Here is a 111,136-nt window from a genome sequence, read left to right as displayed (position 1 = left end):
CACATCCCGCGCTTGGGCACAAGATAAGCGATGGCGTTCCCGTCCGCATCGGGCGGCGCGGGAATGGCAAACCCCGCCAGCGTCACCGTCTGACCGTCAAATTCAGGGTTTCCCGCAGCGCCGGCGCGATCCCGGTTCCGGGCCACGGCATGCCGTTGCTCCAGCAGCCAGTCGATATCAATGCCATCGGCGGCCAGGGCGTCCTCGGTTTCGAACAGAAGCTCCTGCCAATTCAGCCGTTCTTCGGGGCTGCCCGCATCCTGATGCAGCCTGCTGCGCAGGCGTACGGCAAAAAGCACATCGTCGAACTGTTCCGGGCTCAGGTCGCGATACGGATCGTCGAAGACCTGAACGGACGGATCCGGCAAGTCAGACCAGTCCAGTGCAGTCCCCGGAGCCGCCAGCACGGACGGACCGCACAGGGCCAACGTCAGAATCGTCGCAAGGGGAAACCAATATCGCATGACCGGACTCTATCGCCCTGCCGGGATCATTCCAGTAGGTTTTTTGCAGATGCCGCTCTTTGCAGAACCCCCTGCAATTGCAGGGCTGCACCGGCAAACAAACGTAGAGGATGTAACTTTATGATTGACGCACCGGGCCATCTCGGGCAGTCAATCTGGTGATGGTTCCCCCAAAAGGGGTGAAAAGGGAATACGGTGCGGCCCTGTCAATTGGCCAACTCCGTGACTGCCCCCGCAACTGTAAGCGGTGAGCGACGCCATACACCCACTGGTCCTTGGGCCGGGAAGGATGGCCAAGCATCGACCCGCAAGTCAGGAGACCTGCCATCATATGTTCAACCAACCCGGGGCGGGGCGTCCTGGAAGGAGGCTATGATGACACGACTGACACGTGTTCCCATGATTGGCACCTTCTCTGCGCGTTTGAAAACGAGCGGAGCGGGCAATGCCGGAAACACCTGATCACTTCATTCTGATCTGCGAGACCTGCAAAGGGCTTGAGAATGCGGATGCCTTGCGCAACGCGCTGACGGGCAGTCTGCCCGCGGGGTTTGCGGTTCGGACCGTCACGTGCATGGCGGGCTGCGAACGGCCGACTACCGTAGGATTTCAGGCCGTTGGCAAAGCCCAGTACCTGTTCGGCGATATCCGGACCCAACGTGACATCACCGCAGTGGCCGAGTTTGCGCGGCAATACCGCCACAGTGCGGATGGCTGGACCAACGCCTCCGACCGCCCGCAGCCGCTGTTCACCAAAACCCTGTCCCGGATGCCCCGGCTGAACGTAGAGGAACACTCATGACAGACCCCGCGTTTCTGGTCGCGCGTGACCTGGAATACTATGCGCTGAACGGCGATGTTCTGTTGCAGGGTGCATCGTTTGAACTGGGCAAGGGCGCAATCCTGGCCATTGCCGGGCCGAACGGGGCCGGGAAAACGACGCTGTTGAACCTGCTCTGCGGGGCCGCCGATCTGGTTCTGGGCGATGTTCTGGTCAACGGGCGCAGCCTGAAACAAATGCCCGCATCAGAGCGCGCGCGCATGATCGCCGTGGTCAGCCAGCAGGAGTTTCCGGACGGCCGGTTGCTGCTGCGGGATTATGTCGCCCTGGGTCAGATCCCGATCCGGTCCGACCGGTCTGCCGATGACCACGCGGCCGAACTTGACCGGATACTGGACCTGACCGGGCTGGACGCTCTGGCGGATAAACGCATGGCCATGCTGTCCGGCGGCGAACGCCAGCGGGCACATATTGCGCGCGCCCTGGCGCAGAACCCGTCGCTTCTGTTTCTGGACGAGCCCACCAACCATCTGGATCCGGACGCCAAGGGGCGGATGCTGTCGCTGGTGGCCGAACTGGGTATCACCGTGGTCATGATCGTGCACGATCTGGTCATGATCCCCGAGTTTGCCACCCATGTGGCGCTGATGAAATCCACACGCCTGACCAGCTTTGGCCCTGTGGCCGAGGTTCTGACGCCCGCGCATGTGCGCGACACGTTTGGCGTCGACTACCTGTGTTTCCAGCACGAAGGCCGGGTGATCCCGGCGCTGGATATCCGAAGAACCCCCGTTTCAAACTAAAGCAAGGAAACACCCCCTATGAAACACATCTGGTCTGCGGCCCTGATCACCGCCATGGCAGGCGGCGCGTCTGCAGGTGAAGTAACCGTTGATAACTGCGGCGAGCCATTGGTTTTCGAGACTCAGCCCGAGCGGCTGGTCGTGCATGACATGAACATGACCGACATGGCCTTTGCGCTGGGTCTGCAGGACAAGATCGTGGGCCTGACCGGCATCACCGGCTGGTACAAGACCAGCCCCGAATTCGACACTCTGCGCGGAGACATCCCCGAGCTGGCGCCAAAATACCCGACCGTTGAAAACCTGGTCGCGGTTGAACCCGACCTGTTCTTTGCCGGGTGGTATTACGGCATGAAACCCGGCGGCGATGTGACGCCGGACACGCTGGAACCTTTTGGCATCAAGACCATGATCCTGTCTGAGAGCTGCGTGCATCTGGACAAGGATCGCCCCGAGGCCAGCATGGACCTGCTGTTCGACGACGTGCTGCGCCTGGGCAAGGTCATGCATGTCGAAGGCAAGGCCGAAGAACTGGTCAGCGGCTGGAAAAAGCAACTGGCAGCCATCGAAGCGCAAACCGCCGATCTGGCCAAACCGCGTGTCTTCCTGCTGGACGGTCCTGCCGATGCGCCCTTCACCGCGGGAAAATTTGCCATCCCCGACGCCATGATCGCTGCTGCGGGCGGCGAGAACGTCACCCATGACATGGATACCAGCTGGGGCCGCACCTCGTGGGAGGCTGTCGCCGCATCCAACCCGGAATTCCTTGTGCTGCTGGACTATCAGACCGGCAATGGCGCGGCGGATACGTTCAAGTTCCTGCAGGAACACCCGGTGATGTCGCAGACCGACGCGGTCAAGAACGAGCTCTGGATCGGCCTGCGCTACGAGGAACTGACCCCCGGACCGGCAAATATCGAGGCGATCTCGAAAATGGCCCAAGCCATGCATCCGGGCCTCAACTGATATGGGCCGATTGGGCCTTGAGCTAATCTTGGGGGCGGTCATTCTGGCCGCCCTCTTGCTGATTTCGACCGTCTACGGCACCACGCCCATCCCCGCGCAGGATGCGTTTGACGCGGTATTGCTGGGCACCGGCCTGACGGACGGAGACATGTCACCGCTTCATCGGATTGTATTCGACCTGCGCCTGCCCCGCGCCCTGTTCGCGGCTGTCATTGGCGCCGGGCTGGGTATTGTTGGCGTGGTTCTGCAAACCACGACGCGCAACGATCTGGCTGACCCTTTTCTTTTCGGCCTGTCCTCGGGCGCCGCCGCCGGAGCCGTATTCGTCATCACTGTGACCGGAGACATTCTAGGGCTCTGGACACTGCCACTGGCGGCGTTTTGCGGAGGCCTTGTGGCCTCGGGCATCGTGCTGGCGCTGGTGCACGGGCTACGGACAAGCGCGCCGGAAAAGCTGATCCTGGCCGGTCTGGCGGTTTCCTTCCTGTTCTCGGCCATCACCAATTACCTGATCTTTGCCGGTGACAGCCGCGCCGCCCATTCGGTGATCTTCTGGATGCTGGGCGGTCTGGGTCTGGCCCGGTGGGAGACCTTCCCGCTGGTCTGTGCCGGGTTGCTGCTGATCCTGTCCTATTCGCTCTATCGCAGCCGCTGGCTGGACGCGCTGCTGACCGGAGACCTGACCGCCGCAACGCTGGGCGTGCCCGTTCAGGGGCTGCGGTTCAGCATGTTCTTTGCCGCCGCCCTTGCCACCGCCGTTTTTGTCTCGGTCGCGGGGGTAATCGGCTTTGTCGGCCTGATGGTGCCGCATATCGCCCGCGGTATCGCTGGACCGCTGCACAACCGGCTTCTGCCCACGGCCGCAATTGTCGGCGCGGCCTTGCTGACGGGTTCGGACATCCTCAGCCGGCTTCTTCTGGCACCACAGGAATTGCCGGTGGGGATCGTGACGACCTCGATCGGTTCGGTGTTCGTGTTTCTGCTGCTGTTCAGAACCGCACGGGCGCGGCACTAGAGCCGGGCATCAACCCTTCTTCGGCCCATTGGCTTGCCACCGGGGCAGATACGCCCAAAAGATCAATCGCACGGCCTGCAATCTGAGTGACGATATCCGACACACATTTCGGCTTCAGATAGAACGCGGGCACCGGCGGCAGAACAATCGCGCCCATCTCGGTCACCGTCGTCATGTTCCGAAGATGCACCAATGTCAGCGGCGCTTCGCGGGTCAGCAGAACCAGCCGCCTGCGCTCCTTGAGTTGAACACTGGCGGCGCGGGTCAGCACGTTGTCATCCAGGCCATGCGCGATGGCCGCCAGGGATCGCATGGAACAGGGGGCAACGATCATCCCGGATACCGGGACCGACCCTGACGCGATACTGGCACCGATATTGTCGATGGAATGGTGGCGGGTGGCCAATCCCCTGAGGGTGTCAAACGCACCACTGCCGCATTCTTCAAGCAGCGTGCGCTGTGCTGCGTCGCTGGTGACAAGGTCGATCTCAACGCCCAGATCCGACAACTGCCGCGCCACTGACAGCCCGAGAGCTGCACCCGACGCTCCGGCCACGCCCAATATCACACGGTGTTGGCTCACTACGCTGCTCCCCCCATCAGGCGCGAAACAAGTTTGGCGGCAAACTCCGCGTCCTTGTCCGCTGTTTTCATCACGGTTCCCCATTCCCGGCTGGTTTCGCTTTCGATCTTGGTCGTGGCGTCGATGCCCATTTTTCCCGACAGCCCGGGCTGGGGTGAGGCGAAGTCCAGATAGTCCATCGGCGTGTTCTCCAGCGTCATCACATCGCGACCCGGGTCCATGCGCGTGGCAAGTGCCCAAGCGATGTCATCCCAGTTTGCGGGGTCGATATCGTCATCCACCACCACGATCATCTTGGTATAGCTGAATTGCGGCAGCATCCCCCACAGCGCCATCATCACCCGGCGCGCCTGACCGGGATAGCGTTTGTCGATGCTGACAACGGCCATGCGGTACGAGCACGCGGCGGGAGGCAGCCACAGATCGCGGACCTCGGGTATCTGAGCGCGAATGGTGGGCAGCGCGAGACGGTTGAACACCTCGCCAATGATCGCGGGCTCATCCGGTGGGCGACCGGTATAGGTGGACAGGTACAGCGGGTCCTGCCGATGGGTCACGGCGGTGACCTGCATGACCGGGAAAGGCTCGGCCCGGTTGTAGTATCCGGTGTGATCTCCGAACGGCCCCTCGGGCGCGGTGTCCGTCGGCGATACCCAACCTTCCAGGATGATCTCGGGCTCAGCCGGAACCATCAGGGGTACGGATTTGGCAGCTACCATGCGAGGGCGCACTCCGTTGAGCGCGCCTGCAAAGGTCATTTCCGACACGGTCTCGGGCAGAGGCAGCGCGGCGGACAGCAGCGTCGCCGGGTCTGCCCCCAGAACAATGGCGACCGGGGTCTTTTCCCCGTTTTTCGCCCAGCTCCGGTGATGGGCCGCGCCACCGCGATGGGGCAACCACCGCATGATCAGCTTGTCCCGGTCCAACACCTGTGCCCGGTAGATGCCCGCGTTGTAGGATGTGACATTGCCCGCGTCGGACCCATGCGGTCGGGTGATGACCACCGGCCAGGTCACAAGCGGCGCCGCATCGCCCGGCCAATGCGTTTGCACCGGAATTGACGCCAAATCGATATCCGCCCCTTCCAGAACAACCTGCTGGCTGGATGCGGACTTGGTGATCTTGGGTCGCGTCGCCAACGCGGCCTTCAACATCGGCCAACGCGACAGAGCATCCCGCAACCCGTCCGGAGGTGTCGGGGTTTTGAGCGCGGCAAGAAACGCGCCCATCTCGTCCAGTTCCTCCGGTTTAATACCAAGCCCGGCGCACACGCGTTCAGTTGTCCCGAACAGGTTGGTGACAACCGGCATTTTCGAAGGGATACCACCATCCAACACCGGAAAATCGAACCGCAGCACCGGGCCGGCCCGCTCCAGCACGTTGCAGTGAACTGCTGTCATCTGATGGCGGACCGAGACGGGCTCGGAAACCGTCAGCAACTGATTGGTGTCCCCACACCAGTCAAGGAAACTGCGCAGGCTGGGGAAAGAGGGCAACGATCGCACGGGAGATCCTGTTCAAGAAAGCCCGGCCTGCCTATCAGCGAAATTCCACAGCGAAATTGACCATCGTCAAACTGCGACCGTGTGCGACCCCTTATGAGTTCCGACAGAAGACATGTCGACCGTGCCAAAGGAGCCCTGCTTGTCCCAATCGCCCGCCATGATTCCGCGCTTTCCGCAGGTGGCCACCTTTCCGTTGCGCATTTTGCCATATGCCCCTTTGTCGGCCATCCTGTCCGCCTTTTCCCGCAAGATTGCCCAAAAACACCCAGGCATGTTCCGCCGCCTGGGCGAGCATGACCACACGCGGTTCATCCTTGATCCGACCGACCTGCCGTTTGTGATCTGCCTTGATCCGAACGGCGGCACCCCGCGAGTGACAGTCACGCGCGGCCGCGCAGAAGGCGCCGCCCGGATCGCCGGGCCGCTCGCTGCCTTATTGGGTCTTGTTCACGGCGCCTATGACGGGGACGCGCTGTTCTTTTCCCGTGATCTGGTGATCGAAGGCGATACGGCCGCAGCGCTGGCCCTGCGCAACGCAATCGATGACGCCGAGCTGGATTTCGCGCAGGAGCTTTCGGACCTGTCCGGCCCATTGGCGCAGTCCATGCAAAGGGTCCTTGTAATGATCGAGCGAAGAACCGGCGTCAACCTGAGCAGACCTGAAGAGGCAGACCTATGGTAATGGAAATTGTCTGCCCCGCTGGCACCCCCGCCGCGTTGCGTGCGGCAGTAAAGGCGGGCGCGCATACGATTTACTGCGGCTTTGCCGATGAAACCAATGCCCGGAACTTTCCCGGCCTGAACTTCGACCGCGCCGAAATGCGTGAAGGCGTGGCCTTTGCCCACCAGCATGGCGCCAAAGTGCTGGTCGCCATCAACACCTTTCCCCGCGCCGGGCACGAGGCCATCTGGCACCGCGCCGTAGCCGATGCCGAAACCTGCGGCGCCGATGCGGTGATCCTGGCCGATGCTGGCCTTCTGGCGCATACCGCGCGCCATCATCCCACCCTGCGCCGCCACCTTTCGGTTCAGGCTGCCGCCGCCAATGCGGATGTCATCAACTACTATGCCGAGACCTTTGGCGTGAAACGTGTGGTGCTGCCGCGCGTGCTCTCGGTGCCGGAAATCGCCGCGATCAACGCCGAAACCGAGGTCGAAACCGAGGTGTTCGTCTTTGGCGGCCTGTGCGTGATGGCCGAGGGCCGCTGTTCGTTGTCATCCTACGCCACCGGCAAATCGCCCAACATGAACGGCGTCTGCTCTCCGGCCAGCCATGTGGAATACCATGAGGAAAACGGGGTGCTGGATGCGCGGCTGGGCGGCTACATCATTCACCGCGTAAACAAGGGCGAAGCCGCGCCCTATCCGACCCTGTGCAAGGGCTGCTTCAGCGCGGGTGAGAAATCCGGCCACCTGTTCGAAGACCCGGTCAGCCTGAACGCCGAGAAACTGATCCCGCAGCTGCAAAAGGCAGGCGTCACCGCGCTCAAGATCGAAGGCCGCCAGCGGTCGCGGTCCTACGTAGCGCAGGTGGTGCGCAACTTCCGCGCCGCCGTGGATGCACTGGATGCGGGCCGCCCGCTGCCCGAGGGCATGTTGGCCCGACTGTCCGAGGGTCAGGCCATGACCACCGGCGCCTACAAGAAAACCTGGAGATAAGCCATGGATCTCACTGCTGGGCCGACCCAGTTCTTCTGGTCCAAAACCCGTTGGCTGGAGTTTCACACCTCACTGGTCGACACCCTCGTTGCCCGCGTCGTTCTGGGTGAACTGGTCTGTTCCAAACGCCTGCCGTTTTACCAGGAGCATATCGCCGAGGCGATTGACACGTTGCAAAACGCGGGCAAAGAGGTCGCCCTGACCAGCCTGGCGCTGGTCACCCTGAAACGCGAGCGCAAGCTGACCGCCGATCTGGTCGACATGGGCCTGCCGGTCGAGGTCAACGACCTCTCCGCTCTGCCCCATCTTCCCAAGGGCACGCCGTTCTGGGTTGGTCCGCTGGTCAATGTCTATAACGAAGGCACGTTGACATGGCTGGCCTCGCTGGGCGCCACACGGGTCTGCCTGCCCCCCGAGCTGCCATTGGAAAGCGTTGAGGTGCTGGCCAAAACCGCCACCGATCTTGGCGTTGCTGTCGAGGTCTGGGGGCATGGCCGCCTGCCCCTGGCGATCTCGGGGCGTTGCTATCACGCACGCCTGCACGGTCGTACCAAAGACAATTGTCAATTTGCCTGCGAAGACGATCCGGACGGGCTGGAGGTTAAAACGCTGGAAGGTCAGCCGTTCATGACCATGAACGGCGTGCAGACCCTGTCCTCTACGCACGCCGCCGCCGTCTATCAGACCGACACGCTGGCGCACGCGGGCGTCACCGCCCTGCGTCTGTCGCCGCAATCACAGGATTTCCCAGCCATCTGCGCGGCCTATCACGCCCTTCTGCAAGGGGACACCACAGCGGCAACGACAGCGGCAAAGCTTCAATCGCTCACACCGGATGCCCGGTTTTCCGATGGGTTCCTGCAAGGCGCATGTGGCGCAGACTGGTCCGCCGACCGGGCCATCCCGGCAGAGTGACCCCGCATTCGTTCTGGGCCGCGCCCTACCGCCCCATGTTCAGCGGCGCCGCGCTTTGGGCGCTGGTCTGCATAGGATGGTGGCCGTTGGGCGTACGTCTGGGCCTGCCCGCCCCGGCGTTCGAGCCAATTGTGCTGTGGCACGTGCATGAGCTGCTCTTCGGCTTTGCCGCACTGGCCGTGGGCGGCTACCTGCTGACCGCGCTGCCCAATTGGGTGGCCAAGCCCCCCGAACAGGGCGCGATCTTAAAGCTCCTGATGGGCTTCTGGGCATTGGGCCGCCTGACAACGGCCATGGCGGACCACCTGCCCCTTGGCCTGATCCTGATCTGCAACGGGCTTTATTTCATCGCTATGTTTGGCCTGCTGATCTGGCGCATCGCAGCCGCAGGCGCCTTCGCCAAAACTCCGTTTGCCTTCGCAATGCTGGCTCTGGGCCTGATCGAAGCCACCTTCATGGCCGCCGCGAAATCCGGTGATGTCGCCGCCAGCCTATCCCTCGCCCGCGCGGTGCTGATCGGCTTTGCCATCCTGATCGCCACCATCGGCGTTCGTGCCGTCCCGGCCTTCACCACCATCTGGCGTCAACATCAGGGCCTGCCTGCTCTGGATTTGCCCTGCAACGAAAAGCTGCGCCGGGTCATCCTTGCTGTGTCGGCCTGCGGCGCTCTTGCCCTGCTTCTGAACGCCGCCGATGTCGCAAACGCGTTGCTGGTCCTTTCGGCTCTGTTGCTGTTTGCCGCGATGTCCCGCTGGCGCAGCTTCGGCACGTGGCGAAACCCGCTTCTCTTTGGACTGCACGCGGCCTTTCTCTGGCTGCCGCTGGGGCTTTTGTTGATGGGATCACTGTGGTTTTTCTCAACGGTCTACCCCATGAGGGACGCCCTGCACGCGCTCACCATTGGGGCAATCTCTGGCATGATCATGGCCTTCACCGGCCGCGCCGCATCCCATACGGCAGAGGGTCCGCTGCGCGCGCCGCGCAGCCTGACCTGTGCCATGGCGTTGCTGTGGTGCGCCATCGCAACCCGCCTTGCCGCGCCAATGACCGACAATCACGAGCTTTTGGAGAACACCGCCGCCCTGTTCTGGTGCGTCAGCTGGATATGCTACCTGATCGCCCTGCGCCCCGTACTGTTGGGACCAGCCGTCCGACCTGTGCTCAGCGGCAGGAATCCCAAGACCCGGGACAAAGCGTGAATCCGTGCACCTAAGGCAAGGCATTTGACGAAGCAAACCGCAGTAGGTTTCCCGGTCATTTGCAACGAGAAAATTGGATAATGCGGTGTAACTGAGCGTACTATCCCTGTAGTCCGTGTTTCTTGATTTTGTTGTAAAGCGTGCGGGTGGTCATGCCCAATTCCTCGGCCGTTTGCGCGCGGCGGAAGCCGTTTCGTGCCAGCGCTTCGGCAATCCAGTCCCGCTCGGACACCGCGACCCGCGCCGGGGTTTCATCCGTCTGCGCCTTTGGAGCGCCCGCCGGTTTTCGCCGCAGAAAGTCGATCGCCTTGAGGTCAATCGTCCCCCCGCCCGATTTGCGAACCGCGCGCTGCACGGCGTGGTGCAACTCTCGCACATTACCGGGCCAGTCGTGTTCCAGCATCAGCCGCAACGCAGCGTTCGAGAATTTCGGAGGCTCACCGCTGACCTGTCGGCCCAGATACATGGCCAGTTCGGGGATATCGTCCACACGGTCGCGCAATGGCGGCAGGGTGATTTCATGGCCCGAGATCCGATAATACAGATCCTGCCGAAACGCGTCCCTCTCGATCTGGGCAAGCAGATCCTGCGTTGTGGTCGAGATGATCCGGGCATCCGCGCGCCTGAGCGTATGGTCCCCGATCCGCTGCACCGTCTTTTCATCGGTGAATTTCAGAATCTTGCCCTGATGCTCGGGCTGCAAGGCGGTGATTTCGTCAAAGATGATGGTGCTGCCGGACGCTTGCTCCAACGCGCCGCGCTGGGTGCCAGTGCTGCCCAACGCACCGGGCGCTTTGCCTAGCAAATGCACGCCGCCTTCCTCGCCGCCCAAGGCAGGGCAATCCACGACCACGGGTTGCCGCCGGGCCGCCGGGCCTGCCTCGTGCAGCCTGAGGGCCGCGCGGCTTTTGCCCGTTCCAGTCTCGCCGATCAGTAGAACGGGGATGTCTTCATAGGCCAGATCATCCAGCTCTTCGCGGATCGTCTGCATGGCATAAGACGAGCCGACCAGATCATTTTCGGTGTTCGAGGGGGCCTGCTTGATGCGCGACAGGCTGGGAATCGCGGTAAAGCCCTTGGTGACTTCGCTAAGGGTTTGCTCGACCGGCAGCCGGTCAAGCGTTGAGCCTGCAACAAACCCCTGCACACCACAGATACGGGTGATGGCCAGCGCCTCTTCGGGTGAGGTGATGGGGCCGCCGTGGCACAATTTGTCGACCGAGGCTGGTACGCCCTCCAGAACCCGCTCGATCTGCGCCGCAGCGGTTTCCAGCGTCAGGTGAGTGCTCACGCCCGTTCCGCCGCTGGTAAAGCCCACGTTGACACAGATGGCCGTTGCCCCCGCATCGACCATCCTGCGGGCCTGCGCGTTGGTGTGGACATAAACGAAGGTGCCCAGACCGGCCGCCGTCGCCTCTTTCACCAGCGCTATTTCGCGGTCGAACCCCAACCCCTCGCGTTCCATCAACGCGCCCAACCGTCCGTCGATCAGTGTCGTCGATGGAAAGTTGCAGACACCTGAGAAGCCAAGCGCTTTGGTTCTTTGCACCAGCGCGCCGATGCCCAGATCGGGGTCACTGACGGAAAACCCCGCGTAGATCGGCGCAGAGCAACGTCCCAGCATCTCGCGTTCGGCAAATTCGATGACCCAGTCATTGGCGGCCCGGACCGGCAGAAAGCTGGTCAGGGACGAGGCACCCTGCACCCGGAAACGCCCCGCGTTCAACGCCAGCAGATAGTCGGCCCCGGCCTTGTCTGCCGCCTTTGCCGTCAGGCCCGACCCGACAACCGCAGCAAACAGAAAGTTCCTGTCGCGAATCGTCATGCCGCACCCTCGCACCAGATCAGACCATCCACATCAAGCGTGCTGAGCGGAACCATGCGTTCGTGCCATGCCGAGGTATAGGCAAACACACTGACCTGCTCTGCTTCGTCCCGGATCGTTTCGATCACCCTTTGCAATGAGCCCAATACAAGCGCGCCGCTGTCGGGGCTATCCACATCCAGCAGTCCGGGATGCAGGACAAGGCGGTCCAGCCCGGCCTGTACCGCAGCACGGGCCTGCGCCAGCGAGATGAAGAAGGCCAGCGCCTGAAACCCGGCGGCTTTGGCGCGGGCCAGAAACGCGTATTCGAACTCAGGCGAGGCAGGGATTGTCGACATCGACTGGCGCAGACTGCCATCCAGCAGGATCGAAGAGGGCCAGTTCACCACGCCGCGATACCCCTTCTCATAAAGTTGCGAGAGCATGGTCGCCTCGGACCCGAACGGATCGCTGGCCAATATCGCAGCCCAGTCGCCTTGTTTCGGCGTTTCGCGCAGCACGCGGTTGTGGTCGAGCCGGGGCATTACAAAGGCGAGGTCCGCCTGAGAGACGCTCAACCCACCCAAAGCAGGGCAGTAAATCCGGTCGGCCTGGTCAGGGCGGGCAGACGGTGTGCCGGTCAATGTCAGGTTCTGCATGTCTCTGTATAAGAAAAGTTTTCCGCATTTGAGAAGCAAATTCTCATTTCTTCTTCTTTTTTGAGAATCTTTGATCCCCGAGAAATAATAACTTATTGATAATATACAATATTTTTCTTCATCGGAAATGAACCCAGAGCTGTGGGGATTCCTGAAATTCGGACATGGTCGTCTCAACGGGAGGAATCATGACCTTATTTCTGATCGTCACCCTGAACGGGCTGACGCTTGCAGCACTCTACTTCTTGGCGGCCAGCGGCTTCAGTCTGATCTTCGGGTTGATGCGGACGGTGAACATGGCCCATGGCGCGTTGCTGCTGCTGGGCGGCTATGTCGGATACAGCATTGTTGATGTCACTGGCTCGTGGGGGCTGGGTGTCCTTGGGGGCGGATTGGCGGCGGCGTTGGCTGGTGCCATCGTGCAGGCTGGCATTCTGGGCTGGATGCAGGGGGACGAACTGCGTCAGACCCTGGCATCGATTGCAATTTCAATCATCATGGCCGATCTGATGCTGTGGTACTGGGGCGGGCTGACTTATCAGGTCGAACTGCCCGATGCCCTAGCCGGAGGGCAGCGTCTGCCGGTTCTGGGCGTGGGGTATGCGAATATCCGTCTGGCGCTGATGGGCTTTGCGCTAGTGGTCGGGATTGGCCTTTGGTTTCTGATCCAACGGACACGCTTTGGCGCGGTGATCCGGGCGGGTGTGGACGATCAGGACATGCTCCGCGCGTTGGGCTATCCGATCAACCGCATCTTTGTTCTCGTGTTTGCCTTGGGCGGCATGCTGGCCGGAATGGCTGGAGTGGTCGCAGCCAGCGCGCTGTCGATTGCGCCGGGGACGGACCTGCAATTCCTGCTGTCTTCGCTGGTGGTGGTGATCGTCGGTGGTATGGGCTCGATCGGAGGGGCCGCCCTGGGCGCGCTGCTGGTTGGTCTGGCCGAGCAATACGGGCTGGCCTATGCACCCACCTACGGCGTGGTGTTCACCTTTGCGATCATGGTGCTGGTGCTGGCGGTGCGACCGCAGGGCCTGCTGGGAAAGGCCGAGCAATGAAACAGGCGCTGATCCTTGTCCCGCTTTTGATCCTGCCGGTCGTCCTGAACGATTTCTGGCTGACGCAGGTGGCCACACGGTCGCTGATCCTTGGCATCATGGCGCTGAGCCTCAGTTTTCTGGCGACTTATCTGGGCGTTGTCTCGTTCGCGCAGGCCACCATGGCCGGGATCGCGGGCTATACCATCGCGTTTTTCGGCCCCAATACCGTAGGCATCGGTGTTTCGCTGCCGTTCTGGGTCTCGATCCCGCTGGCGCTGATCCTTGCAACCATTTCGGGCGCTCTGGTTGGCCTGATCGCGCGCCGGTCGCGCGGGATTTACGCTATCATGATCACGCTGGCGATTGGCGTGGCGTTCTTCTACTTCACCCGGCAGAATTACACCTTCTTCAATGGCTGGACCGGCTTTTCCGGCGTCCGTGCGCCCGAGGTTGCGGGGCTCAGCCTGCGCAACCCGCTGCCGCTGTACCTGTTGTCTCTGGGCATGGCCGCGCTTGCGTTGGCACTGGTCAACGGCTTTGTCCGCTCACCGCTGGGCCTGACCATTCAGGCAGTTCGTGACGCACCCGGTCGTGTGCTGGCGCTGGGGATTTCGGTCACCACGCCCATCGTTGCCGCCTTTGCCTTCTCGGGCCTGCTGGCCGGGGCCGGTGGCATCCTGAACGTCTGGTATCAGGAACGTATCTCATCCTTTTCGGTCGGCCTTGGGCCCATCATCGACATCCTCATCATCTCGGTCATCGGCGGGCTGCGCCATCCGGGCGGAGCCTTTGTCGGCGCGGCGGTCTTTGTCCTGCTGGACACCTTCGCCGTCGACCTGATCGACCGCGAGCGGTTCAACACGCTGATCGGTGGCGTGCTGCTGCTGATCGTCATCGTGGCACCAGGAGGGCTGCAACAACTGGCAAGCGACTGGATGGCGCGGCTGCGTCGTCCAGAAGTCAAAGAAAAATCAACTGTCTGAGCACACTCATAGGGAGGAACCTGAAAAATGAATAAGCTCAAAATGGCTGCATCCGCGCTGGCGCTCTGCGCAATGGCGGTCCCGGCATCTGCCGAAGACGTCAAGATCGGCGTGATCTCGATCCTGGAAGGTGCGTTTGCCGCGCTGGGTCAGGACGGCATCCGTGGCGCGGAACTTGCGGTACTGGAAGCCGGTGGTGAGGTTGATGGCAACAAGATCGAAGTGATCACCATGTCGTCCGACGCCAGCCCCGACAGCGCTGTGAACGCGGCGCGCAAGCTGATCGAGCAGGACGGGGTGGACATCATCGTCGGTCCGCTGTCCGGTTCGGAAGGTCTGGCCTTGCGCGACCTGTCGAAATCCTATCCCGGCGTGACCTTCCTGAATGGATCCAGCGCGGCGCAGGATACAACCCTGCGCGACAGTTCCGACAATTTCTACCGCTTTGGCGGCGACGGTGCGCAGTGGATGGTTGGCGTGGGTGACTATGCCTTCAACGACATGGGCTATAAATCCGTGGCCGTCATCGCCGAGGACTATTCCTTCCCCTACACCCAAGTGCTGGGCTTCATGACCGAGTTCTGCGAGGCCGGCGGCAAGGTGCCCGAGAAGTTCTGGACGCCGATCGGCAACAAGGATTACTCCTCGGTCGTCTACTCGATTCCACAGGATGTCGATGCGCTGTTCGTGGCGCTTGGTGGTGCAGATGCGGTCAACTTCCTGACCCAGTACAGCCAGGCGGGCGGTGACAAGCCGATCATTGGCGGCTCGATCACCATCGACCAGTCCATTCTGGACAGCAAAGGCCCGTTCAAGAAACTGCTGGTGGGCGCGCCTGCCGGAACGCCGACCGTTGGCGATTATGACGGCGACGAGTGGAAAGCCTTCACCGCCAGCTATACCGAAGCCTTCCCCGACGGCTTCTCGGCCCCCTCGATCTTTGCGCATCATTACTACATGAGCGCAAAGGCTGCGATACTGGCACTGGACGAGGTCGACGGCGACCTGTCCGACGATCAGGCGGCCTTCCGCGCGGCGCTGAACGACCTGACCTTTGTTACCCCGACCGGTGGCACCATGCGTCTGGACAAGAACCGCAACGGTATCGTCGACAACTTTGTCACCGAAGTCTACGAGCGCGAAGACGGTTCGCTGGGCAACCGTGTCGTCAAGGTTGTGCGCGATGTGAATCAGCTGCTGGGACAAGACGAAGAGGCCTTCCTGGCCTCGGGTCCAGTTAGCCGGGACAACCCCTCGTGCCCGTAAACCACTCACATAACACCGCCAATGCCCTGGAAGTCCGGGGCATTGGCAAACGCTTTGGCGGGTTCTGGGCGGTGCAGGATATCGACCTGACTGTCCGCCCTGGCGAGCGGCGCGCAATCCTCGGGCCGAACGGTGCGGGCAAGACCAGCCTGTTCAACGTCCTAACCGGGGATACCAGCGCCACGACCGGCCAGATCACCCTGTTTGGCGACAAGGTGACGCGCGAGCCGATCAACAAGAGAATTCAACGCGGGCTGCGCCGGACCTATCAGCACGCCCACCTGTTCAACGGCCTGACCGTGCGCGACACGCTGTTTCTGGCCGTGGCCGGGGTGCGCGGCGGCTGGCGGCAGGTGCTGCCTTTGCGGGTCACTGATGACCGGCTGGCCGAAGCCGAGCGTCTGGCCGAGGTGGCCGGCGTGACCGATGTGCTGGACCGCGAAACCTCGGAGCTCAGCCACGGACAACGGCGGCAGCTTGAGATCGGGATCGCGCTGGCCGAGAACCCCAGAATACTGTTGCTGGACGAACCGGCGGCGGGATTGTCACCTGCCGAGCGCCCGAAACTCAGCGCATTGCTGATGTCGCTGCCCAAGGATGTGACGGTTGTGCTGATCGAGCACGATATGGATATCGCCTTGCAGACCTCGGAAAGCGTTTCGGTCCTCTATAACGGGCGGATGTTGGCCGAGGGCTCACCCGACGACATCATGCGCAACGAAGACGTGCATCGCGTCTATATCGGAGGCGCTCATGGCCACTGATGATCTGCTGGACATTCGCGGGCTGGACCTGCGCTACGGCTCAAGCCATGTGCTGCATGAGGTCGCTCTGAACGTCGGTAACCGCCCGCTGGGCATTCTGGGCCGTAATGGCATGGGCAAAACCAGCCTGTGTAATGCGATCATGGGCCTGCATCCGCATTCGGCGGGAGAAATCCGGTTCGATGGTGTCGATATGACCGGCTTGCCGCCTGAAAAGCGCGCGCAGATGGGAATTGGTTACGTGCCGCAGGGACGGCGGGTGTTCCGGTCTCTTACGGTTGAAGAACATTTGAAGATCGTCGAACGCAAAGGCGGCACGTGGTCTGTTGACCGGGTGTATCATACCTTTCCGCGTCTTAAGGAGCGTCGCCGCAATCTGGGCAACCGCCTGTCAGGCGGGGAACAGCAGATGCTGGCGATTGGCCGGGCCTTGTTGCTGAATCCGCGTCTGATGGTGCTGGACGAACCGACCGAAGGGCTGGCCCCGGCCATCGTCTCGGACGTGATCGATTTGATCGAACTGATCGCAAGCGAAGGCATCGCCGTGTTGCTGGTCGAACAGAACATGCACGCGGCGCTGGCCGCCGTGCAGGACGTGGCCATCATGGTCGGTGGAGAAGTTGTCGAGCGGATGACAGCAGAGGCCCTTGAAAACGACCCGGCGATGCAAAAGCGCCATCTGGGGCTGGAACCCGGGCAGTCGGGCTAACGGGAGGGAGAGAGGATGACAAAAAGAGCTTACGTGATCGGCACTGCCGACACCAAGGGGCCGGAACTTCGATATGTGCGCGACCTGATCGATGCGGCGGGGATAGAGACCGTGCTGGTCAATGTCGGCACCAAAGGCGGCGAGACCGGCGTGGATGTAACAGCCGCCAGCGTCGCTGCTTGCCATCCCGACGGCCCGGCATCGGTGTTCGTGAACGACCGGGGGCAGGCCGTGACTGAAATGTCGCGTGCCCTGACCGCGTTCGTACTGGGTCGCGACGATCTGGGCGGCATCATCGGGCTGGGCGGCTCGGGCGGGTCGGGGATCATTGCACCCGCGATGCAGGCTTTGCCGATCGGCGTGCCCAAGGTGCTGGTCTCGACTTTGGCCTCGGGCGATGTCTCGGCCTATGTCGGCGCGTCGGATGTGAATATGTTCCATCCGGTGACGGATGTATCCGGTCTGAACCGGGTATCGCGCAAACTGCTGGGCAACGCAGCTCACGCGCTGTCGGGCATGATGGCGAACGAGGTGCCCGAGGCCACCGACGACCGCCCCGCGCTGGTTCTGTCGATGTTCGGTGTCACCACCCCTGCCGTTCAGGCCATCACCGAGGGGCTGGCCGATGACTACGACTGCCTTGTCTTCCACGCCACCGGCAGCGGTGGCCGGTCGATGGAGCAACTGGTCGATCAGGGCGATGTGGCCGGTGTGCTCGATATCACCACGACCGAGATCTGCGATCTGATCGTGGGGGGAATGCTCAGCGCGGGTGAAGAACGGCTCGACAGCATTGCGCGCAGCAAACTGCCTTATGTGGGCTCGTGCGGTGCGCTGGACATGGCGAATTTCTGGGCACCCGAGTCAGTGCCCGCGCAGTTCAAAGACCGTAAATTCTATCACCATAACGCGCAGGTCACGCTGATGCGCTCGACACCCGAAGAATGCGCGCAGATCGGCGCATGGATCGGAAACAAACTGAACGCCTGCGAGGGACCGGTTCGGTTCCTGCTGCCGCTGCGTGGCGTTTCGGCGCTGGATATCGAAGGCGGGGCTTTCCACGATCCGGTGGCCAACGAGGCTCTGTTCCAGGCGCTGCGCGACACGGTGGCCCAAACCCCCGACCGGCAATTGGTCGAACTGGACTTACACATCAACGATCCTGCCTTTGCCGAGGCCGCGATCAGCAATTTCAACGAAATCTATACAAAGAAGGAAACCTGAGATGGCAGTCACGGGACGCGCAGAAATCCTTGGCCGCCTGCGGGCCAAAATCGCAGCAGACAAGGTGATCGTCGGCGGCGGAGCAGGCACCGGCTTGTCCGCCAAATGCGAAGAGGCTGGCGGTATCGACCTGATCGTCATTTACAATTCAGGCCGCTATCGCATGGCTGGACGTGGGTCTTTGGCGGGGTATATGTCCTATGGCAATGCCAACGAGATCGTTGTGGATATGGGGCGCGAGGTGCTGCCCGTTGTCAAAAACGTGCCCGTTCTGGCCGGTGTGAACGCCACGGACCCGTTCTGTATCATGGACAAGTTTCTGGACGATCTGGCCGCGATGGGCTTTGCCGGGGTTCAGAACTTCCCCACGGTCGGCATCATCGATGGACGTTTCCGGCGCGAGCTTGAGGCGACCGGCATGTCCTATGACATGGAGGTCGAGATGATCGCCAAGGCCCGTGAACGCGACCTGCTGACCACGCCCTATGTGTTCAGCGCTGACAACGCCGCCGAAATGGCCAAGGCGGGCGCGGATGTGATCGTGGCGCATTTCGGACTGACCACCGGCGGATCAATCGGCGCGGGGGACAGCGCACCGGATATCGCAGAATGCGCGCGGCTTTATGACGAATGGGCCGCAGCGGCGCGGGCCTATCGCGATGACCTGATCTTTATCTGCCACGGCGGTCCGCTGGCCGAGCCGGAGGATGCGCAGAAATTCCTTGACCTCTGCCCTGATTGCCATGGCTTTTATGGTGCGTCATCCATGGAGCGTCTGCCCACTGAACGGGCGATCACAGCCCAGACCGCCGAGTTCGGCAAGCTGCGCCGCGGCGTCGAACGCTCCAAAGGGGTCGCTTGACGACAAAGCGCCGACGTTCAGAACTATTGCACAATCAAAACACTACCGGAGAATTGGGATGATCGGAAAATTCATGCTTTCGGCGGACACACCGCAGGAAACGCTCGATTGGGGCAAGTTGAAATGGATGAGTAATCCGCCGGCGACAGGTGCCGGGCAGCTTACTGTGATCGAGGTCAGCCTTGCGCCCGGTCACGGCCACGATTTTCACAAACACCCCGATCAGGAAGAAGTCATCTATTGTGTCGCCGGGCAGGTCGAACAGTGGCTTGGCGAGGAAAAGCGTGTGATGGGACCGGGGGATTCGGTTTTCATCGGTGCGGATGTGGTTCACGCCACGTTCAACATCGGCGATTCAAATGCAACGCTTCTAGCCATTCTGGGACCATGTGTCGGAGAAATGGGGTACGAGATTGAAGACGTCGCGGACAAGGCGCCCTGGAACGGTCTGCGGTAGAGCCGTATGAAAAAACAAAGCGCCAACTACATTCACATGTGCACGCTACCCAAAAAATTCTGGATTTGGCAATCTGGCTCAGACGCTGGATGGTGACGGGAAGCTTGATTTCTCTTTTGGGCGGGATCAGTGTTGCTCAACTGGGTGTCCGTTGCCAGGTCATTAGGGCCATTTGGAGATTGGACGCTGTGCACCTGCCGGGCTGACAACAGGGCTGAGTTGTTCCGACCGAGAGGGTCAATCCGTGTCTGCGGACTTGCGGTTCAGTGGTTATGACGACGCACTGCAATACAGCAAGAATGTGAATTGCATGGGTCGATTGTCTCCTTTCCAAAATTGCAAAGCCCGTCACCGCAGAAAGGCAGCATTACACTGGCGTTAGATCAAAACCATACTTAGCAACGTGATCAATGGACTTGACGGCCACGCAGTAGCGGGAAGGGCTTGCCGTTGAGGCCAAGGAATACCTTGTCTGGGACCGGGGCATGCGCGGCTTTGGGTTGCGGGTCTAACTTCCGCTTCCAATCATATTGCCTCCAAGACGGTCTTAGACCATATCCAGAAGCTTTTGGAGAGATTGATGAACAATGAATGGCTTATCAAGAATCGGGTCAGGGTAACCTCGTGATGCCCAGGTCTGACGCTGCAAGCCACTCCCTTCGTTTTTAAAGAAATTTCCGACAACACCAGATCGGTAGAGCGCCGCGACCACAAATTCTGCGCGCCTTGATTGCTTTAGCCGCCTGACTGAAGCTATTGCTTCAGACGCACTATTCATTCTTCTAATAAATTCAGGTAAATCAAAAACATAGTGCCTACCTCTCAAGATCGAGAAAGCGGCATCTATCTCGTAGTCAAATAGGTTTGCGGATAGTTCATCCTTGAACTCATCAAGCATAGCCTGTGCAAATGAGTTGTCGGAATCCTCGAAATCATCTTCGGTGAACGCCGTTTTACCCCACGCTCTTTCTGCCGCAGATAACAAACAAAGGAGCACACCTCGCGGCCTATGGGATCCCATATCAAGCAAAAATCTCTGCGTATCCTTGTCATTTATGGTTTCAGGAAAGTAGCTACTCCAAGGGTCAGGCGTTGGAACCTCTCCCTCTTCGATTTCAGAGTTTTCAATCTTCCTTCTAAATATCTCCGTAATACTACTAGGATTACCGGGCGCTGGCTCCCAGTTTAAGCTAACGGAAAATGATCTCATTATTTTGTTGAGTTCACTTGATGAGCCTGGGAAAGAGTAGATCACCTCAGAACGAACTGAAGCATAACATAGGGCATCAATTCCAGCTTCGTAAAATGTCTGGTTCATGGAATAAACGGAAAATATCAGGTCACGGACCATTCTCCGGTCCCGCTCTCCGCTTCCCATTTCCTCCAGAAAAAACTCGAGCTCATCAATATATAGTCGAACTTTTACATCGTCTTTCAGCTTTATGTTCTTCAGAGCTTCTTGAGAAAGCCGTACTAAATCGAGTAGATCAAGGGTACTGTCTCCAGCATCTTTGCGCCTTGCTTCGATTTCAGCGCCAATCTCTGACTTTAAAGCGCCCACGTTAACAGAAAGGTTAACTTTTCCCTTGACGCCTTCAACCTTCATGCTGTCGAAGAGTGTATTGAACTTCTTTTGGTCAGCCTCCAAAAGAAGGGATACATCTTGAAAGTAACCCACCCCATCCTGAACATCTGATGGGTCTATTAGTCTGAAAATATTCTTAAGGATGTACCACTCCCACACCGTTCGGTAATCCGTTTCAACAGCGAAATTTCCTTGATCTTCGACGACAATTGTCCGCGTCATTTTATCAAGCTTTGATCTATCCTCCGGCCGAATCTTCGACTTGAACAGAATTAGCGCCGAGTGCTTGTCACCTAAGATCTCTCTGAGGTGCAACAGGATAGTGGTCTTACCTGACCCTTTGGGGCCAACAACGAAAAACTTTGATCCACTTTCAAGCTGGGAGATATTAGCCTTAGGTGGTGCAATAAATGAGTTAAATAGTACTCGCGATCCCTCCTTTTCTTGCCTCATATACTCATGCAAAGCATCTGGGTCTCCAAAGCGTATCTTTTCAATAGAAATATTCATGGGAAAATCTCTGGTCAGCCTATGCGTCATTTTTCGATGCAATACGCTACACATGTAAGGGAAGTGCAACCACTTATTTTCCAGCGACGCCGAATATCTTCAATGAATAGAGCAGAACTTCAGCGGCTTAGCGCCCTCGCAATACGGTAAGGAGCGAATAGAACAAACTCAACCTTGCCCGAAGACGCTTCAGAGTTGTTGCAGCCGGACCTGCACCGCCAAAGCCGTGAGTTGTTCGGGCCGCCTATGGCTCGCAGCCGCGCCTTTGTGGAGGAAACTATCTCGAGGCGATCTTGGCTATCCCTCCGGCAAAAAGACCTATCTGGTTCAGTACCGGGCCGGACGTCGGACGCGACGGATCACCATCGGCCAACACGGCGTCCTGACCGCCGAGGAAGCGCGGACACAAGCCAAGCAGCTTCACCGAAGGCTGGACCCTGTTTGCACCATCGAAGCAGGAACTGTGCCTGCGGTCTGAGCAAAGAGCAAGGCGACCCATGTCATACGCTGGCGCTGCTGACACGGGACCTTGCGAGGGGTGGCAAGCCTCCCCTTCGAACCCCACCGGCGGAGGCACGCCGCGCGCCAAAGCGCCGCTCACCGAGACCTTCGTCTTTCGATGTAGCGTTGCTGAGAAGGCTGAGCTTCGCGTCAAAGCCGAAGCTGCCGGAGTGTCTGCCGCGACCCTCTTGCGCGAAGCATTGGGTCTGACGGAAGCACGTCGTCGCAAGCCTGCGCCTCGCGTCGACCCCACTCTGGTCCTGGCACTAGGGCGCATTGGCGGCAACCTCAACCAGGTTGCACGGGTTGTGAATCGGGCGCTTCTGATTGGTCGGGTTGACATGGATACGCTGGCCGTCGCCCGACAACTGGTTGTGATTGAACGCCAGCTTACCAAGATCCTTGATGAGGCACGACAATGCTGATCAAGTTCTTTCCCAATGGCAAAGGCGCGGGTGCTGGTCCAGTTGGCTATCTCGTCACGCGTGAAGTCTTGGCCTATGACGCCAATCGCGATCTAATCTGCGATGCTGATGGCCAGCCCATGACGGTCATACGCGATCCTTTGCCTGAAGTGCTACGCGGCGATCCCGCCCGCACCGAGGCCCTGATCGACGCCTGTCGCAATCAGTGGACCTACCGCGCGGGCGTCATCAGCTTTGCCAGCGAGGACGCACCCACCGAAGCCCAGCAGGTCGAAGTCATGAACGCCTTCGAGGCACTGGCATTCGCTGGTATGGACAGTGAGCAATTCGACTTGCTCTGGGTCCGGCACAGCCACGAAGACCGCGTTGAGCTGCATTTCTGCACACCGCGTTTGGAGCTGACAACCGGCAAGAGTCTCAACATTGCGCCACCTGGCTATCAGACAGCCTATGACAGTCTGCGCGACCTGATGAACAAAGCTCATGCCTGGGCCGATCCCATGGATCTGGATCACGCGCAGGAGGTTCAAACCACCGTTGAGGCCCCAACCAGGGCACAGGGCCGCGAAGAACTGCACGAATGGATCTTGGACCAGATCAGCGTCGGCACCATCACCGACCGTGCAAGCATGGTCGATGCTCTGACCGACGCAGGTTTCGACCTCCCCCGCGTAAGCAAAAATTACATCACCGCCAAAGACCCCAACACGGGCGAACGCTGGCGATTGAAAGGAGAGATTTTTCATGACGACTGGCAAGCCGACCCGGCTGAGCGAGAAATTGAACGCGGATATGGACAAGATCCGAAAAGAGCACGCCGCCTTGATGGATTCTCAACTGCAGAGCTTCAGGACCGATATTCAAGCATGTGTATTGTCCAGGCGCACTTCTGTATAGTGTTTGTTAGCACCTACAACCAGCGAACCTATGTTAAGTTCATCGATTTGGTCATTCACGATTTTATCGATGTTAAAAAATACTGTGCGTTCAATTGCTTCACCCAGAGCACTCGTTCTCACACTCCAGTTCGGAGCAAACCAGCAAGCAGCACTCTTCATACCCATACCAAATTCGGATAAACCGGTCGCATCGGGAGGTATTTCTGCGGGCCGGAATGCACGCTGATACTCTGAGGAAGAAATACCGGCAGCATTGTCGGTTATTGTGATCGTTTTCTCAGTCGGATCAAAGTCGATGTCGACCCGAAGTTTGTAGCTTTTACCATCTACTCGATTCAACTCCCGGCGACGGCTGATGCTGCTTTGAATAGAATTGTCTACAAACTCCGCCAAAGCAAACCACGCTTTGTAGTTAAGGTGTGGAAGCACAGCGAGTACGTTCACTCCTGGGCGAATATTTATTGTGTTTAAATCTGTCATTTACTCTGCGGCGAGGTTCAAAGGCATCTCGGTCTGCACGTTATCTCGCTCTAGCAGTGCAGTCATGATCTGTTTCACAACCTCCACGTTCACTGCATTTCCGAACGCTTTGTAGGCACCGTTCTTGGTGTCCGGTAGGTATTTCAATTCGCCCATACTTTGGAGGCGGCTGCACTCTCTGGGAGTCATGTAGCGCTTTTCCCATGACACAATCGGAACTTGGCTTGTGGTCATAGCAATTAGAGATGGGGCTGTATCAGTGCGCTTAACTCGTATTCCACTAGCTCGGAATTGGACAATCTGCTTCCAAATATCTCGTTCGCCACCTTTAATGTTCCACTCCAGCTTCTGGAAACTTGGAGGGAACGTTCGAATTTCAGGTATCAGTGGGTCTATGATGTCCTGATGTCGAGCATAAAATCTCCGATTTTTTTCAATAAAATCGATCTTCCACCCCGGGAATTCATCTTGTTTCGATCGGGCATAGTTCGGGAGCGCTTCTTCGGTGGCTTCATAAGCCAAACCGTTTAGCGGAACGCCAAAGGCTCCCTTATAATCTTCAAGGCCTTGATAGGACCTTCCATATGGGGTCAAACCATGGATGGGATAGTCAGCGCCGAATTCCATCGCCCAAATTGGAAACGACGGCAACTCTTCGTCCTTTGGAAATCTCTCCAAGAAAGTTTGCCAAGTCTCCATGTACTTCAGGTGGTTTGAGTTGAGGCTGAGAGCATCTGAAGGGTTTTGGTCCAAAATCGTCGAGATAGACACCTCCGGCAACTTTGAAGGAGTTGGCCAAACAAACCCTTGAAGGCCTTGCCTATCACCGACCAAAAAAGCGCGTTCGCGTTTTTGGGGAACTCCGAACATATGAGGTGACAGCTTGGCTCCAGATATGTCGTATCCGGCACCTCGGAGTTTATCGCAGATCACGTGCCAAGTTTTTCCACCATTATGTCTCACCAGATTCGGGACATTCTCGACAATGAAGTAACGCGGTTTCTTCAGTCTTAGAATTTCTACTACATAGTCGATTAAATCGCCCCATTGAGGACATTCTAGTCCTTTTTGCTCTCCAGCCTTCGAAAATGGTTGGCATGGAAAACCTGCACAAAGGACATCATGGTCCGGAATGCACTCTAACGCGACGGCACGGATATCCCCGTGAGGCTCTAAATCAAAGTTCTTCTCATAAAGTGAGGAAAGCGCGGGGTTCAACTCTGACGCAAAAACACATTCGCCATTAAGGGCGCTTAATGCTTGGTGGAAGCCCCCCAATCCCGCGAACAGATCTATAAATTTCATGGTCACATGTTTTTCTTGTCTGACTGTAGCTGCCCGGTCAGTGAACCCATTAATTCACATTTCCTACGTAGGGCATGATATTGTGTACGGGGCTGCCGTCAACTACTATACTCGCCCTTCAAACACAAAACCATCAACCCCAACCCAGTGTGATTTCGCACTGAACAACCCGCTTTCTGCGTGGCCTATGGATTGAGCGTTGAGTTCGGAAAACACCGAGCAAACTGGGGAGACTCAAACAAATCTTGGTAGAGCCTCGATTCTGGGTGCGAGCCAGTCAATGACTTCAGCGAGAGTTTCACCGTCCAGGGTCACATCGGCATCGGTTGCAGCTCGTAGCATCCTTATACGATCCAACACGGTTATTTGCCCTTCCAGCGCCGCACGCTTCATTTCTGGGGTGTCAATAACAAACGGAGCAGCAATTCCAGTACTCGGCTGCACAGCTGAATCAAGCAGCTTCTGCCACACATGCGGGTTGGGGGTATGAACCTTTTGCCGCCAGTTCTTTCCGCTAGCACATTGAAGCAAGTACACAGGAAGAGCCTCCCGCGTGTCACCAAATGGACGGTAGCAAACAATATCTAACCCGGCATCCTTAGCATCAGTTGCCACGTACTCATACGGATCTACGGCACCTTTGACGTTAATGCGATCACGTAGTTCCGAGATAATGGTGGGTATATCCTGAGCCTCGTCAGGTGACCATCCTGCACGGAAAACATGCCAACCGGGCAGCATGGCGGGGCAAATCGCCTCGACCACCTTTTCAAAAAGATTGCCTTGGACAACGTGATCTACCTGACCTTTTGCCCAGTCAGGAAAAATTCGCAGGATGCTTAAAAGCAAGAAGAAAGATCGAATAGGATCGTTTTCCCACTGGATCACGTCAACAATTCGAGTAGTCCCGATTGTAAACGAGGCTGGCAAGCCGCCCCAGTTCTTTCGCTTCTGCAGTTCTTGCCAACCGGTGTCAGCTATCCAGTGAGCAAGATCCTGGGCGCCATCAGGGCAAACTTCATATTCGATTAAGATATCGACAACATCGCTTTTGCTAACCGGCTCCCCCTCAAATAGGACAACCGCCTCCAGCCAATCAGCTAGTGCGTTAGGGTCGATGTTTGACTTTGTAACAGATCGTCTGAAACCAGACTCCGGCAATTGGATCATGATTAGATTTCAAGCGTCTTTTTGATTTGTTCAGCGTTAGCTACCAGGCGTTTGGAAACTGCTATCAAGCGTTCATCATCTTTATAAAGGTGGATAGATGACAGTGCTTCCTGCAAGTTATAAGCTGCTGTGGATACAAGCTCATAGATTTCCTCTTGATCGCCGCCAGCTATGACAAAAGCTTTTTCTAAGCTTGGTGATCTAACTGTACGAAGGTATTGTAGACCCTCTTCCGAGGCCAGTACTGTCGCGAACTTATCAACTTCTCTGGAATCAGTGACAACCGGTGGTGTTTCCGCATCGCCAAAGAGCCAGCGAGAATACTCCAAAAGCTGAGGGATGTAGTTGTCTCCAACAGGAGGATTAACTTTCGCAGGCTCTACGCCAAATTTTTCCGAAACACCCAAAAAGTTCTGCACGCTTTTTGAGCGCAAAGATAGAAACAAGACACTGAAGCGCTTTTCCACCTCTTCGACACTTAAGCCCTCAATGTTCTCCATCTGAATAAGGATGCGATAGGCTATGTAGCTACGCTCAACGACCGGTGTCTTGCTTCCTATTTTCCGCATTACCTCGCGGTAAGACAAACCACGTTCATCAATGAGTTTCGCAATAAACTGAGCCTTCTCTGGCGGTGCCCACTCCTTAATGCCGGTTACATGACGAAACCCAAGGAACGCATCGACGTCCGACCTGTCCCCTAGTAGGATGTATGGGACATCTTTGAAGAGCCCATCCGGCCTATCCAAGCCATTGATAAGATCCGCCCATTTCTTCGAACCATCCGCTCCATCGAATGTGTTTTGCAACCTTTTTAGTGCGGCAATCCGACGGTTCCCTTCGATTACGACGAGTTGATCTTCACCGTCGATCTCCTCAATTGCGCAGAGAACAGCTTCGTGCGCCCAAAAGCCACTTTCAAGAAATGATGTAGCAAGTTCTTCGAGAGACCAATCGCGCATGCGGTTGTAGATCTCGTCTTGCGGAAGGCTTTGAGCATGCGCTGAACGACCCAGTCTTGGATTTCGTGGGTCTAAGAAGAACTTATCTAGTGACGTATACTGTATTGTTCCCGTCATACTCACCAGATCCTTCCATAAGTATTGGCGAATCCATCTCGCCGAAATCCACTCTTACCTCTCTGGTGAACCTAAAGAGGCGTCGTTCAGGAAAGGCTTGAAGTGCTCCATGCCTAACAGCTTTGCACTCAGTGTTCCAGATTAGCAAGTCGCTGTACTTCCGACGAAACTTGAGTGTGTCGCATCCACGCGAACCTGCTCTATCCACTAAGCAGTTTCAGTGAGTCAACTCGCGATCATTCAATCCCGCGGGTTCGCTTGAAATTTCGCAACGATAAGTTCTCAACTTGCCTCCAACAACCTTAGGATTTCAGCAGCAAAACTATGGAACTTGAGGACCTGATCTGCATAGATTTCCACAAACTCGCCATTCTCTAAGAGGCCTAAGTCGGCTCTGACAGCTGCTTCCCATACAACCTCAGAGTTTGACTTTGGACCAGCAGCAAACAAAATGTTCGGCACTTCCATTGAATGACTGTCATTTCCTATGGTGCCGCCATTGCATGAACTAATAGGGGTGTAGCCTGTCGCCGAGAGTGCTACTACCGCAGCGCTCATTCCGGCGTCAAAAGCCGACAATTCATATCTCTCGAAATAGTCTGTGTCTAAAATTTCGTTCGCATCAACAGTCGTCCAACCAGCAGCGGCTAGCATCTTTAGAATTTCCCGTTCTTCCTCAAGAACATTTCGAACATCGTGATCCGAGCACCCTCGGCAATCTATGTAACCTCTATTTAACGCTAGACCATCCTCGGAACTGGCTCGATCTTCATCAAGGGAACTCAATGAATTTAAGGTCATTCGGTCTCTGGATACTACCAAATTGCGGCGACGAGGAGGCGGGTTAAACATTATGTTAAAAGTACCTTCACAATTCTCTTGAGTATTACTGACACACATTTTGGTCGCCGGTCTGAATTGCATGCTCGCTACCTCAAATGTGTTTCTGGGGACGATGCATTCATCAGTCTTAACGGTAAAGCTTATACTAAATCAGCTGTTCGGTGAGGTTGTTCGTTCAATCAAAAACTGCTCGAAAGTGGCCGCGTCAACCAAGCGAGCGTTTTCGTCGCGTTTCGCGGTGACAGATCTCTCAAATAGAGCGCACAGAAAAATAACTATCAATCCCGGTAGGAACCACAGCCACGTCGTTATTGGCATTTCCCCCCTGTCAAAACCCCTTGGTAGAGAGGCCAAATGAAGAACAACATTGCGACCAAGCTGATGCGCTTGACCGGCTTCATTGCTTCTTCTGCATCGGCAGCCGAACGATTACTAGCCTCAACCAGATCAATTTCCCACGACAGGAATTCGTCCATAACCTGGCCAGCAAGATAATGGCCACAGCGGCAATAGTCGCGCGTTATGTATTCGATCTGCCCACAATCCGCGCAGCGGATCGCATTGATGCTGTCGGCATGTGGACGTAAGCGTTTTTTGCACCCTTCAAACCTAGTTTCATCGTCAGTTCCGCAAAGGTCATCCAAAATTCGCTTGGTATCGCGACCGAGCCGTAGCTTGCGTGGCCGGAGTTTGAGCACGTCTTCGGGAAGTTCTTCTCTCAGCATCAGCTAATTAGCCTCAAAACACTGTCAATTCTTGTTATGTCCGGTGCACTACCTTCATTCGCCAATGCATCGGTGTTCAGGACTTCGTCGAAAAGGAACATGATGGCGTCCCATTTCTTTTCCGGCGTGACATTCAAATCTCGATCAATGATCCGCCTCTCTACGGCGATACCGACCTTGCGATAGGCGGTCGCGATCTCTTCGTGCCGACGGCTCTTCCCGTCTTCGGAATCCCCTTCGAGCATCCAAAGAGGATCGACATCGAACTTTTCGTAGATTTCTAGAAGCAATTGAGCCGTCAGGTCACGCTGGCCACGTTCGTAGTTCTGGTAGGCGCTTCGGCTGATACCAAGCGCGTGCGACATCTCCTCTTGGGAGAGACGAGCCATATTTCGTACTGCTGCAAGGCGATGCCCAAGGCCAGAAACAGCCATTTTCAACTTTCATTTGTATTTGCGTTGACCTCATTCGTAGTCAATTATATTAGAAATAGATACGAACGATGGCGACACGCTTGATTCATGCAGTTTCAGCGTAGTTTTGTTTCATTCTGGATGCAAAGCGATTTCTTTCGCTTCAGTTCGTGAGCAACGACGACAGGAGGCAAAGCGTGAGAAAGCTGCTTGAAACCCCCAAGGAACTGGCCGAGCGCGTGGGCATACCTGTGTCCAACGTGCGCTATCTTACCCTCAACATTTGCCCGATCAATTTGACAGATGCTGCGTAACGCAATCTTGAAAAAACCAAAGGTCGGCTTGCTACGGCAACCGCTTTAAATCCTGCACACAAATTCGACCTTAAAAGGAAGAATGATCCGATTGCCCGTGCCGCCATTCCACCCACTGCACATTTAACTGTACTTATAAGGAAGAAAGATCCGCTTGCCTGTGCCGCCTCTCTACCCGCTGCACCCTTATGTCTTTTCCTCATCACGGCAAGCAAATAGGGCACTGTTAGACGCAGCAGGATTGGACAGGCCACGCAAAACAGATTTTGTGAAGCAAAGTTCAACTGAAAACGACTATCTTGTTGATGTTGCTCAGACGCCAAAAGCTGCGGAATGAGCGAGAGCACTTCTTTGTAGCCTAGTTGTTGATGTCATAGATAGATGGGCCTTTCCCAAAGAAGGCCCTAAGCCTCATTTCTGGTTTGGGCCGCGAACAGGCCAATGCTGCTACGGTATTTTATCCCTCGGGCAATAACCGTTAAGGGCTAATAGCGGTCACCCGGCCATTTCTACTAACCTTCCGGCGGATTTGCTCTGAGCCGATCGATATTCAAACAACAACAATAACAACTCTTAAAACCCCCGCTTTTTGAAGTCGCTTTCCGACCCCCCCGCCCCCTCTTCATTCTGAAATGAATTCTCTCTGGCCAACTGCCCAGCGCAAATAGGCTTCCTAGCCTATGCCAATAGACCTTACCCATATAGCATACGCAGTGGAAATGCTGTCACTGAGAACTTCGGGTTGCCTGAGCGTGTCTGAGTCGTGCGGCCATCGGAATGACTGCAAAGCGGACAGATCGGTCACTTGATACTTCGCCTAAGCGCTTCAATGATCATTTCAACATCGAAAGGTTGGTCCAACTCATTTATGTCTGTCGAGCCACGAGTTTTGGTAGTCAATCCACCGCCTTTGACACAATCGATCGAATGTTGTTTTCCTTGAGTGAGGAACGTTGCCGGATCGGCCATCGAGGCGACCAAGCCCTGAATGCACTTTACAATAACTTTATGATTTTGTTCGTCAATTGCCTTCTGGAATTCCGCTGGACTCACATAGCTATTGCCTTGATGAAAGTGTGTGAAAGTAAACGCACCATGCTCAAGAAATGATAACTCCCATGACTTTTCGTCATGCATTGAGGAGCATAGACCGTCATACAAACGAACGGTTTCTTCACGACCTTGAAGAGCGACCATTGCCTCAAAGAGAAAAGCGCCCGAGTGACAGCTGTCGAGCATCATGCTGATCCCTCGGATTCCCTTATCGGACGCCATGTTTTCTTCGATCAATGAAACGTAATCAGCGGCTGAAAGCGCCTGATCGCGCAGGACTAAGGCTCCGGACTTGGGTAAGCCATGACCTGCGAAGTAAAGGTCAATTCCGGTCTCGCCTTGCGGGAACACGCTCAATTCTCTCGAAATATTTTCAATCGCGGCTTCGAAGTCAGAGAGCGTTGGGTCCAATAGCAATACGTGGGCATCTTTCGGAACCAGTTCATCAATCGACCAGTTGTCAAATGCTAGTTTTGCGTCCGCTGACGTGAACTTCAGCTGAGCTCCGGAGCGACAGCGCATTTCGCCATAGACAGTCTGTTCGGGTGGAGGGTTTTCGGGGCCGGCGCAAGCAACAATCAGGCTTCCAGAATATCTCCTATCGTACACTTCGACCTCACCTGTTGCGTGTTAACAGATCATCTTTGATCGGTATTTGAATGTCCACAAAGGGCTCAGAGCAGCCATCCGCCGATTTTTGCCTGTCTTTCGACCTGTCCCAACGGGATAAACGGCAGTTGTGCGGACAAACCTGCCGTTGCAAATGCAGAGGCTAACCCACTTCAATAGTTTTAGAACGATAATGATCAGTTTATGTCGCAACCATTGATTTGAGCGTACTTGGAAGTTTCTTGTTGAAACTCTATGAGTAAGTCAGAGTTGTCAAAATTGAAGTACATGCCAGGGTAAAACACTGTGGATTGGCCGAACTTCGAGTAGTCAATTCTCCCGTTCAGCCCCAAGTCAAGAAGGCCAGTACGCTGTATCTCACGTTCTAACCACGGAACGGCTTCTACTTGAAAATAAGGATGTTCAAACGGCCAAACCTGCCCAGTTAAGCGGCGGTTCACGGTGATGGCAAAATCTTGGACATTTCTATATGCCTCTGCATACCAATCATCCAAAGGGAACCTTAGTTCGTATAGTTCCCGACCACGCAAAACGACTCTCTCAACTCGTGCTTCGTCAAATCTGGAAAATGAGTTCAAGTTGAAGAAGTCAGTAAAAAGAAAATACTCGTTGTTTTCGTCGGTTGGCTTAACCTCTCGCGAGTAAACCATGGTGCAACCGACCAACTTAATATCAAAGTAACCCATGTCGCCCAATACGGCGTCTAGGGCTCTCGTTTCTTCGGACACGCTGGTTCCAGCAACTAACAACACAAGCAATAGCGGTAGGAGGAGGCAATTAGTAATCGCTTGAAGCATCAGTCTAATATGGACTCTATTCATCACTGGAAGCTTTTAGCCTCTGTTCACGTGGAGTGTATTGGCTTGGTGAAATCAACACAGGCTTCAACATGTGCCAACACATGAAAATCTAACAATATAAGTTCTTTGCGGCAACCCAACCATGATTAATGGGCCGTCAACTCTCAAGGTGTTTCCTAACATCATTACGCGGTGCCTCGGCCGCTATCTAAGTTGTTTGCCAATCCAATAGGCAATTTGGACCAAAGGTAATGATCCAAATCTTTGCTTTGATAGTGCAGCACGTAACTTTGGGCTCAATGCGGTCATCCGACCATTGCCGTCAGCTTTTCATCCGATGTGTTGTGAGGTGGCCGACTTCCAAACAACAAAAATAATAACACTTATAGCCCCCGTTTTTTGAAGTCGCCTTCCGAAACCCCCGCCCCCTCTTCATTCCGAGTTGAATTCTCTCTGGCCAACTGCCCAGCGCAAAAAAGGCTTCTCAGCCTCTGCCGTTAGACCTTGTGCGCTCACGGTGGCCAGCGTCCAACGTCGGACCAAAGAAAGCTACCAATATAACATGAACAAAATGCTGGGGCTGACCAAGGCCTTCCACGGTCGCTGGTCGCTTGATCCGGACCGTCCACTTTCTTCTTTGACCGATGACGACGTGGATGACCTCAGAATGGCACGTCAGGAAGAAGGTATGACAGCAAACACGATCAACGGCGAACTTCGCTTTCTCAAACGAGTGAACAACCTTTGCAAAAAGAGGTACAAGGTGAACCCTGATCTGGAATTCAAATTGGAACGTGGCTTTGTGAAGTGCCGTGTGCTGTCTGACTTGGAAGAAGAAGCCATCCTACAGGGCCTCAACGCCAAGGCATCTGAGGGGAACGCGGCATATCAGAAGGCGGCCGATCTGTTCGTCTATCTCATCGATACAGGCGTTAGGCTAAACGAAGCTATTTTGGTTGAGTGGGCAGACATTGATATGGAAAACCGGGTGATCGATAACTTTAACCACAAAACCAAGAAGTCTGTGTTTGTGCCGATCAGTGACCGGCTTTACGATGTTCTGAAGAGGCTTAGTGAGCAGCCAAAGCCATTCGTCTCCATGGATAGAGCCGTCAAGAATCTTAGGAACGTCATAAGGGAGAACTGTCCTTCCAGCGCCCGTGTGTTGGCGGAGAAAGGAACGGCAACTATTCACTCCTGCCGGGATACCTATGCAACCCGAATGCTGAACAAAGGTATGAGGCTTGAGGAAGTATCCCATCTGTTGGGACACGCTACAGTCACTCAGACACAGAAGTATGCCAAGTTCGCAAATTTGCCGACAGCTGATAAAGCGCGTGAAATTCTCAACGCGGCCTGAGCCAAAATTCGAACTGGCCCAAATCCCGACCCAGTATGGACTTGCTGTACTGGGTCAACCCTAACCGGCACCCTGCATCTCTTTGTTATTATTGAAAAAAGTGGTGAGCCGTGCAGGATTCGAACCTGCGACCCACTGATTAAAAGTCAGTTGCTCTACCAACTGAGCTAACGGCCCACTCTTTTGTCTGGATCTTGTCGATCCGTGGCGCTCTCTAAGGCATTTTCCCAACTGGGTTCAAGCCCTTATTTTGCACCTCGTTCCACCTTAACCTAACTTGTTTCCGGCGCCCCGATAGGCGGCCTAATTAGGCAGGTGGCGCGGGGGGGTCAACCCCTTTTTTCAGGAATCTTCTCCGCAGGGTGGATTCCTTTCCAACGCAGGGTTATATGCGCGCCATGCAACGAATACTGACCTCGGGTTTGCCCTTCATGAAGATGCACGGGCTGGGCAATGACTTTGTCATTGTCGATGCGCGCGCGCAAAGCGTTGAGATTACGCCCGCCTTGGCACGGGGAATCGGGCATCGGCAGTTCGGCGTCGGATTCGACCAGTTGGCGGTGATCGAAAGCGGCGAATCGGATGCGCATCTGGTGTTTTACAATGCCGACGGGTCGACCTCGGCCGCGTGCGGGAATGCCACGCGCTGTATTGCGCGGTTCCTGATGGAGGAAACCGGCAAATCCGAGCTGACCCTGACCACAGAACGCGGCACCCTGTACGCTTGCGACGCGGGCGACGGGCTGACCTCGGTCAACATGGGGCCGCCGCAGTTGGACTGGCATGAGATTCCGCTGGCCGAAGAAACCGACACGCTGGAACTGCCGATCGAAGGCGGGCCGACCGCCACCGGCATGGGCAACCCGCACTGCACCTTCTTTGTCGAGGATGCCGAAGCCATCCCCTTGACGGAATTTGGCGCGCGCTACGAATACCACCCGCTGTATCCCGAACGCACCAATGTGCAGGTGGCACAGGTCGTAGGCCCCGACCACATCCGGATGCGTGTCTGGGAGCGGGGCGTGGGCATCACGCTGGCCTCGGGGTCGTCTTCCTGCGCAACCGCCGTGGCCGCCGCACGACGCGGCCTGACCGGGCGCAAGGTGCAGATCGATCTGGACGGCGGCACGATCTGGGTTGACTGGCGCGAGGACGGCGTCTGGATGACCGGACCCACCTGCCACGTGTTTTCGGGCACCCTGACCCCGGAATTCCTGAGGACGCTGAGATGAGCGCGCCCAAATTCACCACTCTGGGCTGCCGCCTGAACGCCTATGAGACCGAGGCGATGAAGGAGTTGTCGCAACAGGCCGGCCTGACCGATGCCGTCGTGGTGAACACCTGCGCAGTGACGGCCGAGGCGGTACGCAAGGCTCGGCAGGAAATTCGCAAGCTGCGCCGTGAAAACCCGAACGCACGGCTGATCGTGACCGGCTGTGCAGCACAGACCGAACCCGAAACCTTTTCCGGAATGGAAGAGGTCGATGCGGTCATCGGCAATACCGAGAAGATGCAGCCCGACACATGGAAAGGCATGGCGGCGGATTTCATCGGCCAGACCGAAGCCGTACAGGTCGACGACATCATGTCGGTCACCGAAACCGCCGGACATCTAATCGATGGATTCGGTACCCGCTCACGCGCCTATGTGCAGGTCCAGAATGGCTGCGATCATCGCTGCACCTTCTGCATCATTCCTTATGGCCGCGGTAACTCCCGCAGCGTCCCTGCAGGCGTGGTGGTGGATCAGATCAAGCGGCTGGTAGACCGGGGCTATAACGAGGTCGTTTTGACCGGTGTGGACCTGACCTCATGGGGCGCCGATCTGCCCGCGCAGCCCAAACTGGGCGATCTGGTCATGCGTATCCTGAAACTGGTGCCGGACCTGCCGCGCCTGCGGATCAGCTCGATCGACTCGATCGAGGTGGATGAGAACCTGATGCAGGCGATCGCGACCGAGCCGCGCCTGATGCCGCATCTGCACCTGTCGCTGCAGCACGGGGATGACCTGATCCTGAAACGGATGAAACGCCGCCACCTGCGCGACGATGCCATCCGATTTACCGAAGAGGCCCGCAAACTGCGCCCCGAGATGACCTTTGGCGCGGATATCATCGCCGGGTTTCCAACCGAATCCGACGCGCATTTCGAGAACTCGCTGAAACTGGTCACCGACTGCGATCTGACCTGGTTGCACGTCTTCCCCTATTCCAAGCGTGAAGGCACCCCGGCGGCCCGGATTCCACAGCAGATCAACGGCAATATCATCAAAGCCCGTGCCGCCCGCCTGCGCGCCGCAGGCGATGCGCAGGTCGCCAAACACCTGAGCGATCAGATCGGAAAAACCCATCACATCCTGATGGAAAACCCCCATATGGGCCGCACCGAGCAATTCACCGAGGTTACTTTCACCACCCCCCAGCCTGAAGGCCAGATCGTGACCGCCAAAATCATAAGCGCCACCGCGACTCAGCTCACAACCTGATCCGCACTTCATCTGGCCAAAAAATTCCCGGCGGAGTGAGCGGTGAAAAAGAAATCGTCCAGTGGACGATTTCAACCGCGAACGGGCGGAGCCCCGGAATTGGCCGCAGGCCAAGAAGGGGCTGGACCCTTCACCCCTCGAAAACAAAAAACCCCCGCAGCCGATGGCGCGGGGGTTCATTCTTTTTAGGAAGATCAGCGCTTAGTGCTTCTTCTTGCCCTTCACAGCAGCCCACAGGCGCTTGTTGACCAGATACAGCAGCACCGACAGCACCGACAGGAAGATCACGCCGACGAAGCCCGAGTATTTGCGCTCCATCATCTTCGGCTCGGCTGTCCACATCAGGAAGGCGGCGACATCCTCGGACATGGCCTCAACCGTGGCCGGGTGACCATCGGTGAACTCGACCTGATCGTCGGACAGCGGCGGCGCCATCGAAATCCAGCCACCCGGGAAGGCGGTGTTTTCGTACAGGACCGTGCCGGCCTCTTCCTTTTCGTGGCCGGTATAGCCATCCAGCAACGAGGCGATGTATTCCGCACCACCCATGCCTTTGAACAGCTGGTTGATACCCAGACCGTAGGGACCGTGGAACCCGGCGCGGGCCTTGGCCATCAGGCTCAGGTCTGGTGCGCCGACACCGTCATTGGCTGGGAAGTGGTCGGTCGGGATCGCCGGGCGGAAATCGTCCAGCTCGGGATCGAACACTTCAAAGTTGCCCGCCGCGTAGGCGATGACTTCTTCTTCCGAATAACCCAGCGCCTCAAGATCGCGCAGAGGCACGTATCTCAGGCCGTGGCAGGCTGCACAGACCTCGGTATAGATCTGAAGGCCGCGCTGCAGCTGGTGCTTGTCCCAGGTGCCGAAGGGCCCCTCGAACGAAAAGTGGAAGTCCTCGATATGCTGCTCGCCGCCACCTGCTGCGAAAGACGCAGCAGGAGCAAGGGCCAGAGCAAACGCGGCACCGATTGCAAGTTTCTTGAACATGTTTCCGGTCCCTCTTCTTACTCGGCCGGCGTGGCGTCGGCGTCAGCCTTGCCATAATGCGCGTTGAAGTCTTCTTCGATGGTCTCGGGCTGTGCCAGAGGCTTCTCGATCACGCCGAGGATCGGCAGGATCACGAAGAAATAGGCGAACCAGTAGGCAGACGCGATCAGCGAGAAGGTCGCATAAGGCTCTTCTGCGGGCATCGCACCCAGCCACATCAGGGCAAAGAAGTCGATGATCAGCAGGTAGAACCACCATTTGAACATCGGACGGTACTTGCCCGAACGCACGCTTGAGGTGTCCAGCCAGGGCGCCAGGGCCATGGCCAGGATCGCACCGAACATCGCGATCACACCAAAGAACTTGGCGTCGACGATGCCGCCGGTGATGAAGCTGGCGAACTGAACAACCCAGACCTCACCAGTGAAGGCGCGCAGGATCGCGTAGAACGGCAGGAAGTACCATTCCGGAACGATATGCGCAGGCGTAACCAGCGGGTTGGCTTCGATGTAGTTGTCCGGGTGGCCCAGATAGTTCGGCATGAAGCCGACAACTGCCCAGAACACGACCAGGATCACGGCCAGCGCGAACAGGTCCTTGATCACGAAATAAGGCCAGAACGGCAGCGTGTCTTTCTCGGCCTCGGCTTTCGAGCCACGGCGCACTTCAACACCCGTGGGGTTGTTGTTGCCGGTGGTGTGGAAAGCCCAGATGTGCACGATCACCAGCGCCGCGATTACGAACGGCAGCAGGTAGTGCAGCGAGAAGAAGCGGTTCAGCGTGGCGTTGTCCACCGCGGGTCCGCCCAGCAGCCAGGTCTGGATCGCGTCACCCACGAACGGGATCGCGCCAAACAGGCCGGTGATCACGGTCGCACCCCAGAAGGACATCTGACCCCAGGGCAGAACGTAGCCCATGAAGGCGGTGCCCATCATCATCAGGTAGATCAGCATCCCGATGATCCAGGTGATCTCACGCGGGGCTTTGTACGAGCCGTAGAACAGGCCACGGAAGATGTGGATGTAAACCGCAACAAAGAACAGCGACGCGCCGTTCATGTGCAGGTAGCGCAGCATATAGCCGCCATTCACGTTGCGCATGATGTGTTCGATGCTGGCGAAGGCCAGATCAACATGCGGGGTATAGTGCATCACCAGAACGATACCGGTGACGATCTGCAGCGCCAGGCAGAACGCCAAGACGATGCCCCAGATCCACCACCAGTTCAGGTTCTTGGGGGTGGGGATCATGATGGTGTCGTAAATCAGGCCGACGATGGGCAGGCGGCTGTTCAGCCACTTCTCGCCGTTTGTCTTCGGCTCGTAATGATCGTGGGGAATTCCGGACATCTGGGTCTCCCTTAGCCGAGCTTGATGGTTGTCGCATCCACCCATTCAACGGGCGGAACGGGCAGGTTTTCAGGCGCGGGGCCTTTGCGGATACGACCGGCAAGGTCATAGTGCGAGCCGTGGCAGGGGCAGAACCAGCCGCCGAAATCACCGGCATCGCCCAGAGGTACGCAACCCAGGTGGGTGCAAACGCCCATCTGAACGATCCATGCACCGGGCGCTTCGCCTTCGGGCGACGGCATCACGCGGTTGGCGTCGGTCGCAGGGGCATCGGCGGGCAGGTTGAAGTTGCGCGCCAACGGATCAGGCAGCGCATCTACGCCTTCAGCGTCCTGCTCCTTGGCCTCTTGAATCTCGGCACCGGTACGGTGACGGATGAATACGGGCTTACCCAGCCATTTCACCGTCAGCTGCGTGCCCGGCTCGACACCGCTGACGTCCTGGCGAATCGAGGACAGCGCCTGAACGTCTGCCGATGGGTTCATTTGGTTGATCAGGGGCCATACGGCTGCACCCGTCGCAACGACACCTGCGCCGCCAGCGACGTAGTAGAGGAAATCTCTGCGGGTGCCTTCGTTGTCTTCTGCGTGGGACACGAGGTTTTCTCCGATTCCGGCGCCCGCGATTGCGGGCAAACATGCATCAGCACCGCATCAAAGCGGCGTCTCATCGCGGCTATCTAGCCGGGAGAAATCGGTTCGTCCAGCGGTCATAGGCGCGCACTACGCCGCATCTGGGCATTCATGTCACAACGAAGGGGTGATTTTTCAAGTTTTGGACAGGTTTAAGCGGGGAAATCCGCCGGTCACCGGCCATCGGGGCCAATGTGATTCGCGTCAGATGCGCCTCGCCTGGAAAACCCTCGCCGGGCCGGATTCCATCTGACCGGTGATGCCGGATCTGCAAGATTCTGACCCAGTTTCGCCACGCAATTTTCACCTTTCGGGAAATCCGTGACCCCGAAAAAACTGAGTTGAAAATAGATATTTTGTAGCGGCTTATGCGGGTTGGTTTTCGATTGCACTTTTAACGGGAATCTACCAAGGGCCGGAGTAAGCCCAACCTCAGCAGGACATTTCCCATGCCAAAGTTCATTCCAATTGCGCTGACCCTCACCCTGACCCTTGCGTCCCAGGCGACGGCCGCCGGTGACCCGGCCAAAGGTGAAAAACTCTATAACCGCTGCTCGTCCTGCCACGCGATCATCAAAGATGGCGAGGTTCTGGTCAAAGGTGGCATTACCGGACCGAATCTGTACGGTGTGGTGGGCCGCGTCGCCGGAGCCGAAAATGATTACCGCTATGGCAGCGAGCGCCTGCCGGTCGGCATGTTCACCGATGACATGATCCGCGCCGGCGAAGAAGGTCTGGTCTGGACCGAGGAAAACGTCTCCGCCTATTCGCAGGACCCGATTGGTTTCATTCAAGAATATCTGGATGACGAAACCGCGCGCCCGAACATGAGCGTGAAGCTGAAAAAAGGCGCCGACGACATCGCGGCTTATCTCGCCACGTTCAGCGCACCCTGATCGACTGCGCGCTGGCCCTGCAAGTCACGGCCAGCGCACCTGAATCGGATTAACCCTCGGGACGGGTCGCCGCCATGCTGGGCCGTTCGTTGAACGCAGCAAACCAGTCGTTCAGCGCATCGTTGCCCTTGCGCCAGTTCCGCGCATCGTGGCGCAGGTCCAGATAACCCAGCGCACAGGCCACGGCCACCTGCCCCATATCCAGCGGGCCAGACAGATGCGCCATCCAGCGCTGGTTCAGCGCGGCACAGGCCCGGTCGATCTTGCCCCATTGCGCATCCAGCCAGGTGTCCCACTGCTTGTCCTCGGGACGCAGGCGCGCCTCATAGGCCATCCCCACCGCCGAATCCAGAATACCGTCGGCCAGCGCCTCCAGCGTCAGCACGTCCCAACGCCCGGCCCCCTCGGGGTACATCCCCGCCTTGGCCCGCGCATCCAGAAACGCGCAGATCACGCGGCTGTCGAACAGGGTCGGACCATCCGACCGCTCCAGCGCCGGAATGCGCCTCAACGGCACCTTGCCCTGCAGCTCGTCCGCCGGAGCCAACGGAGTGGTGGCGACGTTCAACACCTCGACGTCCTCAAGCTGGCCGGTTTCGTGCAGCAAAACCATCACCTTGCGCACATAGGGCGAGGTTGGACTGTGATAGAGTTTCATTCGCGCTCTCCTTAGGTTGCAGCGACCTTACAGGACGGTCATGGAAACAAAACCCGTCAATTGGGTGGGGCGCAAAGCCTCTTGCACAAGTGACCGGGCCTTGGCACAGTCCACCCCGTTCTCAGGGCGGGGTGAAATTCCCCACCGGCGGTATGCGGGCATGATCCGTAAGCCCGCGAGCGGCCCCGCAGTGTCCACGATCCGAAAAGTGGGAACCGGTTTTCGGACAAATCGTGGAACCACCAAAGGGTGTCAGCAGATCTGGTGAGAGGCCAGAGCCGACGGTTACAGTCCGGATGAAAGAGAACGTGCAGCGTGCCGGTGATGCGGCGCGCCTGCCCGTGATCGCCTTGGGTGACGTGTCTGTTACGAAAGGAGATCATGATGACACACACCCGCTATGCTTTTATCAAAGCCAACTGGCATTCCGATATCGTGGACCGTGCGCTGGACGGGTTTCTTGAACTTATCCCCGCCGAGCAAGTCGATGTCTTCGACGTCCCCGGCGCGTTCGAGATGCCCTTGCTGGCCCGCGATCTGGCCCAGACCGGCCAATACGCTGCCATCGCCTGTGCCGCTTTTGTGGTGGATGGCGGCATCTACCGGCACGAATTCGTGGCCCAAGCTGTGGTTGATGGGTTGATGCGCGCCGGTCTGGATACCGGCGTTCCGGTCCTGTCGGTGTCGCTGACCCCGCATCAATATCAGGAAACCGAACACCACAATGCCATCTATCGCGCGCATTTCGTGGAAAAGGGGCGCGAGGCCGCGCAGGCCGCGCTGATGATCACCAAAACCCGCGCAAAAGTCACCCAGGCGGCCTGATCTTCATCTTTTCACAAATACTCAAACGCGCTGCCCACCGGGCAGCGCACCCCGCCCCAAACCGCAAATCCGCTTGAGGCCCCGGGCCTTGCCCGCTAATCACAACCCTCAAAGGAGCACGCCCCATGTCGATGAACAGCTTTGGACACCTCTTCCGCGTCACCACCTGGGGTGAAAGCCACGGGCCCGCTTTGGGTGCCACCGTCGACGGCTGCCCGCCGGGCGTTGCGATTGACGAGACGATGATCCAACACTGGCTGGACAAGCGCAAACCGGGGCAGAACAAGTTCACCACTCAGCGGCGCGAACCCGATCAGGTGAAAATCCTGTCCGGCGTGTTCGAAGGCCAGACCACCGGTACGCCCGTCCAGCTGACGATCGAGAACACCGATCAGCGCTCGAAAGACTACGGCGACATCATGGACAAGTTCCGTCCGGGCCACGCCGATATCACCTATTGGCAGAAATACGGCATCCGCGACTATCGCGGCGGCGGGCGCAGTTCCGCCCGCGAAACCGCATCCCGCGTGGCGGCGGGCGGTTTGGCGCGCGAGGCGATCAAGCAGATCGCACCCAATGTACAGATCACCGGTTACATGACCCAGATCGGCCCTCACAAGATCGAACGCGCCAATTTCGACTGGTCGCAGATTGAACAGAACCCGTTCTGGACCCCCGACGCAAAAGCCGCCGAAGACTGGGCCACCTATTTGGACGACCTTCGCAAATCCGGAAACTCGGTCGGTGCGGTGGTCGAGGTCGTGGCCCGCGGCGTTCCCGCCGGGTTGGGCGCACCTGTTTACGCCAAGTTAGACACTGATTTGGCCGCTGCGATGATGTCGATCAACGCGGTGAAAGGCGTCGAGATCGGCGAAGGCATGGCCGCCGCCGAACTGACCGGCGAGGCCAATGCCGATGAGATTTTCATGGGTCAGGACGGCCCGCAATACAGCTCGAACCACGCGGGCGGCATCCTCGGCGGCATCTCGACCGGGCAAGATGTTGTGGTACGGTTTGCCGTCAAACCGACCTCGTCGATCCTGACCACCCGCAAGACGATCACCAAGTCGGGCGAAGAAACCGAGATCATCACCAAAGGCCGCCACGACCCTTGCGTCGGCATCCGCGCCGTGCCGGTGGGTGAGGCGATGATGGCTTGCGTGATCCTCGACCACCTGCTGCTGCACCGCGGCCAGATCGGAGAGAACCGTGGACGGATCGGCTGATCTGCGCACCCGCCTGCGCGCCGTCGTCGCGCAGCGGATGGAAACCGATCCGGCGCATGACCTGGCCCATCTGGACCGGGTCTGGGTGAATGCTCAGAACATTGCCGATGAGGCGACGGACCGGTCTGTATTGCTGGCCGCCTGTTATCTGCATGATCTGGTCAATTTGCCGAAAGACGACCCCGAACGCCATCTGGCCTCGCGCAAGTCGGCACAGCGTTCAGAGCCTGTTCTGCGGGAACTGGGCTATAACGACACCCAGATCAGCGCGATTCAACACGCCATCGAAGCGCATAGTTTCTCGGCCAATATCACGCCTGAAACGCCCGAGGCCTGCATTCTGCGCGATGCGGATCGGCTGGACGCACTTGGGGCCATCGGTGTTGCACGGAACTTCTCGGTTTCGGGCGCGTTGGGGCGGACGCTGTACGATGCGGCCGATCCTTTTGCGGCAAACCGCCCGCTGGATGATCTTGCCTTTTCGATCGACCACTGGAAGGTCAAGCTTTTGGCGCTGCCGGATGACATGCTGACCGAAGGCGGCGCGGCCTTGGCGCGGCGACGTACCCAGCGGATGATCCGGTTTCTGGAAGAGTTTGCCGACGAGATTGGCCACCCTCTGCCCGCCGACTGGTCAAACTCCCGCACCGGACATTGATCTTTGACTGCCAAAGGCGCAGGGTCGCGCCGATGGCAAAACCCTTAACATCGCATCGACCTGTGCTGGCCGTTTCGCTGAAACTCAGCGCGCTTGTGCTGTTCACGGCAATGCAGGCGCTGGTCAAAGCTTTGTCGGTTGATTTCCCGCCCGGAGAGATGGTGTTCTTCCGCTCGCTCTTTGCGGTTCCGGTGATAATCGGCTGGCTGGTCTATCGCGGTGAGCTGGCGCAGGGGTTGGTGGTCAAAAAGCCGATGGGGCATTTCTGGCGCGGCGTTCTGGGCACCAGCGCCATGGGCCTGACCTTTACCGGCCTCAGCCTGCTGCCCCTGCCCGAGGTCACGGCGATTGGCTATGCCACCCCGATCTTCACCCTGATTCTGGCCGCGATCATGCTGGGCGAGCGTATTCGCATGATCCGCATTGGCGCTGTTGCCATCGGCCTGCTGGGGGTGCTGATCATGATCTGGCCCCGGCTGGGCGGCAACAATATGGATACCGCCGCCACCATCGGCGCGCTCTGCGTGCTGGCGGCCACCATGGCGCGGGCCTTTGTGCAGATACACATCCGGCAATTGGTGCAGGTCGACCATCCCGCTGCGGTGGTGTTCTATTTCTCGCTGACCGCCACGCTGCTGTCGTCTCTGACAGCCTTTTGGGGCTGGACCATGCCGACGTTGGAACAGGCTCTAATACTGGCGTGTATGGGATTGATCGGCGGCGTCGCGCAAATTCTGGTGACCTCGTCCTATCGTTTCGGACAGGCCTCGATGTTGGCGCCTTACGATTACACGACCATGCTGTTTGCCATTGTCATCGGCTATGTCTGGTTCGACGAATGGCCCACACTTGTCATGCTGGGTGGCGCGGCGCTGGTCATTGCGGGCAACGTGCTGGTTATCCTGCGCGAACGCCAATTGGGTGTGGATCGTGGCAAGGATAAGTCGGCCCCGGATCCAAAGTCCTGATCTTTACCTTTGGCAAACTTCGCTTAGGTTGGGCGCAAATCAGGAAAGGTTCCGCCCATGAGCGACGCACAAGATCACAAGGAAAAGATGCAGAAGGTGCAGGCCCAGCACCGCAAAAAGGTCTCTGAGGCCGTCGACCCGGAGCGCGGGCTGGTTCTGATCAACACCGGCAAGGGTAAGGGCAAATCCTCGGCCGCGTTTGGCGTTGTGATCCGGGCGCTTGGCTGGGGCCAGAAGGTGGCCGTGGTGCAGTTCATCAAGGGCAAGTGGAAAACCGGCGAGCGGCGCTTTTTCGAGGAACGCGATCTGGTGACTTGGCACACGATGGGCGAAGGCTTCACCTGGGACACGCAGGACAAGGAACGTGACATCGCCGCCGCCAACGCCGCCTTTGACAAGGCCCGCGCCCTGATGGCCAGCGGTGAGTACGATCTGGTGGTTCTGGACGAGATCAACATCGCCCTGCGCTATGAATACCTGTCGGTGGATCAGGTCATCGACGGGCTGAATGAGCGGTCCGACAAGACCAGCGTGTTCCTGACAGGCCGCGACGCGCCGCAAGCGCTGCGCGACTATGCCGATCTGGTCACCGAGATGACCGAGGAAAAGCACCCTTTCCAAGCCGGGATCAAAGCCCAGCGCGGCGTCGATTTCTGAATTTTAGAGCCTGAACAGCCCCACCCCGGGGCTGTTACCCCATCGGATTCTCATTGAGAAACCGAACCGATCCGCGACGGCTTGCGGCGCTGGCTGGCAGAGTTTCCGGCAGGCCACGCTCTGCTTTGGGTGTCTTGTCGACATAGGCGCAAAAATCATCGTCGCAGCAACAGCCGCAAGCTGTGGCTGCCTCGTGCCGTGCCATTATTTCGTCCAGCGGATCGCCCATGTCTTACCCCGATCATTCGTTTCCGAGGCGGCGGCGGGCTCTCACCTATTCATGCGCTAAGCCCGCAAACCGCCTCGAAACCCTGTGCCGGATGCCTGCGCATCTGGCGTTATGCGTATCTGACTATTTTAGTCGGAATTTTCAAGGGCAAAAACGCGCCCCAAAATTCTTCGGGGCGCGACGTGACGAGCGATCAGATCCCCTGCGGCTGCGGGTCCAGTGTGACCGACCACAATTCGGTATCGGCACGATCCATCAGGCGCACGGTCATCTGCTGAGTCGCGCCGTCGATATCGACCAGGCCAAAGAACTGCAGACCAGCGCTGGGGGGCAGATTGGCCCCCTGTTCCTTGGTCGGCGCTTTGACGAATTTCACCTCTGGCCCAAACGTGCTGTCCAGCGCATTCGGACCAAAGGTTCCGGCATGCAGCGGGCCGGACACAAACTCCCAAAACGGCTCAAAATCCTGTAATTGCGCTTTGTTAGGATCATAGTAGTGCGCAGCGGTATAGTGCACATCCGCCGTGAACCACACCGTGTTGGCAACCTCTTCGGTTTTGATGAAGCGCAGCAGGTCGGCGATCTCCAACTCGCGGCCCTTCGCCGGACCGTTGTCGCCATTCGCGATCGCTTCGACCCCTTTCCGGTCCTTCCACCGGTCCCAGACGATCAAACCGATCGGCATGTCTGAGGCGATGACCTTCCACGTGGCCTGAGACGCAGCAAGCGCGCGTTTCAGCCACGCCAGCTGTTCGGCGCCCAGAATGCGCGACTTGTCGGTGATTTCATCCTCCATCGAAGGACCGTTCGGCCCGCGATAGCTGCGCAGGTCCAGAAAGAACACGTCCAGCATCGGACCGTACGAGATCTTGCGATAGACGCGCCCCGGCTCGACTGGCGTGATCCGCAGCGGTGTCATCTCGTGAAAGGCACGGCCCGCGCGGGATTGCAGCACATGCACCGATTTCTCGGTATAGCGGTCATCCGAGATCAGGTCCTTGGCATCCGACCAGTTGTTGACCACCTCGTGGTCATCCCACTGAAAGAAGGTCGGGCAGACGGCATTCATCGCACGCACATGCGCGTCCATCAAGTTGTATTTCCACTGGGCGCGAAATTCGTCCAGCGTTTCGGCCACCTTGCGTTTCTCGTCGACCAGGGTGGTATTTTTCCAGATCAGCTAACCGTCCTTCTCGACTTCGTCCTGCATCGGGCCATCGGCATAGACCGTGTCGCCCGAGTGGATGAAAAAATCGGGCCGGTGCTGCGCCATGGTGGCATAGGTGCGCATCCCTTCGTCATCAATGCCCCAGCCCTGCCCGGCAGTATCCCCCGACCAGACAAAGCGGATATTGCGGCGCTCGGACGGGGCTGTGCTGAATTGGCCAATAATAGGCTCTGATACGACATTGATGTCGCTCAGATCAGCAGCCACGAAGCGATAGAAGATATCCTGATCCGGGGGCAGCCCGTCGACCAGTCTTTTCACTGCAAAATCACTGTTCGGGATGGCGTCCATCGGGCTCAGCTTGCGGGCGTCGGCAAAGCTCTCGGTGGTCGACACTTCCATCATGACCCGCGCGGGGCGATCCGTGCGGGTCCAGATCATGCCCGAGCTCATGTCCACATCGCCGGACTGCACGCCATGTGTGAACACCGGGCGCGACGCGGCGCGACTGATCGCGGGCATGAACAGAGACGCGGCAAATGCGGTGCTGCGGGCCAGAAAAGCGCGGCGGTTGGGGCGAAGGATTCGGGTCATGGAAGCTCTCCTGTCTGGTGACCCTTGCGGGACACGCAATTGGTGAGCGGCAGTGAGCCGCCTGTTTGTAAAACAAGCGGCTCAGAGTCTTGAAAGTATCACGATGGTATTGTGACACCTATGGATACCCTGCTCAGGCGGCAATCCTCTGTTCCGGCGTGCTGAGCGAAATGACGGCGACCACCGCCGCGCCGTTCAGCCAGTAGTATATCGCATCCAGGCCCGAAAACCCAAACAGGCTGGGTGCGGCCAGGAACACGACACCAACCAGCAGATCGACGGCCAGATGGAACTTGTAGGGCAGCACGCGCCAGATACCAAGGTGGTGGTCGGTCAGCCCGGTCAGCACAAAGGCCGCAATGCCGGTTACCACAGACAGCCACAGGGCCATCGGGTTGGATTGCCCCAACCCCAGAACAAAGGGCAGCCCCATCAGCGCAAAGGCGACGGGGTAATCCAGATAGGCGTGTATGGTGCGGTTAACGAAACGAACAGACATAGAAATTTCCTTTCCTTGCTTGGCATGACCCCAAATTAAGAAAGGACGTTCGGACGTTTAATTCCGGATCGTTCGTGAAAGCTTGCAGATCGTTCAGAAACGACCCGGATCAGTGCATGGACCGATAGGCCGCCGGGGACAGGCCGATCTGCTTTTTGAACACCCGCGAAAACGCAGCCTCAGAGGCATAGCCGACCTCGGCCGCCGCATCCGCCACGTTCCAGCGCGCCTCGGTCAATCCGTGGCAGGCGATCTGCATCCGCCAGTCGGTCAGGTATTGCATCGGCGTGGCGCTCATCTTTTCGGCAAAGAGCTGCGCGAAGGCGGTGCGCGACATCCCGGCCTCACGCGCCAGCGACTCGACGCTCCACTCCTGTGCGGGGGTTTGGTGAAACGCGGTCAACGCGCGTGAAATGCGGGGATCCGCAAACCCGGCAAGCGCGGATTCGCTGGGGCTTTGGTGTTCCAGATGGGCGCGGATGGCTTGTGCAAACAGCACCTCGGACAGTTTCAGCGCAATCAGATCGCCGCCGATGCGGGCGCCATTGATTTCGGACCCGATCATGCGCAGGGTGGCTTCGATCCAGGCCCCGGCTTCCTCTCCGTAGTTTTCAATCAGGATGTAAGGCGGCAACCGGTCGATCAGCATATGCCCGGTGCCCTGTCGCCCCGGTGGACCGGTGAACGAGAAATGGCCGCAGATCAGTTGCGTGTCGCGGCTTTTGTCCTCACCACCGTAAATCAGCACGCCATCGCCTTGGTATCCGGCCTCGTCCAACACCCGCTCAAGCGGCAGCGCATCCATTGGTTTGACCTCATTGCACAGCAGCGCATGGGCGGCGCCATGTGGGATCAGGATCAGGTCGCCTTGCTTCAGACGCAGGATTTTGCCTGTGTTAGAGACTGAAACTTTCAGTTCTCCCCGTTGAACAAAATGAAACCGGGCCACGTTTTCGAAAGCGGGAACCTGAACGCCGAAGGGTGGCGTGAAGGAGGTGCGGAAATAGAATGTGCCCCGCAGGGACAGGCGGGTGAGGATATCGCTAAGCAGGTCCAACATGGGGTAAACCTATACTCGGCTGCGCATTCGTCCAGCCATCTGAACGATCTGCACAAAATCTTGAACGGCAGGCAAAGAAAAACCCCCGCGAAAGGCGGGGGTCTGGATGACGTTCCCGGACCGGATCAGGCGCGGACCAGCGCCTCATATTCTGCGGCGATCTCGCGGGTCAGGTCTCCGACCTCGAAGGTATAATCGCCGATCTGCCCCACCGGAGTGACCTCGGCTGCCGTACCGGTCAGCCAGCATTGTTCGAAATCGGCCATTTCTTCGGGCTTGATGCGGCGCTCGTGGACGGTGATGCCCTTATCTTTCAGCATCTGGATCACGGTCTGACGGGTGATGCCGTTCAGGAAGCAATCCGCCAGTGGCGTGTGCACCTCACCATCCTTGACGAAGAACACGTTGGCGCCGGTCGCCTCGGCCACATAGCCGCGCCAGTCCATGAACAGTGCGTCCGAGCAGCCTTTGGCCTCGGCCTTGTGCTTGGAAATGGTGCAGATCATGTAAAGGCCCGCCGCCTTGGCGTGGACCGGGATGGTTTCGGGGCTGGGGCGTTTCCATTCCGCGATGTCCAGCTTGGCGCCCTGCATCTTTGCGTCGCCATAATAGGCACCCCAAGGCCAGACAGCCACAGCCATCCGCACCGGGTTCTTGGCCGAAGCCACGCCCATATCGTCGCCCGAGCCGCGCCAGACCAGCGCGCGAACATAAGCGTCCTGCAGACCGCTGGCTTTCAGCGCTTCTTCCTTGGCGGCCTCGATCTCATCAACCGAATAGGGCATTGGCATGTCCAGTGCCTCGGCCGAGGCGATCAGACGTTCCGAATGCTCGCGGCTTTTGAAGATCTTGCCGTTATAGGCGCGCTCTCCTTCAAAGACCGAGGACGCATAGTGCATCGCATGGGTCAGGATGTGCACATTGGCCTCGCGCCAGGGCACAAGTTTGCCATCCAACCAGATGGTGCCATCACGATCATCATACCCCGCCATGCGAAACCTCCAGCCTTGGGTTGAATTTTCCGATTGTTGCGCCAATTAAGTCCGATGCGGACATAAAGTTGCGCAGAAACTGCGATTCGATACCTGTCCACTCTTGGAATGTCAACAACGCTGACATAAACTCGGCACGAGTAACGAATGAGGCATACTATGTCGGATACGCGCCCCGCCCAAGTCTTTGGCGGTGAAAGCCTGCTGTTTTTGACCGACGAACAGCTTCGGCAGGGGATCGAGGCGATGTTTTTCGCCTATCGCGGCTTTACTGCGGACCCGGATCGCATTCTGACGCAGATGGCCTATGGCCGGGCGCATCACCGGGCCGTCCATTTCATCAACCGCGCACCGGGGACAACGGTGAACAACCTGCTGGCGATTCTGGGGGTGACGAAACAATCTCTGAACCGGGTGCTGCGGACGCTGATCGAGGATGGTCTGGTCGAAAGCCGCGTGGGCACGGTGGACAAGCGTGAACGGCATCTGTTCCTGACCGAAAAGGGCAAGGCGCTTGAGGCCAAGCTGTCCGAGGCCCAGCGCGTGCGCATGCGGGCGGCGTATAAAGATGCAGGCCCCGAGGCCGTGTCAGGATTTCGTAAAGTGCTTGAAGCGATGATGGATGCTGATATGCGTCATGCTTACACGAAACTGCGGGATACCACCTCATGAGCGAAATGGACGCCCATCTGCTGATCGTCGACGACGATGAGCGTATTCGTGATCTGCTCAAGAAGTTTCTGATGCGGAGCGGTTTTCTGGTTACGGCGGCCCGTGATGCGGCACACGCAAGGCGAGTGTTGTCGGGTCTGGATTTCGACTTGATCGTCATGGACGTGATGATGCCGGGCGAGGATGGCGTCAGCCTGACCCGAACGCTGCGCGAGACCCACTCTACGCCGATCCTGCTGTTGACCGCACGGGGCGAGACCGAGCATCGCATCGCCGGGCTTGAGGCCGGGGCGGACGACTATCTGGCCAAACCGTTCGAACCGAAAGAGCTGCTACTGCGGATCAACGCAATCCTGCGGCGGATGCCGGAAACGCCCGCACAGGATACGGCGACCAAGATTCTGAACCTCGGGCCGATCCGCTATGACGTGGAACGCGGCGAGATGTGGCAGGGCGAAGAACCCGTGCGCCTGACCGCGACCGAGAGCCAGTTGATGAAGATTTTCTCGGCCCAGCCGGGCGAACCGATCAGCCGTGCCAAGCTGGTTGAGGATCTGGGCCGCGACAAGGGCCAGGCGCAGGAGCGCGCGGTGGATGTGCAGATCACCCGCCTGCGGCGCAAGATCGAGCAGGATCCGAAGCAGCCTCGGTATTTGCAGACCGTTCGGGGGGCCGGGTATATGTTGGCGCCGGATTAAAGGCCGCTGCGCGGCGATTTTTGCCTTCGGCGAGGATACTTTTAGACAGATGAAGATGGGATCCTGATGAAGACCGCCCTTTTGACCCATGCCGATTGTCTTGGACATGTGACACCGGACGGGCACCCTGAGCGCGTGGCGCGGTTGGAGCATATCCTGCATGCGCTTGAGGGGCTGGACCTGACCCGTGTCACGGCGCCATTGGCGGCAGATGATGACCTGCTGCGGGTGCATCCGGAAAGCTACATTCACGATATTCGCCGCGCCCGTCCTGCCGAGGGTTTTGTGCAAATCGACGGGGATACGTTCATGTCCCCCGGTTCCGTTGACGCCGCTTATCGGGCGGCGGGTGCGGTGGTGCGGGCGGTGGATATGGTTTTGTGCGGAGAGGCTCCGAACGTGTTTTGTGCCATCCGGCCGCCGGGACATCACGCCGAGACGGATACCGCCATGGGCTTCTGCCTGTTCGGCAATGCGGCGCTGGCGGCGAAACATGCGCTCGATCATCACGGGTTGAGTCATGTGGCGGTGGTGGATTTCGATGTGCACCACGGCAACGGAACGCAAGACCTGCTGTGGGATGAGAAGCGCGCGCTGGTGATCACCAGCCAACAGATGCCGTTGTGGCCCGGATCGGGGCGCCCGGATGAAACAGGCGCCTATGATACCATTCTCAACATCCCTCTGGCCCCCGGAACAGGTGGCGTCGAGATGCGAGCGGCATATGAAACCTTGGCCTTCCCGCGCCTGCGCGCCTTCAAACCGGAACTGATCATCATCTCAGCCGGGTTCGACGCGCATCAGGACGATCCGCTGGCCAATCTCAACTGGTCCACCGGCGATTTCGCTTGGGTCACGGCCGAGCTATGTAAACTTGCCGATGAGCTGTGCGCGGGACGTATCGTCTCGACTTTGGAAGGCGGGTATGATCTGAACGCACTGGCCGAGGCCACCCGCGCCCATGTGGAAGAATTGATGAAGGCAGCCCGATGACCGATACCCCCGTTGATCAGATGACATTCGAACAGGCGATGAAAGAGCTGGAGGCCGTAGTCGGCCAGCTGGAGCGCGGCGACGTGGCACTGGACCAATCCATCGCGCTGTACGAACGCGGCGCGGCGCTGAAAAAACGCTGCGAGGATGAGCTGAAGCGGGCCGAGGAAAAAGTGGCCGCCATCACGCTGGACGCCAATGGTCAGCCGACCGGGACGACGCCTGTCGAAGGTCAGTAAATGTTTCGCGAAAAGCTAGCGCAGGATGCGGCGCGGATTCAGGATCAGTTCGATCTGGTTCTGGGCGCGTTGGACGATCTGGATGTGACCCGGGCGATGGCCTACGCCACCGAGGGCGGCAAGCGGTTGCGCGGGTTTCTGGTGCTGGAAAGCGCGCGCCTGCATGGTGTGGACGAAGGATGTGCGATCCTGCCCGCCACCGCAATCGAGGCGCTGCACGCCTATTCTCTGGTCCATGACGATCTGCCCTGCATGGATGACGATGACCTGAGGCGCGGGCGTCCGACCGTGCATGTGAAATGGGATGACGGCACCGCTGTTCTGGCGGGCGATGCGCTGCAAACGCTGGCTTTTGAGCTGTGTACCCGGCCCGAGGTCGGAATAGCTGAGGTCCGAGCGGACCTGGCCCTGACATTGGCCAAGGCCAGCGGGGCGCAAGGCATGGTGCTGGGCCAGGCGCTGGATATTGCGGCGGAATCGGCCTCTGCCCCGCTGACGCTGGATGAAATCACGCACCTGCAGGCGGGCAAGACCGGTGCCCTGATCGAATGGTCCGCTTGTGCGGGGGCGCGGTTGGCGCAGGCCGATCCGGACCCCTTGCGCCAATATGCCCAAGCCCTTGGTCTTGCTTTTCAGATCGCGGATGACATCCTTGATGTGGAAGGTGATGCCGAAAAGGCCGGGAAACGCCTGCAAAAGGATGCCGAGGCCGGCAAGGCCACGTTTGTTTCCCTGCTGGGGCTCAGTGCCGCCAAGGCCCGTGCCGCCGAGCTGATTGATCAGGCCTGCGCTGCGCTGGATGGGTATGGTGCCTCGGCTGAAACCTTGAAGGACGCCGCCCGCTTCGTTATTGCCCGGGACAGCTAAGCCAGGAACGCGCCATATGTCTGACCGCCCGAACACGCCCCTGCTGGACCTTGTGAGCCGCCCTGCGGATCTCAAGCAGTTCTCGGACGCGCAACTGCACCAGGTGGCGCAGGAATTGCGGGCCGAGACGATCTCGGCCGTGTCCGTCACCGGCGGCCATCTGGGCGCGGGTCTGGGTGTGGTCGAGCTGACCACCGCGCTGCACGCCGTCTTTGACACGCCGCGCGACAAGATCATCTGGGACGTGGGACACCAGTGCTATCCGCACAAAATCCTGACCGAGCGGCGGGATCGTATCCGTACCCTGCGTATGAAAGACGGGCTGAGCGGTTTTACCAAACGCAGCGAAAGCCCTTATGACCCGTTCGGCGCGGCGCATAGTTCAACCTCGATCAGCGCGGCGCTGGGATTTGCCGTTGCCCGCGATCTGGGCGGTGTGACGCCCGAAGGTCTGGGCGATGCGATTGCAGTGATCGGGGATGGCTCGATGTCGGCGGGCATGGCATTCGAGGCGATGAATAACGCAGGTCACCTGCGCAAACGTCTGATCGTCATCCTCAACGACAATGAGATGAGTATCGCGCCCCCGGTCGGCGCGCTGTCCAGCTATCTGTCGCGGATCTATACCGAGGCCCCGTTCCACGATCTGAAGGCTGCGGCCAAGGGTGCGGTGTCATTGCTGCCCGAACCGTTCCGCGAAGGCGCGAAACGCGCCAAGGAAATGCTGAAAGGCATGGCCGTGGGGGGTACGCTGTTCGAGGAACTGGGTTTTTCCTATATCGGGCCGCTGGACGGGCACGACATGGATCAGCTGCTGCCGGTTCTGCGCACCGTCAAGGCGCGGGCGACCGGTCCGATCCTGATCCACATCCTGACCAAAAAGGGCAAAGGTTACGCCCCTGCCGAGCAGGCCCGCGACAAGGGTCATGCAACGGCCAAATTCGATGTGGTGACTGGCAAGCAGCACAAGGCCCCGTCCAACGCGCCGTCATATACCTCGGTCTTCGGCAAAACACTGGTCGAAGAGGCCGGGCGCGATGACAAGATCGTCGCTGTCACCGCTGCGATGCCGGACGGCACCGGGCTCAGCCTGTTTGCAGAGCGATACCCGTCGCGCTGTTTCGACGTGGCGATTGCCGAACAGCACGGTGTGACCTTCGCCGCCGCATTGGCAGCCGGGGGGATGAAGCCGTTCTGCGCGATGTATTCGACCTTCCTGCAACGCGGTTACGATCAGGTCGTGCATGACGTCGCCATCCAGCGCCTGCCGGTACGTTTCGCCATTGATCGTGCGGGTCTGGTTGGGGCCGATGGCGCCACACATGCAGGCTCGTTCGACATTGCCTATTTGGCCAACCTGCCCGGCATGGTCGTAATGGCCGCTGCGGATGAGGCCGAACTGGTGCACATGGTGGCCACCGCCGCGGCCCATGACGACGGCCCCATTGCCTTCCGCTATCCGCGCGGAGAAGGCGTTGGCGTCGATCTGCCCGAACGCGGTGAGGTGCTGGAAATCGGCAAGGGCCGGATGATTCAGAAAGGCGCACGCGTGGCGCTGTTGTCTTTCGGCACGCGTCTGGCCGAGGTGCAGAAAGCCGCCGAGGCGCTCTCGGCCCGTGGGATCACGCCCACCATCGCCGATGCCCGCTTTGCCAAACCGCTGGATCGTGAACTGATCCTTGATCTGGCCGCGAACCACGAGGCCCTGATCACCATCGAAGAAGGCGCGGTTGGCGGATTCGGCAGCCACGTGGCGCAACTGCTGGCGGATGAGGGCGTGTTCGATGACGGGCTGAAATATCGCTCGATGGTGCTGCCGGATACCTTCATCGATCAGGCAAGCCCGGCGGATATGTACGCTGTCGCCGGTATGAACGCAGAACAGATCGAGGCCAAGGTGCTGTCGGTTCTGGGCGTGACAACCATCGGCGAAAAACGCGCCTGAGACCCAATGGGGCGATGCGCGCATCGCCCCGGTCCGGTGCATGGCCAAGGCGTGACAAGCATTGCCGACTTGAAATCCCGCAGAGCCGTTCCCTGCCCTAAATTCCGCGGATAACCGCTTTTGGCTGCGCGCCGGGGGTGAGTTATTGTGAACACAGGATTAACTCGCGTTTCCGGGTGATATTTCTGCCCGCCTAAGGTTCTGCTATAGATAGGAAAAACGAAAACTCCACCCTTGAGCAGGCGGGCGGATGAGAAACATGATTGCGGCGTTGGCGGCACTCGTTCTGATGAGTGTTCCGGCGACATCAAAAGAGCTTCGGATTGGCAACGACCCCGGCGGGCGCATTATGGATCGAATGGTCCAGATAGAAATCGCCAATCGAACCGACGTGCAGTTCCGGATTATCGGAGATTATTGCAACTCCAGCTGCACCATGTTGCTGGGCGCCGATGATGTTTGCGTATCCCCCGAAACGGTATTTGGGTTTCACGGCCCTCGCCGGTTGGATCGGAAACAAATGGCGACCGATGAATTCGATAGGAAAAGCGTGACGCTCTCAAGTTACTATCCAGGTCCGGTCAGCACCTGGTTCATGACCAAAGCAAGATATGCCGGTCCGGATGAGCTTTACTTTGTATCGGGTGAATACCTGATCGGTCTTGGCATAAAGGAATGCGTGTAGAACTGCTGTTCAGAGCAAGTGGACCGCACCTGTTTCATGAGCAACGGTGGTGCCTCAAGAGGGACTCGAACCCCCGACCTTGTCCTTACGAAGGACCTGCTCTACCAGCTGAGCTATTGAGGCAAGCGAAGGTTCGTTTAAACGGTCGGGATTGCGCGCGCAAGTCTCGATCTTTGTGATTTTCATCAGCGGGCTTGCAGCGCGTCATGGTTTCGCATCCTGGTCTTCTGGCCGGGCCGTGGCGTCCGCATGTTTCGATTGTGAATTTTTTGTAACGGCGCGTTTCCCGGATTGCTGTATATTCAATACTTCTATAATTCATGAAATATGATAGAAAAAATTACCGACCAACTCGCCATCCTCGGTCACCCGCAACGTATCTCGGTGTTTCGCATGTTGATGCGACGCTTTCCTGACACTGTGCCCGCCGGAGAGCTGGCGACCGAGCTGGATATCAAGGCCAGCACCCTGTCGAACTATCTGAACGCGTTGCAACGATCGGGTCTGGTGACGCAGGAGCGGTCGGGAACGTCTCTGCTCTATTCTGTCGATATGAAGAACGTGCAGCAAATGCTGGATTTTCTGGTCCTCGATTGCTGCCGTGGCCGCCCTGATATCTGCATGCCTTTCAGCCAAGGAAATGACACCATGACGGACCGCAAGTTCAATGTACTGTTTCTGTGCGTGGGAAATTCCGCCCGCTCGATCTTTGCCGAATCTCTGTTGCGCGAACTGGGAGGCGACCGGTTCAATGTCTATTCCGCCGGCACTCAGCCAACATCGGCGCTCAATCCTTTTGCCATGCAGGTATTGAAGGATAAAGGGCATGATACCTCGGTCCTGCGGTCCAAGCATATGTCCGAGTTCGCCGCACCGGATGCGCCCGAGATGGATTTCGTCTTCACCGTCTGCAATCAGGCCGCAAACGAAGACTGCCCCGCCTGGGAAGGCCAGCCGATCAGTGGTCATTGGGGCATGGTGGACCCGGTCAAGGCCACCGGCACCGATGCCGAGAAAAGCCTGGCCTTCCAGAACGCCTATGGCGCGCTGAAACGGCGGATCGAGGCCTTTACCTCTCTGCCGGTCAGAAGCCTTGACCGGATCGCATTGCAAACTGCCGTCGATGACATCGGCAGGACGTCACGCGAGGACACGAAATGACGACTTACGCACTGAACGGCCTGGGCCGGATGGGAAAACTGGCCCTGAAGCCGTTGCTGGAAAAAGGCGCGCAAATCGCCTGGATCAATGACGGGGTCGGCGATCCGGAGATGCACGCGCATCTGCTGGAGTTCGACACGGTGCATGGTCGTTGGGACGCCGAATTCTCGCACGATGCCGACAGCGTCACCATCAACGGCACCCGCCTGCCCTTTATCGGCACCAAAGACCTGAACGATCTGCCTCTGGACGGTGTGGACGTGGTGATCGACTGCACGGGTGTGTTCAAGACCGAGGCCAAGCTGGCCCCCTATTTCGAGGCCGGCGTGAAAAAGGTTGTCGTCTCGGCGCCGGTCAAGGACGGCCCCACCGCCAATATCGTCATGGGTGTGAACGAGGGCACCTATGACCCGGCCACGCATCACATCGTGACGGCGGCGTCCTGCACCACCAACTGTCTGGCCCCCGTAGTCAAGGTGATCCATGAGAACCTTGGCATCCGCCACGGCTCGATGACCACGATCCATGACGTGACCAACACGCAAACCATCGTGGACCGTCCCGCCAAGGACCTGCGCCGCGCGCGCTCGGCGCTGAATTCGCTGATCCCGACCACCACCGGTTCGGCCACCGCGATCACGCTGATCTATCCGGAATTGAAAGGCCGGTTGAACGGTCATGCGGTCCGCGTGCCGCTGCTGAACGCCTCACTGACCGACTGTGTGTTCGAGGTGGATCGCGAAACCACTGCTGAAGAGGTTAACGCCTTTTTCAAAGCCGCCGCCGAGGGCGAGTTGAAGGGCATTCTGGGCTATGAAATCCGGCCGCTGGTCTCGACCGATTACACCAATGACGAGCGGTCTTCGATCATCGATGCGCCCTCGACCATGGTGGTGAACGGGACGCAGGTGAAGATCTATGCGTGGTATGACAACGAGATGGGCTATGCCCACCGTTTGATCGATGTTGCGCTGATGGTTGGACAGTCCCTGTGACTGACCGGCCCGAGGGCCTGTCGGCCTATATCGCGGTCACGGCGGCCTATTGGGCCTTTATGTTGACTGACGGAGCCCTGCGGATGCTGGTGCTGCTGCACTTTCACACGATGGGGTTCTCGCCGGTTCAGTTGGCGTATCTGTTTGTTCTCTATGAGATCGCCGGGATGGGCACCAATCTGGCCGCTGGCTGGATCGCGGCACGGTTCGGGCTGACCTCGACGCTGTATGCGGGGTTGGTGCTGCAGGTGGGGGCGCTGCTTGTTCTCACCCAACTAGACCCTAATTGGGCAATTCCGGCCAAGGTGGTCTTTGTGATGGTCGTGCAGGGAGCCAGCGGGGTGGCCAAGGATCTGGCCAAGATGTCCTCGAAATCCGCCGTGAAACTGCTGGCCCCAAGCGAAGGCGGCGGGTTATTCCGCTGGGTTGCTGTTCTGACCGGGTCAAAGAACGCAGTCAAAGGCTTGGGGTTCCTGCTGGGGGCCGCCTTGCTGGCGACCCTGGGCTTTGTCTGGGCCACGCTGGCCATGGCGATTTTGCTGGCGGTCATTCTGGTGGCCGTGATCCTGTTCATGCCGCCGGGCCTGCCCAAGGGGCGCAAGGGCGCAAAATTCTCCGAGGTCTTCTCGAAATCCTCCAACGTGAACTGGCTGTCGGCGGCGCGGGTGTTCCTGTTCGGCGCGCGGGACGTGTGGTTCGTGGTCGGCATCCCGATCTATTTCTACGCGGTCCTGTCGGATGGCACCGAGGCCGGCAACCGCGCGGCGTTCTTCATGATCGGTACCTTCATGGCCGTCTGGGTCATCCTTTACGGAGCCGTTCAGGCCAGCGCACCCAAGATCCTGCGCGCGTCCGAGCGCAGCGAAGGCGACCTGATCCACGCCGCCCGCAGCTGGGCCGCCGCCCTGTTCTGCGTTCCGGCGGCATTGACGGTTGCGGTATTGGTATCCTCGGGACCGCAGACATGGCTGACCGTCACGCTGGTGCTGGGTCTGTTGGTGTTCGGGGCGATCTTTGCAGTCAACTCGTCGCTGCATTCCTACCTGATCCTGACCTTCACCAAGTCCGAGCGGGTGACGATGGATGTCGGCTTCTATTATATGGCCAACGCAACGGGCCGCCTTTTGGGCACCGTATTGTCGGGCCTGACCTATCAGATCGGCGGGCTGCCTCTGGTTCTGGGAACCGCTGCCGTGATGGTCGCGCTGGCGGCGCTGACTTCGGGCAAGCTGACCGATCACGCATCTGAAGCCTGTTCATGAGCATATGGGCGTTCAGTGGCTCCCGCGGGGCACGAAATAGGGATCGATCAGAAGGGTTTCACTTGCCTTGCCGGGGTCAGTCAACCGGCGTTCGAGCAGATCAATGACCTGAATGACCGCCTCATCGATGGGATTGTTCACCGTGCTCAGGTTGAAGGTCGGCCATCGGGCCATCTCGATATCGTCAAACCCGACAATCGACAGCGCACCCGGCACATCCAAGCCCATTTCGCGCGCCGCGGTCAGCGCACCAATTGCGCTGGCGTCATTGGCACAGACCAGCGCATCCAGACCGTTTCCCCGCAGCAGGGTCATCGACGCCTCATACCCGGCCTCGACGGTAAACTCGCCTGCCTCTTCCGCAATCAGCGGCAGCCCGGCCCGATCCAGAGCCTCCATCAAACCGGCCCGGCGATCAGCGGACGAGGCAAAGCACTCTGCCCCGGCTATAAACCCGAACCGCCTGCGCCCCCGGTCCACAAGGGCCTGCGTGGCGATGCGCATACCCTCGGCATTCCGGCAGCACACGTTATCGACCCCCGGCGCGTCCACGATCCGGCCGGACGAGATCATCGGAACACCGAACTTGCTGCACTGCTCGACCAATGCTCCGGGCATGCTGCCACCGCGCAGAATCAGGGCGTCCAGCGGGTATCGCATCACCTGATCAATGGCGGCTTCGGCATGGTCATCACTGCCATCAATGAGAATCGGCCACTTGTTCAGAGCATTCAGATGACCCACCAGACGGTTGACGAATTCGGAATCATAGGTGCTGCGCATATTGCCGACAAAGACCGCAACCAGATGCGACCGCCCCCCCTTGAGCCCCGCCGCCAGAGCGTTGGGCTGATAGCCCATGCGCGCGGCCATCTTCTGTATCTTTTTTCTTTTGTTTGCATCAAGATAGGCGCCGGGTGTAAAAGCGCGCGAGACGGCGGAACGCGACACTCCGGCCGCTTCGGCAACGGCTTGCGCCGTCACACGGCGCGGCCTTTCGGAGGGTTTGCTGCTGTCATCAGTCACGCCAAATCTGTCCTCTTTTTTTGATAAATTTGTCAATATTGCTAGAAATCTTTCATCGAACTGTCATACGTTAACATTATGTGAGCACGTGTGCAGAATCCAGACACGGCTCACTAAGCGGGTCGGAGGACTGCACGTGTGAACAACGCTGCAGGAGAGCCTGCGCAACAACCTGGCACCTGTTGCCACCGGTCTCTTTGCTGCAAAGGGCCGAAATCGAACCGGAGGATCGAAATGACCAACCTGAAGTTTTGCGCAACAGCCGCAGCACTCGCGTTCACCGCGACCGCGGCCTTTGCAGAAACCGAAATCACGTGGTGGCACGCCCATGGCGGGCAGTTGGGGGAAACCGTCAACAAGATTGCCGAAAAGTTCAACGCATCGCAGGACGAATACAAGATCACTCCGATCTACAAAGGCAGCTACGAAGAGACGCTGACCGCCGGTATCGCCGCCTTCCGCGCGGGTGAACAGCCCAACGTCATGCAGGTGTTCGATGCCGGTGCCGCCACCGTGATCGCGGCCAAAGGTGCAACCGTGCCGGTTCAGGACCTGCTGGCCGAGAACGGCGTGGACTTCGACATCAACGACTATATCGCCGGCGTGCGCTATTTCTTTGCCGACAGCGACGGCAAGATGATCGGGATGCCATTCAACTCGTCGACGCCGATCCTGTATTACAACGTTGACGCGCTGGAAGCCGCCGGCGTCACCCCGCCGAAAACCTGGGAAGAGTTCCAGTCGACCACCGCTCCGGCGCTGAAAGACGCGGGTTATGTCGCGCTCAGCCAGTCGCACCTGCCCTGGATCTTCACCGAGAACTTCATGTCGCGCCACGACCTGCCGTTTGCGACCAACAACAACGGCTATGACGGCATGGACACCGAAATCCTGGTCAACAACGACGCGATCAAGGCGCATTTCAACGCTGTGACCGAGTGGAAAGACAACGGCATGTTCGAATGGTATGGCACCGGCTGGGGTGACAACCAGAAGCCGTTCGAAGAGGGCAAAGTGGCCATGTGGCTGGGCTCGTCCGGTTCGTTCGGCGGCCTGCTGCAGAAAGACCTGGATTTCGAGTTCAGCGCAGTGGAACTGCCCTATTGGGAAGCCGTGACCCCCGAGCCGACCCAGACCTTCATCGGTGGCGCCGCCCTGTTTGCGATGTCGGGCAAGTCGGCCGAGGAAAACAAGGCAACGGCCGAATTCTTTCGCTTCCTGACCGCGCCTGAAACCCAGTATTTCTGGCACCAGGAAACCGGCTATGTGCCGATCACCGAGGCCGCCTATGAGCTTGCCAAGACAGATGGTCACTATGACCGTTTCCCGGCAGCCGCCGTGGGTGTCAATCAGCTGCAGGCCAAGGCGGGCGAGAACACCAAGGGCTACCGCATGGGGTTCTATGTCCAGATCCGCGACATCATGAACCGCGAATATGGCCGTATCCTGACCGGTGAAACCGACGTGAACACCGCCTTTGAAAACATCGAAGCAGAAGCCAACGAACTGCTGGCCCGCTTCGCCAAGACCCAGGGTTAAGCCCAGGGATCACCCCCAGGATGGTCGCATCGTCACGGTGCGGCCATCCCTTCTCATTCTTACGGACGGATCATGAAACGCGCGGGCTTCGACAATATCTGGCTACCTGTGGCGCTGCTGCTGCCACAATTGATGATCATCGCCATCTTCTTTTATTGGCCTGCGGGCTGGGCGCTGCAATCATCCTTCTTTCTGCAGGACCCGTTCGGGTTCGGATCAACCTTTGTCGGGGCAGACAACTACACCTCGTTGATGGGCAACGATCAGTACAAGCGTATCGCCTGGTTCACGATTGTTTTCTCCGTCCTCGTCACCTTTTTCTCGCTGGCCATCGCGCTGTTGCTGGCGGTGAAGGCCGACAAGGTGCTGCGCGGGGCCAAGACCTATCGGACGCTGCTGATGTGGGTCTATGCTATCGCGCCGCCGGTCGCAGGCTTTCTTGGCATCCTGTTCTTTGACCAGAGCACCGGCCCGATGACCAAGTTCTTCCAGATGTTCGGCTGGGATTTCAAACTGGGCGTCGATTACAACGCAACCGCGACCGCGATGATCATCGTATCGGTCTGGAAACAGATCCCGGTCAATTTCATCTTTTTCCTGTCAGGCCTGCAATCCATCCCGCGTTCCGTGCGCGAGGCCGCGATGATCGACAATCGCTCGGCCACCGGACGGTTCTGGCAGATCACCTTCCCGCTGCTGGCGCCGACCGCGTTCTTCCTGCTGATCATCAACATCACCTATGCGCTGTTCGACACGTTCGGTGTCATCGACGCGCTGATGAAGGGTGAGCCCGGCAACAACCCGATGACGCTGGTCTACAAGGTCTATCTGGACGGCTTCCGGGGCAACGATCTGGGCGGCTCGTCGGCGCAATCCGTTGTCCTGATGGTGCTGGTGCTGATCCTGACCGTCTTTCAGTTCCGGCTGGTTGAACGCCGGATTCACTATACCTGAGGGGGCACATCATGGCTGATACAACGCTTGAAACACCCGCCGAGACCCGCCACCCCCGCCGCATTCGCTGGGAGACGATCGGAGACCACGTTGTCCTGATCCTCGGCTCGCTGCTGATGATCCTGCCGCCGCTGCTGGCGCTGACCACGGCCAGCCACGATGCGGTGACGATTCATCGCGAAGGGCTGCAACTGACGATCGGCGACGATCTGGGCAAGAACTTCCACGCCGCCATGCTTGAAAAGGGCGGATTTACCCAGACGGTCGACGGCACGCTGATGCTGATGAACTCGTTCATTCTGGGCATCGGCTTTGCGGTGGGCAAGATCATCATCTCGATGATGGCGGCCTATGCGATCGTCTATTTCCGCCTGCGTTTTGCCACGCTGGCCTTCTGGATGATCTTCACCACCCTGCTGCTGCCGCTCGAGGTGCGCATCCTGCCATCTTACGAGGCGATCCAGAAGCTGGGCCTGACCAACACCTATACCGGCCTGATCGTGCCACTGATCGCTTCGGCGACCGGCACCTTCTTCTTCCGTCAGTTCTTCATGTCCGTACCTGAGGAACTGGCCGAGGCCGCCCGCATCGACGGCGCGGGCCCGTGGAAGTTCTTCATCGATATCCTCGTCCCGCTCAGCCGGACGATGATCGCGGCGATCTTCATCATCATGTTCGTCTTTGGCTGGAACCAGTATCTGTGGCCGACCCTGATCACCACCGATGAAAGCTTCTTTACGCTGGTCCGGGGCATCAAGCAGATCGTGCTGTCCTATACCGACAGCCAGATCCCCGAACACGGGCAGGCCCTGGCGTTGGCCATCGTGGCGATGATCCCGCCCGTGGCCATCGTCATCTTTTTCCAGAACTGGTTCGTCAAGGGCCTCACAGAATCCGACAAATAAGGAATACGCGCATGGCTCAGGTTTCTTTAGAGGGCATCCGCAAGGTCTACCCCAATGGCTTTCAGGCGGTCGAAAGCACCAGCTTCACCATTCAGGACGGCGAGTTCGTTGTTCTGGTCGGCCCCTCGGGCTGCGGCAAGTCCACCCTGTTGCGGATGATCGCAGGGCTCGAGGACATCACCAAAGGCACGCTGAAAATCGGCGACCGGGTGGTCAACAACGTGGACCCGGCGGATCGGGACATCGCGATGGTGTTCCAGAACTACGCCCTGTACCCGCATATGACGGTCCGTAAGAATATCGGCTACGGTCTGAAGAACCGCGGCACCCCGGCGTCCGAGATTGCAGCCCAGGTGGAAGAGGCGGCGAAGATGCTGAACCTGACCGAATACCTGGACCGCAAACCGGCGCAGCTGTCCGGTGGCCAGCGTCAGCGGGTGGCGATGGGCCGCGCGGTGGTGCGTCACCCGGCCCTGTTTCTGTTCGATGAACCGTTGTCCAACCTTGACGCCAAACTGCGCAACCAGATGCGGATCGAGATCAAGGCCCTGCAGCGCCGCCTTGGTACCACCGCCGTCTACGTGACCCATGATCAGGTCGAGGCGATGACGATGGCCGACCGCATCATCGTTCTGAACGAAGGCCATATCGAACAGATCGGCACCCCGTATGAAATCTATCACAACCCGGCCTCGACCTTTGTCGCCTCGTTCATGGGGGCACCGCCGATGAACCTGATCGAGGCCGAAGTGGCCGATCAGCAGGTCCGGATCAACGGGTATGACGGGCTGATGCCCGCCCCCGCCGCCTATGTCGGCCCCATCACGATGGGCATCCGCCCCGAGGATGTCGAACTGGACGATCAGGGCTCGGTCACCTTCCGCGTTGATATTCTGGAAGAACTCGGCGCCCACCGCCTGCTGCACGGCGCGATTGCGGATCAGCCCTTTACGGTGATGGTCGGCAAGGACCATGACGTCCGGATCGGCGAAACCCGCGTCACCCTCAAACCCGACGCGCTGCGGCTGTTCGATGTGGAAACGGGAAAAGTCCTTTGATTACGGAAATCTTGAATGTTCTTCCCGCTGTGACCCCGGATCAGCGTCGGGAAATTCTGGCCGCACCCCGCACGTCCGAGGCGCACCGGGGCCTGTTGTCCGGCCTGCCCGCCATGAACGCGCTGCAACTGGGGGGTGAGGGCTCGGCCGCTCAACTGCCCACGCAATTTACCGTGGCGGCCTGGAATGTGGAACGCTGCCTGTTCCCCGAAGACACCGCCACCCACCTGAAACCGATCGCTCCGGACGTGGTGCTGCTGTCCGAGGTCGATCACGGCATGGCCCGCACCGCGCAGCGTCACACAACCGCTGAGATGGCGCGCGCGCTGGGCATGGTCTACGCCTTCGGGGTCGAGTTTCACGAGCTGGATCTGGGCGGGCCGACCGAACGGGAATTCTGCACGGATGAATTCAATGAACACGGCTGGCACGGCAACGCGATCCTGTCCTCGGTGCCGTTTGAACGCACCGCCCTGATCCGTCTGGACGATCACGGCCACTGGTTCACGCCCGAGGCAGGCGCGGGTGACCCAGAACAACCCCGCGTCGGCGGCCGGATGGCCATCGCCGCCGTGATCCCCACCTCCAACGGCCCCATCTGCGTGGTCTCGACCCATCTGGAAAGCAACGCGGACACCGCGCACCGGCACGCTCAGTTCGACCTGTTGCTGCAGAAAATCGACGCCTTTGCCCCCGGACTGCCGGTCCTTATTGGCGGAGACCTGAACACCGGCAACCACCTTCCGCCCGATTTCGACTGGCGGCGGGAAACCCTGTTCGATCTGGCCGAGAGCCATGGCTATTCCTGGGCCTTCACCCCGCCCGGTCTGACGACACGGCCAAGCCTGATCACCCCGCACCCGGACCGGAAGATGAAACTGGACTGGCTGGCGGGCCGAGGGTTCGCACCTGTGGAAAGCGGAATTCTGACCTCGATTTCCGCTTCGGGCACCCCCTTGTCGGACCACGATTGCGTCTGGAGCACCGTCAGACCACAGACCGAAACTGCCTGAAACTGGCGACCCCGGCAGGAACCTCCGCCTCTTCCCGCATTTTCAACACAAGTATCTGAAAAATAATAAAATACTGACGGCTTGCGTAGTGTAAAACTCGCGTGGTTGAAGTTACACTACGCCGAATTTTCTTCCCGCGGGCAAGAAGCCCAACGCTAGCATGAGGGAAACCGGCGGTGATCAGGAAAATTACACCGTCCGATTATTTAAAAATTAGTATCAGGATTAGAATAATAGCGACGATGAAACCCGCTGCTGCGCCAGCGCCATACATTACAATTTCAGTTGACGCGCCAAAGTACTCGCTCAACTTGTTACCAATCCCGGTTAATTGATCTTCCGCAATCGGAACAAGTTGAGAACCTTCTTGGCCTCTTTCCAAAATCAGATTGGCTGCCTTGTAGAAACAGAACGCGGTGAAAGTCACCACAAGAACTAGGAAAGTGATCAACATCGTTTTGTGTTCGCTCGTCTATCTTTTGTTTTCAACCACTTGCGGTAGTTTTGTCTAACTTGCAAGAGCAAACATTGGCCACCTTAGGACCACGCCTATTCGGAGAGCGACGATGCCAAAGCATCGGATGAGATCGTTTCTTTTACCTGATAGGCTCCAAGGACAAACAGTCCTATCGCGGATAACGACGCCAGGAACGCCAACACGTGAAATGAACCGTTGACGAAACGACTAAGCCAGCTACTTTTGCCCTCAGTTCTCTTATTCAGCACTACAAGCATTGTGTAGTGTGTCAGGTAGGCTAGAGCCAACGCAATGACCGCTGCGGCAACTCCCCAAGCAAAGTACATTAGAGCGTTTGCAACCCCCTCCAACAGAGCCGCTAGGTCGCCGTTGTCTTTCACTATTGAAGCCACAAAACCCAACACGGCTACAGCCGCGCCACCGTTGATTAGCAGCGCGCTCTTTAACACTATGTTTGACGTATCGATGGCTTTCTCGTTTACCATCTGGAACTCTTCAAAATTCCTTTGACGCTCTGCCTCGTTGTGACCTGCCACCTTTACTTCCTTTTCGTTGAGCTAATTCACGATTTTCGTTCGGCCCACCAGTTGGCCAAGTCAGGCCCGGCACTGAACCCCCACCCAGCCCCAATAAGGGTGAAAACCGAAACTCCGGCCACGGCGACAAATGGCCCGCCGACAATGCCTGTACCACTGCCCACTAAAAACCCGAGCAGCCCCCCAGCGGCGGCTCCTAGCAGTCTTGATTTTCTCAATTTGAGGGTCCTTCTATCTGCAATATCCCGCACGTTTCAGCCGTGATTTAGCTGCGGCGGTTTCCAAGTTTCTGTATCTACCACCTGAGTACCGAGGGCAATCTAGTGCGTGGCCAGCGGCGATCACAGCGGCACCTACGTCCTGACCATCCGCATAACAAACACCAACCCAACGGTCATAAGTGCGTTCACCGTTCAAGTCGCAAGTTACAGTTTTCCCGCGCAGGTAATTGACCATCCATCTCTTGGCATTCTGACCAGATCGGGTGCCCAACTCGGGCGCATCGACGCCGTTCAGTCGTACAGGGGTGCCATCAACAACGATTGTGTCGGCATCTCGGACGTATGTACCGCCCGCCAGAGCAGTTGTTGCGAGGATGAGAGAGGCAGCGGTGAGAAAGCGTTTCATATCTTGGAAAGCGGATAAAAAGGGCAAAGGTCTACCTGTCAGGTATGCTGCTAGCCTCTCGTTAGCAACCCATTAGCGCTGAATGAATACTCTTCTTTTTTCCCAATGATCACATGGTCATGGATAACAATACCCATTGTTTCGCAGGCGTCTCGAATGCGTTCGGTCACCAGGATATCCGAGTTGCTGGGTGAAGGGTCACCAGAGGGGTGATTATGGACGAGGATGAGGGAGCTTGCGTTTAACTCCAAGGCGCGTTTGACGACTTCGCGCGGATATACAGGAACGTGGTCGACCGTGCCTTTCGCCTGTTCTTCATCAGCAATCAGAACATTCTTGCGGTCCAAATACAGAACACGAAACTGCTCCACCTCTCTATGCGCCATAGCGGTACGACAGTATGTCACCAGCGCTTCCCAAGATGACACCACATCCCGTTTCATCACCTGCGCCTGCGCCATCCGGTGCCCAAAGGCTTCAATCACTCGGAGGTGAAAATAGACCCAGTCATTTGCACCATCCACTTTGAGTATCCTATGCTTCGATGCGGCAATGACCCCGTTCAGGTCGCCAAACTCTGCGAGCAGACGTTTCGCCAATGGTTTGACGTCGATTTTTGGAATGGCGTTGAACAGCAGGAGTTCCAATAGTTCATACTCCGGCATTGGTTGGTGGCCGCCCTTTAGAAACCGATCTCGCAGCCGCTGCCGGTGCCCCCAATAGTGAGGCCGTTTAGCACCATCATCCCCTTTCACGAGGCCACCCCCAGCGGCATTCTTTGGCGACAGTCGGTCGCGGTTAACAAAGGCTGGTGCGTAGGCTGGTTCGCTAATGGCATCTGGTGGCGGGGTGCGGGCGTCGAGGTCTTTCAACCCTCGCATGGCATCTTCTGAAAAACCGTTCTGCCCGTCGTATTTGACCAGCTTGCCAAACTTCTTTCTATCCCCCGCTAGAACCCCGTTGAGGTGGTTTATTATCTGGCTTTTCATCACCGCGCCTACCGTTCAACTCATTCTGCAGACATTGGACGGAAGTTGGTTAACGACGGGTAAATGAATGGATTTTCGCGATCTGGTCTTGCTTTGCTGCACGCTAGCAGCAAGATGTCGTCATGGGTTTATCTGACATTACTACAGCATCAATCATAGCCGCATGTGACGAATACGACGAGCTTGGCAAAACCAGGTTTCTCAAAAAGTATGGCTTCGGTAATTCGAAGAAGTACCACCTTCTTCACAACGGCAAATACTACGAATCCAAGGCTATCGTGGGGGCCGCGCATGGATATGTGGGGCCGGGATTTACTCCGCTTAATGCTAAGAACTCATCTGGTGGGCAAGGGCATGCCGTGCAGGTCTTGGAGAACCTAAGATTTGAAGTGGTTGAGAACCCGCCGCCGACACGTAATCCGGACTGGTCGCGTGACGAACTAATCCTCGCAACTGAGTTCTATCTTCGACACGCGCCGAGTATTCCCAGCAAAACATCTAAACCGTTGACTGCACTTGCGGACGAAATACGTGCGACAGCAGTTATGCAGGGCCTCAGCGGCAACGACACCTTCCGTAACCCTAACGGTGTTTACATGAAGCTGATGGAGTTGCGGAAGTATGATGAAAACTACAAAGGCATTGGGCTTGGGCATGAGCGTGTTCGTGACGTTGAACTTGAAGTCTTTACGTTGCCAGAGCCCGAATTATTGCTGGCTGCGTATGACATAAGAAACCGCATTCAGGCTTTTCGTGAAAGCGGTGGGCAGGTTCCGAAAGTCGAAAGGCCACTGCCAAAATCAGAAGTGCTGCGAGAGCTACTGGCAAGCGATGAGGCATTAGAAAACCAACTAGCCGAAGTTCTGATTGATTGGCAGGAAACCAAACGTGACTTCGGACGGTTCCCAGGACTTGGACGAGAACCAGGCCAAATTCGGAAACATGGCGCTGTGCATGTAATTGAGAAACGCGTACGTTCTCGCGCCAGTGGGTTCGATGAAGTGTCAGCATCCGGCAAGTCTTACGAACAAATTGTAGTCGATCACTTCGATAAATTCCCAGATGAAGTCGTTGAAGTCGCCAAGAAGCGGCTCGCAGATTTCGACCTGGCAATGCCGACAGACAACCGCGATGAGTTGGAGCAAAAGTCCAAGGCCATACTTTCGCGGCCTGAAATGCTCTCAGAACCGCCCGCTGGCAATCCGTCACCAAAGAAAGAGTTGGCACTCGGGACGGTCTACGTCCGCGACCCACGCGTCGTTGCGTATACACAGCAAAGGGCGAAGGGCGTATGCGAGTTGTGCCAACAGAAAGCACCTTTCTGTAGGCCAGACGGCACAGGCTATCTTGAGACACACCACATATTGCCATTAGCAGAGGGTGGCCCCGACACCGTGGAAAACTGTGCTGCCGTTTGTCCTAATTGCCATCGTGCGTTGCACTCGGCGAACGACAAAGAAGGCTTAGCGGAGGTTTTGAAGAAGCGCCTAAGCGATACGGATTAATTTACTGTGCCACTGCAAACATGCCTTTGGAGCCTTTATGCCTAACCCATCTGCCCCGGCGGTGTGCAGCCGGGGTAAATGTGGAGTTCTCGGGATGGATATGACCCAAACTCAGGTCGCTTTGCAGGCAGCGGCGGCGGCCATTGCGTCTACTTCTTCATTTCTTGGGTTTCCTGCGTGGCCACGAACCCATTGCCAGCGCACATCAAGCCCGTCGCTCGCCGCCAGAAGGTCCTCCCAAAGATCGCGGTTCGCGATAGGTTTTCCACCCGCTTTTCGCCAGCCGTTAGCCTGCCATTTGGGCATCCATTCGGCCATCCCCTGGATGAGCAGTCGGCTATCAGAGTAGACAGTGATTTGGGCTTTCTCGTCCCTCTTGATCTGACGAAGGCCCTGAATGGCGGCTGTCATTTCCATCTTGTTGTTTGTAGTCAGGCGAACGCCTCCATGAACGGGCCGTTTCTTGATCTCCTTGCCGTCCGCGTATCTTCGGACAACTGCCGCCCAGCCGCCGCGACCGGGGTTGCCAAGGCAAGAGCCGTCGGTGTGAATGGTGATTTCATTGTTTGTCATTAGGGGTTCTTCTTCGTTTGTTAAGGGGCCAGCGTGGTTCGTTCGCGAGGCCGTTAGCGCGTGGTATTGGTTCGGCTAGGCAAGGACAGCAGGCCAAGCTCAACCAGATATGAAAGCGCTTCGCTTTGTGAGACCTCGCGGCCCATTTGCTCAACCATGCGTTCCCGCACGGTGTTAACGGTCGCCACGACTTCCGGGCGCACTCTCATGCTGGCCCATTGGCTAGACCGGTCGGCCCAAGGAGCAAGTTTATCGTCGATCTTATTGTGACCCAAACGGGCGCGTGCAGTAGACCTCAGGCGTTTCGTGAACGCTCGTCGCTTGTCATTGCCAATGCGGCGCAACCGTTTGTCGGCCACGCGGTTCTGTTCATTCAATTTCATTGTACGTTCCAGATATGAAAAGGGACGCCCGTTCTGGACGCCCCGGTTGCTGTTCAGGGGAGACAATGTCTCCCTCTATGGTGTCTCCCCTAGTGCCACCTTCTGGGTCACCTCGGGTGTTTTTTCAGTCTGCTCTCAGGAGCCGACCTAATCCAATTTGATGGCGTCGTCTGAAAGCGTGTCCATCCGCCCCTTGAAGTTACGCCGGGGGTTGTAGGTGAAGTCGCTGCTTTCATCGTCGTTCGCCTCTCTCAGCAAGGCGTCAAGCGGTCGTTCGGTGTCCCCTACAGGCGTCCTTGCGGTGCGCTTTCGGTCAACAATGCTGGTGTCCGCAAATTCTTCGTCATCGTCCAGCACATCGCTTTCCCAAAGCTCTGCAGTGATCTGCTTCAATCGCCATGGGTCAAACACCTTGCACAAAACAGTAAGCACGTCCTCATCTCGCTTTAGTTTGGCATCGGTCAACACCTTGCTGATTGCATTCGCCGCGTCGTTGGTCATCGCTTCTAATTCCTCGCTGCTGGGTGGCGTCCAATCGTCGTCGCGTTGGACTTTCCACTGATTGTCCTGCCACCACTCCCCGGTCGGTTGGTGCTTTGCCTCGGTCATCAGCTTGAACACCTTATTCATGCGCTGGACAGTTCGCGTTGAGACCCCGGACGCATGCGCGATCTGTGCTTTGGTTAGCTGGCTCTGCCAAGCCTTACCCGTCCAGTGCAGGCTGTCGCGGACTAGACGCCACGCCGCGTTGTTCCGCTCAGCAGGCATCAACGGCTTACTGTCTTTTGTATTCGCCGCTAGTGCCACCAAACGGGCAACCATCGGCAGACAATCGTGAACCAGAGCGGGGACTAGAGGGGCATCCCCGAGGTCAATCCCGTGGATTTCGAAATGGTGGTAGTAAGCCTCCGTCCTGTGGTGACCGTCCATGATGATCAATCGCCCTGTATGGTTTCCAGTGTCATCGCACTCCTGCCAGAGCAGTATCGGGTCGAGTTCTCGACCAGCCCGCAAGGCTTTCGCTAGAGTGTCGATGTGGTCGGCGCTGGGCGCTTCACCAGAGCGAAACCAAAATCGAGGGTCTTTTGCTATTGAAGTGACAGGTATCTCGTCGCGGGCGACCACGACATTTTCAGTGCTGAGTTCAGAGGCTTTCATTGCTCTTGGCTCCGTAAGATTTGGGTTAAGGGTTCGCTTCGTGCATTGCATGCAACTTGGCTTTTCAATGGATGACGCCCCAAGGCAGGGGCACGCACGAACTACCGGACGGGGAAAGCCTGCCGTCTGGCGATGAACGTCGGCACGTCAACAATCCGGGTGTCGGCATTCTGTGTACGGCTATAGTGGGGGTGAATGTTCATGCTATGTTCTATGCTTGTATGGGGGTGAATTGCCCCCGTAACAGTTTGCTATCTGCGTGTATGACAGAGAGTTGATTTCAGCCCCTTACGCGTTCTCTTTGGCCAACCTGTAAACTGTCGCTCTACTGACCCCGAAGTCCCTCGCGATCTGGGTCGGTTTCTCGCCGTTCTGGAACGCTTCACGAATGGCTGCCGCCTTCGTATCATCCATGGCAGGGCGTCCTTTGAACTTGCCTTCGGCCTTGGCCTTCGCAATCCCTTCACGCTGCCGTTCAAGCATTACTTGACGTTCAAACTGAGCAACAGCCCCAAGGATGGTCTCAAGCATCTGTGCGGTGGCACTGTCATTCATTATGGGCATGTCCATGATATGCAGTTCGACGCCCTTGTCCGAAAGCCGCTTGCGAATGTCGATGAGGTCAGGGACTGAACGCGCCAGACGGTCCAGCTTAGTGACGACCAGAGTGTCCCCTTCACGGGCAAAGTCTATCGCTGCATCAAGCTGGTCACGTTGCTTCACACTGCTCACCTGTTCCGCGAACACCTTCTCACACCCATGGTCTGTCAGTTCACGCTGCTGCGCCTCAAAGCCTGCGATCTGGTCTGCTGTAGATGTTCGGGCGTATCCGATTAGCATGTGCCTGTCTCCGAATGTGTATCTTTTACCTCGATAAGTTAAATAAGAATATGTGTTTTAAATGTCAATCCCACTTAAATGAGACGGTCTCCGAGGGGTTGACACTTGTGTTGTTACACTCCGGTCAAATGAGACACAGACTATGGAACATCGTAGCTGTCTTCTTGCCGACCATTACCGCCACGGGGGATATGCGCGACACTAACCCCATGTCTCTTGCACTCAGATTTTTTCGCCAAAATACTGGAAGTTGCCAAAACGAAACTATCGAATGCGATGACGTTTTAGTTCTGGACTTACTGCTTCTTCATCGCCTGATCGGCAGTGGGGATTGATGCTTGACCTTCGCCTAAATCAGTACTTCGGTTCATCATACTCAAGGGCGTATTATTACTATTAGAGATTAGCCAATCTTCGTAAGGGAGTACGCGCATCATAGGTATCCACGTGAAACCAATGTTCGAGGCCACTCGCTCATCTGGTCAGTCAGAGGGACCAGACGTAGCGAATTACGATTAGCCTTTGACCATTGGGACAAGTGGGGCCGGGACGTATGCCACGAATGTATTGTATAGCTAGCGGTTTCTCGATGCCGTCTCCGCTGCAGACTTGTGAAGGTTTAAATGACCAAATGGTGAACAGGAATTCTTCGTTTTGGTAAGTTCTATCCCTAAGTGCGAAGAGGTCTTTCTCTTCGTATCTGATGCCGACGGCCTTAGGGAATGATCCAATATCAATGGTCTCTTCGTCTTCGTGTCGCATTTTTCACTTGGCTATTGCTGATCTAGGATGAGGAAAGTTTTTTGTTGGGAACCGCGAAAGCCAAATAAATAAAATGGCGTGCCCGCTGGTTCCCTAGTAGCTAACTCTAGCCGCACTTGTTGCAAGCTAGTGTTTTCGCAACATTTATGTTCGAAGAATAGGCAGAAACTTTTCTACCATCACCGCAGGTCGCGTAGGCGTAGTAATATTGACCCTTCTTTTTCACACTTGTGATAGTGCATGTACGTTTCGCACCATCAATGTCGAATTCCATTGCCTCCGGTTCGTTTGTTACAACTTCTTCTTCATCGGCCATAATATCTTTCTCCTCAAATGGGTGTGTTTCGCGACTTATCGCAACTCTAGGTTACACATGGCGAAGCTTTTCGCGAAGAGGTTTTTTTGTTTGTGAAATTGGCTTTAGCGACCATTCCCCAACAAGCCGAATTTAAAGTGTGCAATAAGGGGTGAGCAAGCCAATGCCGATTAACAGGCTCCACAACGCACAATGCTCCAAAATTCAGCACGTATACGGTGAAATTAATAGCTCCCTTGAGGCACTTCTTGCCGCAAGAAAAGGGCTAGTCGATTTAGCTAAGTTTTTATCGACTGACCCAAACCTTGGTTCCTCAACCTTTAGTTCACCCTACGACTTCGCTTTGCCCATCCATGCGTTGTATCAAAGTCTTGTATGTATAAACCTAAAGCCACTTAAGGTACCCGTCAGCGCGCATCTTACTCACTATATTGCGCTGCACTTTACGCAATCCATCGCGGCCCAGCCCGTGATTGTAAATCTCGCTGGCTCTGCGCTCATCCTTAGTCCAGCCTCCTAGTTGCCCAATATCCTTGTCATCAACACCCGCCCTGTGCGCGATAGTCCGCCATGTGTGCCTGAAAGAATGAAAGTCCAGCATTACATTACCTTCGGGACGGCCCAGAACCTCATCTCTAAGGCGGCTATAAGCCTGACTGGCCTGCTTACTGTTGCCGGTTCGCTTGTCCAGACTGAACGCGCCCAGAAGTCGCTCATTGACACCGCCTCTATCCTCAGCCTCGTCGCGCAGCATCACTACTGTTTCTTGAAGCTCATCAGGAATTGGCGTCCATCGCTTAGCATTTTCGCTTTTGCCAACGATGATCTTTAGCCCAGCGCCATCGGCATCTACGTCCTGAACCGTGACCCGTACCAGTTCTGATATACGCGCGCCAAGAACCAGCCCGAGCCGCATTAGTGCGCCTATGGGTGTGTCTTTTGGCTGCGCTTCGAATAAGGCTCTTGTTTGTTCTGACTTGTAGATCGCCCTTTCTTTCTTCGGCTTCGCAGCCACTCTGGAAACCCCTTTGGGCAGTGTGAAGGGTTCAACTGAGGGTTTGCTTGTGGCCTTGGTTTCAACCACCCACGCCCAAAGCGTGCGAAGCTGTGTCATGTATTTCTGGATAGTTGCACCTGCTAGTGGCTGCTCTGTCCGGTCTGATACGATGCCCCCTAGGTATTCCCTGAAGGCCACTGCCTCGACGTCTGCCACGTCGTCCATATGGAGGCTGGATATATCTCCGCCAAAAAAGTCGACCAGATAGCGAACCGAAGTTCGGAAATCGTTGATCGTCGAACCCCTCAGTGGTTTGTAACCTGAAGCATTCCCCGGCGCTCTGGCTTCAATGTATGTCTCAACCATCTCAGCCAGTGGTTTGGATTTGGCCATACCCCGTTTACCGAACGCATCTCGCACTGCGCTGGGCGCTCTCTCGACCTCATCATAGAACACATCACGCGCCAAAATCGCAGTATCTGTGTCCGGGTCCGCCATGGCTTCACCCCATCGGTCTGCAGCAGCAAGGCTATAACGGTTCCTACCCAGCGCCTGCAGCTCTAATTCTCGAACCTTACTCAATTCCACATCGCGCAACTTACGTGCCGTAGCCTTGTGCTTAACACCTCCTAAGCTTCTGATGATGTTACGACCGAATGGCTTTCCCGTCTCTGGGTCTGTGGTTCCCTTTAAAACTTTGGGCGTAGACATGCGAAACCGCCATGCCGTACCGGGTCCACGTGGCTGCTCAAGGTTCCTATCATTGCTCATGGCCTGCTCATTCGTAGTGTAAAACCGTGGTGTAAATCCACCACACCCGTAACACCACGTACGATATATCGTCAATAAAATAAGGGGTTATAGAAATTGGCGACCCCGGCAGGATTCGAACCTGCAACCTGCCCCTTAGGAGGGGGCTGCTCTATCCAGTTGAGCCACGGGGCCGCGCAAGGCCCTCTGTAACGCGGTTTTTTTCGGTTGTCATGAGTTTTGCACAACAGTTGTAAAACGCGTCCTGTTCACGCTACCATCGGGCAAAACAACTGCGCAGGTGCTCTCCGTGACAACAGAAACAAAACGCCCGCTTACCCTTCGTGATGTCTCGGAAGCGTCCGGAGTATCCGAGATGACGGTAAGCCGGGTTCTGAGAAACCGGGGCGACGTGTCCGACGCCACCCGCACCCGCGTTCTGGCCGCCGCGAAAGAGCTGGGATACGTGCCCAACAAGATCGCCGGCGCGCTTGCCTCAAGCCGGGTCAACCTGGTCGCGGTGATCATCCCGTCCTTGTCGAACATGGTGTTCCCCGAGGTTCTGACCGGCATCAATCAGGTGCTGGAAGACACCGAGTTGCAGCCCGTGGTCGGCGTCACCGACTACCTGCCCGAGAAGGAAGAAAAAGTTCTGTACGAGATGCTCTCGTGGCGGCCTTCGGGCGTGATCATTGCCGGGCTGGAACATTCCGAGGCCGCCCGCGCCATGCTGGATTCCGCCGGTATTCCGGTGGTTGAGATCATGGATACCGATGGCAAGCCCGTGGACGCAATGGTCGGCATCTCGCACCGGCGCGCCGGGCGCGAGATGGCCGAGGCGATCCTGAAGGCGGGTTACGAACATATCGGCTTCATGGGCACCAAGATGCCGTTGGACCACCGCGCTCGGAAACGGTTCGAAGGCTTCACCGAGGTGCTGGGCAAAAATGGTGTCGAGATCGAGGATCGCGAGTTCTATTCCGGCGGCTCGGCCCTGGCCAAGGGGCGCGAGATGACGCAGGCCATGATGGAACGCTCACCCGATCTGGATTTCCTGTATTATTCCAATGACATGATTGGTGCTGGCGGGTTGCTGTATCTGCTGGAACAAGGCATCGACGTGCCGGGGCAGATCGGTCTGGCCGGGTTCAACAATGTTGAGCTGCTACAGGGCCTGCCCCGCAAACTGGCCACGATGGATGCCTGCCGGTTGGAAATCGGACGCAAGGCGGCCGAAATCATCGCCGGACAACTGGCCGAACCGGAAGCCGAGATCGACACCCGCGTCACCCTGACCCCCAAGATCAGCTATGGCGATACGCTGAAACGGCGCTGAACCAGTGGCACTACAACGGCTGGACAACAAGACGGCCCGTGCGTTGTTCATGGACCGCCATGCGCTGGCCGAGCAGCCCGTGGGCGGGTCCAAAGGGGCTGACCTGCTGGATCTGATCCATCGGCTGGGGTTTGTGCAACTGGACAGCATCAACACGGTCGCCCGCGCCCATGACTTGATCCTGTTTTCGCGCCGACCGTCCTATCGCGCGAAAAACCTCAAACGTCTGTACGAGCGCGACAAGGCGCTGTTCGAGCATTGGACTCATGACGCCGCGGTCATTCCGATGGAATTCTACCCGCACTGGCACTTACGATTTCAGCGGGATGCCGATCTGCTGAAATCCCGCTGGAAAAACTGGCGTCGGGACGGGTTCGAACAGCGATTTGCATCCGTCCTTCAGCATATTCGCGACCATGGGCCGGTGTCTTCTTCAGATGTGGGCAAGGATGAAAAGAAAGGGTCCGGCGGCTGGTGGGACTGGCATCCCTCCAAAACCGCGCTGGAATTCCTGTGGCGGTCGGGTGCGCTGACGGTGGTTGGCCGCAGCGGGTTTCAGAAACGTTATGACCTGACCGAGCGGGTGATCGACACCCATCTGTGTCCGGGCAATATGACCTGCGACGCCGAGGCAACCGTGAACTGGCTGTGCAATGCCGCGTTGGACAGGCTGGGCTTTGCCACCTCCGGAGAGCTGGCGGCCTTCTGGGATACGGTGAGTGTGGCCGAGGCGAAGAAGTGGTGCGAAAAGGGTCTAACACAGGGGTTTTTGGAGGAAATAGAAGTCACCTGTGCCAATGGGCAAGTGCGGAAATTGCTGGCCCGGCCCGGCCTTGCCACCGCTGACCTGCCCGCACCGCCGGGGCGCATCCGGGTGCTCAGCCCGTTTGACCCGATGCTGCGCGATCGCAACCGGGCCGAGCGGCTGTTCGGCTTCCACTATCGGATCGAGGTTTTCGTCCCTGCCGCCAAACGCATCTATGGCTATTACGTCTTTCCCCTGTTGGAGGGCGACCGGTTTATCGGCCGCATCGACATGAAGGCCCAGCGCGATCGGGGCGTCCTGCAAGTCAGCGCGCTGTGGCCGGAACGGTCCGTGCGCTGGTCCGAGGCCCGAACCCGGCGACTGCAATCGGAACTGGATCGGGTCCGTCGTTTTGCCGGGCTGGACGGTGTGGAATTTGCGAAAGACTGGCTGAAAGACCCCAAATAGGGTCTATTCCGAGTCTGCCAGCGTCAATTGGATCGGCTGCAGCCCATCAATGCCGCCCTCGATCACGTCCCCGGCCTGCACCGGGCCGACACCGGCGGGCGTGCCGGTCAGGATCAGGTCTCCGGGCCGCAGGTGGTAATAGCCAGACAGATGGCTAATGATCTCGTCAATCTTCCAGATCAACTCATTCAGCGTTGCATCCTGACGGATTTCGCCATTCACGCTCAGATGAATGCGGGTGTCATCCGTCAGCGACCAGTCAGCGGCACGGGTCAGCGGCGCAAAAACAGCTCCGGCCTCCAGATCCTTGCCCAGATCCCAGGGGCGCTGCTTGTTGCGCTCGCGGATCTGCAGATCGCGGCGGGTCATGTCCAGCGCACAGCCATAGGCGTAGACCGCGTCCCAGGCCTGCGCGCGGGTGGCGCGGAAGGCGGGTTTGCCGATGGCCACAGCCAGTTCCATCTCGTGATGAAAATCCCCGGTACCCGGCGGATACGGCACGGTTGCCCCACTCAGGACCGCGTTTGGCGCGGATTTGGTGAAATAAAACGGAGCCTCACGATCAACCTCGTGCCCCATTTCGGCCGCGTGTGCTGCATAGTTGCGGCCGACACAGAAAATCCGCCCCACCGGATACGCCGCCTGCTGCCCCTGAACCGGAATCGTAACCGGCTCGGGTAAAGAAAACACAGTGTCTGGCATCGCGGCCCCCTTTTGTTTCAGCCAGCCCGCATCTTAGTGCCGCAATCGGGCGGTACAAGGCACCCGGTACCGCAACGATCCGGTAACATGCCGCAAGAATCGCAAAAACCCGAACACGGCCCGATCACAATCCGGACGCCCAGCCTTGGAAAACACCGCAACAGTTCTAAATTGAGCAATGGCAGAGCGAAAGGCGCCGGTAAATCGGGGTTCGGCGCGCTCTGGCCACCGCTCGCAAGTACGACGGGTAAACATGCATCCGTCTGGACGTGAAGACATCCCGTAAGCCCGCGAACCAAGCGGTTTTATCGGATGCGAATACTTCGGAGAACTACGGCCAAAGACTTTACCCCCAAAGACTTTGCGCCAGAGAGCCGGTTTATTTCGAACCGGCACGTTTTCTGAAGCGCAGGCCGGACCGTCGGGACCTATCCGGCGCAACCGGCCTCGGGCCAGGCCCATAATCCAGTACATGTCTGGCCACCCCGCCGGAGAGAATGCCTACCTCCGGCGGGGTTCGATTGTGGGGTGTCACGTTTCCAGGTTGCGCAGTTCAGTCAGCAGATCCAGCAGCGCCTCATGCCGGTCCGGGCCCAGCTTGGTGCGCAAATCCTCGGCCAGATGAATGGTCACCTGAATGTTGTCATGGATAATCTGCTTTCCCCTGGCCGAGATGTCGACGATCTGCCTGCGCTTGTCGCCGGGGTGGGTTTCCCTGACGATCAACCCCTTGGCCTCAAGCTTTTGCAGAATGCGGGTGAGGCTGGGCAACAGCAGACACGCCCGGTCCGCGATATGGGTCGGCTCTTGCGGGCCTTCCTCGTCCAGAACGCGCAACACGCGCCATTGCTGTTCGGTTACACCGGCATTCGCCAGCATCTTGCGAATGGGTCCCATGACCCGTTCCCTGGCCCGAAGAAGTGCAATGGGCAACGAACGTGACGTCAATGGTACTTCATTGGTCATAAGGAATTTTCACCGAATTCACACGATACTGCAACGGGCCAGTCTATTCCTCGTTGTAATGTTACCTGTTGCCCTTATTAGAGTCTTTCGAGTTGGCGCGCTTTGGGCCAATGCAATTCAAATTTAGTAAACATAGCAATTAATATTGACCTTTGGCGCTGAATAGCCATGACTGGCACAATGAAGAAATTCAGCTCGGGGAAAACCCGGGCCTGACAGATATCCGAGGTTTGGCATGAAGTGGGACGAGTTCACCGACTGGGGTAAGAAAATATCCGAATGGGCGCAGGATTACCACCTGACCGTGGGCGACAAACCCGTGCGTGCCCGGACCGAGCCGGGTGAGATTCTGGACGCCCTGCCCGCCCATCCACCGGAACAGGCGCAGGCGATGGAGGATATCTTTCGCGATTTCGAAGATATCGTGATGCCCGGTATCACCCATTGGCAGCACCCCCGGTTTTTTGCCTATTTCAATGCGAACACGTCGCCCCCGTCGGTTCTGGCCGAGTTTCTGACCAGCGCCATCGCACCGCAATGCATGTTGTGGCAGACCTCGCCCGCGGCGACCGAGATGGAAACGCGGATGATGGACTGGCTGCGTCAGGCGCTGGACCTGCCCGAAGGGTTTGCTGGCGTTATACAGGACTCCGCCTCGTCGGCGACGCTGGCGGCGGTGTTGACCATGCGGGAAAAGGCATTGAACTGGCAGGGCAACCAGCAGGGGCTGTTCGGACAGAAGCCGCTGCGCATCTATTGCTCGGCCGAGGTGCACACCTCGGTGGATCGCGCCATCTGGGTGGCGGGGATCGGGCAGGATAATCTGGTGCGTATCCCGATCAAAGGCGACTGGCGCGGCATGGACCCCGAGGGGCTGGAAACGGCGATTCAAGCTGATTTAGACTCTAATTTACAGCCCGCGGGCGTCATTCTGTGTGTCGGGGGAACCGGTACCGGGGCAACCGATCCGGTGGATGAATGTCTGAAGATCGCGCAGAAATACGGGCTGTATTCCCATGTAGACGCGGCCTGGGCCGGGTCGGCGATGATCTGTCCGGAATACCGTCACTATTGGCCAGGGATCGCGCAGGCCGACAGCATCGTGTTCAACCCGCATAAATGGCTGGGCGTGCAGTTCGACTGCTGCGCGCATTTCCTGAAAAACCCCGACGATCTGGTACAGACGCTGGCGATCAGCCCCGAATACCTCAAGACGCACGGCAAGGACGGGATCATCAACTATTCGGAATGGTCGGTGCCTCTGGGCCGCCGGTTCCGGGCGCTGAAACTGTGGTTCGTGCTGCGCGCCTATGGGCTGGAGGGGCTGCGCGAACGGCTGCGCAACCATGTGAACTGGTCCGTGGACCTGCATGACCGGCTGGCGGCCGCGCCGGATTTCCAGATTGTCACCCCGCCGATGTGGTCGCTATGGACCTTCCGCTACACGCCTGCAGGGCAAACCGATCTGGACGATCTGAACTTGCGCCTGGTCAATGCGATCAACGATGATGGCCGCATCTATCTGACCCAAACCCGCGTCGATGGCGATCTGGTGATCCGCTTTCAGGCCGGTCAGTTCGAAACCACCGAGGATGACGTTCGCATGGCCTATGATGTCATCACCGAAATCGCCCGCTCCCTGTCATAGAGGTTCCCAAATGGCTGCGCCCACAAACACGTTCAAAAAGGCTCTAACAAACGGTGATCGCCTGATCGGTTGCTGGAGCAGCTTTGCCGAACCCGTCGCGGCCGAAATCATGGGCACCGCCGGGTTCGACTGGCTGGTGATCGACGGGGAACACGCGCCGAATGACATCCGTTCGCTGCGGGATCAGTTGATGGCGCTGGCCGCCAGCCCCTCGCACCCGGTGGTGCGCGTGCCGGTGGGCGATACGGCATTGATCAAGATGGTGCTGGATATCGGCGCACAAACCGTTCTGGTGCCGATGGTCAACAGCGCCGAACAAGCACGTGAACTGGTGCGGGCCTGCCGCTATCCGCCCGAAGGGATGCGCGGTGTCGGTGCCGGGGCTGCGCGGGCCACGGGGTATGGATCAGTCTCGGATTACATTCAGACCGCGGACGAGCAGATTTGCCTGTTGGTGCAGGTGGAAAACCGCGCCGGAATGGCGGCGCTGGATGATATTCTGCAGGTCGAGGGCGTCGATGGCGTGTTCATCGGCCCTGCGGACCTGTCCACCGATATGGGCTTTCAGGGCAACAGCGCCGCCCCCGAGGTGCGCGCCACCATCGCCGATGCCATCACCCGGATCAAAGCGGCAGGGAAAGCGCCCGGCATTCTGGGCACCAATGACGAGGCAAACCAGATCTATCTGGACATGGGTGCCCAGTTTCTGGCGGTAGGGATCGACGTGATGCTGCTAGCGCAAGCCGCGCGGGCGTTGTCGGCAAAATGGAAGGCAAAATAACGCCCTAACCCTGCATCGCGGCGGCGGCCTGTGCGTATCCCCCCGAAGCGCCATCGACGAAATGCACATGGTCGTCCCGCATGGCCGAAGGCACAAAGCAGGTCATCATCGCCTCATCCTGTGCGTGCAGCCCATAGCGGACCTTGCCCTGTTCGCGCGCCTGTTCCAGCATGATCCTGATTTGCTTCAGCGTGGCCGGGTCGCAATCCAGCGTCATCTTCAGCCCGTCATCGAACTTGCGGAAATCAGCGTTGCGACTGACCATGTGTTTGTAGTGACCGGGATCGAAATCGCCCAACCGCTTGCCGGTTTTGAACAACAGCGAGATCAGCAGGTTTTGCCCCAGCAGCTTTATCCTTTGCCCCAGCAGGTTGCGCCCTGCGCGCGAGACACGGGCGTCCAGCTCGACATCCGGCGGCGGCCAGCTGATCGGCGGGCCGTTTTCCGGCACCGGGTGGCCTGCGCGTTCCAGCCGTTCCGAGGCGGTCAGAACCGACCGCGCCAGATCGGCAAAATCGCTCTCGGTCGCTTTCTGCGTCGGCTGGATCACCAACGAGACGATCTGACCATGACGTGCCTTGCTGTTGGACCAGCGGCAGGACAGGCCGGACAGATCGGGCAGCGCGCCCGGCTCGGCAGGTGGCACCTCGAACGCGCCGGATTTCATCTGCGCTTCGGCCCAGACCAGACCCCCGCCCGAGAACATGGCGTAGTCCACCCCGTCCGAGGGCGCATAGCGCGCCACCCGCAAATCCCGGCCCGCCGAACGGATTTCGGAGACCGGCACCAATGCGCCGCGCAGCGCGATCGAGAACTCTTCGTCCGCCCAGCGCCGCAGCTCGGACAGCACTGTGCGGGCGGTGTCCACGGCGCTTGCGGGGATGGCGAAGCCAGCGCCATCACCGCCGAAGACATAGGGAAACTCCTGCCCTTTCAGCGCGTTGATCATGGCCGAGATCACCGCCGCGCCCACCATGTTGACGGTTTTATAGCGGCCCTGTGCAATCTCACCGGTGGAATCGACGATATCAGCCACGCCCAGCGCCCAGTCACCCGGCACGGGTGTAAACCGCGCTGGCTGCGCCAGGCTGGTGAAGTCCCTCTGTCGGGGAAGGCTGTCATAAAAGGCGGCCTGTGCGTCTTTCATCGGCACCTCGGGGTGATGGGTATCGCAATAGATAGCCCGAATGTGAACGCTGTCCGGTGAAAACAGTATAGCACACAAGCTTGTGTGGCGCACCGGGACGTGCCAAGCATTTCAGCACAACTTGGGGCGGAAGGGCAGTTCATGAAGGCAGGTCTGGTGGTCTTGTGCCTGGGCTATGTGCTCAGCCAGTTCTTTCGCGCCTTTCTGGCGGTGCTCAGCGTCGATCTGGGCCGCGATATCGGCGCCACGCCCGAGGATCTGGCCTTTGCCTCGGGGCTTTGGTTTCTGGTCTTTGCGGCGATGCAGCTGCCGGTGGGCTGGGCGCTGGATCAGATCGGGCCGCGCCTGACGGCCGCCGCGCTGTTGCTGATCGGAGGCGCGGGCGGCGCGGCGCTGTTTGCTGTGGCCAGCACGCCGTTTCATGTCGCCATTGCCATGGGGCTGATCGGGGTCGGGTGCTCTCCGGTGCTGATGGCATCATATTACATCTTTGCACGAGAATACCCGCCCGCGCGGTTTGCGACGCTGGCGGCGTTGATGCTGGGGGTTGGATCGGTGGGCAATCTGGTGGCCTCTTACCCGACCGCGCTGGCGGTCGAACTGATGGGATGGCGCGCGACGATGTGGGTGCTGGCGCTGTTCTCGGGGGCTATTGCGCTGGGCATCTGGATCACCGTGCAGGATCCAAAACGGGTTGAGACCGAGCACCGGGGATCTGTGCTGGACTTGCTGAAAGAGCCTGCGCTTTGGGCGATCCTGCCACTGATGCTGGTGGCCTATGCACCTGCGGCAGCCACGCGAGGATTGTGGGCAGGGCCGTATCTGAGCGATATCTTCGCCCTCAGCACCACCCAGATCGGCACCGCGACCCTGATCATGGGGGCGGCAATGATTGCCGGGACCTTTGCCTATGGCCCGCTCGACCGGATGCTGGGGACGCGGAAATGGGTGATCTTCGGCGGCAATGCGCTGGGCACGGCGGCGCTGGTGCTGCTGTGTCTTTGGATCGACAACGCGGTCTGGCTATCGGTGGTGCTGATGGCCGTGATCGGCTTCATGGGGGCCAGTTTTCCGGTCATCATGGCGCATGGCCGGGCTTTTGTGGCTCCGCATCTGGTCGGGCGCGGCATGACGCTGTTGAACCTGTTTGGCATTGGCGGTGTTGGCATTGCGCAATTCGTCACGGGGCGCATCCATGCGGCCACGGTGGACATCAGCCCGACTGCGCCCTACACAGCGATATTCGGCTTTTTTGCGGTCACGCTTGCCATTGGCTGCGTGATCTATCTATTCAGCCGCGACAGCGTCGACTGATGCTGTAACCGTCAGGAGAGCCCATGTCCGACCCGCGCGTCATTGCCCCCAATCTCAAACGCCGGCTTTCGGGCGTGACCGCGACGATTGCCCGGCTGGTGCCTTTGCAGGTGCAATGGATCGACATCGCCGCGACCGGGCCGGGCCTGCCGTCGGACATCCCGCATATCCCGCTGGGCCGCCTGCCCTTTCTGTCGCGAAAAACCCTGCGCGTCTGGCACGCTCGCCGCAATACCGAGATGCTGCTGGGCCTGTTCCTGCGCAACATCCTGCGGCTGCGGTTGAAACTGCTGTTCACCAGCGCCTCGCAGCGCGCGCACACTGGCTATACCAAATGGCTGATCGACAAGATGGATGCCGTGGTCGCCACCTCGCGTAAAACCGCCGGATATCTGGAGCGGGACGCGCAGGTGATCATGCATGGCATCAACCTGCAGGATTTCGCCCCGCCCGAGGACAAGGCGGCCGTTCGGTCGCGACTGGGTCTGCCCGATGGTCTTTTGCTGGGCTGCTATGGCCGCATTCGCCACCAGAAAGGCACCGACGCCTTTGTTGATGCGATGATCGATCTGTGCGGGCGCTTCGACGACGTGCACGGCATCGTCATGGGCCGCGCCACCGAGAAGCACACCGGATTTTTGGCCGAGCTGAAAGACAAGGTTGCCAAAGCAGGCCTGTCCGACCGCATCCTGTTCATGCCCGAGGTCACCGTCGACCAGATCGCCGAATGGTATCAGGTGCTGGACCTGTTCATTGCCCCGCAACGGTGGGAAGGGTTCGGCCTCACCCCATTGGAAGCAATGGCCTGCGGCGTACCGGTCGTGGCCACCGATGTGGGCGCGTTTTCCGAGATTGTCACCGACCTGTCGCTGGGCCGCGTGGTGGAGCCCGGTGATATCCCCGCCCTGGCCGATGCCGCCGCCGAAATGCTGAGCGACCGCGATTCCCTGACGCAATCCGGCGTCGCCGCCCGCACCCATGTCGAGCAGAATTTCGACATCAATGGCGAGGCCAGGACCCTTGTGGCGCTCTACGAGAGGCTTCTGAACGACACCTGACGCCATTTGCCGCGTAAAATCGGTGTCATCGCGGCAAATATACCCCGAAAACCCTTTTTTCTTCGCTGCAACGCGGCTATGAACGCGCGTCCTTAACTTTGGAGACATGAAATGGGCTATCGCGTCGTTGTCGCCGGCGCCACGGGTAACGTGGGCCGCGAAATGCTGAACATCCTGGCGGAACGCCAGTTCCCGGTCGATGAACTTGCCGCCCTGGCAAGCCGTCGTTCGCTGGGTACCGAAGTAAGCTTTGGCGACAAGACACTGACCACCCAGGACATCGACACCTTCGATTTCACCGGCTGGGACATGGCGCTGTTCGCCATCGGCTCGGACGCAACCAAGGTCTACGCCCCCAAGGCGGCGGCAGCTGGCTGCGTGGTGATCGATAACTCGTCGCTCTATCGCTATGATCCGGAGATTCCGCTGATCGTGCCGGAATGTAACCCGCAGGCGATTCACGACTATAAAAACAAGAACATCATCGCCAACCCCAACTGCTCGACCGCGCAGATGGTTGTCGCGCTGAAACCGCTGCATGACCGCGCCAAGATCAAGCGCGTTGTCGTGTCGACCTATCAGTCAGTGTCCGGCGCTGGCAAAGACGGCATGGACGAGCTGTGGGATCAGACCAAAGCGGTCTACAACCCCACCACCGAGGTTGAACCGAAGAAGTTCCAGAAGCAGATCGCCTTTAACGTCATTCCGCAGATCGACGTCTTCATGGAAGACGGCTCGACCAAGGAAGAATGGAAGATGGTTGTCGAGACCAAAAAGATCGTCGACCCGTCGATCAAGGTCACGGCCACCTGCGTCCGCGTTCCGGTCTTCGTCGGCCATTCCGAGGCCGTGAACATCGAGTTCGAGGAATTCCTGGACGAAGACGAAGCCCGCGACATCCTGCGCGAAGCACCGGGCATCATGGTGATCGACAAGCGCGAGCCCGGCGGCTACGTCTCGCCGATCGAATGCGCGGGCGATTTCGCCACGTTCATCAGCCGCATCCGTCAGGACTCGACCGTTGAGAACGGCATCAACCTGTGGTGCGTCTCGGACAACCTGCGCAAAGGTGCCGCCCTGAACGCCGTCCAGATCGCCGAATTGCTGGGCCGTGAGGTTCTGAAAAAGGGCTGAGGTCGACTAAGACAATTAGAAACCCCGCTGTGTCCCCAGCGGGTTTTTTTTGTTTCGGCAAGTTGTATCTCGCAAACCTAAAAAACGAAATTGCTTCAACCGGCTGTCCACAGTTTTTCAGCACCTTAGTTTTGCCAGATTGCTCTGGCCTACTGACCGAACTTAGTTGTGGAATTTCATTGTGTTCGGCGATTTGAAATTTTTTACCAGAAAAGAAAACGCCAAACTGACTTTGATACGCGTCGCTGAAGGTTCGGCTATCGTGGCGCTTTTCCTTATTCTGGTCCTTTTGCTCGAAGGGTTGGTTCTGGCGGTTGAGTACCGCAAGGTTGACGTGATCAGCGTGATCCATGTGCCAGGTGCCGATGCAAGTAAAAGGTTGGTGGTTGTCGACCTCGGAGACCGTCACTTTCCAATTCGGACCTCGGACCGGCTTTTGACCGTTGCTCCCGGAAAATGGGCGTGTGTCTCAAAACGCCACGTGCTGTTGCGCAGGTGGTACCTCTATAAGCTTGAGCTTCCGGGATATTGCAGAAATGCCCTGCCTGTTGGGCCCTATTCAGGCCCGTATGATCCAAGGTCCCTGCCCCGACGACCTACAACGCCTGCCCCTCCCTATCAAAAAACTGCAGCTTCTCCGGCGCGAAATGCAGGCCAATCTTTGCACCAGCCTTGATCTCGGTATCGCCGCCAAGGCGGACGGTGACTTTCTCCTCGGTGCCGCAATCGACGATGACGAACATATCAGCGCCCAGGTATTCGACCACCTCGACCAGCCCGTCGCTGTGACCCGCGCCGGGATCGACCACGCTGATATGTTCCGGGCGAATGCCCAGCATCGTGGCCGTGCCAGTGCGGTTAAACGGACCGCTGCCGCCGTTTTCCAACTGGAACTGGTCACCTGACACGGTGCAGGGAATGACGTTCATCTTCGGGCTGCCGATGAACTGCGCCACGAACAAGTTGGCCGGGCGTTCGTATAACTCACGAGGCGTACCGACCTGTGCGATCTTGCCGAACTCCAGCACGACGATGCGGTCGGCCAATGTCATCGCCTCGACCTGATCGTGGGTCACATAGATCATGGTGCGGTTGAGGCTCTGGTGCAGCTTGGCGATCTCGTACCGCATCTCGACCCGCAGGGCGGCGTCGAGGTTGGACAGGGGCTCATCGAACAGGAATGCGGTGGGGTCGCGCACGATGGACCGCCCGATGGCCACACGCTGACGCTGCCCGCCGGACAGGTCCTTGGGGCGACGTTCCAGATAAGGTTCCAGCTTGAGCACCTCAGCGGCCTTGCCCACACGCTCGGCGATCTCGGCCTTCGGGACACCCGCCACCTTCAGCGAAAAGCCCATATTCTCGGCCACCGTCAGGTGAGGGTACAGAGCATAGGACTGGAACACCATGGTCAGCCCGCGTTTCGAGGGCGGATGATCGGTGACATCCTTCCCGTTGATCAGAAGCGACCCGCGCGAGATATCTTCGAGCCCGCCGATCATCCGCAACAGGGTGGATTTGCCACAGCCCGAGGGGCCGACGAAGACGACGAACTCACCCTCTTCGATCTGCAGGTCGATGCCTTTGATCACCTGCACTTCGCCGAACCATTTTTCGACGGATTTAAGCTCGATGCTGCCCATCAGTTCCTCCCTGCCCAATGCAGCCAGACGGCGGCTGTCCAAGTGAATGAGTTGCCCCCGGCCGGGCTGCCGGTGATCGGATCGTAATATTCGGCAAAGCCGTGACCCGCGATCAGACGCGCGGTTTTCAGGCGCAGGGTTTCTGCTTCGACGCCGTGGCCCATTTCCGCCAGTCCGAACCCGGCCAGCATGTTCATGAACGCCCAGGTCGGCCCGCGCCAATAGCGGCGCTCATCAAACTTGGGCATGTTCGGATCATAGCTGGGAATAGGATGCGGCACGGTGGTCAGAACGGTTTTCACGCGGTCCAGCATCTGCGGGGAGTCAATACCTCCAAACCAGCACAAATAGCTCGCGTTAGAGACACTTTCGGCCCATTCACCCGTATGCGCATCACGGGCGTCAAAGGCGCCCAGCGCCTCGTTCCACAGCGACCGCGCGCCCGCCTCAAGCCGGGCTACATCAGCGCTGAGACCCTCAGCTTCGATGCCAAGTTCCTGACTGATCGCCAGCAGATCGCGGGCGGCGCGCAGAGTGGTGAAACTCATGGTCGGGTCGGCGACGCGGAACGGGTTGAGGTCCAGCAATTGCTGCTGATCCCAACCGACCTCATTCCCGATCTGCACCAGTTTGATATAGCGGTCATAGTCGTATTTGGTGGGCCGGTCGGCGCTGTTCACATGGCTGGTGTCGCGGCGCTGATATTCGCCCACATCCGAGGCATCGATCCCCGCCATCGTACCATCCCAGTCCGGCGCATTGTCACGTCCGGCCTCCCAGGGATGGGTTGTGCAGACAGCGCCATGTTCGTCCAGGCGCCATTTCATGAACCAGCGGTGCCAGGCCAGCATGGCTGGGAACAGGGCGCGGAGGCGGGCCTCACCTACCACGCGGTCCTTGTCCCAGACCCGCCGTGCCATGGTGGCGGCCAGCGGCGGCTGGGTTATGCCCGAGGATGCAATCGGCCCGGTGCCACCCCAGACCTCCGGTCCGGGAAAATACCCCGGATCGGGCTTATGGAACAGGATATGGGGCACCATGCCGTCGTCCCACTGGCCCGAAAACAACGTCTCAAGCTCGACCCAGGCGCGGTCGATGTCGAATTCGGCAAAGCCCAGCGCCGCGACCGCGCTGTCCCAGTTCCACTGATAGGGATAAAGGCCACTGGTCGGGATCGTATAGCCGCCCCGGTCATTGGCGATCAGGATGTTGCGGGCCGATTCACTCGGCGTCGTATAGTAGTTCATGTCTGTCATCCTTTGACCGAGCCAGCCGTCAGGCCCTTGGTCATGAAACGTTCAAGCCCCAGGAACAGGGCCATGATCGGAACGGTGGCAATCACCGCACCGGCCATCAGGTGTTGGCGGGGGATTTCCGAGGAGTTCAGCATTGTGACACCTCGGGTCAGGGTGAATTTCGACGGGTCATCCAGCAGCATGAAGGCCAGCAGGAATTCGTTCCACGCGATCATGAAGACATAGAGCGACACCGACGCCAGCGCCGGCAGGCTGAGCGGCAGGGTGATCTTCCAGATCACCGCCAGACGTGACAGGCCATCCATCAGACCGGCCTCTTCAACCTCGGTCGGCAGACCGCGGAAGTATCCCTGCAGCATGTAGAGCGCGACCGGGATCGTGGTGACCGGGTAGATCATCACGATGCCAAGGATCGAGTTGCGCAGACCCGTCAGCGAGAACGCGATATAGATCGGCAGCGCCAGCACGATCATCGGCACCATGTAGATCAGCAGAACCGAGCGTGAGAACGCCTTTTGCCCCTGAAACCGGAACCGCGCCACCGCATAGGCGCCGGGGACGCTGAACAGCAGGGTGATGAACACGGTCAGGACCGAGACATAGAAAGACGTCCACAGGTAGCTGCCGAAATTGAAATCCCGGAACAGTTCCGTGTAGCTGCGGAACAACGCCGCGCCCTGGCTCAGATCAACCGAGAAATCCAGCGGGTTCTGCAACAGCGCCTGCTGCGATTTCAGGCTGGTCATCACCATCACATAGAAGGGGATGATGACGATGGCGGTGAAGAAGATATAGCCGAACCCTGTGCAGAACCGGATCACCGCGTCTTCGTATTCGTGGCGGGTGAGTTCGCCAAACGGCAATTCCTTGAGGATCGCGGCCAGTGACACATGCATCACCGCAGCCACCGAGATCACCGTCACCAGCAGCGCCAGCAGCGTCGTATCCGATCCGATCAGAACCGGGCCAAAACCGGTCAGGCAGGACAGGCCCAGCCAAGCCGCAACACCCAGACGCGCCGGGGCGTGGCGGGCGGGAAAGCGGACATAGACCAGCCCGGCCACTGCGCCCCAGATCAGGCTCAGCAGAACTTGTGGGCGAAACGCCGCGCCGGTGGCGAAAGACATCGTGACCGCGATGGTGGTGGCGATCACCAACATCCACAGCGCGCCCAGAACGGGGCCGGTGATATACCCTTTGCGCATCACAGGCCCTCCTCGCGGCTGATGAACTTGAAGAAGACAAAGCTGAAGGCGATCAGGCACATCAGGATCACCACGGCCACCGCCGCGCCCGCCCCGATGTTTGAGACTGCAAAGGCCTGTTCATAGACATTCACGGTCAACGTGCGGGTGCCCGCATTGCCACCGGTCAGCAGGAAGATGTCGTCGAACTTGTTGAAGGTCCAGATAAAGCGCAGCAGGAACAGCACCGACAGGATGCCCAGCAGTTGCGGGATGCTCAGCAGCCAGAATTTCTGGAACGGCGAGGCCCCATCCATATCCGCCGCCTCATACATGCTGCTATCGATGGACTGCATCCGGGCGAGAATGAACAGGAAGGACAGCGGGAAATAGCGCCAGATTTCGAATACGGTGACCATGATCAGCGCCAAGGGACGTTCCCCGAAGAAGTTGATCGGTTCACTGCTTAACCCCATCTGCACCAGCAGCGCATTGGCCGAACCCGAGAACGGGTCAAACAGCGTAACCCAAGTAAAGGCGACGGCGATGACGGGGGCCACATAGGGGAACAGGTAAAGGCCGCGGATGAAGCCCTGCCCCTTGAAGCTTTTGTTCAGCAGCAAGGCGGCGAACAGGCCCATGACCAAAGCGCCGATTGTGCCAAAGACGGTATAGAACAGGGTGACCCCAAGCACGCCCCAGAATTCATCGCCGTCAAATACACGGGCGAAGTTTTCCAGGCTAAACTCGAAATTGGTCAACACGCTGGGGCCGCTGCCGGTCACGTCGGGCTCGGATTCTTCAACCAATTCCTCGAAGGCATCCGGGTCGCCATCGACCTCGATCGGAATGCGGATACGCTCCCGCTGGCCGCCCTCCAGTGCGCCGAAATCGCAAAACAGATCCTGCCCATCCAGAACACAGGGCGCGGCGACCTCTCCGGCGATCACGCCGTCGGGCAGCACGTCACTCAGGGTCACGCCGTCGATGGCGATTTCCTGGCTGGAGTTGCGCAGGCGGTATTCGATCCGCAGATCGTCGCCCGATCCGCGCAGGCTTTCACGGACAACCGGCGCAGGGGGGCGCAGGTCCGAAAGGGTAAACGGCTTGAAGCTGATCCAGATGATTGCCAGCAAGGGCAGGATCACCACAAGCGACACGCTGATCACGGTCGGAGCCAGCAGCGCCCAGGCCAGACGCGCCTCGCGTTTGGCAAGCGCCCCGGTTCCGGTCGGTGGGGTGGCCGAAGACATGGGATACCTCAAAGGGTTGCGCGCAGCGGCGCGGACGCCGCTGCTGATGCTGGTGGACTACTGAACCTTGGCCAGCTCGTCATTCATGGCCGCAACGGCGGCGGCGGCGTCAATCTCGTCATCGATATACTGACGCACGATCCGGTTGATGGCCTGAGAGTTGATCATCTTCGATGCCAGCGACAGCTGCCCCTCGGCCACGCCCCAGCGCTGCGCCACGTCCAGTCCACCGACGATCTCGTCGATCATTGCCTGTTCGTAAAGCTCACCCAGCGGCGCCTTGCGGTCCACGCCCACGGGCAGCTCGGCCCAAGCTTCGGCAAAGGCAGTCGGATTGTCAGCATTGCCGCGACGGACCGGGAACTTACCCTCGGGCGCAATCGCCAGCGTCTGGGTATAGCCCTGATCCATTGCGTATTTCACAAACTCCATCGCCGCATCGGTATCCGCATCGTTGGTGATGCCAAAGTAGCGCACGTCACCCCAAGCCGCGCCATCGGGGTTCGACGGGCCGGACAGTTTGGTGACGATACCGGTCTTGCCCGCCAGATCACGCGAGGTCGGGTCATCGGTGATGGTTGGCGGGGCGCTATCACGCAGACCAGCCAGTTCGTCCAGAATGAAGGGCGACCAGATGATCATCGCGGCCTTGCCGTCAAAATACAGCTCGCGCGATTGCTTCCAGTACAGCTCTCCCGGAGGCGATGCCTTGGAGATCGCCTTGTAGAAATCCAGAACCTCGGTGGTCTTGGCCTCGTCCAGAGGCTGGAACCCGTCGGGGCCAACCGGGCTTACACCATTGGCGAGGAAGACATGTTCCAGCACCTGGCTCATGAAGTTTTCGTCAACCTTTGTGGCCGAAACAAAGCCGTACATCTCGGGCGGGTTATGCAGCGCTTCGAGCGCGGCCTGAATGTCGGCAAAGCTGTCGGGCGCGTCCAGACCAGCCTCGTCGAACAGGTCCTTGCGGTAAACCACCATCTGGGTCCAGCCATCCACAGGCACGGACGCGGTTTCATCGTTGAACGCGGCCATCGCCAGCGCGCCGGGGGCAAAGGTGTCGGCGCCCAGTTCCTCGATCACTTCGGTGGCGGCTTCGGTGTCCAGAATGCCGGCCTCGGCCCAGGGCAGCGCGTATTGCAGCGTGTGATAGACCACGTCGGGCAGGTCACCAGCGGCAAAGGCCGCGGTGGCACGGGTGCCCAGATCGCTTTCGGTGACAGGGATCACCTCGACCGTCGTGCCGGTTTCAGCCTTGAACTGATCGGCCATCTCCTGCTGTTTGGCCAGACGCTCGGGCTGTTCCTCGGTGGTCCAGAACCGGATCGTGTCGGCCTGCACGGACAGCGCAGTCAGCGCCAGGGCCAGCGACGATCCAAGCATCAGCCTTGCGGCTTTGGGTGTCAGTTTCATTTGTGATCTCCTCCCGGTCATTCTTTGTTGATTTGCGTGCGTTTCACCGCCAGCTCCGCCGATGTCAGATGCGGCGGCCCGTCCGATCCCCCTTCGACCAGAGTCGCTTCGGTCAGTTCACGCAGGGTCGCGGGGTCCTCGCCCCGGATCTGGCGGATCAGCAGGGTTGCCAGCCGTTGCCCTGCCATGCGGGAATCGACGGCAAACGTGGTCAGCGCCGGGCGCGCGTAGCGGCATTCAGGAATTCCGTCATAGCCGATGACCGACACGTCGCGGCCAATCTCAAACCCCAGATCTTGCGCGGCTGCGCAGAACCCCAACGCGGCCAGATCGGTGGCAAAAACAATCGCGGTGGGCGGCAGATCCTGCTGCATAAGCACCATCGCCTGCGCGGCACCGTCCTCGCGCGTCCGGGCGCCCTCGCGGATCAGATCGGGATCAAGCGGCAGGCCCGCCTCGTGCAAACCTTCGGTGTATCCGTCGCGGCGCAGGTGGCTGTAGTTGAACTTGGGATCACTGCCGACATAGCCGATGCGCGTATGCCCGAACCCGGCCAGCCGCAGCACCGCCTTGCGCATGGCGGTTTCGCCCGCGATGTCGAACCACGAGGTCTCCTCGCGCGTGTTCGGCTGCCCGTACCCGGTGCGACCATAGAGGATATGCGGCACCTCGAGATTGCGCAAAAGCCCGGCGCGGGCATCCTTGACCATCGTTCGCGGCAGGATAAACCCGTCTGCCTTGCGCTCTTCGAACAGGCGGCTGAGCACTTTCAGCGTGTCGCGTTCCGAAGTTGCCGTGGAAATCGTCATCGTCCAGTCAAGACTGCTGGCAGCCTCGCAGGCTCCGGCCAGAAAATCCTGCAGAAACGGGTTGTGCTGATCGGGCTCTTCGCTGTTCAGCACCATCGCAATGGCGCGCACCTGCCCGGTCCGGATTGCCTGCGCATGGCTCAGCGGGCGGTACCCCAGCTTGCGGGCGGCGGTCTGAACCCGGTTCCGCGTCACCTCGGAAATATCGGAGTAACCGTTCAGCGCCCGCGATACCGTGCTTTTCGACAGGCCCAGATGCGCCGCCAGTTCGTCCAGCTTCACCCGGCCAGAGACCGAAGTGCGATTCGCGGACGTGCGCGATGGATATGAGAGATTCGTAGCCATTTTTTTCATTTGTTTGCTCCGAAACCGGTTTCGGCAACGAAAAAGTTAAAAAAGATGCAAACTGGTCATTTTTTAGCGCCTTTGCTGATTTTCCATTCTGACGCTGGGACTTACCCAAGGGCGATGTCCGCTAACCCTGCGTTTCGACTACAGCTTTCAGATTGGACAGGCCCCGTTCGTAGTCGCCGCCGACCCATTCATCCATCATCAGCCCCATCCACCGCGCCATCGGATTCAGGCCCAGATCGGTGACGAATCCCCAGGTCACCTGCGTCTGATCCCCCTGAGGCATCAGATCAAACGCCGCAACGGCGGTGCCCATCGACCCGAAATCCAGCGCCGTTCTGACCGCCTGATCGGGGATGCTTTCAATGATCTCCTGCGATCCGGTCCCGACCTGCGGATGCTCCGAGCTCCAGTTCAGGGTATTGCCCACACCGGCCTCGGGGCCGCTATAGGTCAGTTGCGTCGCGGGATCACGCTCCAGCCAGGGTGACCATTTCTCGGTCTCCTGCATCGAGTTCACATAGGGAAAGATGGCGGCGGGCGGGGCGTCGATGACAATGCTGCGCGCCACTTCGGCCCGACCGGGCAACAGGTAGGAAACCCCGATCAGCAGTAAAACAAGCACAAGCAGAGCCAGAAGAATGCGTTTGATGAATCGCATGAAACGTCTCCGATCCAAACCCGGATACGGCGACTATAGCAAAAAATAGCGCGGAATCAGAGACCTGATCCCGCGCCTGTCAAAACTACGGACTGTTCCGACGGGTCAGACGATCACGAATTTCTTGTCCTGCGGGTCATAACATTGCAGCCCGCCCTCACCGATATCGGTCCACAGCCCATGCAGGCTGAGCGAGCCGTCCTGCACCGCCGAGGACACGAACGGGAAGGTCATCAGGTTCTCGAGCGAGGCGACAACGGCCTGCCGTTCGAACTGCCGCGCCTGATCGACGCTGTCTTCGATATCGGCGACCAGTTCGTATTTCGGCTTCAGGATATCCATCCAGCGTCCGACAAAGCTGTCCTTGGCTTCCAGCTGCGGGGCCTGACCTTTGCACATGTCGATGCAGCCCTGAACCCCACCGCATTGCGAATGGCCCAGCACGATCAGATGCGCCACCTTCAGCGCGGTCACGGCGTATTCGATCGCCGCACTGGTGCCGTGGTGATCACCGTCGGGCGCGTAAGGCGGCACCAGGTTGGCGATGTTGCGGTGGATGAAGAAATCGCCCTGATCCGCCCCGAACATCGAGGTCACATGCACGCGGCTGTCGCAACACGATATCACCATCGCACGCGGGCGCTGCCCCTCGTTTGCAAGGCGGCGGAACCAGACCTGATTTTCAGAGTAGGTGGTGGCTTTCCAGCCGTGATACCGTTTGACCAAATAGCCCGGCAGAGGTTTTGCTAAGTCCATTCTTCTGTCCATTTTTTCGAGTTCCCAAGGGCTGCTCTACCCCGAATTCGCAGAAAATTCGAGCAATTATCCTGCGCGGGCGCAAGGTTTTGCAAAGGAATTCGCGATCAAAGTCGATCCATGCCGTGGGGGCATAGAGAATTGGGGTGAACGTGGTGGAAAAGATACTCACGCTTGAACACAAGGAAACCGTCCGGCTGGACCTGGACCAGCTGAACGGGCTGTACCGGCAATTGGGCGACAAGAACGCGCTGGATGTGCTGTGCCGCACGGTCGAGGAACTGGCCGTACGCCTGTCGAACTGTGAACGGTTCTGGCGGCAGCGCGACTGGGCGGGGCTGCGCAAATGCGCGCGGTCGCTGGTGGCGATTGCCGATCAGATCGGCATGGTCGCGCTGGCGCGGGTTGCCGGGGATGTGGCGCAAACCGTGGATACGGGCGATGCGGTGGCCACCGGTGCCACCCTGTCACGGCTGATCCGGGTCGGAGAAAAATCGCTGACCGTGATCTGGGACCAGCAGGATCTTTCCGTCTGACGGGGCTTGCGGACGGGCCGTGGGCGGATAGGCTGGGCGCAAACCGAACCAGCCGAGATTTCCATGACCCTGTCCTTTGCTTCACCCTCTGACCCTTCGCTGCCGCTGCACGTCATCGCGCAACCCGATCTGGACGACTGGCTTGCCAGCCAACCGGATCACGTGTCGAACTGGGTGCAGGCCAGCGGCTTTACCGGCGCGCTGGGGCAGGTCGCCCTGATCCCCGGCCCGGACGGAACGCCGCAATTTGCCGTGGCAGGCTATGGCACAGGCGCAGGCCGCATGCGCAAGCGGTTTCCGCTAGCCGCCGCCGCCGAATCCCTGCCCGAAGGCACCTATCACATCACGTCGGGCGTGCCTGCGGATGCGCTGGCAACCGAATGTCTGGGCTGGCTTCTGACCAGCTATGCGTTTGATCGTTATGCCGCGCAATCCGGGGCCAAGGCCCGTCTGGTTGCCCCGGAAGGAACTGACGCGGCGCGGATCGAGGTTCTGGCTCAGGCCGAGGCCCTGACCCGCGATCTGGTCAACACGCCTACCGAAGATATGGGTCCGGGCCAGTTGCAAGCCGCCGCCGAGGCGCTGGCACAGGAATTCGGCGCCTCCTGCAACGTGATCAAGGGGCAGGCCCTGCTGGATCAGAACTTTCCGATGATCCACGCGGTTGGCCGCGCCGCCGCGCAGGAACCACGCCTGATCGAGATGAACTGGGGCAGTTCCGGCCCCAAGCTGACTTTGGTCGGCAAAGGCGTGTGTTTCGATACCGGAGGGCTGAACCTGAAGCCCGGTAACTCGATGGCGCTGATGAAAAAGGACATGGGCGGATCGGCCAATGTGCTGGGTCTGGCGCGGATGATCATGGCGCTGAAACTGCCGGTTCGGCTGCGCGTGCTGATCCCGGCAGTTGAGAACTCTGTCGCCGGAAGCGCCTTTCGGCCCGGTGACATCCTGACCTCGCGCAAGGGTCTGACCGTCGAGATCAACAACACCGATGCCGAGGGGCGGCTGGTGCTGGCCGATGCGCTGACGCTGGCGGATGAGGGTACGCCCGATCTGGTGATCTCGATGGCCACGCTGACCGGCGCAGCGCGGGTGGCCGTTGGCGGCGATCTGGCGCCGTTTTACACCGATGATGACAGCGCTGCCGATGCCTTGGCGCGGGCCGGACAACAGGCCGCCGACCCGGTCTGGCGGATGCCGTTCCACGAACCTTATGAGGCGATGATCGAACCGGGCATTGCCGATCTGGACAACGCGCCCTCGGGCGGGTTCGCGGGATCAATCACCGCCGCGCTGTTCCTGCGCCGGTTTGTGGGCGACAGCCGCTATATGCATTTCGACATCTATTCCTGGCAAGCCAGCAAAGCGCCGGGCCGCAGCAAAGGCGGACTGGGACAAGGTCCGCGCGCACTGCTGACCGCCCTGCCCGAGATACTGGACCTATGACCAAACAGCGCATCATAAACCCCGTGGTCGACCTGCGGCGCGATCCCGATGGCCTGCGGGACCGCCAAGTGTTGTTCGGTGACACGGTCGCCGTGACAGAAACCCAAGGCGGCTGGAGCCGGATCATAGCTGACAAGGACGGCTACTCTGGCTGGGTCGCCTCGGACCAGTTGGGGCCGCCTGTTTCCGATACCCATTGGATCACCGCCCCCGCAACCCACGCCTATGCGGAGCCGGATATGAAAAGCCCTGACCGGGTCTCGCTGAGTTTCGGCAGCAAGGTTCAGGTCCTGTCGGAACAGGGCCGGTTTCTGGAAACGGAACTGGGTTTCATCCCCGCCGTCCATGCCAAGCTAACGGCCACCCATCTGACCGATCCGGTCGCCGTGGCCGAGCTGTTTCTGGGCACGCCCTATCTGTGGGGCGGCAACAGCCGGTTCGGGCTGGATTGCTCGGGTCTGGTGCAGGCCGGACTCTTGGCTTGCGGCATCCCCTGCCCTGGCGACAGCAGTGACCAGGAACGGGAGCTGGGTCAGGCCCTGCCCGCTGGGACGAATCCGAAACACGGTGATCTGCTGTTCTGGAAAGGCCATGTCGCCTGGGTCTATGACGACAACATGCTGCTGCACGCCAATGCCTATCACATGGATGTGACATTCGAGCCGATGGATCAGGCAATCGCGCGCATTCTGGATCAGGGCGACGGGCCTGTTACATCCCACAAAAGGTTTTAATCAAGATCGACCGAGCGGATCAGCTTGCGCTCCAGCACCCGCAGCACGGTGCGCAGGTCATGGCCGCGTTTCAGGATGCGGCCATCCATGCCAATCACCGAGTACATCCCCTGCCTTTGCCGCAGACGCGGATGTTTCTCGACCCGGTAGATCGGATGCTCGGCCGTACGGCGAAAGATAGAGAAAACCGCCATATCCCGCAGGTTCGAAATACCGTAATCGCGCATTTCCCCGGCGGCGACCATCCGACCATAGACGGACAGGATATGGGACATCTCGTGCCGGTTAAACGCGACGGGCATCTGTGCCGAGTTAGCAGAAAACCGGCTGGGAGGCTGCATGTTCATACCCTCAGCCTTGCCGGAAAACGCGTTTGAATCAAGCCCGAGCACGATAAGGTGTGGTTTTTTGGTCGATCGTGACCTAGCGCCGCCCAACCTGACGACAGATCAGAATCACCGGCAATAGCCCCACCGCAAGGATCACCAGCGAAGGTACGGCCGCCCCTTCGAGCCGCTCATCCGAGGCCAGCCGATAGGCCTGCACCGCCAGTGTGTCAAAGTTGAACGGGCGCATGATCAGGGTGGCGGGAAGCTCTTTCATCACGTCGACAAAGACGATCAGCAGCGCCGTCAGCAGCGATGGTGTCAGAATTGGCAGATGCACCCGGCGCAGCGTACCCAAGGGCGTTTGACCCAAGGATCGTGCAGCCGCGTCCATATTGGCGTGAACGGTGCTCTGCCCGCCTTCATAGGCGCTGAGCGCGGCGGCCAGAAAGCGCACCATATACGCCGCGATCAGCAACCAGATCGACCCCGTCACCAAAAGCCCGGTCGAGATATCGAAGGTCTGCCGCATCCACGCATCCAGCGCGTTGTCAAAGCTGGCGAAGGGCACCATCAGCCCCACCGCGATCACCCCGCCCGGCACCGCATATCCCAGCCGCGCCAGATAACCTGCGGTGGCCGATCCCCTGCCAGGGCGCAGCCGTTGAAAGAACCCCACGCAGATCGCCGCAAACACCGTGACCACCGCCGCCGTGCCTGCCAGCGTCAGTGAGTTCTGGATGAACCCGATATAGCGCCGCGACAGCAGGTTCTGTTCCGACTGCAGGCCCATCTGGATCAGGATGAAAACCGGCAGCAAAAAGCCCAGAAAAACCGGAACAGCGCACAGCGTGAACGCCGCCACGGATTGCCAGCCCTTCAACTGCGCCGAAGGGAGCGACGCATGGCTTTTACCCGCCTGATAATATTTCGCCTTGCCGCGCTGTATCCGCTCGGCCATCGCCATGACCAGCGCGAACCCCAGCAGGCACAGGGCAAGCTGTGCAGCGGCGGCGCGGTCTCCGATCGAGAACCAGCTGGTATAGATACCGGTGGCAAAGGTCTGCACACCGAAATAGGCGACCGTGCCAAAATCGGCGATGGTCTCCATAATCGCCAGCAGCACCCCGCCCGCAATCGCCGGTCGTGCCATCGGCAGCGAGACATGCCAGAAGGCCAGCCACGGGCTTTTGCCCAGCGCGCGGGCGGCCAGAAAAGCGGTGGCGCTTTGCTGCAGGAACGCGGCGCGGGCCAGCAGATAGACATAAGGATACAGCACGAGGATCAGCATCACCGCCGCGCCCTCGGTCGAGCGGATCTCGGGGAACCAATAGTCGCGCGGCCCCCAGCCTGTTACCTCGCGCAGGGTGGTCTGGACGATGCCGGGATGATCCAGAATGAAGGTATAGGCATAGGCCAGAACATAGGCCGGGAAGGCCAGAGGCAGGACCAGCGCGATCTCAAGGAAGCGCACGCCGGGAAAACGGCACATCGTCACCAGCCACGCCGCGCCCACCCCGATGGAAAAGGTACCCGCAGCCACCAGAACCACCAGGATCACTGTCGTCAGCGCATAGCGCGGCAGAACCGTGTCCAGCAGATGCGAGATCGTGTCCGTCCCGCCCGTCACCGCCGCCAGAACAACCGCCACCATCGGCAACAGGCAGGCGGCCGCCACCAGACAGGCCACCGTGCCGACCAGCCGGGTACCAAACACGCCCCGATGGCGCGTTCCATGTTCTGACAATTCGATTTCGGCCATGTATCCGGTTTTGACAGGCTAAAGCGCGGGTTCCGCCTTTAATTGACCAAAACGCTAAGAAACACCAGTGGGCGGCGACACAATTCTGCGGCACATACTGCCGCAGAGCTGTTTTTCGGCGTCATTCGTAAACGCGCTGATCCTCGATCACCAAACCGTCCTTGGGCAGCGATCCTGGGGCCACGACCTCGATCGCGCCTTTCAGTTTCAGCACCTCGACCACCGATTTGGCATAGGCCACGTCGTCGCTGCGGGGGCTTTCGATCTGAACGGTCATGGTGTCCATCTCGCCCTGACGGGCGGCGATGACGCGGGCCTTGATGATCTCGTCATGCTTGTCGACCAGCGCCGCCACCTGTTCGGGGCGCACGAACATGCCCTTGATCTTGGTGGTCTGGTCAGCCCGGCCCATCCAGCCCTTGATCCGCAGATTTGTACGGCCGCAGGGGGATTGCCCTGGCATAATCGCCGACAGATCGCCTGTGGCAAACCGGATCAGCGGATAGTCGGGGTTCAGCGAGGTCACCACGACCTCACCCACTTCGCCCTCGGCCACGGGGGTTCCGGTACCCGGCGTTACGATCTCGACAATAACGTGCTCGTCGATGATCATCCCCTCCATCGCGGGGCTTTCATAGGCGATATTGCCCAGATCGGCGGTGGCATAACATTGCAGGCAAGCGATACCCCGATCAGCATATTCCTGACGCAGGGACGGGAACAGCGCGCCGCCTCCAACAACGGCTGCGCTGAAGCCCAGCGCCACGCCCATCTCATCCGCCTTGTCCAGAATGACCTTCAGGTAATCCGGGGTACCGGCATAGGCGGTGCAACCCACGTCCCGCGCGGCGGTCACCTGCAGCTCGGTCTGGCCGGTGCCGGCGGGCAGCACGGCGGCCCCAACGGCCCGCGCACCGCTTTCAAAGATCATACCGGCAGGGGTCAGGTGGTAGCCAAAGCAGTTGTGGACAATATCGCCCGGACCCACGCCTGCCGCGTGAAGGAACCGCCCCATGCGCCACCAATCCGGGTCGGTGCTGCCGGGCTCATAGATCGGGCCGGGGGATTGAAACACATGGTGGAAATGCCGCGCCGGTTTGACGGTAAAGCCGCCGAACGGGGGCCGCGCCGCCTGCGCCTGCGCCAGATCGGCTTTGCGCAAAACCGGCAGTTTCACCAGATCGTCCACCGAGGCGACAGCGTCGGTGTTCACACCGGCCAGATGTGCCTCGAACCCCGGTGCGGACAGCGCCCGCTGAAGCTGAACACGCAGGGCCTGCGCCTGATCGGAGGCACGCTGGTCGGCTGAGCGGGTTTCGAGCGCGTCGTAGTACTTCGTCATGACCATATCCTCCATCCGCTTACAGCCACCTCTTGCGGCGGCGATACGAGCGCACGTCACGGAAGCTTTTGCGCCCCTCATCCGACATGCCGAGATAGAATTCCTTCACGTCCGGGTTTTCGCGCAGCTCAGCCGCCGGGCCATCCATCACCACGCGGCCTGATTCCAGAATATACCCGTAATGGGCAAATCGCAGCGCCACATTGGTGTTCTGTTCGGCCAGCAGGAAGGACACGCCCTCTTTTTCATTCAGGTCTTTGACGATGCCGAAAATCTCTTCGACCAGCTGCGGCGCCAGACCCATCGAGGGCTCATCCAGCAGAATCGTCTCGGGGCGCGACATCAGGGCCCGGCCCATCGCAACCATCTGCTGTTCACCGCCCGAGGTATAGCCCGCCTGAGACCGGCGGCGCTCCTTGAGGCGGGGGAAATAGGTATAGACCAGATCAAGATCCTGTTGGATCGCGGCCTTGCCGTCCTTGCGGGTATAGGCGCCGGTCAGCAGGTTTTCCTCGACCGTCAGGTGTTCGAAACAGTGGCGGCCTTCCATCACCTGGATGACGCCCTTTTCCACCAGATCGGCCGGATCGCTTTCATGCACACTGGTGCCGCGGTATTTGATCGACCCTTTGGTGACCTCGCCGCGTTCCGAATGCAGCAGGTTCGACACCGCCTTGAGCGTCGTCGTCTTGCCCGCCCCGTTGCCGCCGAGCAGAGCGGTAATGCCCCCTTTGGGCACGGTCAGGCTGACACCCTTCAGAACCAGGATGACGTGGTTGTAGATCACCTCGATATTGTTCACCTCAAGCAGGTTTTCCGCCTGAACTTCGGTGGTTTGAGCCGCATCCAGCATCTGCGCGTGTCCTTCGTGCGAGTGTGGGGTTCGGGGCGGCAGTTCACCGCCGCCCCGGTGTATCAAAGCGCCTTAGTTGCAGCGCGAGTCGATGTTGTTTTCCGAGGCATAGGCACCGGAATCTTCGTCGATCAGCGCGCCGATCACTTCACCATCGGTCGGTTTGAAGTCCGAGATCATCGTCCAGGTCTTGTTCGCCGCATCCCATTGGGTCACGCCCACCAGAGCGTCGCCACCGTGGTTCTCGCACGAGACCGAGAAGGTCGGACCAAAGTTCGGCAGGCCCAGTTCGGTCATTTTCGCCTCGGTCATTTCAAGCGCTTCCATACCTTCGCGCATTTCGGCGGCGGTAATGTCGGCATTTCCCGAAAGCTCTTGCGCCTTTTTGATCGCTTCGGCAGCCAGCACAGCCGCGTAGAGGCCACGGTTATACAGAACCGTACCGACCTGATCACCCGCGCCTGCGGCTTTGCCCGCATCAACTACGTGTGTCTTCAGATCGTCGAAAACCGGGAAGTCGGTGCCCACATTGTGGAAGGTCAGCGCCTTATAGCCATTTGCGGCCTCACCGGCGGGCACAACGTCGTTTTCCGAGCCCGACCACCAGATGCCGATGAAGTTTTCCATCGGAAAGCGGATGTTCGCGGCTTCTTGTACGGCCACCTGGTTCATCACGCCCCAGCCCCACATCAGGACATAATCGGGACGGTCGCGGCGGATCTGCAGCCATTGCGATTTCTGCTCCTGACCCGGGTGATCGACCGGCAGGGCCGCCAGTTCAAAGCCATGTTTCTTGGACAGCTCTTCCAGCGTGCGGATCGGTTCCTTGCCATAGGCCGAGTTGTGATAGATCAGCGCGATTTTCTTGCCGCTCAGGTCGCCGCCGTTTTCCTCGAGCAGATAGTTGATCGCCCCCGAAGCCCCGTCCCAGTAGTTGGCCGGATAGTTGAAAACGTGGCTGAACACGGTGCCGTTCTTGGCCGAGGTCCGGCCATAGCCCATCGTGTGCAGCGGAATGTTGTCCGCAGTCACTTTCGGGATCAGCTGATAGGTGATGCCGGTGGACAGCGGCTGATAGACCAGCGCGCCTTCGCCCTTGGTGGACTCATAACACTCAACGCCTTTTTCGGTGTTGTAGCCGGTTTCGCACTCGACCACGCGGATCGGAACACCGCCGATACCGCCATCGCGTTCATTCAGCAGGGTGAAATAGTCGTTATACCCGTCCGAGAACGGAATGCCGCCAGCTGCATAAGGTCCCGTGCGATAGCTCAGGTCGGGGATCACCAGATCCGCCAGAGCTGGCCCTGCGGCCATCAGGGCGCCAAGCGCCGCGGTTGCCAGTTTCAATTTCATCGGGTGTCTCCTCCCTTGGTTGGTCCGATGTTGGGATCGGGCTTTTGCACCCGTTTTCTGATTGGGCCTGCCCCTTAGTGCGGGAACGGCCAGAGTCTGAGTTTCTCCTTCGCCACGCGCCACAGCTGCGCCAGGCCATGCGGTTCAAGGATCAGGAACAGGATGATCAGCCCGCCGACGATCACCAGCTGCAGATGCGCCACGATATCCGTGGGCCAGCCCAGCCAGTCGGCGCCGACCACTTTCAGCACCACCGGCAGCAGCACCAGGAACGCCGCCCCCGCGAAGGAACCGAAGATCGAGCCCAACCCGCCGATAATGATCATGAACAGCACCAGGAACGATTTCTGGATACCAAAGGCCTCACCGACCTCGACCGCGCCCAGATAAACGGCAAAGAACAGTGCGCCCGCGATGCCCACAAAGAACGAGCTGACGGCAAAGGCGGTCAGTTTCGCCTTCAGGGGATTCACCCCGATGATCTCGGCGGCGATATCCATGTCGCGGATCGCCATCCAGGTACGCCCGGTGGTGCCGCGCGTCAGGTTCCGCGCAATCAGGGCGCACAGGGTCAGGAAGATCAGGCAGAACAGATAGGTCGCCCAGGCCGGAGCATTCGGCCCGGTGATGATGATGCCGAACACGTCACGCTCCGGCGCGTTGATCTGACCCGAGGCGGAATAGTTGTAGAACCACGGCACCCGGTTGAACAGCCACACCAGGAAGAACTGCGCCGCCAGCGTCGCCACCGCCAGATAGAACCCCTTGATCCGCAGGGATGGCAGGCCGAACAGCACGCCGACGATGGCCGTGATGCCTCCGGCCAGAATGACGTGGATGAACATGGACACATCCGGAAAGGCGGTCATCAGCTTGTAGCAGGCATAAGCCCCCACGGCCATGAACCCTCCGGTGCCCAGCGAGACCTGCCCGCAATAGCCCACCAGAATGTTCAGCCCGATCGCCGCAATCGCGTAGATCAGGAACGGCAGCAGCAGCGCGTTGGCCAGGTAGTCGTTGATCAGGAACGGAATGATCCCGAACGCCACGGCCAGCACGACATAGTACCGATACCGGTCGAACTTGATCGGGAAGGTCTGGCTGTCATCAATGTACGAGGTTTTGAAGTCCCCGGCCTCACGATAGAACATGTCTTACTTTCCCCATTCTTCCTGCGCTTTGTTGCGGGCCTCAGAGCCCAGTTGGTTGGACCCCTTGGCATATCCGCTCGCCTCGGAGGCGCGCACCAGTTTCAGATAGGCCAGAACGCCCATGATCAGTCCGGCAAAGGCCAGAATTGCGGCGATGGTCAGTTGGCCGTCGGTCAGATCGTCCGAGGTGAGCGCGATGTACCCAAAGGCCCAGAACCCGGCCCATGCGATCACGTTGATGATGGCGATGAATTTGGTCATGCCAGCGCACCTTTGTTTCTGAAGTTCAGCCAGTGAACCACCCCTGCCAAGGCGGCATAGAAGAACAGCGAATCCAATGCCCGCAAATACCCGGTGTAGAGAAGCATCCTCATCTGCCACTCAGTATCGCCTGCCATCGCCATGCTTGTACCGGCCAAGTTGATTTCAAAGCACTCAGCCAGCGAACGGGCCAACCCATAGGCCAACAAGGCAATTGGTAAGGCTTTGAAAAGTGGGTTCAGGTTATCCATCTATACTCTCTCGATAATTTTCTCACCGAAGAGACCTTGCGGCCGGAACACCAGAAAGATCAAGGCCAGCACATAGGCGAACCAGTTCTCGGTCGCGCCACCCACCAGCGGGCCGATGGCGAACTCGAACAGCTTCTCTCCCACACCGATGATCAAGCCGCCCACGATGGCGCCGGGGATCGAGGTGAACCCGCCCAACATCAGCACCGGCAGCGCCTTAAGCGCGATCAGCGACAGTGAGAACTGCACGCCCGACTTGGTGCCCCACATGATCCCCGCGACCAGAGCAACGAACCCTGCCACCGACCAGACCATGACCCAGATGAAGTTCAGCGAAATCCCTACCGACAGCGCTGCCTGATGGTCATCCGCCACGGCGCGCATGGCCCGGCCTTGCTTGGTGTATTGGCTGAACGCGACCAAGGCCGCCACCAGCAGCGCCGCGATCACCGTCGCCACGATATCCAGATTGTCTATGAAGAAGCCGTAGCCGAAGATGTTGAATGTCGTCTCATCAATCCACAGGTTGATGCCCTGCGGCAGGCCCACATCCAGCGTCTTGATCTCGGACCCCCACATCAGGTCGGCCACGCCTTCAAGGAAATAGGCCAGACCGATGGTGGCCATGAATAGGATTATCGGCTCCTGCCCGACCAGATGCCGCATGACGAACCGCTGCACCGCCCAGGCCAGCAGCACCATCACACCCATGGTCATGATGATCGCCAGCAGGGCCGGCACGTTCCAGCCGAACTTGTGCACATGAGTCCCGAAGGTCGCGTTGATCAGATGCGCAAACGGCACCTGGCCGCTCATGATCCCGACCAATGTCATCGCCGCAAACAGGGCCATAACCCCCTGGGCGTAGTTGAAAATCCCCGAGGCCTTGTAGATCAGCACAAAGCCCAGCGCGACCAGCGCATAAAGCACCCCGGCCATCAGACCGTTGAGGATGACCTCCATCGCGAATACGAGTTGTTCAGGCATTTGCGCCTCTCCCCATGTCTGTCCGATGCTCAGTCATGACTGACCCCCAGATAGGCGTCGATGACGTCCTGATTGCTGCGCACCTCGTCGGGTGTGCCGTCGCCGATCTTCTTGCCGTAATCCATCACGACCACCCGGTCGCTCAGGTCCATAACCACGCCCATATCGTGCTCGATCAGCGCGATGGTGGTGCCGAACTCGTCATTCACATCAAGGATAAAGCGGCTCATGTCCTCTTTCTCTTCGACGTTCATGCCAGCCATCGGTTCATCCAACAGCAGCAGCTTGGGTTCGGCCGCCAGTGCGCGTGCAAGTTCGACCCGCTTTTTCAACCCATAAGGCAGGCGCGAGACTGGCGTCTTGCGGATGTGCTGGATTTCCAGAAAGTCGATGATCTTTTCGACGGCTTCGCGGTTTTCTACTTCTTCCGCCTCGGCTTTGCCCTTCCACCAGGCCTGCTGGAACATATTGGTTTTCATGTAGTTCAGCCGCCCGGTCATGACGTTGTCCAGAACGCTCATGCCTTCGAACAGGGCGATATTCTGGAACGTCCGCGCAATGCCCTGCCGCGCCACCTCATAGGGCCGCATCGGCGGGCGCTTTGACCCATGAAACCAGACCTCGCCCTCTTGCGGGACATAGAATCCCGAGATCACGTTCAGCATCGAGGACTTGCCCGCCCCGTTCGGCCCGATGATGGCGCGGATTTCGCCCTCGCGAATGTCGAACGAGATATCCTTGATCGCCACCACACCGCCAAAGCGCAGGGTGATGTTCTTCATCTCCATCACCACACCGCCGATCTTGCGGCCGTCTTCGGTGACATATCCTTCGGTACTATCCAGCATCAGTCACTCCCTGACTTTTGCAAAAACGGGACGGCGGGCGGGGCGATGACCGCAGGTCGAGCGGCGCGCGACCGGCCTTCATTCCGCCGCCACCTTGTGCTGAGCGACCGGCACAACCGGCGCGTCCACAATCTCCAACGTCGCCGAGATCGACCCCTTGCGGCCGTCCTCATAGGTCACTTCGGTCGTGGTCGAGACGGATTTAGATCCGTCATACAGCGCGGCGATGATGTCGCTGAATTTCTCTTCGACGAACCCGCGCCGCACTTTCCGCGTGCGGGTCATCTCACCGTCATCGGCGTCCAGTTCCTTGTGCAGCACGACAAAGCGATGCACCTGGCAGCCCGACAGCATTTCATCAGCCGCCACGGACTTGTTCACCTCTTCCACATGGCCCCGAATCGTCTCCAACACACGCGGATGGCCTGCCAGTTCCTGATAGGACGCATAGGCCACGTTGTTGCGTTCCGCCCAGTTGCCGACCGCGGTCAGGTCGATATTGATGAAGGCCACACAATGATCCCGGCCATTACCGAACAGCACGACCTCAAGGATATCGGGAAAAAACTTCAGCTTGTTCTCGACATATTTCGGCGCGAACATCGACCCATCGGCCATCTTGCCCACGTCCTTGGCGCGGTCGATGATCCGCAAATGACCCGAGCCTTCCTCGATGAACCCGGCATCCCCGGTGGCCACCCAGCCCTCGGCATCCTTGGTCGAGGCTGTCGAGTCCGGGTTGTTGTAATACTCGACGAACACACCGGGCGAGCGGTAGTGGATCTCGCCATTGTCGTCGATTTTCAATTCAACCGCCGGCGCGGGCACACCAACCGTATCGGCGCGCACCTCACCATCAGGTTGAACGGTAATAAACACAGTGGCTTCGGTCTGACCGTAAAGCTGCTTCAGGTTGATGCCCAGCGAGCGATAGAAATCAAAGATCTCCGGCCCGATGGCCTCACCCGCTGTATACCCCACGCGGAATCGGCCATAGCCCAGCGTATCCTTCAGCGGACCGTAGACCAGCATATCGCCCAGCGCGTATTTCAGCTTGTCGCCGAAACCCACCGGCTTGCCGTCCAACAGCAGGCCACCGACCTTCTTGGCGTGCGCCATGAAGTGATGGAACATGCGCCGCTTGAACTTACCCGCATCCTCCATGCGGATCATGACGTTGGTCAGCTGAGTCTCGAACACCCGCGGCGGGGCGAAGAAATAAGTCGGTCCGATCTCGCGCAGGTCGGTCATCATCGTGTCGGCGCTTTCGGGACAGTTCACGCAGAAACCGCACCAGTAGGCCTGTCCGATGGAAAAGATGAAATCCCCGACCCAGGCCATCGGCAGGTAAGACAGGATGTCCTCATTCCGGGTCAGGTGATCGAATTCGGCCGAGTTCTTGGCGCTTTCGATCACGTTGCGGTTCGACAGAACCACACCCTTGGGCTTACCCGTGGTGCCCGAGGTGTAAAGCATCACGCAGGTATCGTCATAGGTGATCGCCGCAGTCCGCTTGTCCAGTTCCGCATCGAACCGCTGATGACCCGCGCGGCCCTCGGCCATGATGTCTTCCAGCGCGTTCATCTGGGAATGGTCGTATTTCCGCATCCCGCGCTTGTCGGTATAGAAGATGTGTTTGACCTGATGCAGGTTTTCCTGAATCTCAATGACCTTGTCGACCTGCTCCTGATCACCGCAGACGACGTATTTCGCGCCGCAATGTTCCAGCACATAAGCCATCTCTTCGGCCACCGAATCCTGATAAAGGGGCACCGGCACCGCGCCCACCATCTGCGCCGCGACCATCGACCAGTAATGCGCCGGGCGATTGCGGCCGATCACGGCAATATGGTCGCCCTTTTCAACGCCGATCTCCAGAAATCCAAGCGCCAGCGCGCGAATCTCGGCAGCGGTTTCCGCCCAGGTCCAGCATTGCCAGATGCCGAATTCCTTTTCCCGATAGGCCGGGGCATCCCCGAACTGTGTCGCATTGCGATGTAGCAGCGCCGGAAGGGAGGCCATCCCGTCCGCGCCCGACTGCGTCTGAGCCAATCTCTCTCTCCTCCCCATCCGACCCCTCCCCGGGCCGGAAATGGCGGGTCCGGGTCAAAGGCCCGAACGCCAATGCCCCGATAAGGGACGCGAGAAAGATCAGCGTCAAGTTTTGCCTGATGTTTTCTCAATTCTTACGAATTGTAACAGGGGGTGGAGCCATCGGAACTGAGTTCAAGAGGCAAGTTAAATCCGCTTCTCTTCCACCATCATCAGCTCATTTGCCAGCCTCTTGGCATCATGCGCAGGCAAAGCACGAGACGCCGCAAAAGTTTCTGCAAGTACGGACGCCACAATCTCTTTCTGCGTCAAACTCAGAACACTGACATAAGAGTTCCGTGTAAATTGGCTGTCCAACGGCGCCAGAACCTGTGCTACTGCGCTCGAAAAATCTGCGCGCTCCGAACCCTGCAAAACCAGTTCAAGCATGTACGGAAAAAGCGACCAATAATTCTGTTCAGACAAAGAAAAAACACCTTCCAAAAAGCTTGGAAGCGCTCCGGTGATTTCTTCCTTCTCGTTTGCGGAGTTCAAAGTCCAAAGCGTTGACGCGAACTTGTTTGCCTTTACTTGGCTCTGAGTTTGAAATTTGAATGCACTTAGAAGCTCGGTTTTCATCTCGGTGAGATTGCAAGAACCCATTTTTTTGGCGCCTACTTTGTCGATAGTCTAATTTTCACGAGCCCGTCCAAATCATGCCCTTACAACCAATCCCGCAAAATCGGAATCAAGGGCACATCGGCCGCAGGCATCGGATAGCTGCGCAGATCGTTCGCCCGCACCCATTTCAGCGCCTGACCTTCCTTCGACTGCGGAATACCCTCCCACTTGCGACAGGCAAACAACGGCATCAGCAGGTGGAAATCGTCATAGCTGTGGCTGGCAAAGGTCAGGGGGGCGAGGCATGAGGCCCAGGTGTCGATACCCAGTTCCTCGTGCAATTCACGGATCAGGGCGGCTTCGGGGGTTTCGCCGGGTTCGATCTTGCCGCCGGGGAACTCCCACAGACCGGCCATCGACTTGCCCTCGGGGCGCTGCGCCAGCAGCACC

At 58.7% G+C, this 111,136-nt stretch carries 111 protein-coding genes, 3 tRNA genes, 2 pseudogenes and 2 riboswitches (2 of these 118 only partly in view); of the genes and pseudogenes, 54 read left to right on the top strand and 62 right to left on the bottom strand.

Translation table 11 applies throughout. The features are described 5' to 3' along the window. On the bottom strand, window positions 1–464 hold the 5' portion of the coding sequence (locus tag ACR0NT_RS08810) for a DUF3299 domain-containing protein (protein WP_170672766.1). The gene continues 301 nt to the left of window position 1, outside the view; 464 of the gene's 765 nt are visible here — the first part of the coding sequence; its start codon is at window positions 462–464; its stop codon lies beyond the left edge, outside the window. 145 nt (window positions 465–609) lie between these two features. Further along, window positions 610–807: riboswitch (cobalamin riboswitch) on the top strand. A gap of 102 nt (window positions 808–909) precedes the next feature. Between ACR0NT_RS08810 and ACR0NT_RS08805 the strand changes: the two genes are divergently transcribed. Genes ACR0NT_RS08805 through ACR0NT_RS08790 form a run of 4 tightly spaced genes read left to right on the top strand, consistent with a single transcriptional unit; the run spans window position 910 to window position 4,029 of the window. Continuing rightward, entirely contained in the window at window positions 910–1,266 is a 357-nt protein-coding gene (locus ACR0NT_RS08805; protein ID WP_170672765.1) for a DUF1636 domain-containing protein, read from the top strand. Continuing rightward, complete coding sequence (locus ACR0NT_RS08800) at window positions 1,263–2,048, top strand: ABC transporter ATP-binding protein (RefSeq protein WP_170672763.1); 786 nt, start codon at window positions 1,263–1,265, stop codon at window positions 2,046–2,048. The genes ACR0NT_RS08805 and ACR0NT_RS08800 overlap by 4 nt, the downstream gene beginning before the upstream one ends. A gap of 18 nt (window positions 2,049–2,066) precedes the next feature. Continuing rightward, entirely contained in the window at window positions 2,067–3,014 is a 948-nt protein-coding gene (locus tag ACR0NT_RS08795) for an ABC transporter substrate-binding protein (protein ID WP_170672761.1), read from the top strand. A gap of 1 nt (window position 3,015) precedes the next feature. After that, window positions 3,016–4,029, top strand: coding sequence for an iron ABC transporter permease (locus tag ACR0NT_RS08790; RefSeq protein WP_170444279.1), 1,014 nt, complete (start codon window positions 3,016–3,018; stop codon window positions 4,027–4,029). On the opposite strand, the gene ACR0NT_RS08785 is transcribed toward ACR0NT_RS08790, so the two are convergent. Together ACR0NT_RS08785 and ACR0NT_RS08780 are read right to left on the bottom strand one after the other, a co-directional pair. Then, entirely contained in the window at window positions 4,004–4,612 is a 609-nt protein-coding gene (locus tag ACR0NT_RS08785; RefSeq protein WP_480442923.1) for a UbiX family flavin prenyltransferase, read from the bottom strand. The genes ACR0NT_RS08790 and ACR0NT_RS08785 overlap by 26 nt on opposite strands. After that, window positions 4,612–6,117 carry a UbiD family decarboxylase gene (locus tag ACR0NT_RS08780; protein WP_170444285.1) on the bottom strand — a complete coding sequence of 502 codons (1,506 nt, stop codon included), beginning with the start codon at window positions 6,115–6,117 and terminating at the stop codon, window positions 4,612–4,614. The genes ACR0NT_RS08785 and ACR0NT_RS08780 overlap by 1 nt, the downstream gene beginning before the upstream one ends. A gap of 139 nt (window positions 6,118–6,256) precedes the next feature. Here ACR0NT_RS08780 and ubiT point away from each other — a divergent pair, with 139 nt between their 5' ends. From ubiT to ACR0NT_RS08760, 4 genes are read left to right on the top strand one after another with little or no spacing between them, the layout of a single operon-like run. Further along, the gene (ubiT, locus tag ACR0NT_RS08775) at window positions 6,257–6,799 is read left to right on the top strand and encodes a ubiquinone anaerobic biosynthesis accessory factor UbiT (protein WP_480442922.1); all 543 of its coding nucleotides are present in this window, start codon (window positions 6,257–6,259) and stop codon (window positions 6,797–6,799) included. After that, complete coding sequence (gene ubiU, locus ACR0NT_RS08770; protein WP_170673308.1) at window positions 6,799–7,776, top strand: ubiquinone anaerobic biosynthesis protein UbiU; 978 nt, start codon at window positions 6,799–6,801, stop codon at window positions 7,774–7,776. The genes ubiT and ubiU overlap by 1 nt, the downstream gene beginning before the upstream one ends. A 3-nt stretch (window positions 7,777–7,779) precedes the next feature. Beyond that, window positions 7,780–8,691, top strand: a complete 912-nt coding sequence (ubiV, locus tag ACR0NT_RS08765) for a ubiquinone anaerobic biosynthesis protein UbiV (protein WP_170672760.1) — start codon at window positions 7,780–7,782, stop codon at window positions 8,689–8,691. Next, window positions 8,688–9,890 carry an NnrS family protein gene (locus tag ACR0NT_RS08760; protein WP_170672759.1) on the top strand — a complete coding sequence of 401 codons (1,203 nt, stop codon included), beginning with the start codon at window positions 8,688–8,690 and terminating at the stop codon, window positions 9,888–9,890. Before ubiV ends, ACR0NT_RS08760 begins: the two co-directional genes overlap by 4 nt. 100 nt (window positions 9,891–9,990) lie before the next feature. On the opposite strand, the gene ACR0NT_RS08755 is transcribed toward ACR0NT_RS08760, so the two are convergent. Both ACR0NT_RS08755 and ACR0NT_RS08750 read right to left on the bottom strand, forming a co-directional pair. Then, entirely contained in the window at window positions 9,991–11,715 is a 1,725-nt protein-coding gene (locus ACR0NT_RS08755) for a phosphoenolpyruvate hydrolase family protein (RefSeq protein ID WP_170672758.1), read from the bottom strand. After that, window positions 11,712–12,353 carry a phosphoenolpyruvate hydrolase family protein gene (locus ACR0NT_RS08750; RefSeq protein ID WP_170672757.1) on the bottom strand — a complete coding sequence of 214 codons (642 nt, stop codon included), beginning with the start codon at window positions 12,351–12,353 and terminating at the stop codon, window positions 11,712–11,714. The genes ACR0NT_RS08755 and ACR0NT_RS08750 overlap by 4 nt, the downstream gene beginning before the upstream one ends. A 188-nt stretch (window positions 12,354–12,541) precedes the next feature. Here ACR0NT_RS08750 and ACR0NT_RS08745 point away from each other — a divergent pair, with 188 nt between their 5' ends. From ACR0NT_RS08745 to ACR0NT_RS08710, 8 genes are read left to right on the top strand one after another with little or no spacing between them, the layout of a single operon-like run. Beyond that, window positions 12,542–13,408 carry a branched-chain amino acid ABC transporter permease gene (locus ACR0NT_RS08745; protein WP_170444300.1) on the top strand — a complete coding sequence of 289 codons (867 nt, stop codon included), beginning with the start codon at window positions 12,542–12,544 and terminating at the stop codon, window positions 13,406–13,408. Then, entirely contained in the window at window positions 13,405–14,373 is a 969-nt protein-coding gene (locus tag ACR0NT_RS08740) for a branched-chain amino acid ABC transporter permease (protein WP_170672756.1), read from the top strand. The genes ACR0NT_RS08745 and ACR0NT_RS08740 overlap by 4 nt, the downstream gene beginning before the upstream one ends. Window positions 14,374–14,400: 27 nt before the next feature. Next, a complete protein-coding gene (locus ACR0NT_RS08735) occupies window positions 14,401–15,639 on the top strand; it encodes an ABC transporter substrate-binding protein (protein ID WP_170672755.1) in 1,239 nt (412 codons plus the stop codon). Continuing rightward, the gene (locus ACR0NT_RS08730) at window positions 15,630–16,403 is read left to right on the top strand and encodes an ABC transporter ATP-binding protein (RefSeq protein WP_170672754.1); all 774 of its coding nucleotides are present in this window, start codon (window positions 15,630–15,632) and stop codon (window positions 16,401–16,403) included. The genes ACR0NT_RS08735 and ACR0NT_RS08730 overlap by 10 nt, the downstream gene beginning before the upstream one ends. Continuing rightward, window positions 16,393–17,112, top strand: coding sequence for a branched-chain amino acid ABC transporter ATP-binding protein (locus ACR0NT_RS08725; protein WP_170444313.1), 720 nt, complete (start codon window positions 16,393–16,395; stop codon window positions 17,110–17,112). The genes ACR0NT_RS08730 and ACR0NT_RS08725 overlap by 11 nt, the downstream gene beginning before the upstream one ends. Before the next feature lie 15 nt (window positions 17,113–17,127). Continuing rightward, a complete protein-coding gene (locus ACR0NT_RS08720) occupies window positions 17,128–18,336 on the top strand; it encodes a Tm-1-like ATP-binding domain-containing protein (protein ID WP_480442919.1) in 1,209 nt (402 codons plus the stop codon). Window position 18,337: 1 nt separating this feature from the next. Next, on the top strand, window positions 18,338–19,198 hold the full coding sequence (locus ACR0NT_RS08715; protein WP_170672753.1) for a phosphoenolpyruvate hydrolase family protein: 861 nt from the start codon (window positions 18,338–18,340) through the stop codon (window positions 19,196–19,198). A gap of 58 nt (window positions 19,199–19,256) precedes the next feature. Beyond that, window positions 19,257–19,655 carry a cupin domain-containing protein gene (locus ACR0NT_RS08710; protein ID WP_170672752.1) on the top strand — a complete coding sequence of 133 codons (399 nt, stop codon included), beginning with the start codon at window positions 19,257–19,259 and terminating at the stop codon, window positions 19,653–19,655. A gap of 547 nt (window positions 19,656–20,202) precedes the next feature. Here ACR0NT_RS08710 and ACR0NT_RS08705 read toward each other — a convergent pair. Further along, complete coding sequence (locus ACR0NT_RS08705; protein WP_170672751.1) at window positions 20,203–21,750, bottom strand: P-loop ATPase, Sll1717 family; 1,548 nt, start codon at window positions 21,748–21,750, stop codon at window positions 20,203–20,205. A 226-nt stretch (window positions 21,751–21,976) separates the two neighbouring features. On the opposite strand from ACR0NT_RS08705, the gene ACR0NT_RS08700 reads away from it, so the two are divergent. The 3 genes from ACR0NT_RS08700 to ACR0NT_RS08690 are packed head-to-tail and all read left to right on the top strand — an operon-like array spanning window position 21,977 to window position 23,755. Continuing rightward, complete coding sequence (locus tag ACR0NT_RS08700) at window positions 21,977–22,228, top strand: Arm DNA-binding domain-containing protein (protein ID WP_170672750.1); 252 nt, start codon at window positions 21,977–21,979, stop codon at window positions 22,226–22,228. Between the two features lie 19 nt (window positions 22,229–22,247). Continuing rightward, window positions 22,248–22,676 (top strand): plasmid mobilization protein, encoded by a 429-nt coding sequence (locus ACR0NT_RS08695; RefSeq protein ID WP_170444333.1) that lies wholly within the window; start codon window positions 22,248–22,250, stop codon window positions 22,674–22,676. Continuing rightward, on the top strand, window positions 22,670–23,755 hold the full coding sequence (locus ACR0NT_RS08690) for a relaxase family protein (protein ID WP_480442917.1): 1,086 nt from the start codon (window positions 22,670–22,672) through the stop codon (window positions 23,753–23,755). Before ACR0NT_RS08695 ends, ACR0NT_RS08690 begins: the two co-directional genes overlap by 7 nt. On the opposite strand, the pseudogene ACR0NT_RS08685 reads toward ACR0NT_RS08690, so the two are convergent. The 9 genes and pseudogenes from ACR0NT_RS08685 to ACR0NT_RS08645 all read right to left on the bottom strand — a co-directional run. After that, window positions 23,681–24,055, bottom strand: a pseudogene (locus ACR0NT_RS08685) (ATP-binding protein); the annotation flags it as partial. The gene ACR0NT_RS08690 and the pseudogene ACR0NT_RS08685 sit on opposite strands and share 75 nt — an antisense overlap. After that, window positions 24,056–25,360 carry a DNA (cytosine-5-)-methyltransferase gene (locus ACR0NT_RS08680; RefSeq protein ID WP_170673305.1) on the bottom strand — a complete coding sequence of 435 codons (1,305 nt, stop codon included), beginning with the start codon at window positions 25,358–25,360 and terminating at the stop codon, window positions 24,056–24,058. A 234-nt stretch (window positions 25,361–25,594) separates the two neighbouring features. Continuing rightward, window positions 25,595–26,530 carry a hypothetical protein gene (locus ACR0NT_RS08675; RefSeq protein WP_170444350.1) on the bottom strand — a complete coding sequence of 312 codons (936 nt, stop codon included), beginning with the start codon at window positions 26,528–26,530 and terminating at the stop codon, window positions 25,595–25,597. 2 nt (window positions 26,531–26,532) lie between these two features. After that, complete coding sequence (locus ACR0NT_RS08670; protein WP_170672745.1) at window positions 26,533–27,609, bottom strand: hypothetical protein; 1,077 nt, start codon at window positions 27,607–27,609, stop codon at window positions 26,533–26,535. A gap of 282 nt (window positions 27,610–27,891) precedes the next feature. Further along, on the bottom strand, window positions 27,892–28,410 hold the full coding sequence (locus ACR0NT_RS08665) for a hypothetical protein (protein ID WP_170672743.1): 519 nt from the start codon (window positions 28,408–28,410) through the stop codon (window positions 27,892–27,894). A 350-nt stretch (window positions 28,411–28,760) separates the two neighbouring features. Beyond that, window positions 28,761–29,177, bottom strand: a complete 417-nt coding sequence (locus tag ACR0NT_RS08660; protein WP_170444360.1) for a hypothetical protein — start codon at window positions 29,175–29,177, stop codon at window positions 28,761–28,763. Then, window positions 29,177–29,611 carry a helix-turn-helix domain-containing protein gene (locus ACR0NT_RS08655; RefSeq protein WP_170672742.1) on the bottom strand — a complete coding sequence of 145 codons (435 nt, stop codon included), beginning with the start codon at window positions 29,609–29,611 and terminating at the stop codon, window positions 29,177–29,179. Before ACR0NT_RS08655 ends, ACR0NT_RS08660 begins: the two co-directional genes overlap by 1 nt. Window positions 29,612–30,705: 1,094 nt before the next feature. Further along, window positions 30,706–31,566: a hypothetical protein gene (locus tag ACR0NT_RS08650; protein ID WP_170405096.1), complete on the bottom strand. Its 861-nt coding sequence runs from the start codon at window positions 31,564–31,566 to the stop codon at window positions 30,706–30,708. A gap of 197 nt (window positions 31,567–31,763) precedes the next feature. Further along, window positions 31,764–32,315: a hypothetical protein gene (locus ACR0NT_RS08645; protein ID WP_170672740.1), complete on the bottom strand. Its 552-nt coding sequence runs from the start codon at window positions 32,313–32,315 to the stop codon at window positions 31,764–31,766. Between the two features lie 643 nt (window positions 32,316–32,958). Between ACR0NT_RS08645 and ACR0NT_RS08640 the strand changes: the two genes are divergently transcribed. After that, a complete protein-coding gene (locus tag ACR0NT_RS08640; protein ID WP_480442915.1) occupies window positions 32,959–33,747 on the top strand; it encodes a tyrosine-type recombinase/integrase in 789 nt (262 codons plus the stop codon). Between the two features lie 101 nt (window positions 33,748–33,848). Here the strand turns inward: ACR0NT_RS08640 and ACR0NT_RS08635 are convergent. Further along, a tRNA-Lys gene (locus ACR0NT_RS08635) sits at window positions 33,849–33,924 on the bottom strand. A gap of 212 nt (window positions 33,925–34,136) precedes the next feature. Between ACR0NT_RS08635 and dapF the strand changes: the two genes are divergently transcribed. Both dapF and mtaB read left to right on the top strand, forming a co-directional pair. Next, window positions 34,137–34,979, top strand: coding sequence for a diaminopimelate epimerase (gene dapF, locus ACR0NT_RS08630; protein WP_170444398.1), 843 nt, complete (start codon window positions 34,137–34,139; stop codon window positions 34,977–34,979). Then, window positions 34,976–36,232 carry a tRNA (N(6)-L-threonylcarbamoyladenosine(37)-C(2))-methylthiotransferase MtaB gene (gene mtaB, locus ACR0NT_RS08625; RefSeq protein ID WP_170444402.1) on the top strand — a complete coding sequence of 419 codons (1,257 nt, stop codon included), beginning with the start codon at window positions 34,976–34,978 and terminating at the stop codon, window positions 36,230–36,232. The genes dapF and mtaB overlap by 4 nt, the downstream gene beginning before the upstream one ends. 201 nt (window positions 36,233–36,433) lie before the next feature. On the opposite strand, the gene ACR0NT_RS08620 is transcribed toward mtaB, so the two are convergent. From ACR0NT_RS08620 to petA, 3 genes are read right to left on the bottom strand one after another with little or no spacing between them, the layout of a single operon-like run. Then, complete coding sequence (locus tag ACR0NT_RS08620; RefSeq protein ID WP_170444405.1) at window positions 36,434–37,219, bottom strand: cytochrome c1; 786 nt, start codon at window positions 37,217–37,219, stop codon at window positions 36,434–36,436. 17 nt (window positions 37,220–37,236) lie between these two features. Beyond that, on the bottom strand, window positions 37,237–38,568 hold the full coding sequence (gene petB / locus ACR0NT_RS08615) for a cytochrome b (RefSeq protein WP_170444408.1): 1,332 nt from the start codon (window positions 38,566–38,568) through the stop codon (window positions 37,237–37,239). 11 nt (window positions 38,569–38,579) lie between these two features. After that, entirely contained in the window at window positions 38,580–39,164 is a 585-nt protein-coding gene (gene petA / locus ACR0NT_RS08610) for a ubiquinol-cytochrome c reductase iron-sulfur subunit (protein WP_170444411.1), read from the bottom strand. Window positions 39,165–39,649: 485 nt separating this feature from the next. Here petA and ACR0NT_RS08605 point away from each other — a divergent pair, with 485 nt between their 5' ends. Continuing rightward, window positions 39,650–40,096, top strand: coding sequence for a cytochrome c family protein (locus tag ACR0NT_RS08605; protein ID WP_170672736.1), 447 nt, complete (start codon window positions 39,650–39,652; stop codon window positions 40,094–40,096). A gap of 49 nt (window positions 40,097–40,145) precedes the next feature. Here the strand turns inward: ACR0NT_RS08605 and ACR0NT_RS08600 are convergent, their stop codons facing one another. Further along, entirely contained in the window at window positions 40,146–40,754 is a 609-nt protein-coding gene (locus tag ACR0NT_RS08600) for a glutathione S-transferase (protein WP_170672734.1), read from the bottom strand. A 113-nt stretch (window positions 40,755–40,867) separates the two neighbouring features. Then, window positions 40,868–41,066: riboswitch (FMN riboswitch) on the top strand. A gap of 72 nt (window positions 41,067–41,138) precedes the next feature. Here ACR0NT_RS08600 and ACR0NT_RS08595 point away from each other — a divergent pair. The 5 genes from ACR0NT_RS08595 to cobO all read left to right on the top strand — a co-directional run bounded on the left by ACR0NT_RS08595 (window position 41,139) and on the right by cobO (window position 45,088). Then, the gene (locus ACR0NT_RS08595) at window positions 41,139–41,579 is read left to right on the top strand and encodes a 6,7-dimethyl-8-ribityllumazine synthase (protein WP_170672732.1); all 441 of its coding nucleotides are present in this window, start codon (window positions 41,139–41,141) and stop codon (window positions 41,577–41,579) included. A gap of 125 nt (window positions 41,580–41,704) precedes the next feature. Next, complete coding sequence (gene aroC, locus ACR0NT_RS08590) at window positions 41,705–42,805, top strand: chorismate synthase (protein WP_170444423.1); 1,101 nt, start codon at window positions 41,705–41,707, stop codon at window positions 42,803–42,805. Continuing rightward, window positions 42,789–43,463, top strand: coding sequence for an HD domain-containing protein (locus ACR0NT_RS08585; RefSeq protein ID WP_170444427.1), 675 nt, complete (start codon window positions 42,789–42,791; stop codon window positions 43,461–43,463). The genes aroC and ACR0NT_RS08585 overlap by 17 nt, the downstream gene beginning before the upstream one ends. 32 nt (window positions 43,464–43,495) lie before the next feature. After that, the gene (locus tag ACR0NT_RS08580) at window positions 43,496–44,431 is read left to right on the top strand and encodes a DMT family transporter (protein ID WP_170672730.1); all 936 of its coding nucleotides are present in this window, start codon (window positions 43,496–43,498) and stop codon (window positions 44,429–44,431) included. A 57-nt stretch (window positions 44,432–44,488) separates the two neighbouring features. Next, window positions 44,489–45,088 carry a cob(I)yrinic acid a,c-diamide adenosyltransferase gene (gene cobO, locus ACR0NT_RS08575; RefSeq protein ID WP_170672728.1) on the top strand — a complete coding sequence of 200 codons (600 nt, stop codon included), beginning with the start codon at window positions 44,489–44,491 and terminating at the stop codon, window positions 45,086–45,088. Between the two features lie 34 nt (window positions 45,089–45,122). Here the strand turns inward: cobO and ACR0NT_RS08570 are convergent, their stop codons facing one another. From ACR0NT_RS08570 to ACR0NT_RS08550, 5 genes and pseudogenes are all read right to left on the bottom strand, one after another. Next, entirely contained in the window at window positions 45,123–45,317 is a 195-nt protein-coding gene (locus ACR0NT_RS08570) for a hypothetical protein (protein WP_170672726.1), read from the bottom strand. 193 nt (window positions 45,318–45,510) lie between these two features. Beyond that, window positions 45,511–47,007: pseudogene (locus ACR0NT_RS08565) on the bottom strand (alkaline phosphatase D family protein). Between the two features lie 205 nt (window positions 47,008–47,212). Next, on the bottom strand, window positions 47,213–47,578 hold the full coding sequence (locus tag ACR0NT_RS08560; RefSeq protein WP_170444438.1) for an SPW repeat domain-containing protein: 366 nt from the start codon (window positions 47,576–47,578) through the stop codon (window positions 47,213–47,215). Window positions 47,579–47,687: 109 nt separating this feature from the next. After that, window positions 47,688–48,638 carry an AraC family transcriptional regulator gene (locus ACR0NT_RS08555; protein WP_170672724.1) on the bottom strand — a complete coding sequence of 317 codons (951 nt, stop codon included), beginning with the start codon at window positions 48,636–48,638 and terminating at the stop codon, window positions 47,688–47,690. 125 nt (window positions 48,639–48,763) lie between these two features. Beyond that, the gene (locus ACR0NT_RS08550; RefSeq protein WP_170444443.1) at window positions 48,764–49,630 is read right to left on the bottom strand and encodes a branched-chain amino acid aminotransferase; all 867 of its coding nucleotides are present in this window, start codon (window positions 49,628–49,630) and stop codon (window positions 48,764–48,766) included. A 159-nt stretch (window positions 49,631–49,789) separates the two neighbouring features. On the opposite strand from ACR0NT_RS08550, the gene ACR0NT_RS08545 reads away from it, so the two are divergent. From ACR0NT_RS08545 to ACR0NT_RS08515, 7 genes are all read left to right on the top strand, one after another. After that, window positions 49,790–50,302, top strand: coding sequence for a MarR family transcriptional regulator (locus ACR0NT_RS08545; protein WP_170444446.1), 513 nt, complete (start codon window positions 49,790–49,792; stop codon window positions 50,300–50,302). Further along, the gene (locus ACR0NT_RS08540; protein WP_170444449.1) at window positions 50,299–51,000 is read left to right on the top strand and encodes a response regulator; all 702 of its coding nucleotides are present in this window, start codon (window positions 50,299–50,301) and stop codon (window positions 50,998–51,000) included. The genes ACR0NT_RS08545 and ACR0NT_RS08540 overlap by 4 nt, the downstream gene beginning before the upstream one ends. Window positions 51,001–51,066: 66 nt before the next feature. Further along, window positions 51,067–51,993, top strand: coding sequence for a histone deacetylase family protein (locus ACR0NT_RS08535; protein ID WP_170672722.1), 927 nt, complete (start codon window positions 51,067–51,069; stop codon window positions 51,991–51,993). After that, window positions 51,990–52,232 (top strand): exodeoxyribonuclease VII small subunit, encoded by a 243-nt coding sequence (locus ACR0NT_RS08530; RefSeq protein WP_058272726.1) that lies wholly within the window; start codon window positions 51,990–51,992, stop codon window positions 52,230–52,232. The genes ACR0NT_RS08535 and ACR0NT_RS08530 overlap by 4 nt, the downstream gene beginning before the upstream one ends. Continuing rightward, complete coding sequence (locus tag ACR0NT_RS08525) at window positions 52,233–53,099, top strand: polyprenyl synthetase family protein (RefSeq protein WP_170672720.1); 867 nt, start codon at window positions 52,233–52,235, stop codon at window positions 53,097–53,099. A 16-nt stretch (window positions 53,100–53,115) separates the two neighbouring features. Next, a complete protein-coding gene (gene dxs / locus ACR0NT_RS08520) occupies window positions 53,116–55,044 on the top strand; it encodes a 1-deoxy-D-xylulose-5-phosphate synthase (RefSeq protein ID WP_170672718.1) in 1,929 nt (642 codons plus the stop codon). A gap of 259 nt (window positions 55,045–55,303) precedes the next feature. Continuing rightward, window positions 55,304–55,729, top strand: a complete 426-nt coding sequence (locus ACR0NT_RS08515) for a hypothetical protein (RefSeq protein WP_480442909.1) — start codon at window positions 55,304–55,306, stop codon at window positions 55,727–55,729. A gap of 47 nt (window positions 55,730–55,776) precedes the next feature. Here the strand turns inward: ACR0NT_RS08515 and ACR0NT_RS08510 are convergent. Beyond that, window positions 55,777–55,852, bottom strand: a tRNA-Thr gene (locus ACR0NT_RS08510). 204 nt (window positions 55,853–56,056) lie between these two features. Between ACR0NT_RS08510 and ACR0NT_RS08505 the strand changes: the two genes are divergently transcribed. Genes ACR0NT_RS08505 through arsJ form a run of 3 tightly spaced genes read left to right on the top strand, consistent with a single transcriptional unit; the run spans window position 56,057 to window position 59,147 of the window. Further along, window positions 56,057–56,890, top strand: a complete 834-nt coding sequence (locus ACR0NT_RS08505; RefSeq protein WP_170672716.1) for an arsenate reductase/protein-tyrosine-phosphatase family protein — start codon at window positions 56,057–56,059, stop codon at window positions 56,888–56,890. Continuing rightward, window positions 56,887–57,885: an ArsJ-associated glyceraldehyde-3-phosphate dehydrogenase gene (locus ACR0NT_RS08500; protein WP_170672714.1), complete on the top strand. Its 999-nt coding sequence runs from the start codon at window positions 56,887–56,889 to the stop codon at window positions 57,883–57,885. The genes ACR0NT_RS08505 and ACR0NT_RS08500 overlap by 4 nt, the downstream gene beginning before the upstream one ends. Beyond that, entirely contained in the window at window positions 57,882–59,147 is a 1,266-nt protein-coding gene (arsJ, locus tag ACR0NT_RS08495; RefSeq protein ID WP_170672712.1) for an organoarsenical effux MFS transporter ArsJ, read from the top strand. Before ACR0NT_RS08500 ends, arsJ begins: the two co-directional genes overlap by 4 nt. A gap of 12 nt (window positions 59,148–59,159) precedes the next feature. Here arsJ and ACR0NT_RS08490 read toward each other — a convergent pair whose 3' ends face one another. Then, complete coding sequence (locus ACR0NT_RS08490) at window positions 59,160–60,173, bottom strand: LacI family DNA-binding transcriptional regulator (RefSeq protein WP_170672710.1); 1,014 nt, start codon at window positions 60,171–60,173, stop codon at window positions 59,160–59,162. Between the two features lie 234 nt (window positions 60,174–60,407). Between ACR0NT_RS08490 and ACR0NT_RS08485 the strand changes: the two genes are divergently transcribed. The 5 genes from ACR0NT_RS08485 (at window position 60,408) to ACR0NT_RS08465 (ending at window position 65,642) form a co-directional block, all read left to right on the top strand. After that, window positions 60,408–61,712: an extracellular solute-binding protein gene (locus ACR0NT_RS08485; RefSeq protein WP_170444479.1), complete on the top strand. Its 1,305-nt coding sequence runs from the start codon at window positions 60,408–60,410 to the stop codon at window positions 61,710–61,712. A 72-nt stretch (window positions 61,713–61,784) separates the two neighbouring features. Beyond that, on the top strand, window positions 61,785–62,666 hold the full coding sequence (locus tag ACR0NT_RS08480) for an ABC transporter permease subunit (protein WP_170672708.1): 882 nt from the start codon (window positions 61,785–61,787) through the stop codon (window positions 62,664–62,666). A gap of 11 nt (window positions 62,667–62,677) precedes the next feature. Beyond that, window positions 62,678–63,571 carry a sn-glycerol-3-phosphate ABC transporter permease UgpE gene (ugpE, locus tag ACR0NT_RS08475; RefSeq protein WP_170444484.1) on the top strand — a complete coding sequence of 298 codons (894 nt, stop codon included), beginning with the start codon at window positions 62,678–62,680 and terminating at the stop codon, window positions 63,569–63,571. 11 nt (window positions 63,572–63,582) lie between these two features. Next, the gene (locus ACR0NT_RS08470) at window positions 63,583–64,629 is read left to right on the top strand and encodes a sn-glycerol-3-phosphate ABC transporter ATP-binding protein UgpC (RefSeq protein WP_170444487.1); all 1,047 of its coding nucleotides are present in this window, start codon (window positions 63,583–63,585) and stop codon (window positions 64,627–64,629) included. Next, window positions 64,626–65,642, top strand: coding sequence for an endonuclease/exonuclease/phosphatase family protein (locus tag ACR0NT_RS08465; protein WP_480442906.1), 1,017 nt, complete (start codon window positions 64,626–64,628; stop codon window positions 65,640–65,642). Before ACR0NT_RS08470 ends, ACR0NT_RS08465 begins: the two co-directional genes overlap by 4 nt. A 202-nt stretch (window positions 65,643–65,844) precedes the next feature. Here the strand turns inward: ACR0NT_RS08465 and ACR0NT_RS08460 are convergent, their stop codons facing one another. From ACR0NT_RS08460 to radC, 4 genes are all read right to left on the bottom strand, one after another. Then, complete coding sequence (locus ACR0NT_RS08460) at window positions 65,845–66,096, bottom strand: hypothetical protein (RefSeq protein ID WP_170672706.1); 252 nt, start codon at window positions 66,094–66,096, stop codon at window positions 65,845–65,847. A gap of 95 nt (window positions 66,097–66,191) precedes the next feature. Then, entirely contained in the window at window positions 66,192–66,656 is a 465-nt protein-coding gene (locus ACR0NT_RS08455; RefSeq protein WP_170672704.1) for a hypothetical protein, read from the bottom strand. Window positions 66,657–66,887: 231 nt separating this feature from the next. After that, window positions 66,888–67,283, bottom strand: coding sequence for a thermonuclease family protein (locus ACR0NT_RS08450; protein WP_170672702.1), 396 nt, complete (start codon window positions 67,281–67,283; stop codon window positions 66,888–66,890). Window positions 67,284–67,333: 50 nt separating this feature from the next. Next, on the bottom strand, window positions 67,334–68,272 hold the full coding sequence (gene radC / locus ACR0NT_RS08445; protein WP_480442904.1) for a RadC family protein: 939 nt from the start codon (window positions 68,270–68,272) through the stop codon (window positions 67,334–67,336). 122 nt (window positions 68,273–68,394) lie between these two features. Here radC and ACR0NT_RS08440 point away from each other — a divergent pair, with 122 nt between their 5' ends. Next, the gene (locus ACR0NT_RS08440; RefSeq protein ID WP_480442903.1) at window positions 68,395–69,777 is read left to right on the top strand and encodes an HNH endonuclease; all 1,383 of its coding nucleotides are present in this window, start codon (window positions 68,395–68,397) and stop codon (window positions 69,775–69,777) included. A 111-nt stretch (window positions 69,778–69,888) separates the two neighbouring features. Here ACR0NT_RS08440 and rnhA read toward each other — a convergent pair whose 3' ends face one another. The 7 genes from rnhA to ACR0NT_RS08405 all read right to left on the bottom strand — a co-directional run bounded on the left by rnhA (window position 69,889) and on the right by ACR0NT_RS08405 (window position 75,751). Beyond that, window positions 69,889–70,350, bottom strand: coding sequence for a ribonuclease HI (gene rnhA / locus ACR0NT_RS08435; protein WP_170672700.1), 462 nt, complete (start codon window positions 70,348–70,350; stop codon window positions 69,889–69,891). Window positions 70,351–70,403: 53 nt separating this feature from the next. After that, a complete protein-coding gene (locus ACR0NT_RS08430; RefSeq protein WP_170672698.1) occupies window positions 70,404–70,733 on the bottom strand; it encodes a hypothetical protein in 330 nt (109 codons plus the stop codon). A 147-nt stretch (window positions 70,734–70,880) separates the two neighbouring features. Beyond that, complete coding sequence (locus ACR0NT_RS08425; protein ID WP_170672696.1) at window positions 70,881–71,891, bottom strand: ParB/RepB/Spo0J family partition protein; 1,011 nt, start codon at window positions 71,889–71,891, stop codon at window positions 70,881–70,883. Between the two features lie 288 nt (window positions 71,892–72,179). Continuing rightward, on the bottom strand, window positions 72,180–72,731 hold the full coding sequence (locus ACR0NT_RS08420; protein ID WP_170672694.1) for a recombinase family protein: 552 nt from the start codon (window positions 72,729–72,731) through the stop codon (window positions 72,180–72,182). A gap of 868 nt (window positions 72,732–73,599) precedes the next feature. Further along, on the bottom strand, window positions 73,600–73,809 hold the full coding sequence (locus tag ACR0NT_RS08415) for a hypothetical protein (protein ID WP_170672693.1): 210 nt from the start codon (window positions 73,807–73,809) through the stop codon (window positions 73,600–73,602). A gap of 385 nt (window positions 73,810–74,194) precedes the next feature. After that, complete coding sequence (locus ACR0NT_RS08410; protein WP_170672691.1) at window positions 74,195–75,517, bottom strand: tyrosine-type recombinase/integrase; 1,323 nt, start codon at window positions 75,515–75,517, stop codon at window positions 74,195–74,197. 157 nt (window positions 75,518–75,674) lie between these two features. Beyond that, window positions 75,675–75,751 (bottom strand) — tRNA-Arg (locus tag ACR0NT_RS08405). A 115-nt stretch (window positions 75,752–75,866) separates the two neighbouring features. Between ACR0NT_RS08405 and ACR0NT_RS08400 the strand changes: the two genes are divergently transcribed. Beyond that, complete coding sequence (locus ACR0NT_RS08400; protein ID WP_170444490.1) at window positions 75,867–76,892, top strand: LacI family DNA-binding transcriptional regulator; 1,026 nt, start codon at window positions 75,867–75,869, stop codon at window positions 76,890–76,892. Between the two features lie 4 nt (window positions 76,893–76,896). Continuing rightward, window positions 76,897–78,105 (top strand): DNA glycosylase AlkZ-like family protein, encoded by a 1,209-nt coding sequence (locus tag ACR0NT_RS08395; protein ID WP_170672689.1) that lies wholly within the window; start codon window positions 76,897–76,899, stop codon window positions 78,103–78,105. A 3-nt stretch (window positions 78,106–78,108) separates the two neighbouring features. Here ACR0NT_RS08395 and ACR0NT_RS08390 read toward each other — a convergent pair whose 3' ends face one another. Together ACR0NT_RS08390 and hpaR are read right to left on the bottom strand one after the other, a co-directional pair. Then, complete coding sequence (locus ACR0NT_RS08390) at window positions 78,109–78,807, bottom strand: fumarylacetoacetate hydrolase family protein (protein WP_170672687.1); 699 nt, start codon at window positions 78,805–78,807, stop codon at window positions 78,109–78,111. A 531-nt stretch (window positions 78,808–79,338) separates the two neighbouring features. Continuing rightward, window positions 79,339–79,773: a homoprotocatechuate degradation operon regulator HpaR gene (gene hpaR, locus ACR0NT_RS08385; RefSeq protein WP_170444500.1), complete on the bottom strand. Its 435-nt coding sequence runs from the start codon at window positions 79,771–79,773 to the stop codon at window positions 79,339–79,341. Window positions 79,774–80,008: 235 nt separating this feature from the next. Between hpaR and ACR0NT_RS08380 the strand changes: the two genes are divergently transcribed. Both ACR0NT_RS08380 and ACR0NT_RS08375 read left to right on the top strand, forming a co-directional pair. Next, on the top strand, window positions 80,009–81,421 hold the full coding sequence (locus tag ACR0NT_RS08380; protein WP_170672685.1) for a pyridoxal-dependent decarboxylase: 1,413 nt from the start codon (window positions 80,009–80,011) through the stop codon (window positions 81,419–81,421). Between the two features lie 10 nt (window positions 81,422–81,431). Further along, the gene (locus tag ACR0NT_RS08375) at window positions 81,432–82,202 is read left to right on the top strand and encodes an HpcH/HpaI aldolase family protein (protein ID WP_170444504.1); all 771 of its coding nucleotides are present in this window, start codon (window positions 81,432–81,434) and stop codon (window positions 82,200–82,202) included. Window positions 82,203–82,206: 4 nt separating this feature from the next. Here the strand turns inward: ACR0NT_RS08375 and ACR0NT_RS08370 are convergent, their stop codons facing one another. After that, window positions 82,207–83,349, bottom strand: coding sequence for a DUF3095 domain-containing protein (locus ACR0NT_RS08370; protein ID WP_170672683.1), 1,143 nt, complete (start codon window positions 83,347–83,349; stop codon window positions 82,207–82,209). Between the two features lie 141 nt (window positions 83,350–83,490). Here ACR0NT_RS08370 and ACR0NT_RS08365 point away from each other — a divergent pair, with 141 nt between their 5' ends. From ACR0NT_RS08365 to ACR0NT_RS08355, 3 genes are all read left to right on the top strand, one after another. After that, window positions 83,491–84,663, top strand: a complete 1,173-nt coding sequence (locus ACR0NT_RS08365; RefSeq protein ID WP_170672681.1) for an MFS transporter — start codon at window positions 83,491–83,493, stop codon at window positions 84,661–84,663. A gap of 23 nt (window positions 84,664–84,686) precedes the next feature. Continuing rightward, complete coding sequence (locus ACR0NT_RS08360; RefSeq protein WP_170444511.1) at window positions 84,687–85,721, top strand: glycosyltransferase family 4 protein; 1,035 nt, start codon at window positions 84,687–84,689, stop codon at window positions 85,719–85,721. Window positions 85,722–85,832: 111 nt separating this feature from the next. After that, a complete protein-coding gene (locus ACR0NT_RS08355) occupies window positions 85,833–86,855 on the top strand; it encodes an aspartate-semialdehyde dehydrogenase (RefSeq protein ID WP_170444514.1) in 1,023 nt (340 codons plus the stop codon). Between the two features lie 596 nt (window positions 86,856–87,451). Here the strand turns inward: ACR0NT_RS08355 and ACR0NT_RS08350 are convergent. The 8 genes from ACR0NT_RS08350 to ACR0NT_RS08315 form a co-directional block, all read right to left on the bottom strand. Next, window positions 87,452–88,498 (bottom strand): sn-glycerol-3-phosphate ABC transporter ATP-binding protein UgpC, encoded by a 1,047-nt coding sequence (locus ACR0NT_RS08350; RefSeq protein ID WP_170444519.1) that lies wholly within the window; start codon window positions 88,496–88,498, stop codon window positions 87,452–87,454. Beyond that, window positions 88,498–89,745, bottom strand: a complete 1,248-nt coding sequence (locus ACR0NT_RS08345; RefSeq protein ID WP_480442897.1) for an MGH1-like glycoside hydrolase domain-containing protein — start codon at window positions 89,743–89,745, stop codon at window positions 88,498–88,500. Before ACR0NT_RS08345 ends, ACR0NT_RS08350 begins: the two co-directional genes overlap by 1 nt. Before the next feature lie 5 nt (window positions 89,746–89,750). Next, window positions 89,751–90,959: a carbohydrate ABC transporter permease gene (locus tag ACR0NT_RS08340; RefSeq protein WP_170672677.1), complete on the bottom strand. Its 1,209-nt coding sequence runs from the start codon at window positions 90,957–90,959 to the stop codon at window positions 89,751–89,753. Then, window positions 90,959–92,191 (bottom strand): carbohydrate ABC transporter permease, encoded by a 1,233-nt coding sequence (locus ACR0NT_RS08335; protein ID WP_170672676.1) that lies wholly within the window; start codon window positions 92,189–92,191, stop codon window positions 90,959–90,961. The genes ACR0NT_RS08340 and ACR0NT_RS08335 overlap by 1 nt, the downstream gene beginning before the upstream one ends. Window positions 92,192–92,248: 57 nt before the next feature. Beyond that, entirely contained in the window at window positions 92,249–93,604 is a 1,356-nt protein-coding gene (locus tag ACR0NT_RS08330; RefSeq protein WP_170444531.1) for an extracellular solute-binding protein, read from the bottom strand. A gap of 17 nt (window positions 93,605–93,621) precedes the next feature. Next, complete coding sequence (locus ACR0NT_RS08325; protein ID WP_480442895.1) at window positions 93,622–94,767, bottom strand: LacI family DNA-binding transcriptional regulator; 1,146 nt, start codon at window positions 94,765–94,767, stop codon at window positions 93,622–93,624. Window positions 94,768–94,888: 121 nt separating this feature from the next. Next, on the bottom strand, window positions 94,889–95,425 hold the full coding sequence (locus ACR0NT_RS08320; RefSeq protein ID WP_170444536.1) for an SRPBCC family protein: 537 nt from the start codon (window positions 95,423–95,425) through the stop codon (window positions 94,889–94,891). 105 nt (window positions 95,426–95,530) lie between these two features. Beyond that, a complete protein-coding gene (locus tag ACR0NT_RS08315) occupies window positions 95,531–96,181 on the bottom strand; it encodes a carbonic anhydrase (protein ID WP_170444539.1) in 651 nt (216 codons plus the stop codon). 146 nt (window positions 96,182–96,327) lie between these two features. Between ACR0NT_RS08315 and ACR0NT_RS08310 the strand changes: the two genes are divergently transcribed. From ACR0NT_RS08310 to ACR0NT_RS08300, 3 genes are all read left to right on the top strand, one after another. Continuing rightward, window positions 96,328–96,717: a hypothetical protein gene (locus tag ACR0NT_RS08310; RefSeq protein ID WP_170444542.1), complete on the top strand. Its 390-nt coding sequence runs from the start codon at window positions 96,328–96,330 to the stop codon at window positions 96,715–96,717. 63 nt (window positions 96,718–96,780) lie between these two features. After that, on the top strand, window positions 96,781–98,163 hold the full coding sequence (locus ACR0NT_RS08305; RefSeq protein WP_170672674.1) for a M17 family metallopeptidase: 1,383 nt from the start codon (window positions 96,781–96,783) through the stop codon (window positions 98,161–98,163). After that, window positions 98,160–98,897 carry an NlpC/P60 family protein gene (locus tag ACR0NT_RS08300; protein ID WP_170672672.1) on the top strand — a complete coding sequence of 246 codons (738 nt, stop codon included), beginning with the start codon at window positions 98,160–98,162 and terminating at the stop codon, window positions 98,895–98,897. Before ACR0NT_RS08305 ends, ACR0NT_RS08300 begins: the two co-directional genes overlap by 4 nt. Here ACR0NT_RS08300 and ACR0NT_RS08295 read toward each other — a convergent pair. From ACR0NT_RS08295 to mutT, 13 genes are all read right to left on the bottom strand, one after another. Beyond that, on the bottom strand, window positions 98,894–99,244 hold the full coding sequence (locus tag ACR0NT_RS08295; protein ID WP_170444551.1) for a DUF2794 domain-containing protein: 351 nt from the start codon (window positions 99,242–99,244) through the stop codon (window positions 98,894–98,896). The genes ACR0NT_RS08300 and ACR0NT_RS08295 overlap by 4 nt on opposite strands. 76 nt (window positions 99,245–99,320) lie before the next feature. Next, window positions 99,321–100,985, bottom strand: coding sequence for an ABC transporter permease (locus ACR0NT_RS08290; protein ID WP_170672670.1), 1,665 nt, complete (start codon window positions 100,983–100,985; stop codon window positions 99,321–99,323). Between the two features lie 121 nt (window positions 100,986–101,106). Then, window positions 101,107–102,333 carry a phenylacetate--CoA ligase family protein gene (locus ACR0NT_RS08285; protein WP_480442891.1) on the bottom strand — a complete coding sequence of 409 codons (1,227 nt, stop codon included), beginning with the start codon at window positions 102,331–102,333 and terminating at the stop codon, window positions 101,107–101,109. 13 nt (window positions 102,334–102,346) lie between these two features. Beyond that, window positions 102,347–103,180, bottom strand: coding sequence for an ABC transporter ATP-binding protein (locus tag ACR0NT_RS08280; RefSeq protein WP_170672667.1), 834 nt, complete (start codon window positions 103,178–103,180; stop codon window positions 102,347–102,349). Between the two features lie 72 nt (window positions 103,181–103,252). Further along, window positions 103,253–104,536, bottom strand: a complete 1,284-nt coding sequence (locus ACR0NT_RS08275; RefSeq protein ID WP_170672665.1) for an ABC transporter substrate-binding protein — start codon at window positions 104,534–104,536, stop codon at window positions 103,253–103,255. Between the two features lie 74 nt (window positions 104,537–104,610). After that, the gene (locus ACR0NT_RS08270) at window positions 104,611–105,687 is read right to left on the bottom strand and encodes a branched-chain amino acid ABC transporter permease (protein ID WP_170444565.1); all 1,077 of its coding nucleotides are present in this window, start codon (window positions 105,685–105,687) and stop codon (window positions 104,611–104,613) included. 3 nt (window positions 105,688–105,690) lie between these two features. Continuing rightward, on the bottom strand, window positions 105,691–105,948 hold the full coding sequence (locus ACR0NT_RS08265; RefSeq protein WP_170672663.1) for a hypothetical protein: 258 nt from the start codon (window positions 105,946–105,948) through the stop codon (window positions 105,691–105,693). After that, window positions 105,945–106,199 (bottom strand): hypothetical protein, encoded by a 255-nt coding sequence (locus ACR0NT_RS08260; protein ID WP_170444570.1) that lies wholly within the window; start codon window positions 106,197–106,199, stop codon window positions 105,945–105,947. The genes ACR0NT_RS08265 and ACR0NT_RS08260 overlap by 4 nt, the downstream gene beginning before the upstream one ends. Next, window positions 106,200–107,186 (bottom strand): branched-chain amino acid ABC transporter permease, encoded by a 987-nt coding sequence (locus ACR0NT_RS08255; RefSeq protein WP_170672661.1) that lies wholly within the window; start codon window positions 107,184–107,186, stop codon window positions 106,200–106,202. A 29-nt stretch (window positions 107,187–107,215) separates the two neighbouring features. Next, complete coding sequence (locus tag ACR0NT_RS08250) at window positions 107,216–108,034, bottom strand: ABC transporter ATP-binding protein (RefSeq protein ID WP_170444577.1); 819 nt, start codon at window positions 108,032–108,034, stop codon at window positions 107,216–107,218. Window positions 108,035–108,112: 78 nt separating this feature from the next. Then, window positions 108,113–110,056, bottom strand: a complete 1,944-nt coding sequence (locus ACR0NT_RS08245) for an AMP-binding protein (protein ID WP_170673293.1) — start codon at window positions 110,054–110,056, stop codon at window positions 108,113–108,115. A gap of 216 nt (window positions 110,057–110,272) precedes the next feature. Then, entirely contained in the window at window positions 110,273–110,728 is a 456-nt protein-coding gene (locus ACR0NT_RS08240; RefSeq protein ID WP_170444580.1) for a hypothetical protein, read from the bottom strand. A 59-nt stretch (window positions 110,729–110,787) separates the two neighbouring features. Further along, window positions 110,788–111,136: the 3' portion of an 8-oxo-dGTP diphosphatase MutT gene (gene mutT / locus ACR0NT_RS08235; protein ID WP_170672659.1), read on the bottom strand. The gene runs 50 nt beyond the window's last position; the window shows 349 of its 399 coding nt (coding positions 51–399); its start codon lies beyond the right edge, outside the window; the stop codon is at window positions 110,788–110,790.

Source organism: Ruegeria sp. AB10 (assembly GCF_056542745.1).
This window is presented reverse-complemented; position numbering and strand designations above follow the sequence as displayed.

What these genes read in the sequence shown, in the direction of transcription:
- ACR0NT_RS08390 (WP_170672687.1), bottom strand. Translation starts at nt 78,807, where the DNA reads ATGCCAGACACTGTGTTTTCTTTACCCGAGCCGGTTACGATTCCGGTT.
- ACR0NT_RS08675 (WP_170444350.1), bottom strand. Translation starts at nt 26,530, where the DNA reads ATGATCCAATTGCCGGAGTCTGGTTTCAGACGATCTGTTACAAAGTCA.
- ACR0NT_RS08485 (WP_170444479.1), top strand. Translation starts at nt 60,408, where the DNA reads ATGACCAACCTGAAGTTTTGCGCAACAGCCGCAGCACTCGCGTTCACC.
- ACR0NT_RS08550 (WP_170444443.1), bottom strand. Translation starts at nt 49,630, where the DNA reads ATGGCGGGGTATGATGATCGTGATGGCACCATCTGGTTGGATGGCAAA.
- ACR0NT_RS08255 (WP_170672661.1), bottom strand. Translation starts at nt 107,186, where the DNA reads ATGCCTGAACAACTCGTATTCGCGATGGAGGTCATCCTCAACGGTCTG.
- ACR0NT_RS08725 (WP_170444313.1), top strand. Translation starts at nt 16,393, where the DNA reads ATGGCCACTGATGATCTGCTGGACATTCGCGGGCTGGACCTGCGCTAC.
- ACR0NT_RS08470 (WP_170444487.1), top strand. Translation starts at nt 63,583, where the DNA reads ATGGCTCAGGTTTCTTTAGAGGGCATCCGCAAGGTCTACCCCAATGGC.
- ACR0NT_RS08705 (WP_170672751.1), bottom strand. Translation starts at nt 21,750, where the DNA reads ATGAATATTTCTATTGAAAAGATACGCTTTGGAGACCCAGATGCTTTG.
- ACR0NT_RS08365 (WP_170672681.1), top strand. Translation starts at nt 83,491, where the DNA reads ATGAAGGCAGGTCTGGTGGTCTTGTGCCTGGGCTATGTGCTCAGCCAG.
- ACR0NT_RS08545 (WP_170444446.1), top strand. Translation starts at nt 49,790, where the DNA reads ATGTCGGATACGCGCCCCGCCCAAGTCTTTGGCGGTGAAAGCCTGCTG.
- ACR0NT_RS08680 (WP_170673305.1), bottom strand. Translation starts at nt 25,360, where the DNA reads ATGAAATTTATAGATCTGTTCGCGGGATTGGGGGGCTTCCACCAAGCA.
- radC (WP_480442904.1), bottom strand. Translation starts at nt 68,272, where the DNA reads ATGAAAAGCCAGATAATAAACCACCTCAACGGGGTTCTAGCGGGGGAT.
- ACR0NT_RS08805 (WP_170672765.1), top strand. Translation starts at nt 910, where the DNA reads ATGCCGGAAACACCTGATCACTTCATTCTGATCTGCGAGACCTGCAAA.
- ACR0NT_RS08640 (WP_480442915.1), top strand. Translation starts at nt 32,959, where the DNA reads ATGCTGGGGCTGACCAAGGCCTTCCACGGTCGCTGGTCGCTTGATCCG.
- ACR0NT_RS08425 (WP_170672696.1), bottom strand. Translation starts at nt 71,891, where the DNA reads ATGAAAGCCTCTGAACTCAGCACTGAAAATGTCGTGGTCGCCCGCGAC.
- ACR0NT_RS08335 (WP_170672676.1), bottom strand. Translation starts at nt 92,191, where the DNA reads ATGTCTTCGGCCACCCCACCGACCGGAACCGGGGCGCTTGCCAAACGC.
- ACR0NT_RS08360 (WP_170444511.1), top strand. Translation starts at nt 84,687, where the DNA reads ATGTCCGACCCGCGCGTCATTGCCCCCAATCTCAAACGCCGGCTTTCG.
- ACR0NT_RS08555 (WP_170672724.1), bottom strand. Translation starts at nt 48,638, where the DNA reads ATGTTGGACCTGCTTAGCGATATCCTCACCCGCCTGTCCCTGCGGGGC.
- ACR0NT_RS08420 (WP_170672694.1), bottom strand. Translation starts at nt 72,731, where the DNA reads ATGCTAATCGGATACGCCCGAACATCTACAGCAGACCAGATCGCAGGC.
- ACR0NT_RS08790 (WP_170444279.1), top strand. Translation starts at nt 3,016, where the DNA reads ATGGGCCGATTGGGCCTTGAGCTAATCTTGGGGGCGGTCATTCTGGCC.
- ACR0NT_RS08295 (WP_170444551.1), bottom strand. Translation starts at nt 99,244, where the DNA reads ATGAACATGCAGCCTCCCAGCCGGTTTTCTGCTAACTCGGCACAGATG.
- ACR0NT_RS08450 (WP_170672702.1), bottom strand. Translation starts at nt 67,283, where the DNA reads ATGAAACGCTTTCTCACCGCTGCCTCTCTCATCCTCGCAACAACTGCT.
- ACR0NT_RS08290 (WP_170672670.1), bottom strand. Translation starts at nt 100,985, where the DNA reads ATGGCCGAAATCGAATTGTCAGAACATGGAACGCGCCATCGGGGCGTG.
- mtaB (WP_170444402.1), top strand. Translation starts at nt 34,976, where the DNA reads ATGAGCGCGCCCAAATTCACCACTCTGGGCTGCCGCCTGAACGCCTAT.
- ACR0NT_RS08745 (WP_170444300.1), top strand. Translation starts at nt 12,542, where the DNA reads ATGACCTTATTTCTGATCGTCACCCTGAACGGGCTGACGCTTGCAGCA.
- ACR0NT_RS08655 (WP_170672742.1), bottom strand. Translation starts at nt 29,611, where the DNA reads ATGGCTGTTTCTGGCCTTGGGCATCGCCTTGCAGCAGTACGAAATATG.
- ACR0NT_RS08245 (WP_170673293.1), bottom strand. Translation starts at nt 110,056, where the DNA reads ATGGCCTCCCTTCCGGCGCTGCTACATCGCAATGCGACACAGTTCGGG.
- rnhA (WP_170672700.1), bottom strand. Translation starts at nt 70,350, where the DNA reads ATGACAAACAATGAAATCACCATTCACACCGACGGCTCTTGCCTTGGC.
- ACR0NT_RS08595 (WP_170672732.1), top strand. Translation starts at nt 41,139, where the DNA reads ATGACACACACCCGCTATGCTTTTATCAAAGCCAACTGGCATTCCGAT.
- ACR0NT_RS08350 (WP_170444519.1), bottom strand. Translation starts at nt 88,498, where the DNA reads ATGGGCAGCATCGAGCTTAAATCCGTCGAAAAATGGTTCGGCGAAGTG.
- ACR0NT_RS08600 (WP_170672734.1), bottom strand. Translation starts at nt 40,754, where the DNA reads ATGAAACTCTATCACAGTCCAACCTCGCCCTATGTGCGCAAGGTGATG.
- ACR0NT_RS08270 (WP_170444565.1), bottom strand. Translation starts at nt 105,687, where the DNA reads ATGTTCTATCGTGAGGCCGGGGACTTCAAAACCTCGTACATTGATGAC.
- ACR0NT_RS08500 (WP_170672714.1), top strand. Translation starts at nt 56,887, where the DNA reads ATGACGACTTACGCACTGAACGGCCTGGGCCGGATGGGAAAACTGGCC.
- ACR0NT_RS08260 (WP_170444570.1), bottom strand. Translation starts at nt 106,199, where the DNA reads ATGGATAACCTGAACCCACTTTTCAAAGCCTTACCAATTGCCTTGTTG.
- ACR0NT_RS08330 (WP_170444531.1), bottom strand. Translation starts at nt 93,604, where the DNA reads ATGAAACTGACACCCAAAGCCGCAAGGCTGATGCTTGGATCGTCGCTG.
- ACR0NT_RS08755 (WP_170672758.1), bottom strand. Translation starts at nt 11,715, where the DNA reads ATGACGATTCGCGACAGGAACTTTCTGTTTGCTGCGGTTGTCGGGTCG.
- ACR0NT_RS08305 (WP_170672674.1), top strand. Translation starts at nt 96,781, where the DNA reads ATGACCCTGTCCTTTGCTTCACCCTCTGACCCTTCGCTGCCGCTGCAC.
- ACR0NT_RS08525 (WP_170672720.1), top strand. Translation starts at nt 52,233, where the DNA reads ATGTTTCGCGAAAAGCTAGCGCAGGATGCGGCGCGGATTCAGGATCAG.
- ACR0NT_RS08740 (WP_170672756.1), top strand. Translation starts at nt 13,405, where the DNA reads ATGAAACAGGCGCTGATCCTTGTCCCGCTTTTGATCCTGCCGGTCGTC.
- ACR0NT_RS08515 (WP_480442909.1), top strand. Translation starts at nt 55,304, where the DNA reads ATGATTGCGGCGTTGGCGGCACTCGTTCTGATGAGTGTTCCGGCGACA.
- ACR0NT_RS08750 (WP_170672757.1), bottom strand. Translation starts at nt 12,353, where the DNA reads ATGCAGAACCTGACATTGACCGGCACACCGTCTGCCCGCCCTGACCAG.
- ACR0NT_RS08480 (WP_170672708.1), top strand. Translation starts at nt 61,785, where the DNA reads ATGAAACGCGCGGGCTTCGACAATATCTGGCTACCTGTGGCGCTGCTG.
- ACR0NT_RS08665 (WP_170672743.1), bottom strand. Translation starts at nt 28,410, where the DNA reads ATGACCTTAAATTCATTGAGTTCCCTTGATGAAGATCGAGCCAGTTCC.
- ACR0NT_RS08285 (WP_480442891.1), bottom strand. Translation starts at nt 102,333, where the DNA reads ATGGTCATGACGAAGTACTACGACGCGCTCGAAACCCGCTCAGCCGAC.
- ACR0NT_RS08415 (WP_170672693.1), bottom strand. Translation starts at nt 73,809, where the DNA reads ATGGCCGATGAAGAAGAAGTTGTAACAAACGAACCGGAGGCAATGGAA.
- ACR0NT_RS08710 (WP_170672752.1), top strand. Translation starts at nt 19,257, where the DNA reads ATGATCGGAAAATTCATGCTTTCGGCGGACACACCGCAGGAAACGCTC.
- ACR0NT_RS08275 (WP_170672665.1), bottom strand. Translation starts at nt 104,536, where the DNA reads ATGAAATTGAAACTGGCAACCGCGGCGCTTGGCGCCCTGATGGCCGCA.
- ACR0NT_RS08315 (WP_170444539.1), bottom strand. Translation starts at nt 96,181, where the DNA reads ATGGACTTAGCAAAACCTCTGCCGGGCTATTTGGTCAAACGGTATCAC.
- ACR0NT_RS08440 (WP_480442903.1), top strand. Translation starts at nt 68,395, where the DNA reads ATGGGTTTATCTGACATTACTACAGCATCAATCATAGCCGCATGTGAC.
- ACR0NT_RS08375 (WP_170444504.1), top strand. Translation starts at nt 81,432, where the DNA reads ATGGCTGCGCCCACAAACACGTTCAAAAAGGCTCTAACAAACGGTGAT.
- ACR0NT_RS08620 (WP_170444405.1), bottom strand. Translation starts at nt 37,219, where the DNA reads ATGTTCAAGAAACTTGCAATCGGTGCCGCGTTTGCTCTGGCCCTTGCT.
- ACR0NT_RS08300 (WP_170672672.1), top strand. Translation starts at nt 98,160, where the DNA reads ATGACCAAACAGCGCATCATAAACCCCGTGGTCGACCTGCGGCGCGAT.
- ACR0NT_RS08720 (WP_480442919.1), top strand. Translation starts at nt 17,128, where the DNA reads ATGACAAAAAGAGCTTACGTGATCGGCACTGCCGACACCAAGGGGCCG.
- ACR0NT_RS08535 (WP_170672722.1), top strand. Translation starts at nt 51,067, where the DNA reads ATGAAGACCGCCCTTTTGACCCATGCCGATTGTCTTGGACATGTGACA.
- aroC (WP_170444423.1), top strand. Translation starts at nt 41,705, where the DNA reads ATGTCGATGAACAGCTTTGGACACCTCTTCCGCGTCACCACCTGGGGT.
- ACR0NT_RS08355 (WP_170444514.1), top strand. Translation starts at nt 85,833, where the DNA reads ATGGGCTATCGCGTCGTTGTCGCCGGCGCCACGGGTAACGTGGGCCGC.
- ACR0NT_RS08800 (WP_170672763.1), top strand. Translation starts at nt 1,263, where the DNA reads ATGACAGACCCCGCGTTTCTGGTCGCGCGTGACCTGGAATACTATGCG.
- ACR0NT_RS08410 (WP_170672691.1), bottom strand. Translation starts at nt 75,517, where the DNA reads ATGTCTACGCCCAAAGTTTTAAAGGGAACCACAGACCCAGAGACGGGA.
- cobO (WP_170672728.1), top strand. Translation starts at nt 44,489, where the DNA reads ATGAGCGACGCACAAGATCACAAGGAAAAGATGCAGAAGGTGCAGGCC.
- ACR0NT_RS08345 (WP_480442897.1), bottom strand. Translation starts at nt 89,745, where the DNA reads ATGAACTACTATACGACGCCGAGTGAATCGGCCCGCAACATCCTGATC.
- ACR0NT_RS08370 (WP_170672683.1), bottom strand. Translation starts at nt 83,349, where the DNA reads ATGAAAGACGCACAGGCCGCCTTTTATGACAGCCTTCCCCGACAGAGG.
- ACR0NT_RS08580 (WP_170672730.1), top strand. Translation starts at nt 43,496, where the DNA reads ATGGCAAAACCCTTAACATCGCATCGACCTGTGCTGGCCGTTTCGCTG.
- ubiU (WP_170673308.1), top strand. Translation starts at nt 6,799, where the DNA reads ATGGAAATTGTCTGCCCCGCTGGCACCCCCGCCGCGTTGCGTGCGGCA.
- ACR0NT_RS08325 (WP_480442895.1), bottom strand. Translation starts at nt 94,767, where the DNA reads ATGAAAAAAATGGCTACGAATCTCTCATATCCATCGCGCACGTCCGCG.
- ACR0NT_RS08660 (WP_170444360.1), bottom strand. Translation starts at nt 29,177, where the DNA reads ATGCTGAGAGAAGAACTTCCCGAAGACGTGCTCAAACTCCGGCCACGC.
- ACR0NT_RS08240 (WP_170444580.1), bottom strand. Translation starts at nt 110,728, where the DNA reads ATGGGTTCTTGCAATCTCACCGAGATGAAAACCGAGCTTCTAAGTGCA.
- dapF (WP_170444398.1), top strand. Translation starts at nt 34,137, where the DNA reads ATGCGCGCCATGCAACGAATACTGACCTCGGGTTTGCCCTTCATGAAG.
- ACR0NT_RS08570 (WP_170672726.1), bottom strand. Translation starts at nt 45,317, where the DNA reads ATGGGCGATCCGCTGGACGAAATAATGGCACGGCACGAGGCAGCCACA.
- ACR0NT_RS08380 (WP_170672685.1), top strand. Translation starts at nt 80,009, where the DNA reads ATGAAGTGGGACGAGTTCACCGACTGGGGTAAGAAAATATCCGAATGG.
- ACR0NT_RS08340 (WP_170672677.1), bottom strand. Translation starts at nt 90,959, where the DNA reads ATGCGCAAAGGGTATATCACCGGCCCCGTTCTGGGCGCGCTGTGGATG.
- ACR0NT_RS08605 (WP_170672736.1), top strand. Translation starts at nt 39,650, where the DNA reads ATGCCAAAGTTCATTCCAATTGCGCTGACCCTCACCCTGACCCTTGCG.
- dxs (WP_170672718.1), top strand. Translation starts at nt 53,116, where the DNA reads ATGTCTGACCGCCCGAACACGCCCCTGCTGGACCTTGTGAGCCGCCCT.
- ACR0NT_RS08695 (WP_170444333.1), top strand. Translation starts at nt 22,248, where the DNA reads ATGTCATACGCTGGCGCTGCTGACACGGGACCTTGCGAGGGGTGGCAA.
- ACR0NT_RS08715 (WP_170672753.1), top strand. Translation starts at nt 18,338, where the DNA reads ATGGCAGTCACGGGACGCGCAGAAATCCTTGGCCGCCTGCGGGCCAAA.
- ACR0NT_RS08460 (WP_170672706.1), bottom strand. Translation starts at nt 66,096, where the DNA reads ATGTTGATCACTTTCCTAGTTCTTGTGGTGACTTTCACCGCGTTCTGT.
- ACR0NT_RS08430 (WP_170672698.1), bottom strand. Translation starts at nt 70,733, where the DNA reads ATGAAATTGAATGAACAGAACCGCGTGGCCGACAAACGGTTGCGCCGC.
- ACR0NT_RS08280 (WP_170672667.1), bottom strand. Translation starts at nt 103,180, where the DNA reads ATGCTGGATGCGGCTCAAACCACCGAAGTTCAGGCGGAAAACCTGCTT.
- ACR0NT_RS08540 (WP_170444449.1), top strand. Translation starts at nt 50,299, where the DNA reads ATGAGCGAAATGGACGCCCATCTGCTGATCGTCGACGACGATGAGCGT.
- ACR0NT_RS08320 (WP_170444536.1), bottom strand. Translation starts at nt 95,425, where the DNA reads ATGCGATTCATCAAACGCATTCTTCTGGCTCTGCTTGTGCTTGTTTTA.
- ubiV (WP_170672760.1), top strand. Translation starts at nt 7,780, where the DNA reads ATGGATCTCACTGCTGGGCCGACCCAGTTCTTCTGGTCCAAAACCCGT.
- ACR0NT_RS08530 (WP_058272726.1), top strand. Translation starts at nt 51,990, where the DNA reads ATGACCGATACCCCCGTTGATCAGATGACATTCGAACAGGCGATGAAA.
- ugpE (WP_170444484.1), top strand. Translation starts at nt 62,678, where the DNA reads ATGGCTGATACAACGCTTGAAACACCCGCCGAGACCCGCCACCCCCGC.
- petB (WP_170444408.1), bottom strand. Translation starts at nt 38,568, where the DNA reads ATGTCCGGAATTCCCCACGATCATTACGAGCCGAAGACAAACGGCGAG.
- ACR0NT_RS08670 (WP_170672745.1), bottom strand. Translation starts at nt 27,609, where the DNA reads ATGACGGGAACAATACAGTATACGTCACTAGATAAGTTCTTCTTAGAC.
- ACR0NT_RS08265 (WP_170672663.1), bottom strand. Translation starts at nt 105,948, where the DNA reads ATGACCAAATTCATCGCCATCATCAACGTGATCGCATGGGCCGGGTTC.
- ACR0NT_RS08505 (WP_170672716.1), top strand. Translation starts at nt 56,057, where the DNA reads ATGATAGAAAAAATTACCGACCAACTCGCCATCCTCGGTCACCCGCAA.
- ACR0NT_RS08735 (WP_170672755.1), top strand. Translation starts at nt 14,401, where the DNA reads ATGAATAAGCTCAAAATGGCTGCATCCGCGCTGGCGCTCTGCGCAATG.
- hpaR (WP_170444500.1), bottom strand. Translation starts at nt 79,773, where the DNA reads ATGACCAATGAAGTACCATTGACGTCACGTTCGTTGCCCATTGCACTT.
- ACR0NT_RS08690 (WP_480442917.1), top strand. Translation starts at nt 22,670, where the DNA reads ATGCTGATCAAGTTCTTTCCCAATGGCAAAGGCGCGGGTGCTGGTCCA.
- ACR0NT_RS08560 (WP_170444438.1), bottom strand. Translation starts at nt 47,578, where the DNA reads ATGTCTGTTCGTTTCGTTAACCGCACCATACACGCCTATCTGGATTAC.
- ACR0NT_RS08250 (WP_170444577.1), bottom strand. Translation starts at nt 108,034, where the DNA reads ATGCTGGATAGTACCGAAGGATATGTCACCGAAGACGGCCGCAAGATC.
- ACR0NT_RS08795 (WP_170672761.1), top strand. Translation starts at nt 2,067, where the DNA reads ATGAAACACATCTGGTCTGCGGCCCTGATCACCGCCATGGCAGGCGGC.